The organism is Paenibacillus sp. FSL E2-0178, from assembly GCF_038593005.1.
Lineage (GTDB): Bacteria > Bacillota > Bacilli > Paenibacillales > Paenibacillaceae > Paenibacillus_AQ > Paenibacillus_AQ phytohabitans.
This window is the reverse complement of record NZ_CP151953.1, coordinates 5,816,448-5,931,790: the sequence shown is the minus strand read 5'-3', so window position 1 is coordinate 5,931,790 and position 115,343 is coordinate 5,816,448. Positions and strand designations below refer to the sequence as shown.

Here is a 115,343-nt window from a genome sequence, read left to right as displayed (position 1 = left end):
AATGCTGCGGCACCGATGATAATCGCGCCGGGCTTCAGACTGTAAAGTTCATCCGCGAGCGTGACACCGTCCACCTTCACGGCATTAATTTTGCCGGACCAGTCTCCCTTCTCTATGAAGGTAAGCTCGATCGGCTGTGACATCCGGTTACCGGTGCTGTCTGCGAGCAGCTCCTGCGGCTTGGCCGGCGCGTCCTTGATCTCGAACTTCACATTGTCGATGATGATGTCATGGCTCTGCGGAACGCTCACACCGCCCACCTTGCCAAGCAGGAATTTCAGCGAAAGCGTATCATTCGTTGCCTGCCGGAATTCGAATCTGTAATGATCCGTTGCCGGTGATACATCGATTGTCTTATCCATTGAAGAGATGTATTTTGCATTCTCCGCCTTCACGCTGATCTGGCGGGCAACGCTGGAGCTGGCATCGAATTCGACCACATAATCGGAGCCGGCAGCCGCCTTCAGCCCATTCTGGAACAGCATGACCGAATATGCCTGGTTACCGGTATTCGTAATGCTGAATTTCGCCGCCCCGTCCACTGCCGCCGCAGTACTCTGCCCGCCGTCTTCCGTAACCAGCCGCTCCCAGCTGTTCAGGCCGAAGCTGAAGTCCCCGTTCAGCAATGGGTAATAGGTCAGGGTAGGGTCATAATAGAAGCTGGTGCGCAGCAGAACGAAATTATCCACATACACGGTTCCGGCAGTCCCGCCAAGCCGCAGGACGAATTGACCCAGATGATCCGTTGCTCCTGCAAGGTTGGTGAACACCGCCTCTACCTGCTGTTTGTCTGCTGTAAGCTGCACGGGCTGTGAAGCGTATACCTCCCCGTTATTGCCCTGCAGTTCAATTACTGCTGTCCGTGCGGAGGAGCTCTCGGCTTCAAAAGTCAGCTTATAATCCTGCCCCTGCACCAGGAAGATTCCCTTCTGCAGCAATGCAGCGTCAGCGCTGCCGCCATCCTCGCCTGAAATCTCAAGCTTCAGGACACCCGGGTCTATTACAACCGGAAGCACCGCTGCACCGCCTGCAGCCGTGGTGTGCCAATAGCTCAGCCGGTCCGGCTCGCCCAGATCAAAGCTGCCATTGTAGAGATGGTTGCCGCTGCCCAGCGGCGTTTTGGCACTGTCATGATCGAAGGGGATACTCTCAATCTCTTCGAGCCTAGCATTACCGAGCCATACCGGTGAAGCATTCGTGCCCATATTGAACTCGATCCGCGCTACGTTGTCCGAGCTCTCCTTCATTTGAAACATCGTCTCGAAATGCTGAATCTCCGTTGTCAGATCAGCTTTAAATGCCGGTGAATACGACGGGAATCCCAGCGGTGCCCCGCCTGTCAGGCGGACACTAATATCACGCGCCGTATCCGTCTTGGCATCGAAGCTCAGCTTGTAGTATCTTCCCTTCGCGACTGAGACGATGGCCTGCGGCTGAATCGAATAAGAATTTTCGCCGGCGCTGTTGATGTTTACCTTAAGGAAATTCCGCCCGCCTATTGGCTCAACCGATAGAGCTGCATCCGCTCCTTCATCCTTGTACAATACCCAGTGCGCTGTATTCGGAATGCCCATTCCGGCATCGCCTTCCACTTGTTCGGTGAAGCCGCTGTTATAAATGAAGTTGCCGCCCTCAAGCGGCAGCTTAGCTCCCTCCAGATAAGGCTCCTTCTCAAACTCAACCGGTACCGGTTCCCGGTACTCGCGTCCGGTCAGATCATATATTCTGACATAGTCAATCTCCATGGAACTCGGAAATACTGTATCCTCTGTAGGGTCACCGTCAAAGTTACCGCCTACCGCCAGGTTCATCAGAAGGTGGAATCTCTGGTTGAACGGTGCCGGATACGCATTCATTGCCGGCTGGCCGCTGCTCTTGCTGTACCAGTCATTCTTGGTGGAGAATAAGACTCCATCCACATACCAGCGGATTTCCCCCGGCTCCCACTCGATGGAGTAGGTGTGGTAATCTTCAATCGTGGAATTGCCCGGCAGCACATATTCCTTGCCGGAATAGACATTATCCGGCCACTGGGAACCATAGTGAATGGTTCCGGCAACCACATTCGGGCGGCTGCCCCAGCCTTCCATAATATCCAGCTCTCCGGAGGCAGCCCAATTGCCGTAGGTGTAATCTTCCGGCAGCATCCAGATCGCCGGCCAGAGCCCCTTGCCAGTCGGTGCTTTCGCCCGGATCTCGAATTTACCGTACAGTTTGCTGTACAATCCCTTGGTTTTGATCCGTGAGGAGGTATACGGTTTACCGCCCACAGCTTCTTTAAGCGCGGTGATGACCAGCTTGCCGTCTTCTTCCTTCACGTTCTTCTCGTCGTTCGTGTAATACTCCAGCTCATTGTTGCCCCAGCCCGGATTGCCGACTATGGTTCCGTCTCCAAGGTCATAAGTCCATTTAGCCGGATCAATAGAACCGTCGTTGAATTCATCATTCCACACTAGAGTCCACGGATCGCTGGTCGGTACCGGAGTTGGTGTGACTTCCGGCAATGGGGTCGATGTAGGCAGCGGACTCGGCGTAATTACCGGTGTTGCCGTCGGTTCGGGCGTCGGCGCTGGTGTTGGCTCCGGCGTAGCTTCCGGTGTTGGCTCCGGCGTTACCACTGGCGTCGGCGCTGGTGTAGCTTCCGGCGTCTGGGTCACAGCCGGTGTAGCCGTAGCGGCAGTCTCTCCGCCGCCGGCGGCAGCAGGAGGCTGGCTGGCCTGCGGTGCAGCCGGATTCAGATTCGTGCTGCTGCCCTGCTTGAGGGCAAAGCCGCCTACAGTAACATCATCCGCCTGGTTCAGCACGGTACCGAAGCTGCCACTGCCCTGGATCGCCAAGCCTTTAGCCCCGGCTTTAATGAGCAGCTCGGTCACCTGCGCTTTGTCCATCAGCACAATTGTACCGGAGGCTCCCCAGACCAGCTTAGCGAGCTTGCCGGAGATGTTCAGTGCAATGCGGCTTCCTGCCGGATCTGCGGTGGACACCACTCCATAATTCCCTTTAAGGGTGACCGTCTTCTCTCCGGCTGACAATACAACATTGGTGAATCCTTCTCCGGTGAGATTGCCTTCTTCAAGGATGGCACCAGAGTTCAGCTGTATGGTTCCTGCTGTTGTGGTCCCGCTGGCAACGATGCGGACTGTGCCGCGGGGCTTCGCAACCTGAATAGTGCCAAGGCTGCTGTCCGCAAGGGTCACGCTGTGTTCACCGCCGCCGCGGATATAGGTTGTGCCTTTTACCTGAACACCTTGAATCCGGATATCACCTTCTCCGATGCCCTCGGTAAGATAGAGATTGCCTTCAATTACACTGTCCTTAAGTGTAGCTCCTTCATGGTTCAGCACCACATTCCCCTGTACCGTTCCCAGCTTCACTTCCCCGCCGGAGGACTGGAGCTCCTGCACCAGCGTATCGGCCATCTTAGCCAGCTCAGCGCGGGTAATATTCCCGTCCGGCTTGAATAAGCCTCCCGGATAGCCTTGAATATAACCGGCTGCAGTCAATGCATCCGCTGCTGAAATGACCTCGCTGGCTGCCCCGGCCAGATCGCTATACACCGGCCCTGCATGATTGACAGTCTCCAGCCGGAAAATCCTCTGCAGCGCCACAACCGCTTCCCCGCGCTTCAGCTTAGCTGTAGGCTGGATATGGTTATCCGCTCCTGTGCTTAGACACCCTGCCGCTACCGCCTTGGCGATATCGTTCCTGTACCAGGCTCCCGCAGGTATATCTGACGGGAGTGAGGCTGCCGCTTCCTTGTAGCCAAATATGCGGTTGATGATGGCCGCGAATTCTGCCCGCGTCACCTGATGATCCGGCCGGAAGCTGCCATCCCCGTAACCGGAGATCACACCGCTGCGGCTCCAGCGCTGTATGGCATCCGCCGCCCAATTGTCCGTGCTCACATCGGTAAACGCTTTCATTTCAGCGGCAGTCAAATTCCCGTTCTGCACCGCAGCTGGTGCATTCCCCGCAGCTGCCAGCTTACTCTTCGCAGGCAAGGCGCCTGCAGCTCCGCCGCCCAGCGGTGACAATAGTCCGGTAATGATCACAGCGGCCGCTAACACCGCAGATACATTTCTTTTCATTCCCATTATGCCTCCTCTAGTTTCCAGTATCGCCCGTTCCGCAATCACATGGCCGGGTATTTCACAGCTGCAATAATCGAAATCGGTTTCGATAATATCCATACTTATCCCTTGAGTGCAATAAACCTTTGACTTGTTTCGGCAAGTTGAATAGACTCTAGAAAGAACTATTTCTTAGCAGCAGCCGAGTGTCCGATGAACGGCCCTATAGCCTGAGAAACCCTGGCATACCCGTCTTTTGGCCCTGTTACAACTATTAAGCGGGGGTGACTTTAGCATGCAGATGAATATCAAAAAAATTGCCGAAATGGCCGGGGTCTCTGTATCCACAGTTTCGAAAATAATGAATAATTACAGCGATGTTTCCGAAAAAACGAAGCAAAGAGTGCTGGAGATTATCGAACAAACCGGATATACCCCCTCAAGCTCCGCCAAGACACTGGCTACCAAGAAGTCGAATCTGATCGGGGTTATTTTTGCCGGTGAGCTGAATGTGGAGTTTACCCATCCTTTTTTTGTAGAGGTACTGAATTCCTTCAAGAAGCAGATGGGCGTGCTGGGTTACGACCTGATCTTCTTTTCCAATGAGAAATTCATCAGCAGCGGCGATTATTTCTCGCGTTGCCTGCATTTCCATGTGGATGGCTGCGTCATTATCTCCGGACAACAGATGGAGCCTGCCATACAGGATCTGGATAGGAGCAATATTCCCTGCATCGGCGTTGACCTGGAGCTGACCGGCAAGAAATCCGGCTATGTGATGTCGGATAATTACCAGATTGCCTCCAAAGTGGTGGAGCATTTCTATCTGCTCGGCCACAGGGAGCTTGGCTTCATCGGCAGTACGGCCGATTCGGATATCTCCAACCGGCGCGAAGCGGGCTATGTCAAAGCCATTGCCGGTTTCGGTCTGACGATGAATCCCAATTGGTTCGTGCATGGTGATGATTTCTTCGAGCCCAGCGGCTACGCAGCCATGAAGCAGCTGATCCAGACCGGCAGTCTGCCGCAAGCCATCTTCGCCGCCTCCGATCTGCTCGCCCTGGGAGCGGTCCGCGCCTTGAAGGAGCATGGCCTCCGTGTGCCGGAGGATGTCGCCATCATCGGCTGTGATGATATCGAGGCCTGCCAGTATACCAGTCCGACACTGACTACAATCCGCCAGAACAAGGAACGGCTCGGTGTACTCGCGGCCCATATGCTGTTCGATCTCATTAACAATCAGTCGGAAGGCGGCTCCTTCGTGGTTGAGCCGGCGCTGATCATCCGTGAATCCTGCGGAAGCGGGTTGAACCGCTGAGCTGCGCCTTCTTCCGGGTGCAGCTTACTACCTCCCCTCTGTTTCATCATTCCGTACTTACCTGAACCATACTGAAACTGCTTTCGATACTATAATCTCTCATTTGATGGGATGGTTCAAGGTACCGTTTTTCTGGTTATGGGGACCATTTTTCGGCTTGGTCCCCATTATTTGTGTTTAAAAGCGAACGGGCAGGATTAAAGTTCAAACTGGACAATTCTACCGGCAGTTGAATAAAGCGCATGTGACCCTTCAACCATCGCTTGATAGGATTGCGTTTGCGAAAATGCTATGCTGTTTTCGACAGTGCGCACTGTACATTTTGTTTCATTGGAGGTATACAATGCTCGACTTGCGTAAAATTGGAGCTTATATTTCGAAGCTTCGCAAAGACCAGGATCTGACCCAATTGGAACTTGCCGATCAACTGAATGTAAGTCATCAGGCGGTATCGAAATGGGAGCGAGGCGAATCGCTACCGGATATCGGAACGCTTCCGCAGTTTGCGAGGTTATTCGGCAAAACGGTAGACGACATTCTAAATGCAGGTGACAACATAGAAAATCGGGAGCATCAGCACCTAGGAACGATCGTTGAGGAGATCGCAGAGAACAGGCCGGACCAAGTTGCAGAGATGGTCAATACCGGTGAGGTGGAGATGGAAGAGCTTGTAGAGTTAGCGCCGTTTGTAAAAGCAAGCGCTCTGCATAAGGTTACAGAACGAGTAGACAGCAGCATCCTTAACTTAGACGTGATCATGCGGCTGGCTCCGTTCCTTGGAACAGGTATATTGGATGAACTGGTTCATCAGGCAGATGAGGGCAGCGTGAGCTGGAATTCCGTTCAAGGGCTGGCACCCTTTATTAGCAGAGAAACGTTAAGCCGCTTGGTAGACCGGGTTGCAGATGGCACCATCGATGCGAACCGGATCATGAGCCTCGCACCTTTTTTGGACAGGGAAAATCTCGAGAAGTTGATTAATGGAGTCGAAGCTGAGCAGCTTAGCCCAGACCTGCTGGCAAGCCTTGCTCCTTTTGTCGATCAAGGGACGTTGAGCAGAATGGTGACAATCTTATTGAATAAAGTAAAGTAGACACGTATTGCGGGGACCGGAGAATGGTGATGCCTCACAGCAGAGCCTTATTTTTTCATGAACTTTGTGAATATGACGTTATCTGAAAGTGCGCAAAACTTATATGTGAGGGTGATTCGTTTGAAACAAGGACTTATTGTATTCTTAAACGGAACTTCAAGCTCAGGAAAGACTAGTATTTCTATGGAATTGAAAAAGCAGAAAGAGATTCCTTTTCATCATTTATCCATAGATGATTTTTTTGGTAATTACAATGATTTTATTGATAATAAATTTCCAGATATTGAACCTACAAGAGAAGTGGATAATGTCGGACAAATTCTTTTTGATCCCATAATGTCAGTGTACTATGCAACAATTAAATTATTTTCAGAAATGGGCTTGAATGTACTCGTCGATACCGTAATCGACAATGACAAGCGGTTTAATGATTACCTTGATCTATTGTTCGATCATCCTACATTTTTTGTATGCGTGTTATGCTCGAAAGAAGAACTTACAAGAAGAGAGCAACTCAGAGGAGATCGAGAGATTGGACTAGCGAATTCTCAGTACGACACAATATATTCCTTTGATGAATATGACCTTGAAGTAAATACGGAAGAGTTGAGTCCCGCAGAATGCGCCGATAAAATATTAAGTTATATTAAATCCGATCAGGATTACTCTGCATTTAAGAAATTAAGTAAAAGAGAGATTAGCATTTCATAGAAGGCAAATCCATCAGATACCAACATATTTAACAGCATTGGGCTATTGTCCCTCGGTCTGCCCGAGGGATTTCGGAATTAAGCTAACGGGAAACCTTAGCTCAATAAAACAGCGGCAGTCCAGGACTTTGTTATCTCGTCCACGGCTGCCACTGTCTTCCATAGTTGTGGCTGGTCTAATACATATCTCACGATATCTGACGATTTAATGATTCGGAAACCGCTTTGATGCAGAGTGTATATTAAAGAGGTGTTGGGGCAACCACCTGCGGGTCCAGTGACAGGCTGACCAATTGGCCCGCGTGGGTGAGACCTGCACCGAATCCGTACAGCAATATCCGCTGTCCATTCTGCACCTTTCCTTCGCGGATGCCCAGATCGAGGGCAAGCGGAATACTGGCCGCCGAGGTGTTGCCGAAATATTCAAGGCTGTACAGCGCTTGTTCGAACGGGTACTTCAGCCGTTCACAGATCGGTTCAATCATCCGCAGATTGGCGCTGTGCGGGATGAACCAGTCCACTTCTGCAAGATCCGCTCCTGCGTTCTGCAGCACCTGCTGCACCCCCTGCGGAACTGTCCGGACCGCCCACTTGAAGACCTCACGCCCGTTCTGTACCAGCATGCCAGTAGCGGCAAGCTCCACTCCGTTCACCTTGTCCGCCAGCCCCGTGCGGTAGACATGCTGCGCTCCGCTCCCGTCGCTGCCGAGATTGAACCCTAAGAAGTGATCTTTATCCCCGCCGCTCTCCACCAGCACAGCTCCTGCACCATCACCGAACAGAATACTGGTACTGCGGTCAGTGTAATCGGTGATTTTGGACAGCGCGTCAGCGCCGATGACCAGCACTTTATGATGTAGTCCCGAAGACACCAGCGCATGAGCCGTATGCAGAGCATAGACAAACCCCGCACAGGCGGCACTCATATCTATCGCTCCCGAAGTAAGCGGAATGCCGAGACGGTTCTGCACAATGGCTGCCACGGAAGGAAAAGAGAAATCGGGCGTACTGGTAGCCACGAGCACCATATCGACATCCTGTATACTTTTGCCATAACGTTTCATCAGATCCTGCACGGCGGCGGCACATAAATCACTGGTATATTCATCTGCGCGGCTGATTCGGCGCTCCCGGATACCTGTCCGCTGAACAATCCACTCGTCATTGGTATCGACCATTTGCTCCAGATCAAGATTCGTAAGTCTCCGGGACGGTACATAAGAGCCGATCGCTGTAATTCTTGCACCCTTCATCAATATCACCTCATCGTTAGTTATAGTATCTGATATTAGTACTTGGTACTAATAATAACTTAAACTGAATTACTTTGCAAAAAAATTACAGGTGAAAATGATTTCCAGCTCGCCTTGTGTGATCAATGTATCTTACCATCGTAAAGATTCAGTGCTACAATCTTTACAGTGTAAAGATAACGGAAAGGAAGGCTGCAGGAAGTGACGGATAAACCCTACCACCACGGCAATTTACGGAGCCAGCTTATAGAAGCAGGCATTAAGCTTATTAACACAGACGGCATCAACAGCTTTTCCCTGCGCAAGGTCGCAGCCGAATGCAATGTCAGTCATACCGCCCCCTACAGCCATTTTAAAAATATAGATGAGCTGGTATCCGCCATGGGTGAGCATGTCACAGAGCAATTTATGGAGTCCCTGCGTGCATCCGTTCAAGGACAGGAGGACCGCCAGGAAGCGATGTTCCAGCTGGGGCAGGCGTACATTGATTTTTTCATGGAGCATCCGCAATATTTCCAGTTTTTATTCTACCACTCAGGCTTAGTCATTGATTTAGACAACTATAATTCCGACAGTTATCTGCCATTCGTTCTATTCCGGACCACTGCCTATCAATTGTTCACAAGCATCGGACTGCCGGAAGCAGAGTTCTCCCGTCAGTTGATTTCACACTGGGCGATGGTGCACGGCATTGCTTCACTGCTTACCAATAACGGGGTGCGTTATTCGGGGAACTGGCGTGATTTGTTAGCGCTCGAATCTGTAGTTAAGGAGACATGAACCATGAGAATGATTGTACACGATCTGCAGGAGCAGGAATTCGCAGGATGGGCAGAGGGCGGGCAAGGAGAGCTGACTGTTATCTCGGACAATGGTACCATCCGCCAGTGTATGGGCTGCTTCGGCTGCTGGACCCGGACGCCCGGCGCATGCGTGATACGGGATGGCTATAACAATCTGGGTGAGCTGTTCTCCAAAAGCGATGAACTGATTATCATCAGCAAATGTATGTACGGCAGCTACAGTCCTTTTGTCCTGAATGTGCTGAACCGGAGTATTTCCTACGTCCTCCCCTATTTTGTCACCAAGAATGGAGAAACCCATCACCGCAACCGGTATGATCACCTGTTCGAATTATCGGTGCATTTCTATGGGGACGACATCACCGAGGCTGAAAAAGACACAGCCAGATCGCTGGTCACCGCGAACAGCCTGAATTTGTATTCTGCAGGAAACCATGTGTACTTCCATGACAGCCTGCACAGCATTAAGGAGGCGATCCAATGAACATCGCCATGATCAACGGCAGCCCCAAGCCCGTTAACAGTAACTCAGGTATTTTGTTGAAAATGCTCGAGCCGCTTATCCGCACGGGGAATGAACTAACCTACTATAATCCGAACAAAAGACCGCTCACCCCTGCGCAATACAGCGAATTGTGCCGTATGGATGTGCTGGTGATTGCCTTCCCGCTCTATGTAGATGCCATCCCTTCACACTTGTTCAGGCTGCTGGCAACCCTCGAGGAATACCTTAAATCAGAGCAGGAGCAAGAACAGGAAGAACAGGATATCTACGTCTATGCTATGATCAACAATGGCTTTTATGAGGGCAGTCAGAATCACATTGCTCTGGATATCCTTAAACACTGGTGCACACGGGCCGGAGTTCATTTCGGGCAGGCGCTGGGTCAAGGTGCCGGTGAAATGCTGGGCTCCCTGGAGAAGGTCCCTCCCGGCAAGGGTCCGCTTAAGAACCTGGGAAAAGCAATGCACAGCATGGCCGCTAATATCCAATCCAGAAGCGCAGATGATTCTATGCTGTTCAGCCCCAACTTCCCGCGCTTCGCCTGGAAATTCGCCGCGACCCACTCCTTCTGGAATGCTACCGCCAAGAAGAACGGCTTGAAGAGAAAAGATATACTCAGAAGGCTGTAAAATATACTGAACGCACGCCAGTACAAGTATTGATCGTAATGGTTGTTACGCCGGGCCTTGCGCCATACGTTCCGGGTCGCCGCCCGGCAGCAAAAGTTGCTATATAAGCTGAACTTAAGAATGACAGTTAGCCGATTAACGCCCCTGTGCCGAGCAAGGAATTCGCAATACAGTAGCGCAATAGAGCAGCGCAATACAGCAGGATAGATTAGATTCTTAAGTTCATTCTATAACTCTAGCTGACGTCCGCCTGCGGAGGCCGATGTAAATGAGGGTACTTTGACGTTGATCCGAATGCGGTTGCAAATACGGTTGCGAATGCGGACACGGTTGCAGATACATTTGCCTAGAAAAGTACAAATGTTGTACGTATTACAACTCGGATACATAAATTCCGGGATATTCGTAAGGATTGTTGTCTATCACGAGGGAATTGTTGTATTTCGTGCAAGATTTCAGCTAACTATATTGAACTTAAAAACTGACTGGGGATTACGCTGCACACTCCGGGTTACCGCCCGACAGCAAAGGCGGATGTTAGCCTGTGTTGCAGACAGTTACGCCGCAAAGCTCCTCTAGAGTTAAGGAGTGCGGATGCACATTTCGGAATAGTTGTATTTCGTGCAGTTAAAAGACGGCGAAAGACCGGAAAAGCAGGAATAACTGTATTCTGTACAATTAAAATAGAGAAAAGTGTCTCTTTATAGCATAGGGGAGTTATATAAGTGTATAGAGTGCAATTAAACCTCCACTTGCGCAATAATTGATCATTTTAGTTGTACAAAATACAGTTATATCGAATGATGGCCAGCCGATGGATGACTCCCTTGAGTACAATTGGGCGAAAGCTTCCAGTGCAGCGGATGGTACAGCAACGCTACACTGATCATACATACAAGAAGAGCCCGGTCCCTTAACAGGACCAGGCTCTTCTGCATACAGCTCTCTTACTACATTCGGAGGATTTCATCTCCGGGGATTCGGCGGCCCATTGGCACTACAATCTCATTTCCCCGCCAGTTCCACCGTAACCTGCTCCACCAGCTTCTCCGGCTTCGCTGTGTTCCGCGACCGGCAGTTGAGAAACTCCACATCTTCCCCGTTCTCAACGTAAAAGGCCGGTCCTTCGTGGTTCTCAATACTGACCTGCTGAAATTGCACATCGCGGACATTGCCCAGGTAGAATCCCCGGCGCTGCATGTTCTCGATGCCTGTCATCATATCAGGATGACCGGGCACTGCATCTTTCGCCATCGAAATATCAATATTAGTGAAAGTAATTTCCGATACATACTGCTCGGCAAGCCCGTACAGGAATCCCGCCGCAGCGTGGACATTACGCGCTGTAATATTGGCATAATGAATCCGCCGGAACTGCGGCGTCTCCTCCGTTACCGGATATGGGTTCTTGTCCCAAACATACTTCTCCTTGCCCCGCGGCCCGCAGAAATAATACAGGTTAAGCGTGAAGGGACAGATCACATCCTCCATCACAATGTTGCTGACACGGATATCTTCAATGATCCCGCCGCGCCCTCTCCGCGATTTCATGCGGATGCCGCGGTCCGTCTGCTTGAACACACAATTGCTGATCGTCACGCCCCGGATATCGCCGCTCATCTCACTGCCCAGCACCACCGCACCGTGGCCGTGGACCATGACGCAGTTCGTAATCGTGATATTCTCGCAGGGAATCCGCTCCTTGGTGTCCTCGGTGCCTGCCTTAATGGCAATGCAGTCATCGCCCACATCGATATGGCAGTTGCTGATGCGGACATCACGGCAGGACTCAGGATTAATGCCATCCGTGTTCGGCGAATCTGCCGGATTCAGGATCGACAGATTATCGATCATCACATTGCTGCAGCCGATGGGATTTACGGTCCAGCTCGGAGAATTGATCAGCTGGACATCCCTGATCGTTACCCGGCTGCAGTTATCGAAGCCGATTAATCTCGGGCGGGGATACTCCAGCTCTTCCGGGTGGTTCCGGTGCTTCTCCCACCAGGGCGCACCGTTTCCATTAATGGTTCCACTGCCTGTGATGGAGACGTTGGTCAGATCCGCTCCATATATGCAGGCCGCGTGCACCTCCTGCTTCACCCCTTCCCACCGTGATACCACGGCCGGGTAATCCTCCGGATCGGTACTGAAGGACAATACCGCTCCCGCACTTAAATGCAGCTGAATGTTGCTGCGCAGGCGCACTGCACCTGTCACAAATGTACCGGCCGGAACATACACCGTGCCTCCGCCGGCGCTGTACGCTGCCCAGATGGCGTCCGCAATCGCTGCCGTTGCCGGAACCCCGCTATCCCGGAGCGCTCCGTAATCCGCAATATTAAACACTGCGCGCCTCCTTTCTACTAATCCACTGCTGGTCCAGGTAATCCACTGCTAGTCCAGGCAGCCTCAAGCTTTGCTGCGCTTTCCGCCGGATACAGCCACTTCAAACTCCACTACGATTCTGCCGAACCGCCAGCCTCAGGCTCTGCTACACTTTGGCCGGGTACAACGCCTGCATCTCCACACAGGCCATCACCAGCGCCCCTACTCCGTGCAGGTCATTGCTGACCTTCGGGCGGGTTACATAGTTACGGTAATCCCCTGCTGAGGTCCCGATGCAGATATCCGGCAGAATCAGCCGGTCCTGCTCATCCCACTCCAGCACCTGAATTAAGCCTTCGTAGCCTTTCCGTGCCGCCGCTGCAGCTGCAGCTTCAGCCTCCGCCGATAGAATGCCCAGCTTCACCGCTTTGGCAATCGTGTAGACGAACAGGCAGGAGCCGGAGGTCTCCAGCCAGTTATCCGGCTCATTTCCCTTATCGACCACCTGATACCAGAGACCGCTCTGCGGGTCCTGATAGCGGATCAGCGCCTGCACGAAGCCGCTCAGCTCGGTTGCCAGCTCCGCCCGGCCCGGATCATTCTCCGGCAGCTCATCCATAAACTGCGAGATTGCCAGCCCGTACCAGCCAAGCGACCGGCTCCAGAACTCCGGCGAGCAGCCGGTTTCCGGATTCGCCCATGGCATACGGCGGCTCTCATCCCAGGCATGGTAGAGCAGGCCGGTAGCCTCGTCTTTCATATATTTGCGCATCAGCCGCTCCTGGTGCAGCACCGCTGCACGCAAGTCTTCTTCACCATAAGCGTTCGCATATTTCAGAGAGAAGACTCCGGCCATATACAGCCCGTCGAGCCACATCTGATTCGCATATTTGTCCTTATGCCAATAGCCGCCTTCGGAGGTTCTGTTCAGCGTCCGCAGCAGATTCCTGAGCTTAGCCGCAGCCTCCCGGTACTTCAGCTTGCCGCTCCGTTCATGCAGCGTGAAGAGCAGCAGCCCCGCTTGTACGGCATCCAGCTCATCCCGGGCAAAATAGAAATTTCCGTATTCATCTACCAGATCATCCACATACTGCTGGATGTATTCGATATAGCGGTCCTCCCGGACAGCCTCCCACAGCAGCTCCATCCCGCATAGAAACACGCCTTGGTGATAATGCCAGCGGTGCGCAGGCGGAAGCTCCCCCGCTTGATACGTATCCATCAAAGAATCACAGGCCTTTTGCGCCCATTCTAAAGGTGTTTGCGGCAGACTGCCTATCATTGTTATACCCCTTTCATATTTCAGAATACCCGGCCTGCCCTCAGCATCAGCCCTTCATCGAGCCCAGCATCGCGCCTTTGGCGAAATGCTTCTGCAGGAACGGATACACCATCAGAATCGGCAGCGTTGCTACCACGATAACAGCCATTTTGATCGTCTGATCCGGCGGCGGCACCGTGCCATCGAGTGTTGCACTGTGATCCATCCCGCTGGCCAGGACGACAATCTGTCTCAGCAGTACCTGAATCGGCCACTTGGCGCTGTTATCCAGATACAGAATGGCGCTCATATAAGTGTTCCAGTAGGTCACGGCGTAGAACAGGGAGATGGTCGCAATCGCCGGCAGCGACAAAGGCAATACGATTTTGAACAGAATGCCGAAGTCGTTGCAGCCGTCGATTTTGGCCGATTCCTCCAGCCCTTCAGGAATATTCTGAAAGAAGTTCTTCAGGATAATCATATTGAAGGCACTGATTGCCGACGGGAGAATTAATGCTGAGTACGAGTCAATCAGGCCCAGCTCTTTGACCACCAGGAACGTCGGAATCATTCCGCCATGGAACAGCATCGTGAACACCACCAGGAAGTTAAACACCCGGCGTCCGTCCAGATCCCTGCGGGAGAGACCATAAGCCATCAGCGACGTGATGAACATACTGAACAAAGTCCCTATAAGCGTTACCCCGATCGACACACCCAGGGCTCTGAAGATCGTATTCGTTGAGAAAATAAATTTGTAAGCCTCCAGGCTCCACACTTTCGGAATCAGTACAAATTTGTTAGCGGCCAGCTCAGCGCTGGTTGTGAAGGAGCCTGCTACTACATGGACAAACGGAAGCACCGTTATCAGAGCGATGAGTGCAAGCAGTGTAAAGTTGACAGCGGAGAATATTCTGCCGCTAATCGTACGGTCTTCTACCATTTCAATTCCTCCCGCGGCATTTTAATAAACGCCTTCTTCTCCTATTTTCTTGGATACCTTGTTGACGGTCATCACCATGATCAGACCCACGATCGACTTGAAGAAGCCGATGGCTGTACTATAGCTGAACTGCCCTTGCCGCAGCCCGGCGGTGTAGACATACGTATCGATAATTTCCGCAACTTCCCGGTTCATGGAATTGAGCAGCAGATAGACATGTTCGAATCCAAGATCGAGAACGGAACCGATTTTCAGAATAAACAGGGTAATGATAACTCCGCGGATCGCCGGCAGTGTAATATGCCAGACTTGTCTGAGCCTTCCGGCTCCGTCCATACGCGAAGCTTCATAGAGCCCGGGATCGATCGCAGCGATAGAAGCCAGATAGATAATCGTTCCCCAGCCCGCTTCCCGCCAGATGACCTGAATGATGTACATCGGTCTGAACCAGCCGGGACTCAGCAGGAAATTGATTTTGGAGAATCCGAAGTAGGCCAGCAGTTCGTTGATAATCCCCCCGTCCATCGTCACCATAACGAAGGAAATCGAAACGACGATAACCCAGGACATGAAGTGAGGCAGGTAGACCAGGGTCTGGAAGAATCTTTTGAAGAAAGTGCCTCTGAGTTCATTGAGCATTAATGCGAGAATAATCGGAATCGGAAAATAAATCAGAATATTCATCCCGAACAGGATCAGGGTATTCCCCAGAATGTTCAGGAAATCGGGTTCGGTGAATAGCCGGCTGAAATGCTTCATTCCAACCCACTCGCTCCCCGAAATCCCTTGATAAGGCTTGTAATCCTGGAAGGAGATAATCAGTCCGTACATCGGCAAATATTTGAAGATAATGAAATACAGCACTCCGGGGATCAGCATCACATAGAGTAGCTTGTTTCTCCACAGCCTTTTCTTAAGCTCACTGCTGCTCTTATAGCTCTTAGGCTTTGGTTCGGGAACTACGCGGGGCTGGGCGGTAACTTCCTGCATGATTCTCTTCCTTTCTCTGTAAATTCTTCTATATTTGAAAAAAAGGCTGCCGAAGCGCTAAGCCAAGCAGCCTTCTTTCATGTGTTCAGAGCGCAGTCAGAGCTGCGGCGTTCTGCTTATTTTTTGTACGCGGCATTGTATTCTTCGATGATTTGAGCCCCGCCCCGGCTCTTCCAGCTCTCGACTTCTTTCTCGAAACCGGCTTTATCGAGCTGGCCATACATGTATTTATAAGTGGCATCCGTAATGATCTGCTGAAGCTCAACACCCTTGGACGTATAGGTTGCCGAATCCAGCGCCGCCGTAGGATCTGCGACCCCAACCTTCACATTCTCAAGCACCAGCTCTTCCGCATGAATGCGGCCCGGCAGCACGTTCAGACTCTGGTACATGCCGTTCGTTTCGTATTCGCCGATTACGCTGTCCTTGAATCCTTTGACTTCACGTTCGATCAGCTCTTTATTATCTGTTGCTTTGGCTTTGCCGTCTTCCACGGTATAGTGTGTACCTTCAATCCCCCAGTACATCAGGTTGGAGACTTCAGGAGTCATCATGTAATCAAAGAACTTCAGAATCTTCTTCAGCTCTGCTTCATCCTTAACCGCTGATTTCGGGAACAGTACTACGTTGTTATAGCCGGGAATCATCCACTGGGCGAACTTGCCGTCAGGTCCGGCCACCATACTGTGTGTGTCCAGCACAGCATCCGGAACGTTCTTGATCAGGTCCTTATTCAGGGAATCGATATCCTGCATGGAACCGCCGATATACAGTCCTGCTTTGCCGCTGGTGAACATATTTACCGCATCCGTTTTACTGGTTGCTGCAAAGTCCTGGTTCATGTATCCGCCGTCACGCAGGTTTTTGAAGAAATCCATAGTGTCAAAGTACTGCGGGAAGGTGAATTCCGGTGCCAGCTGGCCGTCCTTCTCCGCCCAGTTGTTCGGTGTGCCGAACCAGGAAGAGACGGTTTTGAACGCACCGTACACCAGCTCATTGCGGTCAACCACCCCGATCGTGTCTTTTACACCGTTGCCGTCAGGGTCTTGCTCCGTGAAGGCTTTAGCCATTGCGAACAGTTCCTCGGTATTGGCCGGTGCTGCGAGTCCCAGCTTATCCGCCCAGTCCTTCCGGTAGATAATCCCCTGGCGGGCCAGCGGACGGCCGATATACAGGGTATACAGCTTGCCGTCTACCTTGGTGTTATTGAGGATTTCCGGTTTCAGCTTGTTCAGGTTGGGGAATTCACTGAGGAGCGGCCCGATCTCCCAGAACTGTCCGTCCTTGATCGCTTCCTTCATCTGCAGGAAGGTCGTCTGATTCTTCAGATAGGTAACCTGCGGCAGTGAGCCTGTGGCGAAGGAGGAGTTCAGCTTCTCTTCATAAGTATCTGCCGGGAAAAACTGATAGGTCAGCTTCGTATTCGTCAATTTCTCCACTTCCGTCTTGATCGTGTCCGGTGGAGTATCTGTTGTGTTCAGCGGGAGCATGATTTTGATCTCTGTCGGCTTCTCCGGTTCTGCTGCCGGCTCTGTAGCCGCTGCCGTGTTGGTTCCGGTGCTTGCACCTGGATCTTTGGTTGCCGCCGCCTCATTATTGTTGTTGCCGCCGCATGCGGACAGCATACTGAGTGTCAGCAGCGAGCTGAGGAGCAGGGTGAAGGATTTTTTTGTCATTCCTTTTTGACCTCCGTTTAACTTGTATTGGTTACAAGCCTCACATTACAGTCCACGGAGGATTACGAATACAATCATTTACTCATAAAGGCGCGCTGGGGCTGGGGGTGTGGGTTAATGATTATCGTGTGATGGGGGGGAGGGGGATATACATTGTGCGGTGGGCTGGGCATGGGGGCTGAGAGCAGCGGAGCTGGGGGTAACCAGGGGAGCTGAGAATACAGCAGGACTTGGAGCGGCGGCGGGCGGGACTGCGTGAGCTTTGGACTTCCGGCCGCTGTTAGGTTTGGATTTCTTGATTCGGACCGCTGCTTGCGGTAGAAATCCAAACCTAAAGGCGGACGCTATCGCTCCTACAGTTCCAAACCTCCCTCCGTCCCTTTCTGCCGCTCCTCGGGTGGGCCCTTTCAATGTATATCCTTGAAAGGGGCAAAGGGAATGCCCCGCCGCTTCACTCGCGTCGGAGCTTTGGATCACAAGCTGCGGGCAGAGCGGTGAAGCAAGGCTGGGGAGAGCAGGGGCAGGCGGGACTGCGGGGGCAAGGCTTAGCGGCGGCGGGCGGGACTGCGTGAGCTTTGGACTTCCGGCCGCTGTTAGGTTTGGATTTCTTGATTCGGACCGCTGCTTGCGGTAGAAATCCAAACCTAAAGGCGGACGCTTCCGCTCCTACAGTTCCAAACCTCCCTCCGTCCCTTTCTGCCGCTCCTCGGGTGGGCCCTTTCAATGTATATCCTTGAAAGGGGCAAAGGGAATGCCCCGCCGCTTCGCTCGCGGCGGGGCTGGGATTTGAGTGCTGAGGGTAGAACCTATGGAGCTGGGAATAGATCGGCAGGGCTGGGGAACAAGCGGGACTTGATTAAGAACTGGAAATAGTGTGATAAGGACGGGGATGAAGGAGCGCCGGGGTTATGATTAGAGCTGCAGAGGGGAACGGGAGGTGAGCAAACACATTATTACTCAAAAATCCTGCACCAAATACAACATTTCCTTCAATAAACTGGCCGAATTTCAAAATTGTTGTACAGAATGCAGCATTTCTCCTCCAACTGGCGGCACAGCGGGGAAATTCTTGTATTTCGTACAACAATCCTTCGGATTACCCGGATATCTGTGAACCAAAGTTGTATTTCGTACAACAATTTTGTGGATACAGAGTGAACTTAGCTGCAATTGGCGCACTTACCACCCATTCTCACCCTCTTCAACTAACGAATCAACGCCCCTCGCCAATCAGCAACCCGAGCAACCCAAGAACTTCTTCGACTGGGCAGTTGTACAGCGGCACAATGGAGTGATGAGAATATCGTCTGCCGCTTGCGTGTTGGATTAGATTCTTCATCGCTTTTATAGTACAGAGTCGTAAACTATACGAGCATACAGTAATATGATAGGTAATTTAGTTTTTGGAGGCGGGTATATGAAATATTATGTTGTGGATGCATTTGCGGAGAAATTATTCGAAGGTAATCCCGCGGGAGTATGTATTATGAAGGACTGGCTTCCGGATAAGACAATGCAGCAAATTGCTGCTGAGAATAATCTCTCGGAAACAGCTTTTGCCGTCAAGGAGGGGGACCATTACCGGTTACGCTGGTTTACTCCGGCTGATGAGATTGAACTCTGTGGCCATGCTACTCTCGCAACAGCTTATGTCCTGGCTAACTTTTATGAAACTGATGCAGCAAGCTTTAAATTTCAGACGATGAGCGGTGAAGTGGTTGTTCTAAGAAAAGGGGAGTATTACGAGCTGGATTTCCCCAGCAGGATGCCGGAGCCTTGGACATTAACCAGTCAAATGGTTGAAGCTCTCGGCATTCAGCCGGTAGAGACTTATTTAGGCAGAGATTTAATGTTCGTGCTGGAAAAAGAAGAAGATGTGCTTAACGCTGCTCCTGATTTCTCTAAACTGCGGCAGCTTCCCGATGGACTCGGGGTCTCGATTACGGCCAGAAGCGAAACCTATGATTTTGCTTCCCGCAGCTTTTTTCCTAAGCTGAATGTGAATGAGGACCCTGTATGCGGCTCTGCTCACTGTAATTTCATCCCCTATTGGGCAGCGCGGCTTGGTAAGGACGAATTAGTAGCCCGGCAGCTCTCCAAACGCGGAGGAACATTATATTGTATAAATGACGGGGATCGTGTAAAAATAAGCGGCTCTGCAGTTTTATATGCTGTTGCTGAGCTTCAGATCGGTTAAGAAAAAACAGTTTTTCACAGTTAAGCCCCACTGCGGGCTTCTGCGGCGGGGCTGGTGATGAAACTTAAAGAGAGCATTACGGAAAGCGTAGCCTTTCAACTGCTATCCCGCACTGCTACCGGACTGCTTGAGGATTTTGGTCAATGCGCCGAGAATCTTATACTTTTCATCATTGATCCCCTGATACTTCTTAACCGATTTAGAGAGAAATTCCAAGCCGCTGTCATATTCCCCTTTAACCAGAAAATAATTGGCCAATTCCAGCAACAGATTCGCCTGCCGGTCCAACACTAATTTCCGGGAATATCTCCCCTGGACCAGATCATTAACACTCTCTTCGATTTCCTGATTAAACTGCTGCAAGGTATCGTCAACATTAAGGTTATATTTATTGGCGGCCTTCAGAATATATAATAATCCGGTTAGTCTTTCTTCTCGCTGAGAGTCGATGTAAGCAGCATATTGCCCGATTACCGTAGAGTCCCCGCTCAGCAGCCTGGTCAAACAAACATTAGCTTTGGACCACTCTATAAACAGGTTCTTCCAATGCTCTACCTCATCTCCTTGCTCCTTTACCCAGCTCAGATCTGCATATGCATGGATGTAGGCTAAGGCCTGCTCATAATCACCATACTCATCACACACATTAGCGCGAAGCAGGTTACTGTACGCTATATAGAAAAACAAGGGTCTCCCGGGATGTTTGACCCGCTCGGATGTTCTCCGTCCTGAACTGCACTTCATATCATATTGAATTCTGGCCTTATGGCCCATTTTGGCGGCAAATTCCTCAACCTTGTCCCAGCGCTGCAAGGAACGGTATGTATTGGCAAGCTCTTTGAGTGCATCCAGCTGGTCCACTTCATCCAACCGCTCAACGAAGGGCTCGAACCGGTTAGCTATCCGCAGGTTCTTGTCTTGATCATCACTGATTGAAATCATAAATAACCTGTACTGGCATAGCGCCAGCCGTTCCGAATGCTGGAAGCGTTCGCCTTCGGCGACAATCTCATAGATTGCGGCGGCTGCCTCCATTTTCCCGGCAGTGAACAGTTCCTCCGCCGTATCAAACAACAGGGGGGCATACATCAGGTTGTCCATAATATGGCGGGCGGTTCTCTGAATGCTGTCCAGCTTGTCCAGATCTGCACAGCGGAGCAGCAGCGGGCCAATTCTGCGCCAGTCTGAAGAACCTTCGATAATATAATTATCGATATACAAGTCATAGAAGAAGCCTTCCTCCCGCCCCATCGCCCGGGTGATCCGGTCAAGCTGCTGCATCGCAATGGGCCGGTGCCCATGAACGATATTACTGAGTGTCCCGGAATGAAGCTGGGAATGCCTGGCGAATTGGGTTATCGTCAAAGCTTCTCTTTTCAAGTAATCTTCCAGTTCTGATAATATCGTGTTCATTGTCCTCAATTCATAACCACCTTTCTAACCATATTTGCGATAACTGATAATACCTTGTTCGTTATACAAAATATACCAGTTAGAAGTAGGGTGGACAAGCTTAATATGTACTTTTACCAATTATTCCTCACTAGCCCGCGCCTTCGCCTCCGCCTCCGTATATTCCTGGATGATCATACTGCCGCCGCTGTTCTGCCATTTCTCGACCTCTCCGGCGAATCCGTCCGCATCGATATTGCCCAGAATATAATTGTAGGTAGCATCTACGATAATGGCTGACAGCTCGGCGTTCTTCTCATCATAGGTAGCGGAGGTTAAACGTACTGCCGGGTCATCGACCAGGAACTGCTCATTATCCTGGCTCAGCTGGTCGGCAAGGGCCGTCAGCTGCTCCTTCTGCGCCACCTCCATAATGTTCTTGTTACCGATATCGGCAATCATCAGGGAATAGAGCGGATTCACCTCAAATACACGCAGCTGGGAGGTTTCCTCTGGAAGGATCACCTTCCCCTCCCCATCGAGCTGATAATGCCGGCCCTCGAAGCCGTACACCATCAGGTTGGCTACATCCTTATCCATCGTGCGGTCAAAGAACCCCAGCACCTGCTTCAGTTCCTGCTCTGTGGCAATGGCTTTTTTGGAGAAAAGATACAGGCCGTTGTACTTGGGAATCGACCATACCTTGTACCCGTCCGGCCCCTTAATCCGGTTAATCAGAGTAAGCTCCGCCTGGGGATTAATTGCCTTGGCCTCAATCGACAGCCGCTGCACGTCTGTCATGCTCCCGATGAATATCCCTGCCGTCCCGCGGATGAACTTATCCCGCTGTACATCCTTGCTCGTCAGGGCGAAATCCTGGTTGATAATCCCCTCGTTATATAATTTGCGCATGAAATTCATCGTGTCCATGTATTCAGAGGTGGCGAATTCCGGAATAAACCGGTTGTTCTCAATCTTCCAGTTATTCGGCGTGCCGAAATAGGAGCTTAACGTCTTAAATACCCCGTACACCAGGTCATTGCGGTCTACCAGTCCGAGGGTATCGGCTTTGCCGTTCCCGTCCGGATCATTATAGGTGAACTGCTTCATCACCTCGTACAGCTCATCCAGTGTCCCCGGCGGGCTCAGGTGCAGATGCTCCAGCCAGTCCTTACGGATAATAATCCCCTGCCTGGAAGCGGGTCTTTCCGTATAGAGGCCATAAATCCCCCCGTCCACCGTGGTCTGCTTAAGGATAGAAGCATCCAGCTGGCGCAGATTCGGGAACTCCTCCAAGTACGGTCCAATCTCCCAAAAAGCGTCGGAACGGATCATATTCTTGACCGGATTATAATCGGTGAATTTCACAAATGTAACTTTGCCGAGGGCACCGGTGGTCAGCGCCGTATTCATTTTGTCCGTGTACACGCCCTCCGGCACCCAGGTAATATTCAGCTGCGTCCCGGTCAATCTCTCAATCTCGGCGATAAGATCCTTGGAAGGGGTCTGCGGGAAATGCAGCGGCGCAAGAATTGAGATGGACGGCTTCTCTCCGGCAGTATCTGAAAGGGAAGATTGCCCCTCACTGCAAGCACTTAATAAACCGAACGAGAGTAGTAGAATAGAGCAGCATATAAGAGTCACCTGCCTGCCTGCCAATCCTTTGAACATTTCATAACCTCCTAAAATCGAAATATTTATATACAATAAGGCCCTATTTATTGAATAATTTAGCATGTGTAGTGATTATTAGAGAAAATGATTATTGCGGCACCAGATGATTATTGTTATTATCCTTCGTGATGCATACACTTAAAGCAGTGATTACGACTACTCATACAAAGGTGCTGAATCTAGTGAAATCCTTAAGCTTTCTAAGTAAATTAACGATGTTCGCGTTTGCAATCAGCATCCTGCCGGTGCTGTTCATTGGTTCTTTCTCTTATTTCACATCCTCCAAGGAAATTCAAAAAAATGTTAACGAAAGCAAAATGGAACTTATTTTACAAATTACCTCAAATGTAGAACATAAGCTTACCACTGTCAACCAGACCTTGAACCAGGTAGTGAACTCATCTGTGCTGAAAAAAGCGCTCAATAATCCGCTAAATGTAACCGATTTCATTTTATATAATGACATAAGAAACGAAATCCGCAACATGCAATCTTTCGATACGAAGCTGGAGGATGTCATTCTATTAAATCAGCGGCAGAACTGGATGATCAAGAATTCCGGGCTCTACCGCCTGAATGAATACCAGAATTACGAGCAGCTCACGAACCTGATGAATATTCAAGGCACATCGTCCTGGGTGCTGAATCCCTCCTCCCTGTTCTACAGCGAAGAGAGTATTAACGTTACCGGGTGCAATTACAGCATCAGCCTGATTAAGAAGCTCCCAACCACCAAGCTCCAGAAATACGGGCTCGCTATGGCCAATATTCCCGCCTGCAGTCTCCAGGACTTCATCAACTCCGATGTGCAGCCGCTGGACAGCATTATTATGCTGGACGAATCCGGACGGATTCTGCTCCATCCTGACCGTACCCTGATCGGCCAGCCCGCCGAAGCAGGGGGATTCACGGGCTTCCAGCGGATTGCCGCAGCAGCCGAGCCCTCAGGCCAATTCAAGACCGAAATCAACAAAGAAGATTATTCCATAACCTATATGCGCTCCCAGCTTAACGGCTGGATCTACCTGTCGGTAACTTCCATTGAGAGTCTGACCCGCGAATCCGGCAAAATCGGCACCTATACGGTATTTGTCTGTACGTTCATGCTGCTGCTGTCTGTACTGCTGGCGTGGCTGGGCTCCCGGCGTATGTACACTCCAATCGAACGGCTGCTTAATCAGATGGGGCAACGCCGCCCCGGCCTGCGGGCCAGGCATACGGATGAATTCCAGCTCATCGGCGAGCAGGTGCATTCCCTGTTCCAATCCAAATCACAGCTGGAGAAAGAGGTCAGCCAGCACATCGGGCAGGTGCGGACCTTCTTCCTGATTCAGGCCTTTCAGGGCAATCTGAGGAAACGTGAGCTGCTGGAGGAACTGGAGCAATACGGGTACCGCAAGCAGGTGGAGGAATGGAAGACAATGGCTGTCATTACGCTGAGCATCGACTTCTCCGAGGAGAGCAGCTATGAGAAAAAGGATCTCAATCTGCTGTTATTCGCGGCGCATAATATGATTGAGGAATTGGTATCGGCGGATAACAGGCTGACCCCTGTGATGATGGGGCATGCCCTGGCGACCGTAATTGGCAGCAGTGACGGCAATACGGAATCTTTTCACCGTACGCTCTATGCCTTGACGGAGAAGCTGCAGCAGGAGATTAATAATTACCTGAAGCTGCAGGTCAGCATCGGGCTTAGTCTGCCGTTCCACTCTTTTGATAAAATGTCCATTGCCTACAGGGAAGGCCTGGAAGCCTTGAAGCACCGGATCACGCTCGGCAAAGGCATCATCATCCAGTACGAGAACATTAACTCCGGCAAGCATTATCTCAATCTGAACTACCCTACCCATACCGAAAATGACCTGATGGATGCCATCAAGCTGGCTGACAGCGACAAAGCGAAGGAACTGCTGCATAAGCTGTTCAAGTGTATTTTTGCACTAGGGCTCTCACCGCAGGAATACCAGATTCCGCTGACACGGCTGCTGAACAATACGCTCATTATGATGCAGGAATCGGGGATTACGCTGAATCAGATCTATCATGCCAACGGCTCATTGTTCGAAGAGCTGACCGATCTGCATATTGTTGCGGAGATTGAAGACTGGTTCTGGACCATCGTCATCCAGCCGGTCATCGTCATCTTCCACAGCAGGCAGAATGCCCAGTATCATAACATCTCCGAGAAGCTGATCGACATCGTCCAGCATGAGTATGACAAGGATCTGACGCTGGAGGAATGTGCTTCCCGGCTGCATTATAACGCCAACTATATCAGCAGTGTGTTCCGTAAGGAGACCCAGTATTACTTCAGTGACTACCTTACAATGTACCGCTTCAAAATGGCCAAGAAATGGCTGGAGGAAACCGATATGCCGGTGAAGGATATCGCCTCACGCCTCAGATACAACAACTCGCAGAACTTCATCCGCTCGTTCCGCAAGCAGGAGGGGATGACCCCCGGCCAGTACCGCGACAACTTCAGCTCGAAGCCTAAGGCTGTGCCCGATGATTATTAAGCGCAGGGTCCTCAGGCGCGGATTTGAGCTTGCGTGATTTTCTTGACCGGATAAAGAACGTTATAAGTACGGCCAGAATCAGCAGGAGGCCGCCGCCAGCGATGGCAATATTCCGGATATCCGGCACGTATACAGCCAGACGCAGGGGCTCGGAATCCGCAAGTGAAATATGCCAGGTTAAAGTATTGCCGTCTTGTTCTGCCGCATTATTAGGCCCGTACAGATCATAGGGAATCGTTAATTTGAAATCAACGGAGAAGGTACCCATCAGCAGCCGCACAAGGGATTTAGGCACGCTTAAGCTGCCGATGCCATCAATAATTTCATCCGAATAGGCGTTCAGCTTAGGCTGGGCCACTACATCGTACCGGGTATACAGCCATCTGTTTGTCTGCCCGACCTCCGCCTCCACAATATCGAGACTACTGCCGCTGGACTGCAGCTCCTCGATCGAGGCATAGGATTTCCGAAACTGATATTCTGTAGATTTACCGCTTGCCGTTTTGTTCAGCTCAATCCCTGCGGCCGCAAGCCGCGTGGTCAGGAGCTCCTCTATTTTACCGCTGACCAGCTTCTCCGCCCGGGAATCCAGCAGCAGGCTGAAGGCCAGATCGAGAGAACCGTTCTTCTTCACCGTCATATGGGCCGTTCCCTGCGCGCAGCCCGTGAGCAGCAGCACAAGCATCATCATCATTAGCACTGTCTTAACTTTGAATCCGTTCAAGCCTCGTACTTTCAACAACTGTCCCTCCATCCGCTGCCTGTTGCTATTGCTTAACCGAACCTGCCAGAGGCGAATCTCCGGAAGGTCACAGTTTAGCTTACCATATGCTCCTGTTGGGAGAAAAGCAAGATTAGCCTCAAGCTTATAAAGCCCCCAGCCATCGGTTATCGTGGCTGGGGGCTTTTTGCGTGCATCACGCAGTTATTTTTTCAAATGATAAGGCACAGTAGTAATAATTACATTTCTGCGGTACAGCAGATGCGCGCGGATCAGCAGGCTGGATTGGTTATGCAGGATGTTATGCCAGCCCTTCTTCGGAATGAATTGCGGAACGATTACAGTAACCTGATAATTCGATTCACTTGCTTTGCGCTGGACGGTATCGATGAACTTGGTCAGCGGATGAATGATGCTGCGGTAGGGCGAATACAGCGTCACCAGCCGCACCTCGGGATGGAATTTTTTCCACTTCTCTTCGAATATAGCGTCATCCTCCCGCTCAAACGGAATGTGGACTGCAATAATCTGTTCGGCACCCAGCGACTTGGCATAACGCAGGGAGTTCTCCACTACATGCGTAATTCCGGCCACCGGCAGAATAATGATATTCCCTTCGATCGCCAGCGGCGGTTCGCCGCAGGTGGTGATCCGCAGCTGATCAGCCACCGATTCATAATGCTTGTGGATGCGGTAGAAGAACAGGATAATCAGCGGCAGGAAGACCAGCACCGGCCAGATCTGCGGGAATTTGGTCAGGAAGAACATAATGGTTACGATGAAGCTGATGAGCGCTCCGATCGTATTGATGATCAGCTTGGGCAGCCAGCCCTCCGGCTTATGCCGGATCCATTTGACCATCATCCCGGTCTGCGAGAGCGTGAACGGAATAAATACCCCTACCGCATATAGTGGAATCAGGTGCTCAGTCCGTCCCTCGAAGGCAATGATCAGAATGATCGACAGGATACCGAGGCTGAGAATCCCGTTAGAATAACCCAGCCGGTCACCGCGGACCGTGAACATCCGGGGAATGAATTTATCCTTGGCCAGATTCACCGCCAGCAGCGGAAACGCGGAATATCCGGTATTGGCGGCCAGAACCAGAATCAGTGCCGTGGTCCCCTGAACGAAGAAATACATGAAGTTCCGGCCGAAGACCTGCTCGGCAATATCGGAAACCACGGTAACTTCCTCACGCGGGGCAATCCCGTAATAATAAGCCAGGAAGACAATCCCTGAGAATAACAGCGCCAGCAGTATGCCCATCGCGGCAAGTGTTTTGGCTGCATTGTTCGGTGCCGGAGCCCTGAAGTTCGGTATGGCGTTCGATATGGCCTCTACCCCTGTCAGCGCCGAACTCCCCGAAGAGAACGCCCGGAGCAGCAGGAACAAGCTCACTCCAGCCACCGGTGTACCCAGTGAGGTATGCAGTTCGGCAGGCACATTGCCGGTCACAATGTTGAACAAGCCAAGACCGATCATGATAAACATGGCAAGGACGAACAGATAGACCGGATAAGCCAGGAAGGACGCCGATTCAGTGACCCCCCGCAAATTCAGCGTCGTAATCAGAAGGACGAAGATGATGGCAATAATCACATTATAAGGATGAAGACTAGGGAAAGCTGAAGTGATGGCATCTGTTCCGGCGGATACACTTACCGCCACGGTCAATATATAGTCCACAAGCAGTGAGCCGCCGGCCACGAGACCCGGATACTTGCCCAGGTTCTCTTTGGATACCACATAGGCGCCGCCACCTTGGGGATAAGCAAAAATAATCTGCCTGTAGGAAAGTATCAGCGCCAGCAGCAGCACGAGTACCCCTACAGCGATAGGAATGGAATACCAGAAGGCTGCTGCACTAATCGTAATCAGCACCAGCAGAATCTGCTCTGGACCGTAAGCAACCGAAGACAAGGCATCCGAGGATAGAATGGCAAGAGCTTTGGTTTTGTTTAATTTCTGTTCGCCCAGTTGATCCGACTTCAGCGGCCGTCCAATCAGGAATCTTTTTACCGAAGACATCATCTCAGCTCACCGACTTTTTTTAAAGTTATATTACCCTTGGCGCTCAATTATAATCTGGCCCTATAACTGGATGCAGACACTATATTTGCTGCGCCGCCTGGTTAATACCTTAATCCTTTTATAACATTCTGTATAGGTGCAGATACCATAGACATTTTCGGTTTTTAGGAATAAAATCTGTATATTTTCTCTAATAACTGCACATACTTCCGAAACTATGCTTACCCCTTCTGCCAAGACCACGGCAAAAAGACGAAGCAGGCATTCCGCTTCGTCCATAGTTGCTCAATGCGCTTTTATATTCAGCAATCAGCCGTTTTCAGCTTATAAGCGGCTTCATATTCGGAGATGATGGCATCGCCGCCGGATTTACGTCATTTTTTAACCTCCTGCTTAAATCCGCCGAGATCAATTTTTTCAAGAATGAACTTATACGTTGCATCTGTAATGATCTTCTGCAGCTCAGATCCCTATGAGGAGAAGCTAGGGGATTCAAGGGAATACATCGGGTTAAGTGTAACTTTACCGCTATCATCTACATCCCAGCCGGCGATCCGTCCGGTAATCATCACCCTGCTAATCCTCAAAATCGGGCATACGCTGGATCTTGGCTTTGAGCATATGTATGTATCTGACAAAAAAGCCCGCCGGAATCCTCCCGGGAACCTTGAATGAACGCCATTCTAACCGTGACAAACCGTGAATCTGCCTGGACACCCGGCAACAGCTCCAGTCTCAGAGCCAATCCTCTGTAAGCAGCTTCCGCAATACCTCTACCTGATCCTTGCCGATCCGGGCTGCGATCTCCGCCTCAATATCCTGCTTAATCTCCAGCATACTCCTACACACCTCCGCCCCCCGCGGAGTAAGCACGATATGCTTGTCCCGGCTGTTCCCCTCTACAATCGCCGTGTCCACATACCCTCCAGCCAGCAGATGGTTGATCGTTTTCTGCGTCCCCTGGCGGGAAATGCTGATCAGCCTGCTAATCTCCGAAATGGACAGCATGACATGCAGCTCAAGCATTGCAAGAATATGTGTTTCGGTCTTATTGAGCTTCTCCCCGCTCGCCATATTCACCCTGTCCCGCAGAACCTTGTGCTTCTCGCTGATTAAATCGACCAGGTTCAAACCAAGGATATACTCTTTCATCAAAATGGCCTCCAATATATACATACAATTTGGCGTAAAGTCTAATTTAATGAGCTGAGCTTAATTTGCTAACTAAAATCCTGCACGAAATACAACATTCCCCTCACAATATCGGGTGTAATCAAGAATTGTTGTATAAAAGGCAACATTCCTCCCTTATTCAAGCCGCTAAGCCGGGAAATTCTTGTATTTCATACAACAATCCTTACGAATCTGCCATTATCCATAGGTCCAAGTTGCACTACGTACAACATTTAGGCCTGCCTGTCTTTACTGGTGAACTTAAGTTCGCTCACTTAGCCAGCCGCAGAACCACCCGGGTAACCCTTGCTGCCCATCTGCCTGCCCGCTTGTCCGCTTGCTGCCCACCCGCCCATCCGCTAGTCCACTTGTCCGCCCACCCGCCTGCCCACCTGCCCGCTTGTCCGCTTATCCCTTGCTGCCCATCCGCCTGCCCGCCCGTAATATTCAATGCATGTTCCGCCCTCCATTAACCCGTTGCTTGTGTTAGTTATAGTCTTAAGGTGCATTGGTTCTGGATTGATAATTGTCAACTAGGTTGACAATATTCGCACCCCCTGCTACTATAAGTGAGGTTTGAAAAACTTATATTTAAGGGAGTTTGAGAAATGGGCAGCAATAAAAAAGAAGCTTTAATTTTCACAAGCCTCATGTGCTTTTTCATGGTCGTTTTCATGTCTTTTTATAATGTAATCATCTCTAACGGATTCAATAACAGACTGTTCGCCGATGTGGCGATTGGTCTGCTGCCGGCACTTGCCGTTGCCTTGTTCTGCGATATTATTATAGTCAGTAAAATCGCCAAAGGCCTGGCCTTCAAGATCGTGAAGCCTTCCGCCCCGATGATCAAGAAAGTACTGACGATCTCATGCTTCATGGTCTGCGGAATGGTCATCCTCATGTCTCTATATGGCACACTAGCACACTTCGGATTCGGGGACAACTTCTTCCGTCATTACTTCTCTGTCCTGGGACTCAACTTCATCTGCGCCTTGCCGCTGCAGCTGATTGTTGTCGGTCCGCTGACCCGTTTCCTGTTCACCCGGATGTTTCCGGCTCCGGCTGCAGCGCATAGCGCCTGACGTTTGCTTGATTTAACCAGTCTGAGGGTAATAATGGATATCTTTCACAACTGGATTGAATCAGCCAATAGAAAGGATGTTGTGCCATGCTCAGCCGAAAGGATGGTATCTCTCTTCTCCTACTAGTCGTGGCTCTTGTACTGATTAACTGGTTTGGCCGTTCACTCGATGCCCGGTTCTGGACGTATTTCACTCTGTTCGCCAATTGTATTCTCGTTCAGGGTGTATTCATTACACTCACGAATGTGTTCAAGGCGAGACTGAACCGCAAAGCTTCCAAAGGACTCATTCTGTTGTCGCTCCTCACAGGTCTGATTTCATTCGTAGTTATCTTCTCTTCTGCTATGGATCTGGTGAACCAGATCTTCCTTGTCATCATCCAGATGCTGATCACTTATGCGGAGGCCCTATTGCTCCGGCGGGAATTCAGGGCAGATGAGGGCCGGAAAATCTAAGCTTGGCTGCCGCTCTCCTGTGGCGCAAATAAAGGGTGTTCCACAAGCTGTTTCCCAGCTTGTAGAACACCCTTTATCAGGTTAATCCTATATATTATTTATCGGATGAATGACTGGTTGCCACGGAGCTGTACACTGCCGCCGGCAGAATAGAAGGTCAGGCCCGAGCAGGTTCCTCCGGGGAAGACCAGGCTGGTGATTGCGGAGAGGCCGTCATTGGCGAATACCTCGACCGAACACGCATCCAGCAGGATACGCAGGTTCTTCAGGCTGCCAATTTCCCCGGTGCTCTGTAGATCCGGGAATATTTCCGAGAAGCCGGTCTCGCCGGACTGATCTCTACGCAGGGTTAGCGTACCTTCGGCAGAAGAGTAGATGAGTTCTGTATACTCGGTATCTGTATGATGAATAATAAGACCGAACTCTTCCGCTTCATTGTCCGCAAGCTCCAGCCGCAGCTCCATCGCCGAATCCTTGCTGCTGACATACTGGCGTTCACCTGGAGTCAACAGCATATCCGGCATAGCCGTGCTTTCCCCGAAATAGCGGTCCAGCTCTGCTACAGGCTGCTGACGGATCAACATGCGGCCTTCTGCCGCATCATGCAGCGTCAGTACCCGCGGAATCGTCATCGCTCCGCGCCAGCCCTGGCTTGGAATATGGTTGGCATACCGCCAGTTGCTCATCCAGCCGATGAGGATTCTCCGCCCGTCCGCAGCCGGAATGTCGGAGAAGCTGACCCCCGCGTAGTTATCCTTGCCATAGTCCAGCCAGCGGATGTCGCTGTGCTCCGGTGTGAACACGGAGCCGTCGAACTCACCGACGAAATATTGCGTCCGCGAGCCATATCTCTGCCCGCTGTCATCACCGATACTGACCAGCAGTACCCACTTGCTGTCTCCTGTCCCTTCAACCGGGAGCTGGAACAGGTCCGGGCATTCCCATACCGCATCATGAGAGCCTGCGCCGTCGCCGAATTCGCTCTCCAGACGCCACTCCCGCAGATTCGGGGAGGAGTAGAACGTAATCGTCTGATCCGTCGCCAGCACCATAATCCATTTTCCGTGAGCTTCTGACCAGAACACCTTCGGATCACGGAAATCCGCCTTGGAAGGATGGCTCAGCACCGGGTTGCCTGCATACTTGATCCAGGTCCGGCCATTGTCATGGCTGTAGGCCAGGCTCTGTCTCTGCACGGCAGGCGACGTTTCCGTCGGCTCCAGATGACTGGTGTAGACTGCGACGATACCCGGCTTCTCCGGGAACAGTCCGCTCGTATTGTTCCAGTCTATAATTGCACTGCCGGAGAACGCATAGCCGTGATCGTCCGGATACAGCGCAATGTCCAGCTCCTCCCAGGATATCATGTCTTTGCTAACTGCATGTCCCCAGTGCATCGGCCCCCAGATAGAGGAATGCGGATGATACTGATAGAACAAGTGATATTCGCCTTCAAAATAAACCATTCCATTCGGATCATTCAGCCAATGCTGCTTGGGCGTAAAATGCAGTATAGGCCTGTATTTGGCTCTCTCCATAATTTCCACTCCATTACCACCTTTATCTGTTTATATGTTTATCATGTGCCGCAGCTATTGTAGCCTCAGCCCTTGTTCTTGAGATAGCTGTCGTATCCTCTTTGCTTAATCTCCAGCCATTTGTCCAGCCCGAGTCTGGACAGTTCTGCCTGATAATCCTTCCATTCGTCTTCCACTTTACCGGTCTTGGTCCATTCCGCACGCTTGCGGCTGACGTAAGCGAACATGTCCGTCTCGATGGCGGTCAATTCCTTCTGATCCTCCAGCGAGTAGAAGACACGCGGGAAGTTATTATCTGCCTTCATATAAGGGACCAGCTTCTCCTTCATGAGGTCCAGACGCCAAGCGGCATCATCCGGCTTGGTGGTTACTTTGCCGTAGTATTCGTCCAGGATAGCCAGCGGTCCGCCGATGCTGGTCTTCTGGCGCAATTCAACCGGAGCCGCGCCTTCCAGCGGGAGATGCTTCAGCATTTTGGCGGATTCATCGTATTCAAAAATATTCTGCTGAGTCTCATCACCATACGTTCCCCAGTTATCCTCAACCGACTGCTGCGGATCATACAGCTGGTCAATCCACTTGGCGGTAAGCTCCAGATTCTTGTTCGAACCGGTAATAACCATCCGGCCGCGGTCAAATCCGAAGTTGTTCGTGCGGGCTACATTGACTTCACCGTTTGGTCCAGCCAGCGGATTCATGAGATCGTATTTATCGTTGAACCCGGTAATATTGGCTTTATCCCACTGGAAGTAGAGACCGTAGCGCTCGCTCTGCCCTTTGGCCAGATACGTATTGTAGTCCTGCTCAAAAGCCTCTTCGTCGATCAGATCCAGCTGATACAGCTCATTCAGATACTTGATGCCCTCTTTATATCCGTCCTGATTAGCAGTGAAGACTACTTTGCCGTCATTGGTAACCACGGTGTGGTCGAAATTGTCCCCCAGGCCGAACGAGCCGAACAGGAAGTTCATATCCTCATTGCCGTTATTCAGCACAAAAGACAGCGGAATCTCATCCTTCTGGCCGTTTCCGTTCGGATCATCATTCTTGAAGGCAACCAGCACCTTCTTAAGCTCCTCCGTCGTGGTTGGCATAGCGAGTCCCAGCTTCTTCAGCCACTCCACATTGATCCACGGCATCCCGTTGACCGAATGAATGCTCTCCTTGCCAGAACCCAGCTCTTCAATCCACGGGAAAGCATAGATATGGCCGTCCTGCGCCGTCATCATTGATTTGTACTCCGGCGCGGCTGCCAGCACCTTTTGCAGATTCGGCATATACTTCTCAATCAGCTCTTCAAGCGGAACGATTGTTCCATCCTTGCCCAGAGTCAACAGATCATAATCCGAGTAGGCGGCATCAATGATTGCATCCGGCAGGTCTCCGCTGGCTACTGCCAGATTTCTTTTCTCGACAAAAGAGTCATTCGTAAAGTTGGTGAAATCGATGTGTACACCGGATTTCTCTTCCAGCCGCTTGTAGATCAGCTTCTCGTTCGGATCGGCAGGCGCCAGCGCCGAGCTCTGGGACATGAAGTGCAGCGATACCTTCTCTTTAAGCGGCAGCGTCACATTCTCCAGCTTGTAATCCTCGGAGGCCGAGGAATTGCTGTTTCCTCCGCCGCAGCCGGCAAGCACCGAAGCTGAGATTGCCAGCACGGACAGGGTTTGCAATGTTTTTTTCATATGAGATTCCCCCTATATATTATTTAATGGAGCCTACCATAGCACCCTTCTCGAAATACTTCTGGAAGAACGGATACATTACGATGAGCGGCAGACTGGAGATGACAATGGAAGAGTATTTGATCATTTCGGACAATTTCTTAAGCTCTGCCTGGGCAAGCGCATCGGCAATCATGCCGGGCTGCACCTGATTCTGAATCAGGATCGAACGGAGCACCAATTGCAGCGGGAACAGCCGGGAATCGTCCAGATAAATCATGGCATCGAAGTAAGAGTTCCACTGCCCCACGAAGGCATACAAGGCCAGCACGAAGATGATGGGCTTGGACAGCGGCAGTACAATCCGGAAGAAAATGCCCAGATCAGATGCCCCGTCGATACTGGCTGCCTGAAACAGCTCTTTGGGCAGGCCCTGGAAAAAGGTTTTGGCCAGAATAATATTGAACACGCTGATCGCTCCGGGCAGAATTACCGCCCACACCGTATTCAGCATCCCCAGATCCTTCACGACCAGATAAGTCGGGATCAGACCGCCGCCGAAGAACATCGTAATCAGGAAAAAAATCATCACCGGCCGCTTTCCGGCCAGTCCCTCGATGGACAGCGGATACGCCGCGAAGACGGAGAAGAATACCGTAGCCAGCGCGAAGGCGGCCGAGTAGAATACGGCGTTGAAGAAGCCGCGGATCATCGCGTCGTTGCTGAGAATTTTGATGTAGCCTGTTACCGTCCAGTCCGATGGCGCAATCGCCAGCCCCTTGGTAATGAGCACATTCGGTGTTAAGAAGGAGGCCAGCACGACATACACCAGCGGAAACAGAATGACCAGAATGAACAAACCGAGCAATATATAAGTGATAACAAGCAGAATCCGGTCCTTCCCGGAATATTGAATATCCATACTTACCTCCTTTTAATACAGCCCTTCCCCTTCGTTCAGCCGCTTAACGACGGTATTGACGAAGACCAGCAGGATTACGTTAATGACGGAATTGAATAATCCGATAGCGGTGGAATAGGCATAATCGCCGGCCTGCAGACCCACTTTATAGACATAGGTAGCAATGATCTCCGAGGTCGGAGTGTTGAGCGCCGTCTGCATCAGGAAGGCCTTCTCATAACCGATGGACATGATGCCGCCCGCCGCAAGGATAAACAGTACCGCCATCACCGGCCTCAGCGCAGGCAGATCAATATGGCGGATGCGCTTCAGCAGAGAGGCACCGTCAATCGTCGCCGCATCATGAAGCTGCGGATCCACACCCGCCAGCGTAGCCACATAGATAATCGAGGACCAGCCTGCGGTCTGCCAGATACCCGACAGAATATACACGGATCGGAAATAAGCGGGATCACTCATGAAGGACACCGGCTTACCTGTAAAAGTAGTAATCATCGCGTTCACCACACCGGTCGGCGACAGGAACACAAACAGCATCCCTGTGACCACCACGACCGAGATAAAGTTAGGCGCATACACGATCAGCTGGACATTCTTCTTGAGCTTCGCGCTGCGGATCAGATTCAGCATAAGCGCCAGCAGAATCGGCACCGGAAAACCAAGGATCAGCCCGTAAGCGCTTAATTTAAGCGTGTTCATTAAAATATCGTAAAAATTCGGCGATGAGAGGAAACGCTGAAAATGCTCGAACCCCACCCATGCGCTGCCCATGATGCCTCTGCGCGGGCTGAAATCCTTGAAAGCAATAATAGCGCCGTACATCGGAACGTATTTGAATATAACTGTAAGAATTACGGCCGGAGCCAAAAATAGATACAGGATATAATTCCGGCGCACGTAGCTTAACCACGACTTATGCTGTTTAAGTTCTGTACCCCTTTGTTGAACCATCGGGTTTGCCATTCTTTTTCCTCCTTACGGTGCGCCTGCTCTAATACTGCTGTGCAACAGGCCGCTGCTTGCTTGCCATCCACATGGCATTGGTCCGCCTGGATCTATCTATCCTCCTGACGGTTAGGTTACCCACCTCCGGTCTAACTATTAATTTACATTTCACAAAATGAATAGGTTTTCAAATTTACATTTGAACATGTTTCGCCTTTACAATTTATCAGAGACAATGACAACAAGTCAATACATTTTGCACAAAAAAATATTTTAAATCGTGCATTATATAGTGCAAATGTAACATTATCATCAGTTCAAGCAAGTAAAAGAGCCTTTTTTTTCGGAAATGTAAAATTGATTTGTGCATTTGTAAAATTACGTTGTCAATATTGAGTAAATGCTATATATTAGGTAGCAGAGGTTACTAATAAGGGGATACAAAGGTGGAACACAGTGATGAAGAAAGCAAAGGTCACCATTCAAGACATTGCGGATGCGCTCGGCATCTCCAGAAATACGGCATCCAAGGCACTGAACGGCGCCGAGAGCATTCCTCCCGAAACCCGGGAGAAGGTAATCAACAAGGCCGTCGAGCTCAAATATAAACAATTCTCCTATCTGGAAGCAGCAAGCAGCGCCTCCGAGAATCAGGGCAATATCGCCCTCTTGACCAGCAATCTCCCCAACAGCTCCCACTTCGGTTCCCAGCTGCTCAGCGGACTGGAGAAGCGTATCAGCACCGAAGGCTATACCTTGTCCATTTATTTCGTCCGGGAGAACGACATTAACAGCATGACCCTGCCCGGCAATTTCGAGCCTGGGAATGTGGACGGCATCATATGTATTGAAATGTTCAGTAAAGAATACAGCGGGCTGATTACCGAACTAGGCATTCCAACAATCTTCATTGACTGCGCGTCCGATATTATCTATCCGGAGCTGAAGGCCGACCTGCTGCTCATGGAGAATGAGCACAGCGTGTGTTCCATGACCCGCAAGCTGATGGATCAGGGCTTGCAGAGCTTCGGTTTTGTAGGCGATTACAACCACTGCCGCAGCTTCAATGAGCGCTGGATCGGATTCAATCGGGCACTCTCCACAGCCGGTATCCCGCTGAATCCCGAATCCTGCATTGTCGGCCGGGACCGGGACTATCTGATTGAAGCGGACTGGATGGATCAGCAGCTGGACGCCCTTGGCGAATGGCCCTCCGCCTTCATCTGCGCCAATGACTTCATCGCGATCCGTGTCATGAAATCGCTTAAGAACAGAGGAATCAAGGTGCCGGAGGAGGTTGCGGTCTGCGGCTTCGACAATTCCTCGGAATCCCGGATCATCGAACCTCATCTGACGACGGTACATATTTACAGCGGCCATATGGGGATTGTCTCTGCCGAGATGCTGCTCTCCCGGATCAAGGACCCTGCCAAGCCCTATCAGGTGACGCATGTCGCCACTGACGTTGTATTCAGAGAATCTACCCCCGTTCCGAACTAATACAAACCAATTCTGCCTGGAGGTTATTTTACAATGAAAGTATATGGTACAGTCCTGTGTGTGGGCGAACTGCTCATTGATTTCTTTTGCACCGATGTTGACGTCAGCCTGACCGAAGGCCGGCATTTCTCCAAGCAGGCCGGCGGGGCACCGGCGAACGTGAGTGCAGCCGTTGCCCGGCTTGGCGGCCAATCCGCCTTCCTCGGCAAAGTCGGAGCCGATCCCTTCGGCCTCTTCCTGAAGCAGACGCTGGAGGAGCAGAAGGTTGACACCTCGATGCTGCTGCTCGACACCGCGGCGCCGACCACTCTGGCCTTCGTCTCGCTCGCGGCGAATGGAGAACGCGATTTCGTATTTAACCGCGGCGCCGACCGGCTGATGAGCCTGGAAGAGCTGGACCGGGCAGCCATCCGTGAGGCCGCCATGCTTCATTTCGGCTCGGCGACAGCCCTGCTGGCCGATCCCTTCCGCGAGGTCTATGTGACGCTCATGGATGAAGCGAAGGCGAACGGGCAATATATCTCCTTCGACCCCAACTACCGGGGTGACCTGTGGAACGGACGGCAGGAGGAATTCATCACGCTGTCCAGAGCAGGCATCTCCAAGGCCGATCTGGTAAAGGTCAGCGACGAGGAGCTGCAGATTATTACGCGTGAAGCGGACCGCAATGCCGCCCTTGATCTGCTGCATGAATGGGGAGCAGGAGCAGTTGCCGTTACTCTGGGCAAAGACGGCACCCTGATCTCCTCCCCGGATTCCCGTATGCTGATTCCGAGCATCTCCGTGAAGTCCATTGATTCCACCGGAGCCGGGGACGCGTTCGTCGGAGCCCTGCTCGGCCAGATCAGCCAGCTGGCACATCCGGCCGAGTTCACCCGGAGCTCAGAGCTGCAGCAGACGTTCGTGACCTTCGCCAATCAGGTAGGCGCAATCGTCTGCACCAAGGTCGGGGCCATCGCCGCGCTGCCTACGCAAGGCGAGGTCCGGGAGTTTGTGCGGCAGGCGGCGCTGTAGAGAAGCTCTCCATTGGGGGCTGACGGAGTGCGGCTGAAGCCGGCGCTGGGTATCAGGTCCGGATACCTGAGCAGTACAAAGATGCCCCATAGGCGCCCGTGATACGGGCAGCTATGGGGCATCTTTTTTGCTTTGGCGCTAAGAACCCAATCATTACCTGCTGTTTTCATCACAGACACCTTGGCCTAGTCGTAATATGATAAGCAAAATATCATACGACTGAAGGAGCAGCTTGTGCATGAACACGAAACAAGAATTCGATAATCTCATGGCATTTGCCAAGGACTTAATCAATGAGAATCTCGGCTTTTATTATGATATAAATTACGGCTACTTCCAGCCCGAGACCCACCCGATTGTAGACTTCATACGGCTCATCGGCAGGAGGATTCAGAGCCAGCTGATGCTGATGCCCGCACTCTACGGTGAGATCGACCAGATGGAGCGGATTTTCTCGGACAACCTGTTCTTTGATGAGTGGGCAGAGGTTACCCTGGACGGGAAGAGCTTCCACTTCCTGATGAGACAGATTGACAACAGCAGCAGGATCATTCACCTGGCGCGCGATCTGGTCTTCCCCTCCCCCTGGATTCCCCGGAAACTGCGCGACAGTCTGATCCGCATAGGGGAAGGTACCCTGAACGGCAGCTGGAGACAGGATATCGGCCATGAAGTCACACTGTGGCTTCCAATGGGTATCTCCTTCGTGGAAGGCTCGGGACACCATTCGGTCACGGCGGGGATCATCAAGGGCGAAGGGGAACTCTACCCTACCTCGGTATATGACATCAGCCCCATCTATGATCATGTATATACCGACGGCAAGTATTATTACAGAACGCATGATCATTCCGTAATCTCCGAGGTTCATTTCGCAGAGTGTGCCGCTATCTTCGAAATCGGCCGGATTATGGCGGCGCAGAAGATTATTTTCTGAGGCTGCGCGGCACGTTACAAGGGCTGTGCTAAGCGCCATGAATTGGCTGCTTGGCAGGGCCCTTTGTTTTTGTACGGGACGCCCCGCTTCCGGCGGATTTAGAGGGATTTATCCCTCTCATTTGCTCGTCCGGCCGACTTTTGGCGGAATTAGAGGGATTTATCCCTCTCATTTGCTCGTCCGGCCGACTTTCGGCGGATTTAGAGGGATTTATCCTTCTCATTTCCTCATCCGGCCGACTTTCGGCGGAATTAGAGGGATTTATCCCTCTCATTTCCTCATCCGGCCGGCTTTCGGCGGATTTAGAGGGATTTATCCCTCTCATTTGCTCGTCCGGCCGACTTTCGGCGGATTCAAGAGCAGTTCCTGCTCCTCATTTGCTCGTCCCGCCCAATTTCGGCACATTCAAGAGCACTTCTGCTCCTCATTTGCTCGTCCCGCCCACTTTTGAGACTAATCTCTACGATTTTCTCCATAAGCACGAAGAGCTGCCCCTATGCAGTTTTCTCTGCACAAAGGACAGCTCTTGTATTGCTGCTCTTGCTCCTACTCTCCACTTTCCACCCCGGAGACAAAATGTTGTATAAATTACAGCTTCGAGCCAGCGAAACGGTAGCGTCAAGAAGTTTGTGTAAGAGAGCAGAAGTACCTCCCCGGGTTGCGGGTTGGGGGTGCAGGTGTTTCTGGGGGGCGGGGGCACCCCGACCCCCAGAAACTGGATTCATCCGCTATTCTTCTTCGGGTGTAGGCAAGGAAGGGTAGCGTGCTTCAAATAACTCGTTTAGCTTCTTTTTGACGGGTTCCATCCCAAAGCCAGGAACGACCCGCTGCCCATGACGTTCATTGTAGTCGAGCATTTCGAGATACACGATTTTCTCTGCCGCATCCATATTCGTCAAACTGTTCATCGGTTTCAGGCGTTTGCGGATTTCCTTGTTCATTCGCTCAATCGGATTCGACGTATAGATCGCTTTGCGAATGGGCTCCGGGTACTTGTAGAACGTCAGCAGTGTGCACAACTGCTCCTCCCAGGACTTCATTTCTTTCAAATACAGCTTGTTCCACTTGGCTTTGACCGTATCAAAGTTAGCCCGGGCCACGACCTCATCCGGTGCGGTATACACGGTCTTCAGGTCTTCCAGGACATCGGTTTTGTGCTCGATCCGGATTTTGGGGAACGTAGCCCGCACCTTGTGCACCACACAGTGCTGCACATCCGCCTGCGGGTACGTCTCTTTAAACGCCGCATCCAGCCCGGGAAGCCCGTCAAACACACCGAGCAACACTTCCTGCGCTCCACGGTCGTACAGGTCTTTAAGCACCTCACGCCAGCCGTTCGAACTCTCTTGACCGCCGACGTAGAATCCGAGGATTTGACGTTGTCCCTCTTCGTCGATCCCCATCGCAAAATAAACGACCTCACCTCGGACCGTACCCCGTTTGAGCTTCACGTACAGCCCATCCAGGTAGATCACAGAGTAGCGCTTGCTCAGCGGCCGTTTCTGCCACTGGTGGATATCGTCCAGGACGGTAGCCGTAATGTTGCTAACGGTCGTTGGAGAGTAATGGCTTCCAAACATACTTTCAATAAACCGGGCCACATCCCGCGTCCCCATGCCGCTTTTATACATCTGGATGACCGCTTCCTCCAGCCACCCGTCCCGCCGCTGGTACGGCTCAAACATCTGAGTTTGGAACAATCCCTGGCGGTCGCGGGGGACCTCCAGGTCCTCCAGATTACCGTATTTCGTGTGCAAGTTTCGGGTGTAGTATCCGTTGCGGCTATTGCGTGTACCGGCTTCCTCGCTCGCCATGAACGCCTGCATTTCGGCACGCATGATCGACTCCAAGTGGTCTTTCACAAAATCTTTAACAAGTTTTTCAAATAGATTATTCAGTGAGCTTTCGGGTAAAATAGTCATTGGTAGGGTTCCTCCTTGGTGGTTTCGCAATCCTGAGGATACCCTACTTTTTTGTTGCCTGACTAGGCTCCAAATACTGGTACACAACTTATTTTACGCCATCAGCGAAACCCAGGTGCGCAGGCGGATTGTTGTATGAAATACAGGAATTCCCCCGCGAATCCGCTTAATAAACGGGGATTGCTGCATTTCATACAACAATTTTCGATTATGGTCGGTATGACGCGGGAAATGTTGTATTTGATGCAGGAATACACTTACATTATCTCTTTAACTCTTTAACTCTTTATCACTTTATCACTTGTCACTTGTCACTTTGTTCTGCGCCGCCCCTACCTCTCCCGGCCCAGCGCGTCGGCCAGGACGGCAGCCGCTTCCCCTTACGTCGTAGCCCGCTTCACCAGCTGAAACTCCAGCTGCTGCTGCGCCGCTTCCGTTCCCTTGAGCCTGCCGAGAATCAGCAGGAAGGCATTCTGCGCCTGTGAGGCAATCGGATTATAGATCGAGGTAATCCCCAGTGTATGAGCCAGCTCGGTATTATCGAATCCGACAACCGCCAGCTCTTCCGGCACCTTCACCCCCATCCTCCGGGCCTCGTTCAGCACCCCTGCCGCTACCAGATCATTAGCGCATAGAATGACATTCGGTCGTTCGCCCGGATTCAGCAGCAGCTCGCGGACCAGCTGTTCCCCCTGGCGGATAGAATAGATGCCGGTAGGCGACCAGTCCGGCTGAACAGGCAGGTTGTATTTGCGGACAATGTCCTGATACGCCTGCATCCGCCCGGAGGTGTTCATACTGGTCGGTCTGCCAAAAGCATTGGCAATCCGCCTATACCCCTGCTTAATCACATGCTCCAGCCCCAGCATATATCCTTCATACTGGTTCATGGCGACGCTCTGAATTTCCGGACGCTCCATCCGCTGCCAGGACACGATCGGCCCGTATTTGCCATAGGAGCTGAGGAGCTCCAGATCGTTGACACAGGTGCTGATGACCAGCGCATCAACTCTTTTCCGCCGCATATCCTCGAAGGCCTGCAGCTCTTTGGCCGGATCGCCCCCGGAAGTGTAAATGATCGTCTGGTAGCCATACTGGCTTGCGGTCTCCACGAAGCTGTTCAGAAACGGCAGCATCACTTCGTTGATCCCTTCCGTAACCATACCGATCTGCTCCGTCTGCCCTTTGGACAAGGATATAGCATTGCCGTTCGGCACATAGTCCAGCTCTTCCATGATCTTCATGATGGTATCCCGCGTCGCCTGGCTCACATGGGGGGAATGATTCAGCACCCGCGAGACGGTGGCTTTGGAGAATCCCGACAGCTTGGCAATTTGATCAAGATTCGACATGAGGCTTCTCCTTATATAAATTGTTATCTCACAAAAAAACACTTGACATGTAACGCGTTTCAACATTTAGCATTCCATTATAGGACATATTATTAGCTTACCATATCTGAATCCATAACTATAAAAAGGCGGGATATTGCATGAGTATCAAGTTTCCTGAAGGCTTTCTGTGGGGCGGCGCTGTAGCTGCCAACCAGCTTGAAGGCGCATATAACGAGGACGGCAAAGGCTGGTCGACCCAGGACGTGGCTCCGCAAGGGATTAAAGGTCCGATTACTGAAGTTCCGACTGAAGATAATATGAAGCTGGTCGGGATCGACTTTTACCACCGGTACAAAGAGGATGTGAAGCTTTTTGCCGAAATGGGCTTCAAAGTCTTCCGTACCTCTATTGCCTGGTCGCGGATTTTCCCGAACGGTGATGAGCTTGAGCCTAATGAGCAAGGCCTCAAGTTCTATGATGATCTGTTCGACGAACTGCATAAATACGGCATCGAGCCGCTTGTTACCCTCTCCCACTATGAGACGCCGCTGCATTTGTCCAAGCAGTATAACGGCTGGGTTAACCGTGATTTAGTCGGCTTCTACGAACGCTATGCCAGAACGGTATTCACCCGCTACAAGAACAAAGTGAAATATTGGCTGACCTTTAACGAGATTAACTCCATTCTGCATGAACCGTTCATGAGCGGTGGTATTTACACGCCGAAGGAAGAGCTGAGCAAGCAGGATCTGTATCAGGCTATCCATCACGAGCTGGTGGCAAGCGCCTTGGCTGTGAAGATTGGACACGAGATCAACCCGCAGGCCCAGATCGGCTGTATGATCCTTAGTATGCCGACTTACCCGCTCACTCCGAACCCGGATGATGTAATCGCAGCGATGAAGTCGGAGCATATGAATTATTTCTTCGGGGATGTTCATGCGAGAGGCGTATATCCGGGCTATATGAAGCGTTACTTCAGAGAAAACGGCATTGAAATCCACATGGAGCCTGGCGATGCCGAGATTCTGCAGCACACGGTAGACTTCATCTCCTTCAGCTACTATGTGAGCATCTGTGAGACGGGAGACGACAATAAGCGTAACCAGACCGAAGGCAACCTGTTCAGCGGTGCAGCCAATCCTTACCTGAAGGCTTCCGAATGGGGATGGCAGATTGACCCGCAGGGTCTGCGTTATGTGCTGAACATGTTCCATGACCGTTACCAGAAGCCGTTGTTTATCGTCGAAAATGGTCTCGGCGCCAAGGACGAGCTGATCACCGGCGAAGACGGCATACCGACCGTCAATGACGACTACCGGATTGGGTATTTGAATGACCACCTGGTGCAGGTGGGCGAAGCAATTGAGGACGGCGTAGAAGTCATGGGCTACACCTCATGGGGCTGTATTGACCTGGTCAGCGCTTCAACCGCACAGCTCAGCAAACGTTACGGCTTCATTTATGTAGACCGCCACGACGACAATACCGGCACACTTGAGCGCTACCGCAAGAAATCCTTCCACTGGTATAAAAACGTTATTGCGTCCAATGGAGAGAGTTTGCAGCGCTAAGCTCTTCTTCCCACAAAAGGCAGCCATTCCGGCTGTCTTTTTGGTTGGAATAGGCTAACCTTATGGTAATTTCCATACGGTTAGTCCATTTTCATTGTTGAGCATAATCGCCTCCGGTCCATCGTTATCTGTTTCTATCAAAAACACTGAAGATGTGTTATCATCACGCATTTTAGCTGCGGGAAGTCAGCCGCACTCTTCATGCCCTGAAGTTAGTGAATAGGACTGAGATTCCGTTATTTGATCAAAATCGGCGAAATCACAGGTCAATCGGACTCAGAATCCCTTATATGCCCCGTCATGCCCTCTTTCGGATTCAAATGAACAAGATAACGGAATCTCAGTCCGCTTCACTCTTTGGATAAACGTTCGCCTAACACTACTCACCTTACTACAGTATATTCTCGCAGTAGACGCGTCTGTTTCCAACACACATCCCCCTAATAAGTGGAAATTATACACTTGATTATATAATTTCAGTCGGTAAAATCGGATTAAGTGGATAAACGACATTTATTTTTCCTGATTTCGGCTCCTCATAGCTATTATCCGATGATTAAGTGCCTTTTTTCCAACTATCTCTCTGAACTCGCCGGTTTCAGGATTATTAAATGACATTTTTCCACTTACTCCCTGGTGAAGTGAAGGCACTGAGTGAGCAAAGATCATGCTAGGAAAACTGCCCAAGTGGAAACGGCTATGCCGTCCTTCAGCAGACGGGGCGCATCCCGCCGCCCCGCCATCTCACCCCTCGCATAGCGGAGCCTCTTCCAGCACGCCAGAGGCAGGCCGCAGGCGGTAGGTCTTAACCTCGTATCCGTTCAGGCTGACCTCCCGGCGGATGCCGAGCGAAGGAAGACTGATCGTGGTTGTCCCGCCAAGCCCGGTCGGCTCGAACAGGCGCAGGATATAATTCTCCCCCTGCTGCTCCTGTTTGAACGCGCTGAGCTGAATGCTGTCATCCTCCAGCATCAGCAGCGGAGCCAGCGTCTCTCCTTCCCCTGACGGGAAGAAGGATAACGCATAAGGCCGCTCGTTATGGACCAGCGCTTCGCGGTCCACCGACTGCCTGCGCTCCGTCTGCGCTCCGCCGTTCAGCCAGAAGCTGTAGCTGCGCTCCCCCTGATCCATCCGCGGCAGGAAGCGGTCCTGGGCCATAATCGGCCGGTCGCCGATCGGATGTGCGCAATATCCGGCGCTGCGCAGAAGCGACAGACGCAGCTCGCCCCGGCGGAAATCGCCGCCATGGATTCCGTTGTTGATGCAGGTCACCGCCAGGTTCTGGGCGGCATCCTCTATGGAGACCCATTTCTGCGCCACCGTCTCCCGGCCTTCCCGGTCCAGCGGCTGCACGCCGAAGGCCGTCTGGCCGAAGAAATCCCCCTGCGCAAGCACGGTAGGGATCGACAGCTTCAGCATCTTGTCCTTCTCGTTCCAGTAGACCCGCAGCTCAATCTCCACCTCGGTCCCCTGCTTCGGCAGCTTGTAAGTCTGGCAGATAGAGGAGCTGCCATAGCTCAGCACCGCTTCAATAACGGTGCGGACCTCGCCGTCCTCGACAACCCGGACGGCGGACAGCGGCTGCTTCACACCGGAGAACAAGGCGCTGTGTTCCGCATTCATCAGCGTGAACGCACCTTCCAGCTGATCGAACCGGTCGGTATCCATCCGCCACGGGTCTTCATTGTCATTCATGACCAGTGGAGCGAAGGCTCCCTTGCGCAGAAGTGACCGGCCCCCGGCGGTATACTCATCCATCAGTCCGGTCCGGGCATTGATTACGACCCGCAGATCAGCCGTCTCGAACCGGAAGCAGCCGTCCTGCTCAGCGAGCTGCGGCAGCGGTTTGACCGGCAGCATCTCCATCCGGCAGTCGAACCGGTTCATGGAGGAAGGAGCCAGCTCAGCAGTGAAAGCCACCCGCTTCCGCCAATCCAGCGGAATATTGCTGCGTTCCTTCTCCGGCTGGCAAGGTAAACGGTCCTCACCCTGGTAGACTACAGGCATGGAGAACTCCTCATTCCAGTTCTGATCCTCCAGCATGAATTCACATTCGAATACGCCGGTTACCGCATACGGATGCGGATTGTAGATCAGAACCGGGTACTCCTTCAGCGCTGCCTTGGGCTGTCCGGCGGCCAGGGCGAAGAATGCCCGCGCCTTCAGCCGGGCAACGATCTCCAGGCCGTGGCTGATCTGGCGCAGGGAAGCCTCCTCCGCATTCTGCACAGCTGTGCCCGGCAGAATGTCATGGAACTGCGCGTTGAGCAGATCCTGCAGCGCTTCCTGCAGCCCCGCTGCGGGATAGGCGAGCAGACCCTGCAGCGCAGCGGCGGACAGCATTTTCTCCGTCATGAACAGTTCGTTCTCCAGCAACCGGTGCTGCTGCTTCATGCGGATCATCGAGGTGTAGCAGCCCACGAAACGGGGATTGAGATCGCCCGCATAGACGGGTAACTCCCCCTGCAACGCCAGTTCAGCGAAATAACGCTCCGGCGTAGAATGGACAATCTCCACATCCTCCCGCTCCTGCATCAGCTGCGCAATCTGCGCCAGGTCCACCCGCGAGGGCCCGCCGCCGTGATTGCCCACGCCCCATAACACAAGTCCAGTCTGCTGCTGCGGATGGTCCGCCAGCCACTGTTCAATCTTCCCGCGGGTTTTGCCCATGAGCGAGTTGTAGCCGCCTTCAATCTTGTGGGCCATCACCCGGCTGCCATTGTATCCCTCCCAGCTGAAGTCGCCCGCAGGCAAGCCTTCCATTTCATCCGGGCGCATGAAGATATAGGAATCGTACCCCGCTTGAGCCAGAATCTGCACCAGTCCGCGCGTATGGCCGAAGGAATCGAAGTTGATGGCAGTCGTCGGCTCTGCACCGAATTTAGCCCGGAAATACGCTTTGCCCAGCAGAATCTGGCGGACAAACGATTCACCCGAAATCATATTACAGTCAGGCTGCAGATACCATCCGCCCATGATATGCCACTTGCCCGCCTGAACCAGCCGCTGAATCCGCCTGAACAATGCCGGCTCATACTCCTCAACCCATTGATAGAGAATGACCTCATTATGATTGAAAATATATCCATCGTTCTCCTCGCAGAATTCCGCAGCAGCACGGAATGTGGATACGGCAGCAGCGGCACCCTCCTCCCACTCCCACTGCCACACCGGGTCCAGATGGGCGTTGCTGAGCAAATGCAGTTTCTTCTTCATGGCTGAGTCCCCTCCATAGATCGTAGTTCTTCTACCTCTATTGTGAGGCCGGACAGCAGCGGAGTACATTTCCTATTCTCGCGATTTTTTGTCTTATTATGATATAATGAGCAACATCAACCGGAAGATAACCCACCTGGGAAGGGAAATTAATGAATGGATATTAGCCGTTACAAAAGCGAACTCCCCCCTGTACTTAATAACTTATGTCAGGAGATCCGTGTTCAAGACGCCGTCATCGAATGGGTGGATATCATTTTCGAACAAATTGGTACCGCCAGTAAGTGTCCGCCCCATGCCCACACCTGGTTCGAATTCAACTATGTGCTATCCGGGCAGCTGGGCACGCGTTTTGACGGTGACGAGATCACTGTGCGTGAAGGCGAATTCTTCCTGATCCCTCCCGGCAGGGTGCACTCCCATACCTACACCCGGGGGAACCCGCATGAAGGACTTTGCTTCCGCTGGCGGCTCCGCCGCGCTGATCCCGGACGCGCAGAAGAGGATACCCGTTCACTGTATTCGCGCCTGAAGTCGCTTCAGGAATGGAAGGAGGGGGCTTATCGTGATACTGATGGGTTCAGTGTGATGCTGACCCACTTCCTTAAGGAAGCGGCTGCCGCAGAACCGTCAGAGCTGGGACTGCAGCTGCTGCTAATCCGGCTGCTTGAGCGTCTATGCCTGCTGCAGCAGACACTGGAGGGGCATACCGAAACCCCGGCAATCGGCTCTGAACCGCTGGTGCGTAAGGTCGAGGTTTACCTGGAGGATTTCCAGGGAGACCGGCTGAACGTGGGAGAACTAGCGGCATCGCTGCACATGAGCTATGGCCACTTATCCCGCGAGTACAAGAAGCTGACAGGGCATACGCTGGTCGGACGGATGAACAAGATCCGGCTGGAAAAAGCCCGGGAGCTCCTCCTCCTCCCCGGCTCGAATATTTCGGAAGTAGCGGAACAGGCAGGCTTTGCCGACCTGAGCTACTTCAGTAAAGCTTTCAAAAAAAGCTACGGCCAGGCCCCGCAAAGCTACCGAAAGGCACATACAGCCAGTTCCGGATAGACTCAGTTATGCTCTTGAGATCTAATCCTGCCTAAGACAGCCGGACAATGCATGGCATGCCGTCCGCTGCACCATATAGGCAAATACAACGCCTGCCCTCTCTTGCTGCTCCAGTATAGGGCGGGCAACCGCAGCGCGTCCCGCCGCCCCTTCCTGTCCCTCCGGAGCGTAACTGAAAGTATATATTCCAGAGGAACAAAGGTTTATAACCAGAAGCGGAAGGACCGGAGGGGAAATTTGGAACTGTAGGAGCGTTAGCGTCCGCCTTTATGTTTGGATTTCTACCGCGATCAGCGGTTTAGATCAGGAAATCCAAACATAACAGCGGCCGGAAGTCCAAATGTTCACCGCAGAGACGCCGCAGCTTCCCGTTAGCACCTTAGCTTCATCGCCTATAGACATTCAGATAGCTCCTTTACCATTTTGCAACTAATTGCCAGAAAGGTTGGGATATACTAGCCACAGATGAATTATAAGGAGAGTAACTGGATGAACAAATTCATACCCGGCCTGAGCGGCCTTCTATTCTTAAGTATAATCACCTCCGGCTGCGGCACCCTGAAGGCGCCAAGCGATCTGCTTCAGGCCCCGGCACAGGGCAATGCCGATGGCACATTAACCGGTATCGTGAAATTATATCTTCCCGCCAATTCGCATTTAACAGTGCCTGTCCATTCCGAATCCGGCAGCGCCATTCAATTGCAGGATCTCGACAAGGACGGGCAGGATGAGCTGCTGGCCTTCTATAAGACAGACCAGACAGATTATGAAATCAATACCCTCCTGCTCTCGCAAAAGGACGGGAAATGGAGTAAACTCGCCACTCTGACCGGGGTAGGCAGCGAGCTGGATTACGTGGCATTCACCGATGTTACCGCAGATGGAGCGGAGGATCTGCTGCTTGGATATAGCGGCGGGGAAGGACTAAATAAAGAGTTATCTGTCCACAGTCTGAACAGCGGCAAATTATCCGAGATTCTCAAGCAGCCCTATGATCAGGTAGTGGTTGGGGATCTGACCGGGGAAGGGCAAACCGATATTGCTGTACTCCAGGGGACCTACATCACAGATACACAACCCGAGACCCATCTTCAGCTGCTTCGGCTCCAGGGCGGTACGCTGCAGACCTTGTCCGATCAGAAGCTTGACGGGAACGTAATTGGGGCCCAGTTCGCCAAGGCATCCCCTACCCGCAGTGCCTTATTCATCGATGCCGCAGTGGGTGCGCACTCCTCCTACACTTCGCTGCTTACTTGGGAAAATAGTAAATTTACTGATATACTGGCATCAGATGATTATCAGCGTACTGCGCTTGCCGGCAGCAAGGACCTTGTACTCACGCCGCTGGCACCGGCGCCTGACGGAATGCTCGGCAGCAATAACTTGGCCATCAAGGATTACCCTCTGGCCAGCACAGATATTAACGGTGACGGGATTGTCGAGATTGGCTTTCTCGTACCGCCTGCGGGCACCGAGAGTTACGCCCCTCTGGCCACTCCGTTCATCACCAAGTATTATCAATGGGATGGCGGAACCGGCCTGAAGTTCGTGGAAGAACAGTTTGACCGCTGGGGCTTCAACTTCCATATTCCTAAGGGCTGGGCTGGCCGTACGATTCTGGAGACACCGGGAGAGTCACCGGCGCCATGGGAGAATATCCGCTTCAGCTACAAGAATGCCGAATCTGCCCGGCAGGCCCCGCTGCTTGAGCTTCGCCTGCTGGCCAAGAAGGACTGGGCTGCAGCAGAGACTAAGCTGAAGTCAGAGAATAGAGAATATAAGCTGCTGTATGAGCTGCAGAATACCAATGATGATACGGCGCCAACGGTGTTCGTTGCGGTCATGCCCGCTGCCGGTGCAGCAGCCAAGCTGCAGGGTGCTTCCCTTCAGGAGTATAATCAGCTGAAGCTGACCCTTGAGGAAGCAGTGCAGCTGGCTGGCACGCCGCAGAAGCCCCGGCAATAATAAGGAGGCTGTTCATGAAAGTGCTGATACTGGAAGATGAGAAGCCGATCCGGGATCTTCTGTGTGTGAATCTTAAGCGTGCAGACTTCGAGGTCGCTGAAGCTTCTACCGGTGAAGAGGCCCTGAGGATTGCCGGGGACCGGAAGGATTTTGACATTGCTATACTGGACCTGATGCTTCCAGGCATGAGCGGCTTCGAGGTATGCACCCGCCTCCGGGGACAGTTCCCCCGGCTAGGAATCATTATGCTCACAGCCAAAAGCCAGGAAGTAGACAAGGTCATGGGCCTCGAAGCCGGTGCAGACGACTACGTGGTCAAGCCGTTCAGTCCGGTTGAGCTGGTCGCGCGGGTGCGCTCCCTGTACCGCCGGATGTATCCGGGAGAAGCTCTGCCGCAGGAGAACAACCTGGAGCTTCCGCCTTTTACCCTTCTGCTGGATGAACGGAAATTACTGAAGAACGGGCAGGATATCCCGCTGACCCCGACCGAATTCATGATCGTCAAGCTCCTGTTGGAGCAGCCGAACAAGGCGATGAACCGGGACGATATTCTGACAGCCGTGTGGGGGCAGTATTTCATGGGAGACCTTAAGATTGTAGATGTGAATATCAGCCGAATCCGCAGGAGTCCGCCCAACGGGCCGCAGTTCCTCGAAACGGTGTGGGGATTCGGCTATATATGGAGGGGCTAACTTTGCTAAAGGGAATCAGGTCCAGGCTTATCGTCTATATTACCCTTATGCTGCTCCTGATCGTCCTGCTGCTGGAGGGAGTTTTCATTGCTGCCGTCCACTACTACTATCTGGGCAGCGCGATGGAAACGTTGAATTCCCGGGCCGCTACTTCAGCGACTTTTTTCAACAAGTATCTGGAGGGTTATACCCTGAGTGAACGGGCACGTTATATTCTGGAGAATCTCTCTCCTGAAGAGAGCAGTAAGGTGGAAGTGCTGAGTCCGGCCGGGAACGTCATTATTAATTCCTTCGGCTTCTCAAGTCAGGAGAAGGTGAATACCCCTGATGTGAGAGCAGCGCTGACCAGCGGCAAAGGAAGCTTCCAGAGTCTTAAGCCGTTACAGGGTGAGCGGATTATAGCCGTCTCGATTGCACTTAAGGAATCCGGAAGTACGATTGGCGTGCTGCGTTACTCTGTTTCTGCGGAGCCTTTATATGCCGTTATTATGAGAATTGTGCTGAATGCAGCTGTAGTCGGCCTGCTTGTAATTGGATTCGGGTTCGTGATGAGTCTGCTGATCGCCAAAAGAATCGTGGGTCCGATCCAGCAGCTAACCGGGGTTGCGAAGGAAATGGCCACCGGCAATTTCACCGTACGGGCGGCCAAACCATATGATGATGAGGTCGGTACGCTCGCAGTTACACTGAATTATATGTCCGAGGAAATTCTCAAAAGCGAGAAGATCAAATATGATTTCATCTCCTCTGTCACTCATGAGCTGCGCACTCCGCTTACTTCGATCAAAGGCTGGGGCGAAACGCTGCTGGTAGGTGATTTATCGGATAAACAAGAGACCCTGCAGGGTCTTGAGGTCATGACCGGGGAGACCGACAGGCTCATCGGACTGGTCGAGGATCTGCTGGACTTCTCCAAATTCCAGGCTGGTGAGATCAAGATCGTACGCCAGCCTTATGATCTCAGGGGACTGCTTGAGGATCTGCTGCTGCAGTTCAGATACCGGGGGCAGACCAAACAGATCCGCCTTTATGCCGAGCTTCCTGATCAGCCCCTGCCGGTAGACGGTGATTTCAACCGCCTGAAGCAGGTTTTTGTCAATTTGCTGGACAACGCCTTCAAATTCACTCCTGCCCAGGGAGCCATCTGCCTTACAGCAGTGTTACACGGGGAGCTCATCATCACCACCGTAGCCGACAACGGCGAAGGCATCGAGGCCGCAGACCTGGCACAGCTCGGCACCAAATTCTTCAAAGGACGGTCCCGCCAGTCCGGAAGCGGCCTGGGCCTGGCCATCTGCAAGGAGATCATAGAGCTGCATGACGGGCGGCTGCGGATCGAGAGTGAATTCACCAAGGGTACCTCCGTGATCGTGGAGCTGCCGCTTTACCGGCTGGAGCAGCATCTTCCTCCGCCGGTGTATCTGTGAGCTTGGACCTCCCCGTGCGCAGGAATGCTGGCCGGATATTCGGCCTTCATTTTCCTGCCCCGGCTATCTCAATGACCGGCTGCGTCTCCATCGAGACATTCCCTGCCACAGCTCTGGAGATCATACAGGACTCCTCTGCCATATGTGCCAGCCGCTCTGCCTTCTTCAGCTGGGCCGCTGTCGCATCTGCCTGGAGCACCACACGCGGCTTGTGCACGATCCGTTCGTACGTAAATACATTATTCGTGACATCTACCGTCGCCTCTGACTCCAGTGTCAGTTCCTGTGGTACAATATCTGAACGCTCTAGCATCGCTGCCAGCGTAATCAAATAACAGGTCGAGGCTGCCCCCAGCAGCATCTCATCAGGATTCGTTCCGGTTCCCGGACCGCCCATCTCCTGCGGAATCGAGATTACCGTGCGGAGTCCGCCTGCTTCGATATGCCCCTCACTGTTACGTCCGCCGTTCCATACTGCCTTCAGGTGAAAAGGATGCTTCATCTCCCTCAATCCTCTCTTGTTCATTTCGAATACTTATACATTCTTCTCAAGCACTCCCGCCCCGCCGTAGCAGACACTGTACAGCTTTTGGGCTAAATGCGTCCAATCCGCCGGTTCTCCAGCCGTTGATCTGCCTGTTTGTATACATGATAGGTCATCTCCGTCAGATTCACGATTCCAAGAGACCTTTCTTCCAGCACAGCGTAGGTGTTGGACCCCATATCACAATTCATACGGGCACCGTCAAAATATATCCGTTCCACCGGCGTATGCCCATGAATCACCGGCCTGCCGTTCGTTAATGTAAGCAGCTCTTCCCGCGGCTGCCGGTAGAACTCATATTCCGTCATCCACAGAATATCCCGGCTCTGCTGCTCCAGAGACTCCACTGTACAAAGTCCGGCATGTGTATACACAAATTCTTCATCTGCATAATACAGGGGCAAGGAGTAAGCCCATTCCATATGCGCCTGCCGCTCCTTCTGATCGGAAAAAGCACGGGCAAAGCTCTCCAGCGTGTCATGCCCGCCATGGCTCAGCCAGAGCCTGTCACCGTTTTTGATGTAATCACCCATCATTTCTTCATGATTGCCGATGAGCGCGTGAACCTGGCCGGGATGCCGCTCCGTGAGTTCTTTAATATATTTTACTACACCTGCCGAATCTTTCCCCCGGTTAATCATATCCCCGCCAAAGACCAGCTGATCCCGTTTCAAGTCAGCCCCGGCATGCCCGAGCAGGAGCTCTAACCCCTCTTTGTCGCCATGGATATCTGTTATGAAGAATTTGCGCATGATACCCCTACTTTCTGCTGAATCCAGTCTACCTCATTAACAGGTATAATGCATGGGTCAGAGCTATTCCCCAACACAATAAGTAAGGAGATCAATATTTATATAGCTTAATTATTAATTAGATGAGCGGAGCACGGCAGACTCCTGCATTAATCCCCAAGCTGTTATAGTGCTGTTTGATGTTAATAATCGCATGCCCGCTTATGACCCGTGATACCAGATCCTCGACCGGCTTAGCGTCAACCTGTTTATGCTGAAGCAGCTGTTCGACGGTATGTTTAATTTCCTGCGGATATATATTACCAGCCACACTTGAGAGACCCTTACATCCGCCTGTGACGAAATTGTCCACCAGCTTGACATCTCCTGCAGCAAACATGATGAAATAATCCGGGTAAGTTAGCGGCAGATGACGCTGCAAATCACCTGTTTCTTTATAGCCAACGATGTTGGGGTACCGGTTAATTAACGAATGAAGCGAGTCTGGAGTCAAATCGAACCCGGTCCGGCCGGGATTATTGTACAGGGCCACCTGCTTGGTCGTATGGCTAAGCAGCTCTTCCACATAAGCAACTGCCTGCTCCTGCGTGGGCCGGATATACGGAGGGAAACCGATCAGAATTACATCGATTACGGAGGTCTCCAGCGCCTTCACCAGACGTACCGCATCCCGTGTTCTTATAGCGGAAGCCCCGAAGACAAGCTCAATATCCTGAAAGCGCTGCTGGTCAAAATATTCAATGATCTGCAGTCTCTCCTCTATGCTCATGGAATGCTGTTCACCGGTACTTCCTGAGACAAGCAGTGATTCTATACCGTTCTGCTTCTGATACTCTACAATGGCCTTAAATCCGTCAACATTTAAGCTTTCATCCTCCCGGAAAGGAGTCGGTATAGCGACATTTAAATTTTTCATCGTATATTCCTTTCTATGGCGAGCCAGGGCAGCTAGGATCTGGACAGGAATTTGTCTTCCATTGCATCGAGGAGCGTGAACATCAGTTCATTGGATGCTTTTACTTTCTCAAGCTGATTCACCATCTCAGACTGCGTTTGAACATACTCCTCCCGCTTTAGCTGCTCGGCACAGTTACCGATGATTTTCCGGATGCTGGGGTCATTAACCTCCAGATGAAACTGCAGGCCGGCTACATAATCCTCATATTCAAAACACTGATTGGCACAGCCCAAGCTGAACGCCAGCCTCTTGGCTCCGGCGGGTAGGCTGAAGGTATCTCCATGCCAGTGAAACGGTACAAACTGCTCCGGGAACGCTCTGAAGAAGGTAGACGTATTGGCATCCCCGGCCAATCTCACAGGGAACCAGCCGATCTCGTTCCACTTGTTTTTATAGACTTCTCCGCCAATTTGTTCGGCAATCAGCTGGGCTCCCAGACAGATTCCAAGCATCAGCTTGCGCGAGCGGATGGCTGCGTCAATGAAGGCTTTCTCCCCCTTCAGCCAGGGGATCATTTCCTCATCATTGACTCCCATCGGTCCGCCCATGATTACGAGCATATCAAACTCATCAATAGACGGCAGAGCCTGTGCTTCATACATTAAGGTTGTTGTAAGCACATGCCCTCTGTTCCCGGCCCAGACTGCAATTTCCTCCGGCGCTTCAAAAGGGACATGCTGCAGGCAATGAATTCTCATCTCTCCACCTCATTCAATAAATTTTCAATGACCTACACTCACACCATCTTCCTCTAATGTAAGTATGTTCTGCGTTGCCTGGTGGAGTCCTCCCGTAATAATAAACAATCCTATGTTTTTTCCTGCCCCAAAGTACAAAAAAAGTCCTGACGAATCAAGGACTGCTTGATCATCAGGACTGTCTTTCCTGTAGCAAAAGGTATGGCTTTCTTTTATTTTTCTTTTACGGCAGGTTCATAGATCAGACAGCGCAGCACCTTACTCGGATAGCGGAACTCCGCATTATATTTGCTGCCGTCTTCTAATAACACATCCACTGCTACCATCCCGCGTTTGTTGTTCACCTCAGTATCGGTCAGATAAGCTTTGACTATCTTTCTTTTCTCTCCCTGCTTGTCCTTCACGACCTGAGTAGCTCTATTGATCCAGCTGTTATCCTTGAGGATGGCAGCTGCGGCAGCTGCATCGATTGGCGTTCTTTTCAACGCCCCATTAATGGCTGTCGTATCCACTGCGATCCCGGTCTCCGGATCGATCTGCACATCATATTCCCAGAATTCCTGGCCTTGTCCGCGCAAGGTAGATGACTTGTACGGAGCGAAGTGAACCCTCCAGGTTGAACGAAAGCCATATTCCTGTTCAGGTAGTGCAACATAGGTGTCTAGCTTGGACACATCGGCATCATACAGCCTGCGCACACTTTCAGCCGCCAGCGCCTCTACTTCAGACTTGCTATACTTCTGCGGAAGGGGAGGCGCAGTCACATATCGTTTGGATAATACATAATTCAAGCGGGAGTACCAGTCGATCAACTGCAGATGCTCTTCATCGGTCCAGGTCTTCTCTGGATAGTGGTACGTATTGGTATTCATATCCAGATACAAAGCACCTTGACCCGGCGCTAGGGGCATTGGCTTCTGGGGCCGTACGCCATCATATACATACTGATCTTGCAGAACCAGATGGCGTTTCATTTCCGGATCGGTCATTTCCCGGCCTGAAACATTGGGATCACCCGGCTTCTCTATATAATCATAGATCTGCTGGATTTGCACCTCTGTCATCTGCTTAAGCAGATCATCATTCACGGTAGATACCGGCACAGGTGCCTCTACTTTTAACACAGGAACAGTGCTTTCTGCCAGACTTAGCCGGACATTGTCCTGCGTTGCCGTGCTGTTCTTAGCGACGACTGCAGAGTTCATCAGGCTGGGGACGAGAAATGCACTGGCTGCGAATACACCTCCAGAGACTAAGATGACAGCCACCGTAGCCGACCATTTCTTTGTTTTCAATTGTATTACCTCCATCAGATTAAGATACTAACTCTGTCTATACCTTAATCCCGGGATGTTATAGAGTAGAGGAGCAGTTGTTATGGAGTTGTAAAAAGATGCGGATGCTTGTCCCCTGACCAACGACAGATTGCAGCTCAACCCTGGCCTCATGCGCCTCGGCAATCTGCCGGCACAAGGAGAGGCCGAGGCCAGCATTGCCGTAGGTCCGCGAACGTGCCGGGTCTGCGCGGTAGAACGGCTCGAACGCACGCTTACTCTGCTCTTCCGTCATGCCGCCTCCGCTGTCTTGCACTTCCAGCACCCCTTCCCCATTCTGCTCAAAGGCAAGCAGGCGGATGATGCTGCCTGGCTGGGAGGCAGGAATGGCATTCTCAATCAGATTTACCAGAAAGGATGCCAGAAGATCCGCATCTCCCCACACGGCGGGAATAGAGCTGTCCATCTGCAGCAGTAATCCGTGCTCTGCTGCCTTCTGCAGCTCGGTCTGCGCTACCGCCTGGAACAGGGCTGCCACATCCACCTCTGCCTGCACCAGTGGCTGATGCCGCAGAACGGACAAATCAAGCAGCTTGAAGGCCAGATTCTTGAGCCGGACAGTCTCACTTAAAATATAGTGACCGGCCTTGATCTGATCTTCCTGGCCAATATTCGCCGAGGTGAGAAGTTCAGCAAATCCCTGCATGCTGGTCAGCGGCGTCCGCAGTTCATGGGCAAGATTATCAACCATCCGCTGTTTATCCTCGGCCATGCCTGCAAGGTCCGTCATCCGCTGCTCCACCACAGCAGCCATCCGGTTAAAGTTGAAGGCCAGCTCCCCGAATTCATCCCTGCTGTTCAGCTCCACACGGTTAGAATAGTTACCTTCGGCAATCGTTTTGGTCGTCTCGGACAGCAGCTTGAGGGGCCTCGTCAGGTGCCGGATCAGAAGGTAGAGCAACAGCACCAGCAATGGACCGACGATCCAGTTAATCATTACGAAAAAGCGGTTAAGCTCCTGCTGCTGGGCATACAGCCCACTGATGTCGCGCTTGTAAGTCAGCTCCAGATGCTGATAAGGAGCAGGGAGCGGCATAGCCAGCGTCATCACATGCTCATCCTGCACAGCGCTCTTCCCTGCCTGATTGGGGTAGATAAGCTGTCCGTCCTCCCGCAACTCCAGTCCTATTCCCTGTTTGCGGTAGTGTTCCCCATACGACTTAGCCACACTGACCATCAGTGCAGGGGTGAGGGTTAGGCCACGTGTCCGGATCGAATCCAGATTCTCGTATATATTGTTGGTGATCAGCAGCTGTTCACTGGCCGCGCGCCTGGTTTCGCTATCCATATTCAGCTGCCAGCTTTTTTTCATCACCATTATCACACTTACATCAAGAGCGGCTATGAAGAGAACCAGGACGGCGAGCAGAATCTTATGCCAGAACCGCATGTCTAGACCTGAACTTCCAGGCGGTAGCCCAGCTTGAATACAGTTTTGATCCGTTCTTCCCAGCCGAGCTTTTTACGCAGCTGGCGGATATGAACATCCACGGTGCGGGTGTCTCCGGCAAAGTCATAACCCCAGGCCAGCTCCAGCAGCTTTTCTCTCGAAAGGGCAATATTCCGGTTACGTATCAGTACTTCGAGCAGCTCAAATTCTCTGGTGGTCAAATCAACCGGCTGTTGATCTACCCGGACCTGCCGTTCCGGAAACCTGACTTCCACCGCATCGCAAATAAAAGCAGGGGCAGCTTGTTCATTCCTGCGCAGCACAACGTTAATCCGGGCCAGCAACTCCAGGATTTCAAACGGTTTGATTATATAATCCTCCGCACCCAGCTCGAAGCCTCTGATGCGGTCGGAGAGTGTATTTTTGGCCGTAATCAGAATGACCGGAATCCGCAAAGGAGCGATCTGCTGCATCACGTCAAACCCGTCGAGACCGGGAAGCATCACATCGAGCAGGATAAGATCCGTCCGCTCCTGTTCCAGCATTCCGGCAACCTCTGAGCCGGTATACACTTTAGAATACGTATGTCCAACCAGCTTAAGGTTCATGGTTATCAAATCGCTGATCGGCTGTTCATCTTCAACTACTAATATATGAGCCATCTACTGAATATCCTCCTGATTCCTGTAATAGCACAATGTTCCGTTAACTATTTAACCTTTATCATATCAGATTTCAGAGTGTACATGACATTTCACGGTGGACTATGGATTCTATGGTTATAAAAGTCGCGCCAAACGCAACAAAAAAGCCATTGTCGATTGCTCAACAATGGCTTCATGTGCTTGGCGGCGTCCTACTCTCCCAGGACCCTTCGGTCCAAGTACCATCGGCGCTGGAGGGCTTAACGGTCGTGTTCGGGATGGGTACGCGTGGAACCCCTCCGCTATCGCCACCAAACGGGCATTTACAGCGTAAATGCTTCAGGAATTTGATTCCTGAAAACTGAATCCGAAACGAATCTGCGTTCTTCGAAATTTGGATAAGCCCTCGACCGATTAGTATTGGTCAGCTCCATGCATTGCTGCACTTCCACCTCCAACCTATCTACCTCGTCGTCTTCAAGGGGTCTTACTAATTGGGAAATCTCATCTTGAGGGGGGCTTCACGCTTAGATGCTTTCAGCGCTTATCCCGTCCGTACGTAGCTACTCAGCCATGCTCCTGGCGGAACAACTGATGCACCAGCGGTACGTCCATCCCGGTCCTCTCGTACTAAGGACAGCTCCTCTCAAATTTCCTGCGCCCACGACAGATAGGGACCGAACTGTCTCACGACGTTCTGAACCCAGCTCGCGTACCGCTTTAATGGGCGAACAGCCCAACCCTTGGGACCTACTTCAGCCCCAGGATGCGATGAGCCGACATCGAGGTGCCAAACCTCCCCGTCGATGTGGACTCTTGGGGGAGATAAGCCTGTTATCCCCAGGGTAGCTTTTATCCGTTGAGCGATGGCCCTTCCATGCGGTACCACCGGATCACTAAGTCCGACTTTCGTCCCTGCTCGACTTGTTGGTCTCGCAGTCAAGCTCCCTTATGCCTTTGCACTCTTCGAATGATTTCCAACCATTCTGAGGGAACCTTTGAACGCCTCCGTTACTCTTTAGGAGGCGACCGCCCCAGTCAAACTGCCCGCCTGACACGGTCCCCGTACCCGATTAGGGTACTAGGTTAGAACCTAGATACGATCAGGGTGGTATCCCAACGGCGCCTCCGCAGAAGCTTGCGCTCCTGCCTCTACGGCTCCCACCTATCCTGTACAGATCGTACCCAAATTCAATATCAAGCTGCAGTAAAGCTCCATGGGGTCTTTCCGTCTTGTCGCGGGTAACCTGCATCTTCACAGGTATTAAAATTTCACCGGATCTCTCGTTGAGACAGCGCCCAAGTCGTTACGCCATTCGTGCGGGTCAGAATTTACCTGACAAGGAATTTCGCTACCTTAGGACCGTTATAGTTACGGCCGCCGTTTACTGGGGCTTCGGTTCACAGCTTCGGATTGCTCCTAACCACTCCCCTTAACCTTCCAGCACCGGGCAGGCGTCAGCCCGTATACTTCGCCTTGCGGCTTCGCACAGACCTGTGTTTTTGCTAAACAGTCGCTTGGGCCTTTTCACTGCGGCCCCCTCGGGCTATTCACCCTACCGAGGCACCTCTTCTCCCGAAGTTACGAGGTCATTTTGCCGAGTTCCTTAACGAGAGTTCTTCCGCGCGCCTTAGAATTCTCTTCTCGCCTACCTGTGTCGGTTTGCGGTACGGGCACCTTCTCCTGGCTAGAGGCTTTTCTTGGCAGTGTGAGATCATGACCTTCGCTACTACAATTTTCGCTCCCCATCACAGCCCAGCCTTATCGATGTGCGGATTTGCCTACACATCAGCCTCACTGCTTAGACGGACACTTCCATCAGTCCGCGTCACTACCCTCCTGCGTCACCCCATCGCTCATAGCGGATTACGGTGGTACAGTAATTTCAAACTGTTGTCCTTCGACTACGCCTTTCGGCCTCGCCTTAGGTCCCGACTTACCCTGAGCGGACGAGCCTTCCTCAGGAAACCTTGGGCTTTCGGCGGATCAGATTCTCACTGATCTTTTCGTTACTCATACCGGCATTCTCACTTGTATGCTGTCCAGCGCTCCTTACGGTACACCTTCAACCTACATACAACGCTCCCCTACCCCAGATGCAAAGCATCTAGCCATAGCTTCGGTGGTGTGTTTAGCCCCGTTACATTTTCGGCGCAGAGTCACTCGACCAGTGAGCTATTACGCACTCTTTCAATGGTGGCTGCTTCTAAGCCAACATCCTGGTTGTCTGTGCAACTCCACATCCTTTCCCACTTAACACACACTTGGGGACCTTAGCTGATGGTCTGGGCTGTTTCCCTTTTGACAATGGATCTTAGCACTCACTGTCTGACTCCCGGCAAGAAGTTAATGGCATTCGGAGTTTGACTGAGCTTGGTAACCCTTGCGGGCCCCGCACCCAATCAGTGCTCTACCTCCACCACTCCATTCACCGAGGCTAGCCCTAAAGCTATTTCGGGGAGAACCAGCTATCTCCGAGTTCGATTGGAATTTCTCCGCTACCCCCACCTCATCCCCGCATTTTTCAACATGCGTGGGTTCGGGCCTCCAGTGCGTGTTACCGCACCTTCACCCTGGACAGGGGTAGATCACACGGTTTCGGGTCTACGTCCACATACTTAAGTCGCCCTATTCAGACTCGCTTTCGCTGCGGCTCCGGCTTCTCACCTTAACCTTGCATGTTAAACGTAACTCGCCGGTTCATTCTACAAAAGGCACGCCATCACCCATAGATCGGGCTCTGACTTTTTGTAAGCACACGGTTTCAGGTTCTATTTCACTCCCCTTCCGGGGTGCTTTTCACCTTTCCCTCACGGTACTGTTTCACTATCGGTCGCCAGGTAGTATTTAGCCTTAGCAGATGGTCCTGCTGGATTCATACGGGGTTTCACGTGCCCCGCACTACTCGGGATCCGTCTCGGAGAGAACACAGTTTAGGCTACAGGGCTTTTACCTCTATCGCGGGCCTTTCCAGACCTCTTCGCCTACCATATTCCTTTGTAACTCCATGTGAGACGTCCCACAACCCCAAGGGGCAAGCCCCTTGGTTTAGGCTGTTCCGCGTTCGCTCGCCGCTACTGACGGAATCACTATTGTTTTCTCTTCCTCAGGGTACTTAGATGTTTCAGTTCCCCTGGTCTGCCTCTACATTTCCTATGTATTCAGAAATGAGTAACTGCGAATTACCACAGCTGGGTTTCCCCATTCGGACACCCCCGGATCAAAGCTTGCTTACAGCTCCCCGAGGCAGTTTCGTTGTTCGCCACGTCCTTCGTCGGCTCCTGGCGCCTAGGCATCCTCCGTGTGCTCTTATTAGCTTAACCGTCACTCCGGTGTTTCGCTTGCTTGCTCCTCTTGTTTTGAATGCTGCTCATGGATTGCTCCATTCACCAACACATTCAAAGCCAAAGGTCGCTGCACAATCGAAAACCTTCGTTCTGCACTAATAACTATTTCAACTTGCTTACACAAGTTTCAGCTAAAAGATGTTCTAAAACGCAAATTCGTTTCGGTATCCAGTTTTCAAGGATCAAGTGTCTTACTTGAGAGCTTAAACTCTCAAAACTGACCAACGAGTGAGTGTTTGAACCCTAAGGTTCGTTGTGGAAGCTTTAGCTTCCGATTTGAATGTTTCCGTTGCAGGAAACGATTCTCCATAGAAAGGAGGTGATCCAGCCGCACCTTCCGATACGGCTACCTTGTTACGACTTCACCCCAATCATCTACCCCACCTTCGGCGGCTGGCTCCCTTGCGGGTTACCCCACCGACTTCGGGTGTTGTAAACTCTCGTGGTGTGACGGGCGGTGTGTACAAGACCCGGGAACGTATTCACCGCGGCATGCTGATCCGCGATTACTAGCAATTCCGACTTCATGCAGGCGAGTTGCAGCCTGCAATCCGAACTGAGACCGGCTTTGCTGGGATTGGCTCCACCTCGCGGTTTCGCTTCCCGTTGTACCGGCCATTGTAGTACGTGTGTAGCCCAGGTCATAAGGGGCATGATGATTTGACGTCATCCCCACCTTCCTCCGGTTTGTCACCGGCAGTCACTCTAGAGTGCCCAGCTTAACCTGCTGGCAACTAAAGTCAAGGGTTGCGCTCGTTGCGGGACTTAACCCAACATCTCACGACACGAGCTGACGACAACCATGCACCACCTGTCTCCGATGCTCCGAAGAGGGGCACTATCTCTAATGCTTTCATCGGGATGTCAAGACCTGGTAAGGTTCTTCGCGTTGCTTCGAATTAAACCACATACTCCACTGCTTGTGCGGGTCCCCGTCAATTCCTTTGAGTTTCAGTCTTGCGACCGTACTCCCCAGGCGGAGTGCTTACTGTGTTAACTTCGGCACCAAGGGTATCGAAACCCCTAACACCTAGCACTCATCGTTTACGGCGTGGACTACCAGGGTATCTAATCCTGTTTGCTCCCCACGCTTTCGCGCCTCAGCGTCAGTTACAGCCCAGAAAGTCGCCTTCGCCACTGGTGTTCCTCCACATATCTACGCATTTCACCGCTACACGTGGAATTCCACTTTCCTCTTCTGTACTCAAGTCACCCAGTTTCCAGTGCGACCCCAGGTTGAGCCCAAGGTTTAAACACCAGACTTAAATGACCGCCTGCGCGCGCTTTACGCCCAATAATTCCGGACAACGCTTGCCCCCTACGTATTACCGCGGCTGCTGGCACGTAGTTAGCCGGGGCTTTCTTCTCAGGTACCGTCACTCCGGTAGCAGTTACTCTACCGGACGTTCTTCCCTGGCAACAGAGCTTTACGATCCGAAAACCTTCATCACTCACGCGGCATTGCTCCGTCAGGCTTTCGCCCATTGCGGAAGATTCCCTACTGCTGCCTCCCGTAGGAGTCTGGGCCGTGTCTCAGTCCCAGTGTGGCCGTTCACCCTCTCAGGTCGGCTACGCATCGTCGCCTTGGTGGGCCGTTACCCCACCAACTAGCTAATGCGCCGCAGGCCCATCCCCAAGCGGCAGATTGCTCCGCCTTTCATTCTCTCTTCAGGAGAGGAAAGAAATTATCCGGTATTAGCTACCGTTTCCGGTAGTTATCCCAGTCTTGAGGGCAGGTTGCCTACGTGTTACTCACCCGTCCGCCGCTAAGTAAGAATAGAAGCAAGCTTCCATTCTTACTCCGCTCGACTTGCATGTATTAGGCATGCCGCCAGCGTTCGTCCTGAGCCAGGATCAAACTCTCCAAATTGGTTTTAGAAAGAGCGATTGCTCATTTTGAAACATCTGACGAGAATTTTCATTCTCTATTTTGGAAGTCACTTTCGTGATTTCCGATACTCACTCGTTGTTCAGTTTTCAAAGATCAAGCTCGTTGTCAGCGCCGCTTACTGCGTCACCAGCAACTCTTATAATATATCACATCCAGCCGTTCAATGCAAGCTCTTTTTTCAACTTCTTTTCGAGCTCGGCGTTGATGTTTCGCGGCCAGAAATAGAATATATCATGTATGGATATTCAATGCAAGCATTATTTTAAAACTAGCATATCAGGTTTATTCTTCCCGACTGCTTCTTTGCTTCAATATATTCTCTGTATTTATCAGGTAGCTGAGAATTCTGCATGATCGATTCTCCAGTGTGCTTGTCTATTATATCGGCTTCAAACTTTAAACCTTTGTAACGGGGTTCTTCTATAAACTCAACTTCTGCTGGAGTAGTATCCCTAGATCTTCAGCTGTATCCCAGACGAGGGGGCGGATTTCTTGCAGGTGTACCCAAAGTTTATCAGCATCCTCACTCTTAACAGTCCAAACCACCGGGATGTTCAAACCAAGCGCATACCCTGCTGCAAAATACACCTCAGGGGACTGACCGGTTACATCGGCGATAATCAGCTTGCTATCCGCTATAGGCTTCAAAGAATCTTCTTCGCCTGCCTGCACAAGCACGCGGGGCAGATAACCATACTGCTCGATCTTAGGCAGCAGCTTCTCCAGCCACTCCGTGCGTAATTCCTCCTCATTCGGCAGAAGAACGACGCAGTGCTTTATGTTCTTACCTCCGGTTATTGCAGCGGCTTCGCCCCAACCCTGCGCGGTAAGCTTAAAGGTCATACCTTCCCTTATCAGCAACTCCTCACTTCTCAGCTTTTCGATGATATAGACCAGTTCTTGCAGATTGGGAGAATAGGTCAGGTTATAGCTGCTGGAAAGGGGTTGAATGACAACCGGCTGCCCCGGACCCTCAGAATGTCTATACAGATATTGCAGCAGCCGGTTTCCTTTATCTTCAAGGGTCACAGGAATGGCCGGAGAATTCACAATAGAATCCAAATCGCCAGCATTTAGAATGACCTTCTCACCACAATCGGTCTTCTCCCGGATATACGCCGATACCAAATGGAGCATTTCACGTTTCTGTTGCTGAGAGAACGAAAGTATGGATTGATAGCTGTCTCTCAGGAGGTTATAGAACCCGCCGGGTGAACAGGAGCAGTCAGCATACCGATCGTAATCGCCTTCAGCTGTAATCGGGACAATCTGATCGCAGAACAAGCAGTGTTTTTTAAGCATGATAATTTACCACCTCTTATGAATAGCTATCATCCTACCTTACCAAGATTGTTATGAAAAGTAGACAAGCAGATCTTTCCTTAAATGGGATAGTCCCTTCCGTGGCGTTCCCCCCTCACTATACTCCATTTCAGTCCGTATACTTGCGTTACCAGACTTCAGCTACTATGATATTAACGCAACATCCATTTTCGGATGAAGCATTCTTTTCATGATGCAACACTCATTTTGAAACTATTGGAGGACAAACCTATGCTGACTAAAGATGAACTGCCCTTTTGCCCGGTTGCTGTTACCGTCGGATTGATCGGAAACAAGTGGAAGCTGCTCATTATGCGGAACCTTTTGGCTAAAGCTAACCGCTTCACGGAACTGCGCAATACAATCCCCGGCATTAGCCAAAAAGTACTGACAGACAATCTCCGCTCTATGGAACAGGACGGGATTATTGTACGGACGGTCTTCGCCGAGGTTCCGCCAAGGGTCGAATACTCTTTAAGTGAACTGGGGAATTCGATGCGGCCAATCATCGCTGCCATGGAGCAGTGGGGGAATGGTTACCAGGAAGCTTATAAGGATGTTCAAGCCGAAACTGCAGATGAGCTAACCGTAGACTAGAATACGGCAGCATGCTCCAAATAATCGTCAGTGTGTCCAGGCTGAAAGCAGCCGAGCATATATTTGTTGGCCCTATTTACGATGGCATCCGCGTTCAAGCGGGTCCCGCCTTTAATCAGTCAGAGCTGCTATTTACGATTACAATTTTACCGTTAGCCGCGTTGCTCTCCATCAGGAGATGCGCCTCATGGATCTGTTCGAGTGGCAGCACTTTGGCTATAGGAACTTTGAGCTCATGCTTCTCCATATGCCGGAACAGCTCCCCGAGCAAGTTACTTTTAACAGGGGTGCTTGTGAACGAGGTCAGATATACGTTAGTCGGCACATCAACCATCGGCTCGAACCCGCTCATCACCCACTCTCCCGCTAAAATCCCCGTGACACATACGATGCCGTATTCAGATGCCAGGCTAAGGGAATGCTTCAGCGTGGCTGTGCCTACCAGCTCCAGTATTTTATTCGCGCCGCTTGGGGCAACCGCGAACAGCTTCTCCGCCAGGCTGTCGTCGTCAAGCAGGATATGATCCGCACCAGAGTTCCTAAGCAGCTCGAACTTGTCCAGACTTCTGGTCGTGGAGATCACTCTTGCGCCAATGCTCTTGGCAAGCTGCAGGGCTGCGAGTCCTACCGAACTCGTGCCACCGCGAATCAGCAGCGTCTCTCCATGAGTCAGCTTCAAAGTATCGAATAACGCAGCATACGCTGTGTAGTACATTTCCGGAACCGCCGCTAGCTCAGCCCAGTCCAGCTGATTATCAACAGGGTACACCTGGCTGGAGGGAATCAGCGCATACTCCGCATAGCTGCCGTCGAAATCCCGTCCCAGTCCGCCCATTAAGGAGACGACGCGCTGACCTTTACGTAGACTGCTGTCTGATGGATCTTCCACTTCACCTGCACATTCAATTCCGATAATCCGCGGCAGCTGAACGGCAGGAGAATGCCCCTGTCTTGTGAAAATCTCTGAACGGTTAATTCCGAACGCCCTTATTCGCACCAGCAGCCAGCCCGGCTTCACCTCGGGTACCGGCACCTCACTTACTGTCAAATCCTGCGGCTCGCAGGGATGCTCTAAGACTACTGCTCTCATGCTGCGACTCTCTCCTTCAGATACTTTTCTCAATCCGAATAAGCAGGCTATTCACGCCAACCGCCATTCCGGCGGACAGCACGCTGCCCCATACAATTTTATACACATTCATCGTCCGTAAGCCGTCAAACAGAATATCTCCGAGTCCGCCCGCATTGATGAACGCAGCAATTGTAGCCATCCCTATCGTCGACACTACCGCAAGCCGGATTCCGGTAAAAAGAGTCCGGATGGATAGCGGCAGCCGGATCTTGCAGAGCACCTGCCGGTCAGTCATGCCAATGCCGGCAGCCGCTTCAATGATGGCCGGATCCACCCCGTTCAGTCCCGCAATGAAATTGCGCAGAAGCAGATATTGATTGTATACAACAAGCACCGTTATCGCCGTGGTCTTGCCAAGGCCCGTTACCGGGATCATCATCGCGAACAGTGCCACACTGGGGATCGAATAGATGACCGAGAATAGATTGACCAAGACGCCGGACAGCATCCTTGAGGTCATGGACAGAAATGTCAGAACCGAAGCAAGCAAGAGCGATACCAGCAGCGTAATGCCGGCAATCTCCAGATGCTCCACCAGTGCAGCTGCCCACTTATCCGGGTGGCCCGTAATATAGTCGATCACACTACCCCCTCCCAGAACTTCCCCTGCTCACGGGAAGAGGCTATTAAAGAGGCCACGAAGCCGTCCGCCGGGTGAGCGGCAATATTCTTCGGTGTATCGAACTGGCAGACCCGTCCCTGATCCATCACAATCACCCGGTTCCCCAGTTTGAATGCTTCATTAATATCATGCGTCACGAACAGGAAGGTCTTCTTCAATCCCCCGTGAATGTGCAGCAGCTCATCCTGCAGATTCAGCCGGGTGATGGCATCGATCGCCCCGAACGGCTCATCCAGCAGCATAATCTTCGGATCTGAGGCCAGCGCTCTGGCAAGGCCGATCCGCTGCTGCTGGCCGCCTGACAACTGAGCCGGATAACGCTTCTTATATTCCGCAGGGGCAAGGCCAACGAGTGTCAACAATTCATCTACTCTTGCCTCGGTCCTGAATGAGTCCCATTTCAAGAGCCTGGGTACAGCCGCGACATTCTGTCCGATGGTCATATGCGGGAACAAGCCCACCTGCTGAATGACGTAACCGATGCGTCTTCTGACGAGGACCGGATCAAGTGCAGCAATATTTTCGCCAAAAAGCGTAATGCTCCCCTCGTCCGGTTCATACAGCCGGTTGATCATTTTCAGCAATGTTGTTTTGCCGGAGCCGGAAGAGCCCAGAATAGTGATAAACTCCCCCTCTTCAATGGACAGACTTACATGATCCACCGCAAAAGTTCCAGACTGATTATATTTCTTGCTCACATTGCTGATTTCAATTGCAGTCTGTGACATGTTATCCTCCAGGAATCTCTTTATTTAATAGAGTCGTAGAATGCCTTCGCTACATCTTCATACTCTTCCTTATCCACATCCACTTTGGCATTCAGGGCGGTGATTGTTCCGGTATCCAGCGCAGCGCTTACCTTGTTGATCACTTCGGCAATATCCGGATTTGCATTTAATACTTCTTCGCGGATTACCGGTGCCAGATTGTACGGCGGCCATACCTGTTTGTCATCCTGAAGCAGTGTGAATTCATCCGTTTTGACCAGCATGCCTTCAGTGGTATAAGCCGGAGCAACATCCGCCTCATCGTTAGAGAGTACTTCATATTTCAGGCTGTTGTCATATACCTTCGAGGACTTCCATTTCAGCGGCCCATAGACCTTCTCCAGCGCCGGAATTCCGTCTTCCCGCTGATCCACTTCACCCTGGGAGGCAAACCGCAGCTCAGACGCATGCTTCTGCAGATCGGAAATCGTGGTAATGCCCAGTTCCTTGGATACCGCAGTGCGCACTACCAGCCCGGCACCGTCGTTCGCTTTGGAGTAGTCCAGCCAGGTGGCATGAAACTGCTCTTCATAGGCTTTTTTCACAGCGTTATAGACTTCGTCAGGATCAGTCAGCAGCGGCAGCTTGAGAATGGTCAGAAGCCCCGTCCCTGTGTATTCCGGATAAAGATCAATCTCTTTATGGATTAGTGAGGTATGAATGACGGAACCGGCAATGTTGAACACTCTATCGACCTTATAGCCCGCATCCTCCAGGGCCAGTGCATATAATTCGCCAACCACCAAATTTTCCGTAAAATCCTTGCTTCCGACATGAATAGTCTGCTTACCGCCCTCTCCCCCGTTCCTGCTGCCGCAAGCGGCCAGTGTTACCATCAACAGCATGACCATTGCCGCCGCTGTGATTGCCTTTATGCTTCTTCTCATCGCTAACGCCTACTTTCCGGTAAATTTATATTTGAATAACCATCGGTCTGCCCGGTCTAGCATGAACCCCGCGGCAATGGACAGTACGGCAACAGATATCCCGCCAATCAGGAGCAGATCAATCCGGTTTAACCCCAGTCCGGTGAAAATAATGCTTCCCAGTCCACCCGCGCCGATCTTCCCCGCTAGGGTTGCGCTGGCTACAATCTCAATTGCAGCCGTCTTGATTCCTGTCAGGATCAGCGGTGCAGCTAACGGAAGCTTCACCTTCCACAGCACCTGCCAGTCCGTCATCCCCATTCCGTAAGCTGTTTCCAGCATAAACGGGGGCACCTCTGCAATTCCCGTAACAGTATTCATCAGCACCGGTGGAATGGCGAGCAGGACCAGTGCTGTCATCGCCGGCTGGAAGCCGGTCCCCATCACCGGGATCAGCAGGAAGAGCACCGCCAGACTCGGGATGATCCGCAGCACTTGAAAGAGGGGCACAATCCACTTCTCGTATTTCCGGTGTTCTGCACACAAATACCCCAGGATGATTCCAAGCAAGGCCGAGACCGCCAGCGCCAGGATGCTGATGGTAACGTGTTCCTTTACAGCAAGCAGGTAAGCCTCTCTATCGGTTGTAAAATAATTCGTAAGCTCCTCCCAAAAGCTGCTTTCCAAGCTGAACCCCGCCTTTACCATACATTTTCTAGCGCTAAATCAATCATAGGTTATATAGTTACTTACCGGAAGTAGGCACATTTTTATAATAGAGTTACCTTTAGGTGACTATTGAAGCTGACGCGGGTTACATTAAGGTTACTTAATCTTACAAAGGTGCCTGCTACGGCAGGAGATTACGCTGCGGAATGAATGGTGATTGATAACAGCAAAAAGATACCACCTTGTGCTACAGTGGTATCTTTTTGCTGTTATCGCTATGCTATATGTTATTTATTAGGGAAACCCGCTTAATTAAACTGCCAGCAGCTGAGGCTGAGGTTGCCGTATTGATAGCTCCGGTGAAGCAGTTTAGCCTTCCGGTTCACATCCCCCGCCCCCATGGCAAGCAAGAGCGGAATGAAGTGTTCGTTCGTAGGCACGGCCTCCCCTGCACAGGGAGCAAGCTCACGATATTGGAACAGGGATTCCGTATCCCATGACTCCACTTTGCTCTCAATCCAGTTGTCGAATTGTTCTGCCCACCCGTCAATATCCTCAGAACGCCAGTTTAATTTCCGCAAATTATGAACGGTCCCTCCGCTTCCGATAATCAGCACATCCTGCTCACGAAGCTCTGCCAGAGCCTTGCCGATCTCATACTGCTGTTCATTAGGCAGGTCACGATCCACGGATAAAGCAACGACCGGGATATCTGCATCCGGATACAGCAGCTTCAGCACTGCCCACGCCCCGTGATCCAGCCCTCTTTGTTCATCCCGGACATTCTTCACGCCCGCCTTGGTAAACAGGCCTTGAATCTGCTCCACGAGTAGCCGGTCACTATGCGCCGGATACTTCATCTGATACAGCTCGTCCTGGAACCCGCCAAAGTCATAAATGGTATCATACGTAGCAGCGGCGCCGACCGTCTGTACCGTTTCCTCCCAATGAGCGGAGAAGAGGATTATCGCCTTCGGTCTTGGGGTGCGGTCTTTGCGGTCTTTGAACTCTTTTAACAGCTTAGTGTATTCGTTATCCTCAAGAACAATGGATGGTGCCCCGTGCGCGAAGAAATAGGAAGGTATCATATGTTCTCACTCCTTATTTAGTATTTAATTCCGCATCCTGCTTGAACCAATTCAAGAAATCGAGCTGATTCTGTTCAGAGACACCGTGATCGGTCGGGTACAGTTTGAAAGTTAAGCGCTCCGTTTGTTCTTGTAGATAGGCAGCTGTCTCGTGTCCTATTCGTACCGGAAATACAGAGTCGTACTCTCCATGTGAGCCAAATACAGAGACTTCCTTAATACTCCGGAGCCTGTACTCCGTTTTTACAAACTCAGGAATATATCCGTTCAGCGCTACAATCCCTTTCAACTGATCCCCCATCGTAAGCGCCAGTGTCATGGACAGAATGGCCCCCTGGCTGAAGCCGAGCAAATAACGTTTGCCAGGATCAACCGGATACTCCTCCGTCGCATATTGAATGAAGTCTTCGAGATCCGCAACCGCCTGGTCGAACATCTCCCGGATGGGATTACCCAGGCTTTTCAAATCGTAATACTGATATCCCGTACCCAGCGGCAGATTTCCGCGCACCCCGATGATGATGAAATCTTCAGCCAGAGGAGCAACCAGTCCGAGCATATTGCGTTCATTCGATCCTTTGCCGTGGAAGGTGAAAATAACAGGATATCTCTTTCCCTGCTCCAGATTAACCGGTAAGTGAACGTCATATTGATACTTCGGATTCATCTTAGTCACCTCATTGAATATTAGTCATAAGAATATAATTTCTATATGAGTAATTTAACGTAGAGCGCATTGACTTGTCAACCGCGAAATTGTTAATATAAAAATAAGTTTTGTATTACAAATATTATTAAGGTGTGATCCTATGGATATTGGCGCTACGATACGGGCAATCCGGAAGCGGAAAAATATCACCATCGCTCAAATATGCGATACCACCGGCCTGTCCCAGGGCTTCATGAGCCAGGTCGAAACGAATAAGACTTCCCCCTCCATCTCCACACTGGAGAATATCGCCCAGGCCCTGAAAGTGCCGCTGGCTTATCTTTTATTAAAGAAGGAAGAACGCATGCAGATCGTCCGCAAGGATGAACGGAGGATTACAACCAGCGGGGCAGCCCAATTAAAAGTAGAACATCTCAGTTCCACCAAAAACGTACGGATGTCGATTGTAGAGTTTCCTCCCGGTGCCATGATCGGGGATGCCCCTCATGCGCATGAAGGACAGGAAGTACATGTGGTCATTAGAGGAAGAATATACGCCGAACAAGGGGAGGACGGAGCTGAGTTTGCTGAGGGTGATTCCTTTAGCTGGAACGCCTGTACACCTCACTTAGTCAAAAATATTGGCGAGGATACAGCAATCGTGCTGATCTCCATCTATACAGAGAATGAGAATGATCAGGAGCTTATTTGAGTTAAAAGCCCGCACCCAAGCCAGTTAGGCCACGGGTGCGGGCTTTTGCCAATCAACAAGATGTAAATCAAGGCCGCTTACTTAACTATATTACTGCTGTAAGAAAATCTTATACAGAACCAGAGCAGCTTCTGCTCTGGTTGTCGTCCCGCCAGGACTCAGGCTTTCATTCCCCCGCCCGTTGACGAAGCCCCTCTTAACCATTGCAGCCATATCGCCCGCTGCGTACTTTGCTACATTAGAGCCATCTGTAAATTTTTTGAGATCCTCAGCTGTACCGGCCTGCAGGGTTCTGCCTGTTGCCCGCAAGGCCCGCATGGTCAGCACAGCCATATCCTGTCTTGTAATTTCCGTGTCCGGCTGAAAGCTGCCGTTCGAGCCCAGGGCAATTCCAAGCGCTTTGGCGATTCCAATTTCATCATAATACGGGTTGGTATTCTGAATATCACTGAAGCTGGTGTTGAATTCCGCAGTAAGCTCCAGTGTCCTTACCAGCCAGGCCAGATACTCACTTCTTGTAATCTTGTTGCCGGGATTGAAGGTTGCCTCAGATGTTCCTTCAATGAAGCCTTTGGACGCCATCGTTTCAACCGCTGCCGCATACCACGAATCCTTGATTACATCATTGAAGCTCTTCCTGGTATACACAATTGCATATTCACCGGCATTTGCCGCTGTAAATACCATGACCTGCCCGGCAGCATCGTATTCAGCATTGTCGATCTGAACAAGCTTTCCGTTTGCATCAATATACGATACAGCTAAATATTTGGCGTTTGCCAATTCTTCAGCACCAGAAGCATATGGCAGTCTGATCTCTGCCGGTGCATTCAGGTTATTGGCTGCTACTGCCACCCCATCCACTTGGACAGTCCATTCAATAACAGGCCTGCTGCCGATCATGACTTTTGCCGCTGGATCAAGCTTGGAAGTATCTGCCCGGCTAAGTGTCAGTTCCACACCCTTGGCGCCCGCTCCTATACTCTTCAGCATATTGGAAGGCACTATAATTGTGCCGATTTCCGTAGCAACTTCTATCTTGATATTGCCTATAGCAGAGGCTAGTGCAGCTGCGGGAAGCTCAACCACATAGGCACTTGCTCCCTCTGCTTCCGGTATTACCACTCTAACCGTCTTAACATTCCTGCTGTCTGCTTGCGCATGCTCCAGCGCCTTATTAATATCAGCCTGCCGGATTGTGGCCGCTTTGGCTATACCGGATGCCGGATCCGCCTTCGGTGCCTCAACCTTAATCAAATGTCCTTCGACTTTGATGGTTACAGGAGTGGGCGATGGTGTCTTGACCGGTGCTGCTGCATCCGCTGGTGCAGATGTAGGCGCCGGTGTTGGTGTTGGCATTGGGGTTGGATCCGGCGTTGCAGCCGGTCCAGGGTCTACAGCAGGATTGCTGATGACGACTGTAAGGGACGGACTCGCATAATGAGTTGCCGTTTCCTTCATTCTCACTTCGTAGGTTCCGCTGCCAAGACCTGTAATCTCCACACCTGTGATGGCCGTCCAGCTGCCAGCGTCTCCTCCCTCTTGCCGGTATTCCATCGCCGGATTCACACCGGTGATCTTGCCGTCCTTAGCGCCGCTTGCACTGACATCCACACCTTTGACCTCTGTATCGGCCGGCGGACTCTGTTCCTGCTTGGTTCCGTCAGGAATTACGATCAGGATCGCAGAGCTTGGATTGCTGGTATCGGTCCCGGCGTACCGGAGCTCATAACTCCCGGCTTCCAGACCTTCAATGCTGGTACCGCTGACCGGAATGAATAGTCCGCCATCCACCCTGCGGTATTCCATATCGGCAGTCACATGGTCAATCTTCCCGTCATTTCCGCCTGCCGCTGCAGGCGGCGTAATCACCAGGCCATCTGCTGATGGCGCATCTCTGTCTTCCTTGGCCTCATTGCGGATGTCCACAGTTACCGGCGGGCTTGCTTGCAGCCTTTCTCCCGCTGCGTACCGGATCTGATAGCTGCCCGGCTCCAGATCACCGATACTTGTACCGGTAACAGGCACATAATTCTCATCGCCAAGCTTCCGGTATTCCATAGTGTCATTTACACCCTCGATTATACCTTTTATCCCGGTATCCGAATTGGCGTGCGTGATCACCCACCCGCTTGAATCCGGTGCGTCCTGTTCCTGTATCTGCCCTTCCGGAATGATAACTTCCTTATCCAGGCTGGCACTCAGCGAACCAGTACCCATATACCGGACATAATACCTGCCGGCGGTGAAGCCAGTAACCTCGGTTCCTGTGATTGCAGTATATTCTCCTGCACCATCCTTCTTATATTCCATTTCCGTGGTCACTCCGGTCAGCTTGCCGTCATCTCCATGGAGAACAGAAGGTGCAACCCCTGCGGGAGTTACTGGTGCCGGACGATCCGGATTGGATGCGGCCTGGATAACTTCCCATTCCCACAGGCCAACGCCGTTATCGCCTGCCGCTGATTGCTTGGTCAGAGTTACCCTCAGCACCTTAACCTCCAGTACGGAATCAAACGTATACGGGTTCGAGGATCCCCCAGGAGTATGGTCAACCACCTTGATGCCAGCGGTTACCGTACCAGCTGTCACCCATTCATTGGTGACACTATCAAGCGGGATGTAGGAGTACACATATTTAGTAGGCGGCGCGATCCCGCCGGCATCAGACCACAGCACCAGATTCGAGCTTTGGATGGCGGCACCCTGGGGCCATTCATATTGCACCCATTCCTCTGCACCTTCATGGCCCCATGTCCCCCAATGCGGGATGCTGCCGCTATCCTTCTTCCCGTCATTCACTGCAGCCAGACTCTCCCAAGGGGAGGTGTAGCTGGAAGAGCTATTCGCCAAGAACGCCATATTACCGTCACGCGGACTGAGCAGACGCAAATCTGTCAGCAGCTTCTCAAGCGCCCGGGCAATTTCCCCGTCTGTGGCATTCATATTTTTGATCACAGCGGAAGCTTCCGCCTTCGCCGCATCAACCGGCGCAAGACCCGGATCTATAAAGTTTGCAGCATTTAATGTATTCACATAGTTATATACCTTAACCAGCTCTGACTTATCTACCGCCCCTGTGTATCCGTATACCTTCCATTCCAGAATACCGGAGCCATTGACAGAAGGCTTCATGTCGATGCGGACCCCTGTAATAAAGCCAGGCTCAAAGGTCGTTGTATTGTATTTATTAAGCTCATTGCCAAGTCCCTTCAAGGCCCTTGGGGTATACCATTTCCCGTCCTCCCCGCGAAGCATTAACTGCATATCCTTCGGACGGAAGTTTCCGCCGCCGTCCTGGAACACATAGACATCCATGGAAGAGGCCAGGAATGGCTGATCCCATTCATACGTCACCCATGCCGGATCTCCTTCTCTTCCCCAGTTATGCCATGCGCTGTTCACGGCACCGCGGTTCGGTGAGAAATCTGCCGAGCTCTTAGGATCAATGCCGTTATTCATCGCTTCCGGATACCCGTCGCCGCCGGAGAAGCTGGCAGAGGCTTTGGCTGTCGGCGCCGCATTCTGCAGCCCTGTATTCACGACATATACGGTGACCCGTACCTCCAGCTCACTGCCTTGGACTGTACCCTTCGCTTCGAACTGGCCTGTACCCGCATAGCTGCCCGGATCAATTGCCTCCCAGGCAATTTCCCTCTCACTATATCCGTCCCCGGACAGAATATTCACCTGTCCGGGAAGTACCGGGGCGGTATCCTTCCTGGTCACTACACTGAGTGCCCGGTAGGCATCAACGGTATCTTCCTTAAGCTCAAGCGTTACATCCTTGCTGGCTGTCTTGTCTCCGTCTGCCGCGGTGAAGGTAAACACATACGTGCCTGCCTTGCTTACACGTGCATAAGCCACTGCTTTGTCGCCGCTTACGAAGGAAATGTCCGCTGCGCCATCCGGCTGTTGCTTAACAGCCCATGTATACGTCAGCTGGGACTCAGCTTCCGCACTGTGTACCGGATCTGGAGTTGCCGCGCCGGACAACACCACAATACTGTTATTGGCAACATCCTGGGCTGCAGTCACCTGGCCAATAGCCGGAGGCTGTTTCTCCGGCGGTGCAGCCAGCTCGAAGGTCACTTGGCCGGAACCGCTCTTCTGTCCGTCACTCGCACTAAGCTTAACCGTATACGAGCCTTCTTTGGAACCGGTAGCCTGTGTAATGCTTGCCTTCGGATGATTGAAGCTCAGCTTGCCGCCTTCGGGCGTGCTGACGGCTTCCCATGTGTAGGTCAGTGTTCCTTCCGGCGCGCCGTCATCGGTCACAATCCCGTTCAGCATAAATGGAATCAGTGCCTGCGGAGTTTGCGTCGCCAGCTCTGCAGTCATCTGCGGAGCTGCATTCTCGCCGCTGGCTGACTTTTCAATGGTCAATTCAGCACTCGCCGCACTGTCCATCTGGAACATCGCCACGCCTTTATTGCTCTTCACATAGAACTGCCCGGCAGCTGCGCCATTCAGCTTGAGGTTATAATAGCCATTCTCCATTCCTGATCCGTCGAACGTAATCCGCGAAGCATGCTCCTTTTCAGTAGAATTCAGGAGCTGCAGCGTAAATCCCTTGCCGTCTTTTTGAATTTGTGCACTTTCAATTTTATCGCTTTCCAGAGCCAGATAGATGTTCTCGTCAATCAGATTGATCCGCTTACCGAAACCGTCCTTAGGCGTAATGCGGTAGCTGCCGCTTTCGTCAGTAACCAGCGCGCCATATCCGAACAGCCCGAATACCGGATCAGTCACAATATCGGAGCTGATGCTTAGCAAAGAGCCATAGAGGCCTTCCTCTGATTCACCGGAAAAATCATTCCAGCCGTTATGCATGACGCGCGAGCCGCCATCGTATACGTCCTTGGTGCCGGTGCCTCCTTTATACATCGAATATCTCCAGGAGGTGCTGCCTACAGAATCTGCCGTAATCTGCCCCATGTTGACGGCATTGAAGTTCGAAAGCTTCGCCGCATAGTTGCGCTGCTGCGCAATCGCGGTCTGCTCCGCGGATCTGCCGTCATCCTCATAGCGGAGCCAGTCATCCATAATGTATCCGGCTAATGACGCCGTATATTGGAAATTCCACCAGCCTTCGCCGCCGCGGAAGACCGGCACAGAGTAATGGAACCAGGTAGGCTGAATACCGCGCATGGCACGGGTTTTCCAGTCGGCCATTTCCATACTTGCCTCAGCTGCTTCTGCACGCCCATCCGCAGGATAGTAGGTGCGCAGCGCCTTGGCTGCAGCATAGGCCCCTTCCTCGCCGGTATTATCATATTCAAATTCCGACCCGTAAGGATAATTGGCGTAAGTCATGTTCCGTCCTTTATCGAGGGCGAACTTCTTCTGCAGATTGGCCGACTCGCCCCCCATTCCCTCTTCCTTCAGGGCTTCAATCATATCCGGAATCTGCTGCTCGCCGTAGAAGCCGATGGCTCCGGTGGATACACGGTTATAATAGATGTTATAGGCCTTCTCCAGATAGAACTGCGGCGATTCCCGGTACTCGATCAGATTGGGATACGCCTTCTGAATCCGGTACATATTGAAGAATCCGGTCGCTTCCATGATCTCGGAGAACGTTCGTGTATAAGGCTTGTCTTTATCGGTGTACGCACCGGAATCCTTCAGCCAGTTCGCAACGATATAACTGTCCTGCGTATTCTTCATGAACCGTTCCCACATGAAGTCGATAAGATAAGTCTCAATGGAGCGGATTTCACCGGGATCGGGAGCAAGGTAGTTCTTCATGGTCATGAAGTTGATGTTATCATGGCTCCAGTCATCTCCCCAGTGGCTTGTACTCAGGTCAATACCGCTTGTAAGATACCAGTCGAAGTAGTTGCCGTAAGTCGCACTTTCCGGGTCCTTGTCCTGTGTTTGCCCGGCCATAAACCCGGAATGGGCTTCCGAAGTGGCATCCAGCTCGGCCAGAACATTGAATTCATACTGGGTGAATTTATCCACCCATTCATTACCGGCCTTCAGCTTATACTCCACACGCACGCTGTTATTGCCGATGGAGCCAAACTGCAGGGAATAGATATGATGCTGTTCGCCATTCACAATCTTGGTCTCCACAAATTGGGACGATTCTGCGTAGCCCGCATTCCCGTCTGGAAGCCCGCGGCCGGTCCGGGAATTATCGACCATATCCTCCCTGCTCTTGCCGGGCTTGATATCCGGGATATGCGCTTCGTCAAACGGGTCATTCTCGTCCACATTCTGAATATCGATCGACTGTACATCAACGATGCTGTCATCATAGTGCAGGTCCAGCTTCACAGGCATATTGATCGCTGTCTGGAAGCCCGGCACCGCTACGGCATCAATGATGCCTGACTTGTACAGGATGGACCGGAGGTTAGTCTCGCGGTCTTCCATCGAAGTTGAACGGTTATTCGGACTTTGGGCACTTTCCTGCGGCGTGTTATCGCCGGCCCGCACCGCTGAGAATTTGAACTTATACGTCTTCTCCTCATCCGGTGCCAGCACCAGGCTGGAAGCATCCGTGAAGTATCCGCGGCCGGTTCTCTGGATGTCCTTGGAGTGGATATACAGGACATTCAGCCCCGGATACCAGCCGCCGCTGTCGCCTGTCCAGTTCGCGAATGTATCCGCAGCACGCTGTTCTCCTGCTTCATGCATCCAATAATCTACATACTCGATGCGCGCGCCGCTATCCGGCACCGGGGTGAACAGCATGAAATTCCCTTCCCCGCTGGTGCGGATAGCATAGGAATACCCGCTGTCGGCGCCAGCGAAATTATGCACAGTCACACGGTCATCATAGGTATCTGATAAGGTCTGGTATTTATTATTCCAAGGCATAGGCAAGCCGATATCCCCGAATTCGATATACTGGCTGCTCTTGTTCTTCACGGTAATTTCCCATAGCAAGGAACCGTCATCCGTCTCCATATCGAAGACAGACTTCACATCGAAGCCTTTCATCACCCGCTGGGCGGTAGAGTCCAGGTTCTGTCCGATATAATTGACTTCGACCCTTTTCCCGTCTGCTGAAGCCGTTTTGTCTATATAGGGGTTATCCGGATTGATCGCCGAATATTGCGTAGATCCCCCGGCGGCCAGTGTTTTATTGGTGTCAACTTCTACGAAGCCGTCCCTGTTATCAGGAAATACTTCACTGGCACCGGTACGGTATGAAAAGAGCATTTCACCCATCCACTGGTGCTGGATCCCATTTTGCGGCGATGTAGTGTTAGGCAGCACGAAATTGATCGGTTCCCCCTGTTTATTGGCAGGGTTATTGTTAATATACAGCTCCTCAATTTGTCCCAGATCTCCGACTTTGGCAGACAGGCTGGCATTGGAGATTTCATCCTTTACTGCGGTCACCGAAGCCGAAGGCGAAGCACTAACCTCCAGAGGCAACGTTTGAAAGACCAGCAGTAGCGCGATCGCCAGCGGCCTCATTTTCTTAGAAATGATGGTCATCATAACCTCCTGTATACATGTCGTATGAACAATCCTTTGTACAAGGGGAACGGACTAATTCTTTAAGCCGGTAAGGGTAATACCCTCTACGAAATATCTTTGACCGATTAAGTAGAAAATGACGCCCGGAGCGAAGGATAAACAGGTTGCAGCCATTGTTAACGACCAGTCGCTCTTCAGCTGGCCCCGGAAATTGGTAAGTCCAAGGGCTATCGTATATTTATCGCTTGAATTAATATAAATCATCTGCTGGAGCAGATCATTCCATAGTGTGATGAAGATAAACAACGCGACGACGATCATAGCCGGCCGGATGGCAGGCATGATGATATTGAACAGGATGCGGAAATATCCGGCACCGTCGATGGTTGCTGCTTGATCAAGCTCCCGCGGGATCGACATGATAAACTGACGGATCAGGAAGATATTGAACGCACCGCCGCCGCAGAAATACGGCAGAATCAAAGGCCAATAGCTGTCACTGAAGCCCAGCCCCCGCGTCCAGCCGATATAGAGGGGAATTAGCGTAACCATCGCAGGCAGCAGCATGGACCCCACACATAGTGCCCAGATCAGGTTTTTGCCGCGAAAACGCAGTCTTGCAAAGGCATATCCGCAGAGCGTAGCCGTAAATGTACCTGCCAGACAGGAAGGGACGATAATCACCATCGTGTTCCATAGGTACTTCCAGAATTTAAATACCTGCAGGGTCTTCTCATAATTGGAGAACAGCCAGTTGGCCGGGATCAGCGAGGGCGGATATTTGTAGATCTCAGCGTTCGTCATAAGCGACGTGCGGAAAATCCACCAGATCGGGAAGATAGCCAGGATGGCGAAAAGGATGACGACGGCAAAAGTTATAATGTTCAGGGTTCTGTCTCTGCGTTTCCTGCTTCTTAATCTGCCATATGCTGCTGTGCTCATTTGTCATCGCCTCCTTCATTGTAGATCCACCGGCCCGATGTCTTGAACAACACTGTGGTAAAGACCGCCAGTATGGCAAAGATAATCAGCGTCGTTGCGCAAGCATAACCCAGCCTGTAATTTACAAATGCCTGATCATACATCAGATAGGTCAGGAACCGCGAAGAGTTGCCCGGACCGCCATTCGTTAACGCCAGCGCAGGTGTTACAACTTGAAGGTTGGCGATCAGGCACATCAACAGGTTGTAGAAAATAATCGGTGTCATACACGGAATGGTAATGTGCCGGAAGCGATGCCATCCGCCCGCACCGTCCATTTCCGCTGCTTCATGGTAGACCACCGGAACGTTCTGCAGCCCCGCCAGAAAGATAACAATCAGGTTCCCCGCCAGCCAGACTGAGATCAGGGAGAGAGAAGGGACGACAAAGCTGGAATCTGCAATAAACAGAATTTTGTTCAGTCCCAGCTCAGAGAGGACATAGTTAAAGAATCCGAAATTCCCCTCGTACAGCCAAGACCATCCTACGTAAATCGCTGCAGCCGGCAGCACATAAGGCACATAGAACACAGCTCTGAAAAATCCCCTCGCCGGAATTTTACGGTTCAGCAGCAGCGCAATAAACAGGGAATAAATCATGCTTCCGGTTACAGATAGCGCTGCAAAATAGATCGTCGAGATAATCGAGTCTTTAATGTAAGGATCGGTGGTGAAAATTTTGATGTAATTGTCCAAGCCAATGAACACAGGGCTCTTGAGTCCGGTCCAATTCGTCAGGCTGATTCCCAGCACACCGACAAGCGGCAAATACGTCAGGAAGATTAATCCCAGAAAAGCAGGAATCAAACAGATATAAGCAACACGCGCCTCGGCTGAAAAAATCCGGGAACGCCGCTTCTGCAGTGGATTAATGGTTTTCATCTTAATGGTTTCCATACCTTGCTCCCCACCTCATGGTTAGGGGGATAACCACCGCTTCCAGAATACCGGCGGTTATCCCCCTGCCCTATTATTGATTGCCTGTATGAGCCGCCTTCAAAGCCTCCAGATTCTTGGAGATCGCATCCTTAGCCGTGGTCTTACCGGTCCAGACATCTCCCAGTATTGATCCGAGTAGCGTATTAAAGTCCGTTGTATAGTTCGTATAGAACCATGCAGCAGGTCGCGCGGCAGGAGACTGCGCATAATCGACAACGGCTGACTTATATTCGTCATACGGAGGGAAGTTCGGATTCTCTACCCATTTGCGGGTAAGTGCTTCATCCTTATACCATTTATCCAGCGTTGGCATCCAAATACCTGAAGAAATGAGTTCCCAATTGTTTTCTTCGGAGTTGTACCATTTCAGCCATTCCATCGCTTCTTGGGGATGTTTGGTTTGGGAGAATACCACATTGGCACCGCCTGTGCTGATAGTGATTTTATCCTTCATATATGGCAGTACAGCTACGCCATAGTTCAGTCCTTCTTCTTTTGCCGTATTCAGGCTGGTTCCTACATTCCATTGGCCATTAGTTGCCATAGCAACAGTACCGGCAATAATCGTCCGCTGGATTCCATCATCGGTCTGTCCGACGGACAACGGGGCAACATGATCCTTCAGGTACAGATCAGCTACCCGCTGAATAGCTTCAATGCTTGCATCCTCCCCGACCTTAACCTCTGTGCCATCTTCGGAGTAGAAGCCCCCGCCATTACTGAGTGTCCAGGCCTCCAGCTGCCACGGAAGATTCTCCACAGAAGCCCCAAACTGGACGATGCTCTGTGCATTGAAGCCATCCTCGCCGGGATGCTTGCCGTTCTTATCATTCGTCAGCTTCTTCGCGGCATCTACGAATTGATCCCATGTCCAGGCCTGATCCAGGGCGGATGGAGGATACGGTACGTTCGCTTTATCGAACATGTCTTTATTATAGTAGAGCAGGAGAATTTCATTGGCCGCCGCATAGGCTACGGGCTTGCCCTGATATTTGTAGGCCAGGCTGTCCAGGGGCTTGCTGTCGCTTCCCTCGTACATGGCGCTTACATCATTCAGCATCCCTTCAGAGGACCATTGAATGACCCCGTCCTCCTTCAGCATCCCTGTATCCGGCAGCTGTCCGGCTGTTGCAAGCGTATTTAATTTCGTCATGTAGTTCTCCCAGGGAATCGCCTGCACCTCCACTTCAATTTTATCCTGGGAAGCATTGAACCGGTCTGCTACCGCCTGGGTTGTATTCCCTTCAGCTGCGCTGCCCCACATGGAGTAAATAATTTTGACCTTTTCGGCAGATGCTTCAGGTGCTTTGGTAGCTTCTGATCCGGGTGACGATGTGCTTGTGTTATTGTCTGTATTAGCCTCATTGCCCCCGCATCCAGCTGCACCTACTAATAGTGCAGTCAGGATAAGACCTGCCCCTAGTTTCCTTCCTGTTCTCATAGCCTCTGATCTCCCTTCGAAATTAGCTTGAATTTGTATGTCTATCCATTTAACCCGGGATTTAAAGTTAAACGTTTAACATAAAGTCTAAAACCATTCGAATAAAGTGACTTTCCAAGACATTCTTCACGCTGTTAACCACTCACCGTATAAATAACGCCAGTTTATTTTAAAGCTAATCTTTTAAGGAAGCGCTTACTTTATTATATCACCCGTAGTTTAGATTGAAAAACGACTATTTCAACCTATATTTATGAATTTTCAATCAGTGTATTAATTTAAACGTTTAAATTTATGCTCGTTCAAACTTCCCTTCGATAAACAATACACTCTTGAGGCTTTCCCCAGGCGTTGAAACGAATGACAGCCCTTGCTCCAGCATCACATATCTGGCCGGATATGCAGCATAGCTTATAATCTCCCAGCCCTTCTCTGCCGGCTCAATCAACCCATTTACACATCTCAGCTCTCCTTCGCTATCTGTGTACAGATAGGTGGTTGAGCCAAAGCCGAGCAGATATGCGACGAGCTCCTCTCCCATATCCCAATCGTCCCCTTCAATATTGGAGAACAGACTGCTGAATAACGGATCACTCGACTTCTTGAATATGGATTGGCCAAAGCGGTTACGGGAAAGCTCCGGCATATTTAAATTCGGGGCTGCAATGCTATACGTAGAAGCTGCCTCGCCGGGCTTAAGCTTGCGGGTTGTTGAATGTACATTCCAATCATAGCAGTTAAACATCGCCATTGTTGCCCGGTAACCGGCTTCCAGCAGGCGTGCATCTCCAATGGTTTCATAAGAAGACCGGGCGGCACCTGCTACCAATCCTCCCCATAACGAATGCGTCATGAAGGATAAGGCCTCCCACCAGCGGTCCGGGGCATTGGCTCTATAATCATTACTGAATCCGATATTGGCAATAATCAGCGGGGCATACCGTTCTGCTTCATCGGTTAAACCAGCCAGGCATAATGCTTCACAGGTTAGTCCAAAACCGGCATTATCATAGAAGTGCTCCGTCACGGCTCCTTGATACGCCTGCGCACCCTGCTTCAGCCCTTCTACCAGCGCTAACCATAGTCTGCTAAGCTTATCATGCCAATACGTTAATGCTCTCTTCCTCAAGTCCTCTAACAAATCTGCAATGTACAGAATGAATACTCCTACAAGCTGCGATTCTTCCTGCTCACGTTTATTCCGGTGACACTCCGGGTCCAGCCTCATACACATGACCTGAGCGGCCCAGATCAGATACATTTCCGGACTTCCGTAATATAAATGTGATTGATCAAATTTGGATAGTAAATAATACACGTGGCCGATATAGTCAAAATCATAAATACGGTAAAAGGACCCGTAGAGCGGTTTGGGATGCAGGAAATCCCCCTGTTCAAACCAATGGTATTTTAGATCAAGGAAAGCAGACAGCTCCACTTTTCTGACCTCCGCCGGTACAGGGGGCGATAGAAGATTCTTCATCAGAATGAAAGCTAATTTGCCAAGCGATTCTCCTTGATTGGATAACGGCAGAAATGAATAGGGGCGGGTTACTGAGGCTGTATTAAAGCTGTTGTCACATAACCATTCGGCCCGTTTCTCAAGAATCTTATGAACAGGCTCGAGGACATTGCCGACTAGCACATCACATTTGCCGTTACTGAGCTCAGCAACCAGCTTGATCTCTCCCGCTGACTTCAGCGGCAGAACTGCGCGTAAACGTCTAGATTCTGCTGCGGGAACGATTGTGAATTCACTTGAGATATCCGTCTCGTTAACAACGCCTGCTTCACCGGTTGCGCTATACATTTTTACTGACTGCAGCGTTTCCTGTTCCGGCAATTCTAGTTCGGCAATAAATTTCCCTTCAGTAGTAGTAACGGACGAATAGGTCCAGCCCGGATGTCCGTACTTGAGCGCTTTAGTATAGAAATCCGCCTGACCATTAAATGTTGTAAACACAAATGACCATTCTCTTTCGCCATAAGGCTCTAAGGTGACAGGTGCGTAGCCGCCATAGATCCAATCACTGTCTGCCGACTGCTCAAACGAGCTTCCATCCTCAATAAAGGACAACCGGTGGTAGAGCATTCCATCCAGTGACGGGGAGACCTGTTCCAGAAAACGATTGACATAACTGCAATATGTACCAAAGGCGGCAACACGTTCCCCGGTACTGTATATAGCCAGATGAGGTGCCTTATTACTTCTGCGTACTGCTGCAAATTTGCTGAAATCCCCGCCGATATGCGGAAATACTGCGCAGGAATGCCTGATATTCCTCATGACATCACGATCACGGAACATGATATAGGCCAGAGAGAACCAGCTGTGAAATCCATTGATTCTTACGGCAGCAGCAGCAGGATTTGAACAACGGATCTTCCATGTCCATTCTCCATTGTTGTTCAGCAGATATTCATATTGAACTTTAAATTTATCATGCACAAAAGTTACAGTAGCCGATGTATCACCTGCAACTTCAATATAGGACTGCAGGTTAGCGCTTTCAATCCGTTCATCATCAACAATTGCCGTCCACTGTCCAAAAGGCTTATGCTCCTGGGCGTAGCCGGCCTCCTGAACATAATCTGCATCAATTACCCAGTTCATCCTTGCGGGATCATCTGTCATACGGAGGGATTCGACCGTACCTTCTGTTGAGAGGTTTACTTCAAACGTATCATTACGAAGCAGTCTCAAGTTCTCACTCCTATCGGTTTAATTTAAACGTTTAGATTTCGGGTTAATATTACCACAGTGTAAAATTGCCAGCAAGCCATTTATCGCTGCTGCAGGTAAAGAGACTGTCCACTTCATGTGAACAGTCTCTTCCCGCAATTATTATTTAATAGAGGTTCTTGGCCCGGCTACAGAATCCCGCTCAATCAGTTTGCATAACGGAGGTTCCTCTATTGTCTCCTCTTTTCCGCTAATCCTGTTACATAGAGTCTTCATCGCCAATATCCCCATATCATGCAGCGGTAAATCCATCGTCGTAATTCGGGGATTCAGATAAGCGCTGAATTCCCGGTTATCAAAACCGACAACCGACAGCTCCCTAGGTATGGAGATCCCGCGTTCAGCTGCAGCTCTCAGGGCACCGGCAGCCATCAAATCGTTCATCACAAGAATAGCCGTAGGCGGGTCGGGCAATTCCATAAGCTCACCTAATAACTGATATCCTGACTCCCCTCCCCAGTCGCCTACTTTGATAAACTGCGGGTCGAAATACAGCTGAAACTCCGTCAATGCTTTGTAATACCCGTTAAACCGCAGTCTCGAAGGGATCGAATCCATTAAGCCGCTGATGACCGCAATCCGGGAATGCCCTTTGCTGACTAGATACTGGATGGCATCATAGGAGGCCTGTTCATCATTATACTGAATAGAACACTCATTCTGCGCGTAGCAATACGTATAGACAATCGGCTTGTCATTCGTATGAATTAATCCCGTTAAATCACGGGGATGCACCCCAATATATACAATTCCTTCTACCTGATTGGATACCAGATCCGATACCGCATTCTGTGCATGCTTCTGGTACGAAGCGGTATCCGCATAATTGTAGCCTACCTTTTTTTGCAGACGCAGGTTGGTTAACAGGATATGCATATCATGTTGCTCTGCATAATCATTTATTCCATCAATAATTTCCGGTGTATTAAAGACCGTTATGTCTTCCGCAATGACTCCGATCGTATTCGTTCTTCTGCTCTTTAGGCTTTGGGCAATCGCGTTAGGCCTGTAATTAAACTCTTCAATTACCTTCAAGACCCGCTCTTTCGTCTCAGGCTTCACATTACGGGTACCATTCATCACATATGATACTATCGCGGTGGATACATTTGCGCGCAAGGCAATATCTTTAATTCCGATTTTCTTCATCCAATCACCCTATTTAAACGTTTTACATTGCGCACACATTGTATCATTAACACGACTTTACATTCAAATGTAATTTTGATCTATGCAGAGTCTAGCCCTCCCCCGGTGTCCCGAACATTCCGGCCCTCCCTTCAGAAATTCTTTAGAATTTCCCTACCTGATTCCTCAGAAATTTTAGTTAGTATTTCTGTATCGAAGTGAGCTGAGGGGATGGCATGTTGGCTGGTCATTCGATCTTAGAGTTAATTAAATCAGTATGGATATCTGTTTTTTATCTTGCTTTTACGCTAGGCCCTTTTGGTATTCCAATCCCTAATGAACTTCTTCGTACAGAATCTTATCAGGATAAAGTTGACTCCCAGTTAAATCTAAAGAGAGTTGATTTGGCACAGCTAGTACAGCTAATAACTGATGCTGAATACAGCATTATCGAAATTGAGAATAAAGGGATTCCTCTATCAGAAGAAAAAATGGACCGGCTGTTTGAGCGTTTTTATAAGGTTGACTATTCAAGAAAAAGCGAGGGAATCCAAACGGGAGCTGGTCTCGGCTTGTCCATTGCCAGAAATATTGCCGAGCTACACCGAGGCATTTAGAGCAACTTTGATAATGCCCAGTCACAATTTTAAAAAAGCCCTGATAAATCAAGGGTTTCTTGACCATCAGGACTGAGATACTTGTGCCAAAAATCGTTACAAACCTGTGCCAAACTACGTTACAAACGGTGACAAGATGAATTACAACTCACACAACAATTTAGTCTACTTCCCGTGACTCCCCCGCTGCCGCATCCCCTCAAATAAAAGGATCGTCGCCGCCATCGCCGCGTTCAGCGATTCGGCGCGGCCGGCCATCGGGATGATGATGCTCTTGTCGACAAGGGCTGCCGTCTCCGGCGAGATGCCTTTACCTTCGCTGCCGATTAGCAGCCACTGGCTGCCCTGAAAATCATGGGTGTAGCAGGAATCTTCACCTGTCAGCGAAGTGCTGACCAGCAGCGCACCGCGTTCCCGCGCCTGCGGCAGAATCGTGCCGAGATCTCCCTCCACTACCGGGAGATGGAACATCGAGCCCATCGTGGAACGAATGGTCTTCGGATTGAAAAGATCGGCGCAGCCTTGGCCGAGGATCACCCCGTCCGCACCTGCCGCATCGGCACTGCGGATGATTGTGCCCACGTTGCCGGGGTCCTGGACCCCGTCCAGCACAACAACCAGACTATCCGGCTTCGCCAGGATGGCCTCCACGCCCTGCTGCTCCTTGCGCACAACCGCAAACACCGGCTGCGGTGTATTCGTGCTGCTGCACTTCGCAATCACCGCTGCTGACACGCCAATTACCTCCATGCCCTGCACGGCCTGAAGCAGAGGCTTCAGCTCGGATGGCATGCCTTTATCCAGATCAAAGGCCAGGCATTCCACATCTGCTTCCGCCTGCAACGCCTCCTGCACCAGATGGATGCCTTCTACGATATATTTACCGGACTTGTCGCGGTGCTTCTTCTCCTGCAGTCCAGCCCATTCCTTCACCCGCGTATTCTGCGGCGACATAATTTCCATGAGGTCCTACCTTTCTGTTGCTTGCAGATTCCTGATTTTAAGTATGCTAAACCAACCGGGCGACTTAACTGTAGTTAGTACAACTAAAAACAGCCTTTCCGCAGCAAATCCCCTTTTAACTGCAGTCTGTACAACTAAAAGTAGCGGTTGGAGTGAAATTCCGCCATTTGTGTAATTTTAGTTGTACCAGATACATCTATTTGCAAATAACGGATTAATTCATTTAAAATAACTGCACAAAATACAACTAACCCTACCTACCTGTACTTGTATCTGTACTTGAACCTGGTCTGTACCTGTAATCATTCATCCATACAGCCCTATTGATAAGCCATTTCCAGCTTCGTCAGGTTGTCCTTCCGTCCGACGATGACAAGTACGTCGCCCTCGCTCAGGCGATCCTCCGCTCTGGGGGAAATATTCATTTCCTCACCCCGGCGGATGGCCATAACGTTACAGCCATATTTGGCACGAATGTTAAGCTCCTGCAAATTCTTGCCGAGCATCGGCCCGGAGACTTTCATATCCAGGATGCTGTAGTCCGGCGACAGCTCTATATAATCGAGGATGTTCGGCGAGGCCAGGTGATGCGCCACCCGCATGCCCATATCCCGTTCAGGGTAGATTACCTTATCTGCTCCGATTTTACTCAACACCTTGCCGTGCAGCTCGCTTTTGGCCTTAACCAGAATTGCAGGCACGCCAAGATCCTTCAGGATCAGCGTCGTTAGAATACTGGCCTGAATATCCTCGCCAATCGCGACAACCACCACATCGAAGTTACGGATACCGAGTGCACGCAGTGCCTCTTCATCGGTCGAATCCGCGGATACGGCATGAGTAACAATATTCGAAATTTCCTGGGTGCGCTGCTCATCCGCATCAATGGCCAGTACATCAAAGCCCATACCGCTGAGCGCCTTGGCTACACTTGAGCCGAAACGTCCCATTCCGATGACGGCATATTGTTTTTTTGCCATAATTGTTGTACCTCCCGCCCGCATTTTGCATCTCAAACAGTATAGCATAAGCCGTTATAAACTTGAATTTTCAGCGCTGCCGCAGGGCACCTTATTAAGAGCCTAAGCTAACAAAACCTAAGCCCATGCTCCCGAAGCCAGTTTTGCGAAGCTGAGCCAGGAAGCCTATGCCAACAAAACTTAAGGAGGTCGATTATGCCAGTCACCATTGATTTGCGCCAGGCTATTGTACACAAGATTCACGGACAGACCGAAGAAGGTCTGCGGGAAGTGATTGAGAACTCCGTGGACGGGCCGGAAGCCGCGCTCCCCGGACTCGGCGTTGTCTTCGAAATGATCTGGAAGGACCTTGATCCCGCCAAGCAGGACCGGGTGCTCTCCATGCTGCACAGACATTTGGAGAAGCTCACGCCAGGGTCCATCACCTCCTAAAGAGGTTCATTCCGCCAAAAACCTCCGCCTCCACATGTGCAGCTGCACAGTGGATCGCGGAGGTTTTTTATAACAAATAATGGAATAAGCGGTCAGCTTATCCTACTTCAATTGTACTTTTCAAGGCGCGGTTTCCAGGAATTTAGCCGTCGGATTCTTCTCCATCGCGGTCCGCATGGCGTATTCGTTCTCGAACAGCACTACATAATTACCCTTCTTATCGGTAACCAGTGTGGAGTTGATCCGGAATTTGCTTGCGTCCGGCTTGTTGTCATCCACAATCCAGCGCGCGAACTGGTAGCTCATCCTCTGCAGCTGGACATCTACGCCGTACTCGCCCTTCATGCGGTACTCGAACACCTCGAACTGCAGCTGTCCGACAACACCCAGCAGGATATCATCGAAGTTAACGGTGCGGAACACCTGGATCATGCCCTCTTCAGTTAGCTGGTCAATGCCCTTCTGGAACTGCTTCGATTTCAGTGCATTCTTAATGCTCACTTTGGAGAAAATCTCCGGTGAGAAGGTCGGCAGCTCATCGAATTCGATATCCCCTGCCTGACTCAGCGTGTCGCCAATCCGGAAGATACCCGGGTCAAACAGACCGATAATATCACCCGGATACGCCTCTTCTACAATATCGCGGTCCTGGGCCAGGAACTGCTGCGGCTGGGACAGCTTGATGTCTTTGCCGGCACGCACATGCTTCACACTCATGCCACGCTCGAACTTGCCGGACACAATGCGCAGGAAGGCAATGCGGTCACGGTGAGCCGGGTTCATGTTAGCCTGGATTTTGAACACATAGCCGGTGAATTTCTCATTTGTCGGTTCAACAGATCCAGCTGTACTGCGGCGCGGTTCAGGCTTCGGTGCAAGATCCAGGAAGTTATCCAGGAAGGTCTGCACGCCGAAGTTGTTGATCGCACTGCCGAAGAATACCGGAGTAATCTCTCCGCGGAGTACTTTCTCATAGTCAAACGGATCGCCTGCAACATCCAGCAGCTCCAGATCCGCACATAATTGGTCATGCAGGTATTCTCCGGCCATCTCGCGGATGATCGGGTCGCGGTAGCTTTCCACTTTTTGTACTCTGATCACGGAATGATCGTCGCCCTGGAACAGCTCAACCTGATTCTTCATCCGGTCGTATACGCCGCACAGCTCACGGCCCATGCCGATCGGCCAGTTCATTGGTACAGAGCGGATACCCAGTACATTCTCCAGCTCTTCCATCAGCTCAAAGGGATTGCGGCCTTCACGGTCCAGCTTGTTGATGAAGGTGAAGATCGGAATGCCCCGCTTGGCACAGACCTGGAACAGCTTGATCGTCTGTGTTTCCACGCCCTTGGCAACGTCGATCAGCATGACCGCACTGTCAGCCGCAGTAAGCGTACGGTAAGTGTCTTCACTGAAATCCTGGTGACCCGGGGTATCCAGAATGTTCACCCGGTGGTCCAGATAATCAAACTGCATGACGGAAGAAGTGACGGAGATCCCGCGCTGCTTCTCAATTTCCATCCAGTCACTTGTGGCGTGCTTGCTTGCCTTACGGGCTTTGACTGTTCCTGCTAAGCGGATAGCACCCCCGAAGAGGAGCAGTTTCTCGGTCAGCGTTGTTTTACCCGCATCCGGGTGGGAAATAATCGCAAAGGTTCTGCGTTTGTCTACTTCACTCTGAAGCTTGTGGTCCGGTGCCTTATTCATTACACATATCCCTTCATATATAAATTCATCCATGCTTCTGCTTCAATTACCGGATTTCATCAAATCGGTGCACTACTCATTCGTCCAGATCCTTTCACGTAGAATTCATCGTTACATCGTTGAAGTACGGTTTATAGGATATTTTATGGCGCCTTGCCTAGAAATTCTTTATTTTGAAAGCATCCTTTTTAGTATAGCAAAATCCGGCAAACATTATCTACAAAAAAGCAGCGGAACTGAAATAAGTTCTACAAGTTCACAAAAAGCCTGGAAGCTTCGTATTTAACAGTACAAAAAAGACACCGATTAATTATCAGTGCCTTTTCTGTATCAGAATAAGGAGAAGCAAGCATTCCTGTAGCAATTAAAGCACGACTGATGCCGGGTAATGAATTCTCCATGCTTATCCATAATCTCTAGGACAGAATCAGTAGTTTGGCCTAGAGGAGATTTATTGTGAAAACACGGATAGATTGTTCTGTCGGAATCAATAATCAGCGTTTTTGCTGAGAAATAACACTTGGGAATTATCCGCGTCTGCTTTTTCAAAGTAAATTCCGCAAGTTTGTAATGGTACTGACGCTCCTCAAACGCATAAAACCCCTTAAACACCGTCAGTGCCTTATCTATTGCCAGCGTGGAGGCTTTGTTCCAAGACAACAGATCTTCAGAATCCATGAGATTTAGGTTTACACCGAAGCCCCGTTCTTCTGCATATGCAATCACTTCATCGATATGATCCACATTTTCAGGTGAGACAGTTACATTCAAATCTACATGATCTGAGTAATGCTGTTCATAAATCATATGCAGCACTTCCATTACTTTTGCATAGCGTCCGCGATATTGATCTGTATAGGCTTCATTTAGACTGTCAAGGGTAATGGCGAGATGTACCCGATGTGCTATAAGCTGCTGCAACAGCTCTTCTGTAATAAGCGTCCCATTCGTCAATAACATAATATCCCGGACCCGGCTGCCTGCAAAGACTATCAGCTCCATAATATATCCCATGCTGAGTGGTTCACCACCGGTTAACAACAGCGACTTAACCGGAATGACCTCTGTTACACGCTCCAGAAACGAGGTAATATCTTCAAGCTTTAAATTATCGTTAAGAGAGGGGTAAATATCATTATTGTAATAGCAATAATGGCATTTAAGATTACATTTGGACGTCAAAATGAAACCAAGCTGATTAATCATTTACTCCCTCCTGTCAATGGAGCCTATCCACTCACTGACAAAACCCGATAGCTCCATGCCTGTGCATTGCTCTAAAAGCTCAATAAATAAATCAAGTGAAACCACTCGTCCACAATTATCAAATAGCTCAATGAGCTGTTTCAGAATAGTCATATCCATATTTTTTGACTGGAACAGTTCATTAAATGCCAGAACACCCTTACCGCAGATGAGCGCCAAAAATGTTTGTTCGTCCATATGGGGCTCGAATTCGGCAATTGTAGTGTCCGTACCGGCAATATTGGCCTCAAATAAATGCTTATAATATTGAAGTTGCCTGTCAAAAAAATCCTCACCAAACCTGTTTTTTAGATAACACAGCTGTAGATACTCCGTAAAGCTTTCCAAAAGCCAATGCCGCCCCCGGCCTACAAAGACGGTAGTCAGCCCGAGCTCCTGGTGAATGATTTCGTGAAAAAGGTACTTATAAAGAAATACAAGAGGCTTGGCAGCCATACAACCATCTACTAAGATCAGATTTTTACATGAAATTGCATTGACCTGCAGATCCACTATATCGACGATCCGACACTCCAGCCGGCGTTTAAAAAGAGAATAATAAAAATCTAAAAATAGCGAGAGTTCACCCGCCAAATCAACCCTTTCAAACAAGGAAAGCGTTGGTTTAGAGACAGCCACACTTCTTCCGCTGATCTCAATATTGAGCTTTCGCTCATTGTGCGCAGTACAATCAGCAATGACCAAACAGCTTAAATCTTTGATTGTATATTCCCCGCAAATCTTTTCTGCATTGGTGACAAAGGACAAATCGCTCTCAATGAACAAATGTGCGTTATTCTTCAGTCCGGGGGCAATAGAGGGAAAATGAATACTGCCGGGAAGCAGGCGGAAGGAATTATCCCCCTGTCTTTTACTGTAGGAAACGGTGATCTTTTTAAACAGCCTTAACGCAGTAATCCGTACCTGAGTTCCCGTCCGCTCATAATCTATTTCCTCATCATCAGCACATAATAGATGGATGGTATAGGAGCTATCCAGCATAAACTCCAGTGCACCCAGACTCTCCTTAAATACAGCCTCGTATGTAACGGCGAGAAGGGCCGCTCTGCAGATGACCGAGACCCGGCATGCCGGCAGCAGCACCGCTCGCTCCGGAATTTGTCGATTATGAATCATAGAAATCACCACTTTTCCCATCGATACTTAAGGTGAACGATTCCAGAACAATATCAAAGTGATAGGCTCTTTCGAATACCCCCTGCATATTCCGGTTATGTCCGAACCCAAGATGACAGGTCCCCCACAGCTTCTCGTAACTGGGCATAAACCGCAGGTTGGCTAAGTCAGCATTAGTGCCGATGCCGAACTCCGCCAAGGGAACCGGGATACCCTGATATTCACCTGAACTGAAATAGGCCATCCCGTCCTGAATGGACACGCGCTGCAGCCCTCCAGCAACAGCGTAGATAAGCTCTCCTTGGGCAGTATAGGGCTGAGGAGCAAAAAACACCTCGCCTCCCGGAAGCTGAAAGAGATGTTCATGCTCGCTAAATTGACAGTTTTCCATCAGGATTTCTTTTTCCCGGTCTCTTGTAAACTTCAAATCGGTTCCTAGGCTACTGCGGAGCCGGTAGCTGGTTCCCTGTAACAGAATACTTTGAACTTGGCGGTTTCTCCTGCTTAGCGCACCATAATCAAGATTGATGGCTCTTTTGTATAACCGGACTACGGCGTCTGCGTAATGCTGCGGTACATACAGCGTTGGGTCATCCATCAGAATCAAAGGCAGCTTCAGCGCTTCACAACGATTAATAAAATCATGCACAGCCGGAACTGTCGATGCATTTTCAGAGAAGGGAAACAGCATAAACAAGACTTTCTGTCCGATATAATCCTCCAGGAATTCCGGCTGAATACATTCGGAGACAGCAGCTGTCCGGACGAGCCCATTTCCTATTCCCGGCTGTGTGTATAGCTCTTCCACAACAGTATGTATATAAGTTGATCCGGGCGGATCAAATATAATAACGATCTCCCTTTCTCTGAGAAAGTCCTGATCTTGACCGAATAACTGCTGCTTCATATAGCTGGCTGCTCCCCTTCTGCCTGAACCATCCCGATTTGTACATACTTAGCATTAAAATAAATTAACACGGCATTAGAAATCAACAGGCTAACTGCCCCTAAATACCAGATAAAGGAGTACCCCAGCCGTTCAGTCAGCAAGCCAAGGAGCAGGGTGATCGCAAAACCGGCAAGCGACTTAAGTGCGGATAAACCTGAAGAGAAGGTAGCACGCTTGCTTCTGGGAATAAAATCCTGAACCCAGGCGCCGAAGCAGGAGGATTCCATAGCAAGCCCGAACTCGAATAGGATCAAGCCGCCCACAAATACAATCGGATTAGGAAACCATCCTACAAGCAGCAGCCCCAGTGCAGAAATTAACGTACCACCTGTTATAATTTTAAGGGGAGAGACTTTCCGTTTGGCCAGAAAAGATACAAAAAAGCTGGATACACTCATGACAGCCATGAAAACGATTAGAATAATCCCCAGATAGCTTACTGACATATGAAGTTCATTGACACCGTATACCTGCCAGGTGAGCAGGAATGCGAGCAATGCTGCATGGCTGAATATGCTTTTCAGCAGGACAAACCGCATTAGCTTATTCTTGGCAAAATCTACTGAGGTGTTATATACCTCTTTAAAAATATTCTCTTCAGTTCGTTCCCCATAGTTATCAGTGAACCGGAACCAGGCGTAGATACCAAGACCGATGGCCACAATCCCTGCTATTGCAACAGGAAGATAAAGGTGAACATTACTGCTCACTGTTGCCAGAAAAGCACCGACAATAGCAAATGCGGAGATAAAGCCGTTTAAGCGGGGCAGCACCACATTCTTATAATCCAACATGCCGAGATCATCCAGCTTATCAATATACCACGCCTGAGGTGATCCAGAGATTAAGGCTACCCCCAAAGACATAATGATCGCAGAAACGATGAACAGCATGAGATTAGAGGCAAAAGCGAATAGGCATAAGCCTATGCCCCAAGTAAAGAAACCGATAGCGGTTAATTTCTTCCGTCCGAATAAATCTGATAAATTACCGCTGGGATAATCAAAAATCGCCAATGACAATGAAGACACTGCAAATACAATACTGATCTGCAGCGGATCGATCCCCCTCATGCTCATCAGCACGATATACACTGCTCCGTACAGCTTATCCGCCAGGTTGTAGCCGGAGAGCATGACGCCTACAAAAATGCTGTACTGCTTATGATCTGGTAATTTCTTCATATGATAACTCCCCGTTCCTGAACAGATCCAAAAAATCATCGTTCGTAATATACGGATGCTTCTTTAATCCCGAACGAACAGCAGCAAAGCCTAAAGCATAGGAAATACTTTCAATAGGAGCACTGTAGGCTTGCAGACATATACTCCTTAGCTGAGAAGCTGACTCACGGCCTTCACAATAGCCGGCAAGCCGGTCACTGGCCTGGTTAAAGCTGTATCCGCAGCAGTGTATAAGCACAGTTGATATGGCAAGCAGCAGTGATTTTCTTAATCCCTGCCTGAACTCTGCCATTAATTCCGCATCCTGAAGGATAAAGTGGCTAAGGCTATATTCACAATATTTCGCCCAGCCCTCTTCCATTATCAAATTGTCCATTACCGTACTCTCAATCATATTCTCCCGTGATTTGACGAATTTGGAGTAATGATGTCCCGGAAAAATCTCATGCACAAACCCGAGGGTCATACTAAAATCATTCAATTTCGCCGAGTCATAGATCAAGGCACCCTTTACCGCTTTTTCTTTCAGAGAATAGGACTTTAAGTAAGCCAACCGGCCGGGCTGTTTGTATTTCAGATCCTTCATATCGGAAATAACAACATGCTGCAGAAACTCTTCCGTATCGGCCTCTATGAATGCTTTGCCTGCATGAAGCACATACTCAAGCTGCGCTTTAAGCGGTAACATCGAACTACGCCCTTCCCCGGCAGCATGTCGGGCGCTGTCCGTTGTACAATTATACTCACCCACTTCAGTCTCGATATCATTCAAAAACCGCTGGAAATCCATCCGGATTCCGGATTCCAACGCGATATAAGTTCTAAAGCGTTCCTCTCCTATGCCCAGCATAAAGGCAGCGCTCTCCTCTTGCCGGCTAATAAGATATGCCCGGAATTTCTCTGCCTCCTGCTTGAGCATATCCACCGTTCCGCCGGGGAGGCTAAGCCCGCCCGCCATGTGCAGAATCTGCTTCAGTTCATCCTCCAGCTGTCTAATTCCGAGGATGCAATCCAGCTTAGTGACGGGCGCTTCAGATAAATTCCGGATCGCTGCAGCGTAGAACTGTTGCAGTGAGCTTACATATGTACCCAGAAGATCACTTCGGATATCTGCTGAGAAGACTGCTTCATAGGTTCTCCCTAATAACGATATTGTCCGTAACGAATGTTGAATATAGAATGCCGGGGCCCGCCACGACTGCAATTCTTCAAGCTCAAATATCCGCAGCTTAAGTGTCCTCTTCAATGAATGTATTGGCTTCTCGTCGCCTTCCTCCAGTTCTTCCGCCAGCCTCAGGAGCCGCTTGTATTCCGCAGTCATCCTATGGATATTGTTCTCCGTAAAGATGAACAGCTCCTGTCTGTCAATTCCCCACTTAATAGCCATACTTGGGTAAAGGCAGCTTGATAATTGAATGTACTGGTCTACAAGATATTCACGCGTTGGTTTCATCGTATGCAACCGCTCCATTATTCCGGAATAAATAGCTTTGCCCATTCTGATCCTTGGGAAAAATCATCACGTCCTGCAGTTCCTGCGTGTCCATAAGCTTCCACAGCAGCCTCTCCCAGCCGATGCCTATTGTAAACACCGGAGGTGAACCGCTTTTCAAAGCGTCCAGGTAGTAGGCATATTGCTCCTCACTTATCTGTAATAGCTCCAGGGACTGCAAAAACTCTTTAACCTTGTATTCTTTTTCACTGCCGCTGGCAATTTCTACACCATTAAGAATGAGATCAATTCCTTTACTTTCCTGCCCCAGCCGCTTCGTAAAAATATTCTGTCCTATTCCCTCCAGCGGCTCCTGTCCAGGTGTGTCTGCTTCAACAAACGGGTAATTTTCAATCCAGCAGAAGGAATATTTCTCAGTTGGTTGCCGTCTGTTTAATGAGCGGAGAATGGACGAGAAGAAGGCTGAAATTAGCGGCTCCGATCCCTCAATAAGCAGAATTTCTCCTCTATCAACGGGAGCGATCCCTTCGATAAAGGTTTTGAATTGAGCAAGGTCAAGCGCTCTGCCATTTCTATGGGACAGCCGGTTTTCAGCAATCCTCAGTATTGAATATCCTGAGACCGGCAGTTTCTCGGCTCTGCCCGCAATAAACTGAAGGACTGTTTCAGGCAGGGAATAAGGAATTATTAGTGTTTTATATGTACTGCTGCTGTCCATGCCGAATTCCGTGTATTTAGGCTGCAGGAATTTCCGGTATCTGAAATCAGGCTTATCAGAGCCATAGAGGCGTATAGATTCCTTATAATCCAGCACCGGAAACGGAATGGCGATTTCAATATCAAAGCAATTCAGGCAAAGCTGCTTCAGCATTTCTTCAATAAGTGCCTTTCCCTCTTCATTTGTACAAAAATCGCAATTAATCGCCAGCTGGGTAAACTCTACCAAAGCATCCGTTTTGACCTCGGTACTTTCTTCCGACAGCCGGAAACAGGGGTGGAATTGAAAAATCCGTTCCAGACCGCCTATATTGTTCAGCAGATTTAGAATATTAGGGGATTGCAGCAGGGTATGTTCGAATTGGCGGGAAAGCACATTATAAACTTTGAATTCATTGAAGCCGTACTCTTGTACACTTGTCCAGAGCAGCGGATTTCTTGTCTCAATGAAGTAACGGTCACCGAGAAATTGTCTGATCTGCTGCTCCATATCATTTATTTTTTGGGCCAGCCGGATGTTCTTGTGATTAAAAAATTTAAGATGTGTATGTTCTCTTTTGATGTGATCAGCAGTAACAGTTGGTGTAGAAGTATTCAGTACCTCCAGCCTGGTTGCAAGTAAAGAAGAGCAAGTCTCTTCAGCTTCCTTCTCCAAAATAACCTCAACTGAAACTACATCCCTGATCTGCAACTGGTCAGAATTGCAGCAGATCATAATTTCACCAGTCATATCCCACAGCATAAACCCATGTGGCTTGATCTCCTTCACCCAGCCTGCCAATGAATATTCACCAGAGTGCGCAGTCAATTCTGCTATAAGGACTCTCTTGTGCAGCATACAGCTAGTTCCCCCTTTTATTTAGTCACTGCCCAAGGGATAACGCTTTTGAAAAATTTGCACTTTTCTGGATTCAGCTTACCTTCTCTTACAATCGCTTCAAACGTGCAGGGTCCGCCGCAAATGTTATAGCCGACACAATGCAGACAGGCCTTGGAGCTATGGTCATCGAAATGCCAGTCAATAAAGGCCTCATCCAGAGAAAAATCACTGAAATTGGAGGTACATCTTTCGTCACACTCTACAACGCACTTGGAGACCAGACCATCGCTTGTGACGTAAACTCCCCAGGAATTCTCGGCCTGTCCATAGGTGAGATTCATACAGGAGTTGGTTTGCGGAAATTGATTGTTTACGAGAAACACAATATTGTTGCCGGGGTGGTTGAACGGGACATTTACCTTATCGCAATACATCCAGGCTTTAATAATAGCCTCACCCAACGCTGCACCGTCGATATCCCAGCCATGCTCATTCGGCTGCGGCGTATTAACGCTGATCTCGGTGAAACCTATATCCTCTACTAGATGGGTAATTATCTCTGAGAAAATATCCAGGTTATCTTTGGTTGGAGTAATGATTCCGGAGAGTCTTCCTCCTGCGTTCCTGAAATGATGTACACCTCTTACAATGGCATCGTAACTGCCCGTGCCATTATGATAGATTCTGTTCTTATCGTTAATCTCTTTCCAGCCGTCAATGCTAAAAACAAGCATCATTTTATTCTCATAAAAGTATTGGGCGTTCTCCTCGGAAACTAGGGTTCCGTTCGTTACGATTTCTTCGGTGAAACCGGTGATCTGCCCGTTTCTTTGGGCTTCCTCCAGCATTTCATGCCCGCGTCTAATCAGATCCATACGAATCAGGGGCTCTCCTCCAAAATACTGAAGAATAGGAGCAGCGTCCTGGTTCTGCTCGATAAACCATTTCATAGTATCCTCGAATGCCTCGATGCTCATTGAACCTTTATTCTGGTAAATATCATTTACAAAGCAATAGGTACAGTTCAAATTACACAATTCTGTCAAGGAGATCCGCATGTAACCAATTCTGTTCTTTCTTATTCGCTTATTGACATCTCTGCGGGTATACCGCTGAAGCCTGGCTTCGGCAAATTCATCATGCTCACACGGCACAAGGAATTTCTGTTCCGCCAGATCCAGGCTGTAAGTATCCTCTGCTAACGGACGTGGAGTCTTGTAAGTCTGGTAAGCTTCATATCCTTCTCCCGGAAGCTCAAATAAACCCAGTGTATGGGCATTAAAGAACACATAATTCTCCTCTTTATCAAAGATATTCGCAAATTTTGACTGTCTGTATAACATGGTCCATCCTCCCGTTCCGGATGGGAGAGAGGAAAACACCTCTCTCCTGAATAAGTACCGGTAAATTAATTAGCTGTAAGTAGTGCTGTTTCTGACTTTTTCTCTTCCAGTTCGATAGCCTCGAGGAGCTCCGCTTCAAATTCTTCAAACTCAACGTCAAGAGCAATGACGGCTCTTGATCTTTTGCATACATCAGCAAAAGCAGGAGCCTGTAAAGAGATTTTCTTTTCTTTCAGCATAATTCCGCCTCCTTTCTTTTTAAATAAATTTAATAATATGTAAATACATATTATACATTGGGATTATATAGAAACTTATTCTAATTGCAATCCAAATTCCCCAACGTTCAATTTTTATACATATTAAGGAATAAAAATATATTAAATACATTTAATGGTGATTTGGATTATTGACATCTTTTCAGCCGCCGAGATTAAATTAGATTGTGCGTCTATTCCAAATGTCAAAGGAGCCCCTATTGATGTCTATACAAGAGGAGAGTTTATATTATGATATCCTTTACGATAATTACCTCGATGATCTGGAGTTTTATAAAGAGCTTTTAAGCGGGAATGTGCTTGAACTGGGCTGTGGGACGGGAAGACTTACCCTTCCTTTGGCCTGTGCCGGTCTAAATATTACCGGGCTGGATATTTCTGCGGAGCACCTCGATGCAGCCCATTCAAAAACAAATAGACTACAATGTAGTCCTGATTTCATCAAGGCGGATATGCGGGATTTCAGTATAGACCGTAAATTCGATGTTATTTTTGCCCCCTTTAACACACTATGCTTTTTACACACTGTTCCTGATATTTCAAGCTGCTTTGACCGGGTGAAGAAACACCTTAAACCGAATGGCAAGTTTATAGTCGATGTTTTTTTGCCGTCTATGCCTATTCTCCTGCGTAATCCCAACACCCTGTATGACGTTAAGGAAACAATTGATCCCTTGACCAGCGAACCGCTAAAAATTTCCGAAAAGAACATTTATAACAAGCTCACTCAGGTCCTGTCCATTTCTTATCTCTTTGAGACAGCTGAAAAGAAATTCTCCCGCAATTTGCAGATGAAAATGTACTTTCCTAAAGAACTTGAAGCCTACTTTACCTTTCACGGTTTCAAAATTGTCCATACCTATGGCGGCTATGCATACGAGCCGCTGTCAGTCAAATCCAGACAGCAAATAATTGTGTCTTCTCTCTAGCCTCAGCACAAAAAGATCCCTCTGCAGCGATATGCAGAGGGATCTCTAACAGTACTCTTATTCAGGATTTAGCGGTTAACCTGCCAAACCACATTGTCTTCATCCTGGCCGTTAACCGGCCACCAGTGGAAGCCTTCGCCAGCCAGCAGCTGATCGGCTTCGACCGGCCCCCAGGAGCCGGCAGGATAGGAAGCGAGATCGTTGCTCTCTTCCTTCCATGCCTTGGCGATACGGTCCACGAAGGACCAGGCCGAGGACACTTCATCCCAGCGGGTGAAATAAGTGGAATCCCCGCGCGCAGCATCATGCAGCAGACGCTCATAAGCTTCCGGCGAGTTGATGCCGATCATGCAGCTCTGGCAGAAATCCATCGCCAGCGGCTGAATTTCCGATTCGGAGCCAGGCTTCTTGGCATTGATCTTCACGTAGATGCCTTCCATCGGATTCACACGGATTACGAGCAGGTTCGGCTCCAGATTATGCTTCTGGCCCAGATAAACGTTGGTCGGCATTCCCTTGAACTCCACAACCACTTCCGTGGTCTTCACAGGCAGACGTTTGCCGGTACGGATGTAGAAGGGAACTCCTGCCCAGCGGAAGTTATCTACAAATACACGGGCTGCGAAATACGTCTCCGTATTCGATTCCGGATCCACCTTGTCTTCCTGGCGGTAAGCCGGCAGGGTCTTGCCCTTGTAGAGCCCTTGCGTGTATTGACCGCGCACCACGTTCTCGCGAACCTCTTCCGCCGTAGCGTAAGGACGCAGCGAACGAAGCACCTTCACTTTCTCATCACGGATATCTTCAGCCAGCAGACGGCTTGGCGGTTCCATAGCGATCATTGTCAGCAGCTGCAGAATATGGTTCTGGCCCATATCGCGCAGTGCTCCGGCATGATCGTAATACCCTCCGCGCTCTTCCACACCCACGGTTTCCCCGAGTGTGATCTGAATGTTGGCGATATGCTTGTTGTTCCACAGCGGCTCGAAGAAAGCATTGGCGAACCGGATCACTTCAATATTCTGCACCATTTCCTTACCGAGGTAATGGTCAATCCGGTAAATCTCTTCTTCCTTGAACACCTGGCGGATTTGCTCGTTCAGCTGTTCAGCGGACTCCAGATTGTAGCCGAATGGCTTCTCGATCACCAGACGGTTCCAGCCCCGGGTCTGCAGCATGCCGCCAGCCTTCAGGTTGAAGGAGACGCTGCCGAACAGTTCAGGTGCAAGCGCCAGATAGAACAGGCGGTTGCCCGGAATATGGAACTTCTCTTCGAGTGCTTCCGTCTGGGCATTCAGCTCACGGAAACCGTCGATATTGTTGATGTCCAGAGACTTGTATTCGAAATGCTGTACGAACTCGTTCCATTCCGCAGCATCTCCTGCCTGATAGCGGCAGAACTCGCGGATGGATTCCTTCACATCTTCCCGGAATTCATCCTGGGTACGGGGACGCCGAGCCACGCCAATTACCGCAAAATCATGTGTCAGCTTGCCTTCACGGTACAAACTGTAAATCGCCGGGAAAAGCTTACGCCGGGCTAGATCTCCGGTTGCCCCGAAGATAAAGAATACAGCACCGGGTGTATGCAGTGCATCAAGGGTTTGATTTTCAGCCATGGCTCCTCATCTCTCTGTATGTAATATAGTTGACATTCATTCTCAGCGCCGGTCATGATATAAAATACGCATGACGGCGTGATGTCATTTTATCATAATTGCACTAAGGATGCTATCACATTCCTGACAGTTTTTCTCGGGATTTCGTAATTTTCCATTACTCTTTCTTATGCTTTCACATGTTCCCGCTTATACTACCGATATTATACCGCCCCGCCAAAAGCTCCGCAACGTGGAGCCGCTGCGGAGTAAGCCCGGAAATCTCCGGCTTCAATATTCGATCGTAATCAGCGGAAGTCCGAGGGTCACGCGGTTTCTGTCCTCATTCCCGTCCCTGTGCACCGCCAGCTGGAGCGCAAGCTCATGTCCGCCGCTGCTGACAGTTCGCTGCAGTCCGGGCACGCTATACGAACGGCTGGATGTAGTTTCATCTGCGTAGTTCTCTTCCGCATGAATGCCGGGAAGCTGCGCTGCAAGGTTCTGCTCAGTGGCCAGGAGCGCTTCCTGCGGTCCGCTCTGCTCCTTCGCCGGAGCCTGAAGAGAGACGTTCCACTCTGCCACAATACCCGCCTGTAGCATCGCCTGCCCGGCGTCACCTGCTGCTGACGTAAGCTCCGGCGAGTCCAGGAGATCCGCCGTCTCGAAGGTGACGATGCAATAGCTCCGTCCGCCGCCGAGCTCGCTCCAGAACAGGGAGACCTGCGCTCCTCCGCTGAGTTCTGCGGAGGAACGTAAGGTTAGATGCCCGTCCTCATCAGAGGAGCTGACTTCACCGAGTCCAAGCCGGGAAGACAGGTTCTGTACAGTAGCGTCTGCCGCAGCTTCTCCACTATATTCTCCCTGCCACTTCAATACGAGCCGGAGCGGAGCCCCGGGAGCAGATACCTCGCGGCCGAGTGTAGTCAGCAGCGCCAGAGAATCCTGAAGCTCTCCCGCACCGGCCGTAGAAGCAGTGACCGCAGACACAGCAGATACTTCCTGTAAGCCATTTCCTCCGGCTGTCCCCGCGCTGCGGAAGCCGCTAAGCAGCATAACCGCCACACACAAGCCAGCCAGCACCAGTATCACTCTGCTCTGTCCTCTGTTCCCCACTCTGCATCTCCCTCTCAATCCGTTCTAGTAATCTACTAGACAGGATATCCAGCTTCAGAGAAAGATATACCCGCTGAGAGAGACTGTCTGAGACTCCCGATCCGGCAGTTGCATAGTTCACTCGGAATGTAATGAGATTTTAATCACTTCTATAGAAGTATTTATTAGTTTATATTTCCATTAATAGGATTCATATTATATTACCTAGAAGAGGTACTCATACAGCATGCTTAAAAAGTGGTTTCACCGAAACAGCGCTGACTTCCGGCTTATCAACGATCTGGTTGTCCCTATGCTTTTCCTTCAGATTCTCCAGCTACTCTTTCAGCTCGGCGACCAGGCGATTATCGGCAGGCTTGGCGTTGAAGAATTTGCCGCAGTGGGCATCGCCTCATCTTTTATTTTTCTGATCACCGGAACGATCGGCATTCTATGCGCAGCCTTCAACATCATCGGCGGAAGATTCTTCGGCAACAATGATATTCCTAAGTTTGGCCAAGCCTTTAATACAAGCATGACAATGTCCATCATGATCGGCATCATGTTCGAACTGCTGCTGTTAGGGACTGGCAGATGGATATTGGGCACGGTCTATGATCTGAATTTCGCACCTGCCACTCATTATTTGTATATCAGCGGAGTGACTATGGGCATGAATATGGTTCTGTTTAATTTCTCAGCCTATTTCAAGAACATCAACCAAGCCAAGCTGTTAACATTCAGTTTCGCGGCAGCAGGCATCGTGAATATATTCTTCGATTATGTGCTCGTCTTCGGCAAATGGGGATTTCCTGCGCTGGGTATGAGCGGCGCCGCTGTCGGCTCTGTCGCGGGCTATGGTGCGAGCATTATAGTCTGCATCTATTTTTTCCGCAAAAGCAGCTTATTCAGCTTCTCTCTTCAGATCAACCGGCCCATTGCCAAGCAGCTGCTGAAACTCTATTTCCCGATGGCCCTTCAGGACCTTATAGAATACACTTTGTTTGCAATGGGCATCATGGCGATCATCTCCAGATTGGAGTCTGAATTCATCGCTTCATACACCGTTGTGACCACTTTGCTTGAGATCATTCTGATTCCGATGTACTGCTTCGCGGGCAGCTGTATGACAATTACCGCGAAGGCCTACGGCACGCAGCAAGCAGGGTACACCAAATATTCGTATCTGTCGCTCCAGCTTATGTTAATGATCAGCATTCCGCTAACCTTGATCGTGATCTCCTTCTCCTATCCGCTTATTGCCATCATCACAGACAAAGCCGTTGTCATCTCACTAGTGGAACATGTTCTTCCCCTGGCGCTGGCGCTGAATCTGATGAACGGGCTGCAGATGATTATGCGCTCTACCCTGCAGGCGATTGACCTGGAGAAGTGGGTGCTTGTGTACTCGGGGGTGGTGTATGCAGTATCCCTGGTGATCATTTATGTATGTATCCGGAAGCTCGAATTAACCGGTGTCTATCTCGGGTTTGGGGTAAGTTATCTGCTCTTATCCTTAGGTTATGTATACAAACTGCAAAGACGCGAGCCTTACGCGCACGTAAAAACACTTTCAAGATAATCCCCCCGTCCTTCCCAGGCCAGGGCTGATTTCTCTTGAAAGTGCGTCTATGGCTTCTATGGTCTATGGCTTTATTCCGCCAGTCCATTCTTATATGCGTAAATAGCCGCCTGGGTCCGGTCTTCGACGCCCAGCTTGGCAAGAATATTCGTGACATGGAATTTCACTGTCTTGATTCCAATAATTAATTGATCGGCAATATCCTGATTGGACTTGCCCTGGGCCAGCAGCTTCAGCACTTCCATCTCGCGTTCGGTAAGCTCTTTGTAGGCCGGAGACTCACCTCTGGCATTGGAGCGGAACCGGTTCATCATTTTGGAAGCCACTTGTGATTCCAGCACGGACTGACCTCTTGCGGCAGCCCGGATTGCATCGGCGACTTCACTGGCCCGCGAGGTTTTGAGCAGATAGCTGAACGCGCCGGCTTCAATGACCGGATACATTTTCTCATCATCCAAATAACTGGTCAGCACTATAACTTTGCAGTCCGGGTACAGCTTCAACAGCTGTCTTGTTGTTTCGATCCCGTCCATGCCGTCCATCACCAGATCCATCAGCACCACATCCGGATTATATTCCTGTGCCAGCCGTATTCCTTCTTCTCCGCTTCCGGCTTCACCTACAACTTCAATCCCATCCTCGGTGCCAAGCACCGCAGCAAGTCCGATCCGGACCATTTCGTGATCGTCCACCAGCAGGACCTTGATCGCTTCCGCTTCCTCCATCTCCATGGTTACCCTTGCCCCCTATTCATTGACTACCGGTACGGTAATATCAATCCGCATTCCTTTGCCGGGAGCGGTGATGAACTGGATCGAGCCCCCGATCTCTGTTATCCGCTCCTGCATATTCGAAAGTCCGTAGGATGTCTGCTTGCTCTCATCCATCTCAAAGCCGATCCCGTCATCGCGCAGCGTCAGACGGACCGTATCCCCGCGGCGGTGCAGGCGGATCTCCAGCTTCTCCGCTTTGGCATGGCGCAGCGTGTTCGAGATCGCCTCCTGCACAATTCGGAACAAATGATTCTCGACGCCTTTGAGCAGCTGCACGCCCTGATCCATCTCGAACACAATATCGATCGGAACCTTGATCTTCAGTTCCTTGATCAGCTCCTGCAGCCCCTGCTCCAGCCCCTTGCCTTCCAGATATACCGGCCTCAGGTGCAGCAGCAGTGCCCGCATCTCCGACTGGGCTACGGCGGACATCTCCTCAATCAGCGCAATTTGCCGCTGCGCCTTGTCGAAATCCTTCTCCAGCGTCCGGCCTACAGCCGTTGCCGTCATCGAGATCGCGAACAGCTGCTGGGATACGGCATCATGCAGCTCGCGTGCCAGCCGCTGACGTTCCTCGATAATCGCCGTCACCCGGGCTTGCTCGGCAAGCTTGGCATTATTGGTGGAGAGCCGCTGCAGCGTAGTCACCTGATTCTCCCACTTGCCGCCGATCCGTCCGAGCTGTTCCCCGAGCCGGCCCAGCTCATCATGGCCCAGATCCGGCATCACCGGGGTGAGGTTGCCCTTCTCCCAGGCTACCAGCGTCGCCCGCAGCAGCTCCAGCTTACGCTTGCTGCGGAAGCCCTGATAGAACCCGTACCCGATGCCGAAGGCCATCGGCAGCAGAATCAGTGTCATTGCCGTTCTCACGCCGACCTTCCAGTCCTCAAACGGCTGTAATAATCCATATGTATACATAATGTATGTAATAACAAGCAGCATGATCAAAGAGAACAGAGCCCCCTCGCCCATACTGCGCGTTACCATGTTACTGCTTTTTTTGCCCATGCCCGGGAGCCCTCCCTTCCATCTCTCTGCTCATATGCTGTATTCATCAGGGAAACCGTATGTCCAGATCGCCCATCAGATATGAGATATTGAATTTCACTTTATGCTCGCTGCTGTCGTAGTTGGGTGACTTCCAGTTCAGCCGGTTCAGCATCCCTGTGTCCCGGTGACTGCCGGATTCTATGGAGCCGAACAACACGAAGGCTTCGATCTCTACCCCGTAATCCTCGGACATCAGAATATCCACATCGCCAAAAATACCCTGGAACAGCATAATCGTCTCTTGTTCTTCCGCCATTGCCAGCGAAAGATCCACATCCGCCTCACCCAGCACATGCCAGGCACTGAGGCTGCGCATGACCCACGGCGAGAGATCCCAGTCGAATCTGGAAGAGAAGCTTTGCTTCTGCATAAACCCGGCCTTGCGCTGCATTCTTTTGGATTTGACAAAGAACATACCCAGTGAAATCAGGCAGATTCCAAGCACCAGCAGCAAATGGTCCAGCAGCAGCAGCACTGCGCCGATCCCCAGAAGCTTATACCCCTGCTTCACCTTGCCTGACGTTGTCCGGTAAATCCCCAGCAGCAGGAACAGGAGTGCGACAATGGAGAAGAAGCCGATCCATTTGCCAAAAATCATCAAGCAGCCGACACCAATCAGTCCGATGGCAATCAAACGGTTCCGTTTATCCATTCCGCACCTCCTTAAAGTTTTGCCAAGCTGACTTCGCAAGCCTCAGCTTATCTGCAGCTATAACCGCTTCCCGCTACAAAAGCCATACCGGTATGGAGAATCCATACCGTATGGCTTTACCTTGTTCAGCATATCATATCTGCCTATTCTTTAGAAACAGGCATTATTCTTCTTTTTTATCTAGTGAAGGAGCTGCCGGAGTAGAATTCAGCTTGCTCTTGAGTGCTGCGAGCTGTTCTTCCACTTTGAGCTGCTTCTCAGGATCTACCGGCTTAGCATATGCGGTTGCCGAAGGGCTATACGGAGCACGCATAACATCTGCTTCCGCTTCAAGCTGCATAATCTTTTCTTCCATGCGGTGGAATCCAAGGGATGCACTTCCGCTTTCAATGGAATGTACACTGCTGATCTGGGACATTTGCTTCTTGGCTTTGGCCATTTGAGCGCGGGAGACCAGTTCATTACGTTTGTTGCGCAGCTTGTAGAACTCATCCTTCATATCATGAAGCTGCTGCACCAGTTCCTTGGCTTGAACCTCAGCCTGGGCGTGAAGCTCGCTGTATTCAACATGCTTCTGGTCGAAATAAATCTTCTCTTCCAGCAGCTTGCGGGTAACTTCCTCCTGGCCGTTCTTCAGCGCAAGTTCCGCTTGTGCTGCACGCTGTCCGGATACCTTAGCGGCTTCATCCACACGCTGCTTCATACGGCGTTCGTTGGCCATCTGCTTCGCTACCGTTACTTCAGCCTCATGAATCTCAGCCTCCATATCGCGCAGATATTGATTCAGCATTACGATTGGGTCCTCTACCTTATCCAACATGTCGTTTACCGACGCTTTAGTCATATCTTTAATCCGTTTGAATACTCCCATAATTTACACTTCTCCCTTCTCGTATTTAGACAGTTTTTGTTTGAGCTCTTCTACTTCTTTTTGCAGTGCCTTCTTCTCAATATCCTTCATCATGGCATCCAGACCGGAATCGGGAGCCGTGTAAGCGCCTGCTTTGTCATAGCCGGGATTATAGCCCGGCTGTCCGCCGTAAGGGCCATATCCTTGTTGCCCCTGAGGTCCCTGCGGTCCGCGGCCATGCTCAGGTCTGCCTGAGTAAGGACCGCCATATGGGCCGCCCGGCGCACCGGGTCCAGGTCCGAAGGGATTGTACTGGGTGGGCTCCTTGGGAATTACCATTGCTGCGATAAGGTACACCAGAATAGTGGCTCCTCCGCTAAAAGGAATGCTGACCACCAGCAGAATTCTGAACAGTGTGGAGTCGATGCCGAGTGTCTCGGACAATCCGCCTGCCAGCCCTGTCATTACCCTGTCTCTGGTTGAACGGTACAATCGGGTCATAGTACTACTCCTTTCTGCCATCATTGTTCAGCTTCTCCTTCAGGCGGGCCATTTCTCTTTCGAGCACGGTCGCCACCGTCTCACCGGCCTGCACTGCGTATTCCTGTCCCATCCGCCGCAAATCGCTCAGGCTTTTGGCTTCCAGCTCCCAATCGGTCATCTTGTCCTCCAGACGGCCGAACATCTTGGGAACATCACCGCCGCCGTAAGCACTCGCTCTTTGATTCATGCGCTGCTGCAGCCGAAGTGATTCCATCCGGGCTGCATAGAACTGGCGTTTGCTGTACACTGTCTGATACTCAATTTTGAGTTCATTCAACTGGCTTTCAAGCTCAAAGAGTGATTGCTGGCTGGTTTCCAGCAGCCCGCTGTATTGCTCCAGCTTTTCCTCGTGGATAATTTTCTCCTGCAATGCCAGTTTGGCGAGATGATCTTCGCCGGCCTTGAGCGCGAGGAGTGCCTGCTCTTCACGTTTGTTTCTCATGGCGGTTGCCTGATTCACCTGCTGCTGCAATTGCTTCGTATGGGAAGCGTACTGCTGGTACAGCCGCTCTGCCTCCCCAATTTCTTCACGGGTTGAATGTAGAAATTGATCAATCAGCTTCACGGGATCCTGACTCTGCTCCAGGCGTTCATTCAAGTTGGCTACGGTGATATCCCTCATTCTGCGAAAAACACTCATGATTTCCTGTTCCCTCCCTGCTTCTAATTAAGTAATTGTTCTACCTCTTAGTATGTTCTGCTCCGCTTACCCCGGAGTACCGAGATGCCCCACACTACCAGCGCCACACCGAGCAGCGGTCCGATAATCCAGGAAAGCTTGGAGAGCAGGGACATGATACCGATGAACATTACCACCCAGCCGATAATTTTGCGTCCGCTCTTAATTCCGTAGTATCCGAGAACCACCAGCAATACCGGGAACAGGATGCCGAAGATGCCGTGAATCAAATGAGGCAAAATCCCTAACAGCATTACCGCTCCAATTGCAATCAGCACAATCGCAAGTCCGTTACCTTTTCTTTGCATTTTTTCTCACCGCCTTTCGCTGATCTCTTTCTTATAACCCTATTCTAGGGCAAACCGCAGATTTTCAAAACAGACTGTGGACGGTTTTATGTACTGGACCTTAGTCGGGGACTTATGCACGACCGCAGACTGCGGGGCTCGGGAAATAATTCTTTTTGCATAAAGCTACACAACTATTGTTGGACTCTACATTATAATGAAGACTTTTGTCGGATAATGTCCAGAATATGTCCACTTTACTGTGATAGAGTGTGATATATATCATTTCAAATCAAATGGAGGGATTGAATGCAAGTATCCATTATCATATTGGCCCAACATCTTCGATTACTTAAATCATGCCTGGCCAGTATTGAGTTATTTACGGAAGCCCCCTATGAGCTGATTGTGATTAACGATGGCGGCGGTGAAGAGATCAGCAGCTATTTAACTCTCCATAAAAAAGCGCGCTCCTTCTCGTCCAAGGAACGTATCGGCGTGTCCGGAGGATACAATCTGGGCGCATCCTTTGCGGCTGGTGAATACCTTGTATTCATGCGTGACCATATGATTGTGTCTGAAGAATGGCTGTCCAGCCTGACCGGCTGTGCCCGGCAGCACCCGCAGGCAGCGATGATCGGCCCTGTCAGCAATGATGTTAGCGGCCCGCAAAGACTTCCGGTGATCTGTACAGAGATGGAGCAGCTGGATCATATCGCCAGATCGTTCGCACTCTCCAAAGCCGGACAAGCCAAGACCACAACCCGGCTGCTAAGCCATCTGCTGCTTATGCGCCGTGATGCCTTCGGTCAGCTTGGAGGCTTCGATGAACAATTCGGACTGGAATGCTACGAGGATGACGATCTATGCTACCGTGCGCTCCAGGCAGGATACAGTCTGCAGATCGCCCTGGACTGCTTCGTGCGCTATATCCAGCCTCCACCGCTGTTCCCGGAATCCCCCGGCTGGTACAACGCCCAGCTGATTGCCAATAAAGAAAAAGCCCGCAGGAAATGGGGCCTCGATATTACAAGTGCTCTATATGAAATGAAACGCAGCGTCACCGTGAGTCTCTGCATGATTGTCAAGAACGAGGAAGCCACTCTTGAACGCTGTCTGGACAGTGTCTCAGGACTGGTGGATGAGATCATCATTGTGGATACCGGTTCAACAGACCGTACCAGGGAAATTGCCCTGCGCTACACGGACAAGGTAGCTGACTTCACATGGGTCAACGATTTTGCCAAAGCGCGGAATTATGCCTTCAGCCTGGCGACACAGGATTACCTGCTATGGATGGATGCTGATGATATTCTGCTTCCTGCAGATGCCGAGAAGTTCAGCACCTTGAAGAGCGCCTTGGAATGGGATACGGATGCGGTATCCATGAATTACAATCTGGCCTTTGACGAGCACGGTAATGTCACCTCCAGCCTTACACGCAACCGCCTGGTCAAGCGGGAGAACGGCTTCCGCTGGATCGGTATCGTCCATGAATACCTGGAAGTTAGCGGCAAGGTGCGAAGTTCGGATATTTCCATCACCCATGGCAGAGTCCACGGGAATTCTGACCGCAACCTCAATATCTACGAGAGCCGTCATGCGGCCGGGGAGATTTTCTCCACCCGGGATCTGTTCTACTTCGCCAATGAGCTGAGGGAACATAAGCAATGGGACAAAGCCATCTCTTTCTATGAAATGTTCCTGCAGCAGGTAGACAGCTGGATCGAGGACCGGATCAATGCCTGCGGAAGCCTCTCCGATTGCTACCGGGAGCTTGGCAATGAACAACAGGCCAAAGCTAAAGCGCTCCAGTCTTTCTCTTATGATCTGCCCCGCGCAGAGAATTGCTGCCGGCTTGGCAGCCTGTACATGCTGGAGAACGACTTCAGCAAAGCCATCTTCTGGTACAAAATGGCGAGCGAATTAACCAAGCCGCTGGACAATTACGCCATTCTCCAGCATGCCTGCTGGAGCTGGCTGCCGCATCTGCAGCTCTGTGTCTGTTATGACCGCATCGGCCAGTATGAACGGGCTAGTGCCCATAACGAAATGGCTGCAGAACACATTCCTTTTGACAGCAAAGTGCTGGCGAACAGAGCCTACTTCACCGGCCTGGGCGTTGCAAGACAAACATATACTTTAGGGGGAACTACTCGATGAAAAAAGAAACAACCCGCTATACAGAAATCGCCCATGGCAGCGAAAACTCCAAAAAGGATATCAAACCCGCTTTAGTAAAAACCTCAATGGCGGTTATGGTGCTTAGCCAGGTAGCAGCCGTGCTGCCCAGTGCCGGATTCGGCGGTACAGGCATTGCCTCCGCAGCTGAAAAGAAAGGCTTCAATGATGTAAGCAGCAGCTCGTGGATGTACAAATATGTAATGAAAATCGCCGCTTTGGGGTTTGCGGAGGGAGATACCACCGGGAACTTCAATCCAAAGGCGCCGCTGACTCATCAGGAAGCTGCAATTATGGCAGTCCGTTTCCTGGGCACAGAGGAGCCTTCCGCTACTTCGGCCAATTCTTCGCTTGAAGTCAGTAATTGGGCAAGTGCCTGGGTGCAGACCGCTATTAATGAAGGTTTAATTAAACCTGAAGAGGAAACCGCTTCGGGCTGGGGAACACAGAATGCCAGCCGCGAGTGGCTGACTAAACTTGTGATCCGTCTGCTCGACAAGGAGAATGAAGCACTTGCCCTGGCCAGCGAACCACTCCCCTTCAATGATGAGAATCAAATTTCCGCCTGGGCTACCGGCTATATCAATGCAGCTTCCCAGTTAAAAGTAGTCCAAGGCTTCGAGGATAAAACGTTCAGACCTACCGCTGATGTGACCCGTGCCCAGGCGGCAGCTATTTTCAGCTTGGCGGAAAGATATGCTCCGGCCCAATCCGGTACCGTTGCCCGCGGCACTATCGTCAGCCTGACCGGCAGCCAGATTGGTATACTGACAGAAGCTGGTCAAGTCGTGAACCTGAAGATTGACAGTACAACACTGATCTTCGGCACTGGCGGAGCTTCCACTTCTGATATAGCCGTCGGGCAACCCATCACGGCAATCTATAGTAACGGTGCAGCATCATATATTGAAATCGCCGATATTACCAAGGCAGAAATTACACTGCCGGCGCCAAAAGGCGACACCGGAGCGACGGGTGCAGCAGGCCTGGTAGGTGCTACGGGGGCAACGGGCGCTACCGGCGCTACGGGTACAACCGGGGCAACGGGCAGTGCCGGCTCCTCAGGAAACCAAGGAGCAATCGGGGCGACTGGCGCTACTGGGTCTGCCGGTCCTGTCGGTGAAATAGGCGCAACAGGTGCAACGGGGCCTGCAGGTGAGACCGGCGTAACCGGAACCACGGGGCCTACCGGGGCGACGGGGCCTGCCGGCGAAGTCGGCGCTACGGGGGCAACGGGTGCTACCGGCCCTGCGGGTGAAGAAGGAGTCACTGGTGCTACCGGCGCTACTGGACCTGCGGGCGAAGAGGGAGCTACTGGAGCCACTGGTGCAACGGGGGCGACTGGCGCTACTGGAGCCACTGGCGTTACCGGACCTGAGGGCGAAGAAGGAGCTACTGGGGCAACGGGCGCTACTGGAGCCACTGGCGTTACAGGGCCTGCGGGCGAAGAAGGCGCCACTGGGGCAACGGGCGCTACTGGAGCCACTGGCGTTACAGGGCCTGCGGGCGAAGATGGAGTTACCGGCGCTACTGGGGCCACTGGGGCTACTGGCGCTACGGGGCCTGCGGGCGAAGATGGAACCACTGGCGCTACTGGCGCTACTGGCGTTACGGGAGCAACGGGTGCTACCGGCCCTGCGGGCGAAGATGGAGTCACCGGCGCTACAGGTGCCACTGGCGTAACTGGCGCTACCGGGGCGACTGGTGTTACAGGAGCTACCGGAGCGACTGGCGCCACTGGTGCTCCAGGGGCTAGCACAAACGCCTATATCCCGTTTTCTTCAGGAAACCCTGCTACTGTAACTACGATAGCAGGCGGTTTGCCAGGCACTGGCGCACTGATTGGCTTCGGAAGCTCAGTAAGCGGCGTATCCGTTACCTCAGGAACCATTGATTTAACCGGAGCAAGCGGCACAAATCTCAATTATGCCTTTTCTGTACCAAGTGCCGGAACCATTACATCCCTAAGCGGATATTTCAGTACAACACAAGCACTTTCTCTGGTGGGAACTACGGTAACTATTACAGCCCAACTGTACGCGAGTACAACGCCCAACAATACATTCGTACCTGTACCTGGAACTGCAATGACATTGTCTCCCTCGC

The 115,343-nt window shown here is 50.9% G+C and carries 88 protein-coding genes, 3 rRNA genes and 1 pseudogene (2 of these 92 cut by a window edge); 28 read left to right on the top strand and 64 right to left on the bottom strand.

The window, feature by feature from the left end:
- Positions 1-4,088 carry the 5' portion of a carbohydrate binding domain-containing protein gene (locus MHI42_RS25940; protein ID WP_342421067.1) on the bottom strand. The gene continues 1,033 nt to the left of window position 1, outside the view, so 4,088 of the gene's 5,121 nt are visible here — the first part of the coding sequence; it begins with the start codon at positions 4,086-4,088; the stop codon falls past the left edge of the window.
- 283 nt (positions 4,089-4,371) lie between these two features.
- Between MHI42_RS25940 and MHI42_RS25935 the strand changes: the two genes are divergently transcribed.
- From MHI42_RS25935 to MHI42_RS25925, 3 genes are all read left to right on the top strand, one after another.
- On the top strand, positions 4,372-5,388 hold the full coding sequence (locus MHI42_RS25935; protein WP_171720207.1) for a LacI family DNA-binding transcriptional regulator: 1,017 nt from the start codon (positions 4,372-4,374) through the stop codon (positions 5,386-5,388).
- A gap of 343 nt (positions 5,389-5,731) precedes the next feature.
- Positions 5,732-6,481 carry a helix-turn-helix transcriptional regulator gene (locus MHI42_RS25930; RefSeq protein WP_342421066.1) on the top strand — a complete coding sequence of 250 codons (750 nt, stop codon included), beginning with the start codon at positions 5,732-5,734 and terminating at the stop codon, positions 6,479-6,481.
- A 120-nt stretch (positions 6,482-6,601) separates the two neighbouring features.
- Positions 6,602-7,192: an AAA family ATPase gene (locus MHI42_RS25925; RefSeq protein WP_342424806.1), complete on the top strand. Its 591-nt coding sequence runs from the start codon at positions 6,602-6,604 to the stop codon at positions 7,190-7,192.
- Between the two features lie 241 nt (positions 7,193-7,433).
- Here the strand turns inward: MHI42_RS25925 and MHI42_RS25920 are convergent, their stop codons facing one another.
- Positions 7,434-8,444 (bottom strand): ketoacyl-ACP synthase III, encoded by a 1,011-nt coding sequence (locus tag MHI42_RS25920; protein WP_342421065.1) that lies wholly within the window; start codon positions 8,442-8,444, stop codon positions 7,434-7,436.
- Positions 8,445-8,645: 201 nt separating this feature from the next.
- Here MHI42_RS25920 and MHI42_RS25915 point away from each other — a divergent pair, with 201 nt between their 5' ends.
- Genes MHI42_RS25915 through MHI42_RS25905 form a run of 3 tightly spaced genes read left to right on the top strand, consistent with a single transcriptional unit; the run spans position 8,646 to position 10,381 of the window.
- Entirely contained in the window at positions 8,646-9,224 is a 579-nt protein-coding gene (locus MHI42_RS25915) for a TetR/AcrR family transcriptional regulator (protein ID WP_340985393.1), read from the top strand.
- A gap of 3 nt (positions 9,225-9,227) precedes the next feature.
- Complete coding sequence (locus tag MHI42_RS25910) at positions 9,228-9,731, top strand: flavodoxin family protein (RefSeq protein WP_340985392.1); 504 nt, start codon at positions 9,228-9,230, stop codon at positions 9,729-9,731.
- A complete protein-coding gene (locus tag MHI42_RS25905) occupies positions 9,728-10,381 on the top strand; it encodes a hypothetical protein (RefSeq protein ID WP_340985391.1) in 654 nt (217 codons plus the stop codon). Before MHI42_RS25910 ends, MHI42_RS25905 begins: the two co-directional genes overlap by 4 nt.
- 1,005 nt (positions 10,382-11,386) lie before the next feature.
- Here MHI42_RS25905 and MHI42_RS25900 read toward each other — a convergent pair.
- From MHI42_RS25900 to MHI42_RS25880, 5 genes are all read right to left on the bottom strand, one after another.
- The gene (locus tag MHI42_RS25900; RefSeq protein WP_171720158.1) at positions 11,387-12,730 is read right to left on the bottom strand and encodes a glycosyl hydrolase family 28 protein; all 1,344 of its coding nucleotides are present in this window, start codon (positions 12,728-12,730) and stop codon (positions 11,387-11,389) included.
- Between the two features lie 145 nt (positions 12,731-12,875).
- A complete protein-coding gene (locus tag MHI42_RS25895) occupies positions 12,876-13,991 on the bottom strand; it encodes a glycoside hydrolase family 88 protein (protein WP_342421064.1) in 1,116 nt (371 codons plus the stop codon).
- A 46-nt stretch (positions 13,992-14,037) separates the two neighbouring features.
- Positions 14,038-14,913, bottom strand: coding sequence for a carbohydrate ABC transporter permease (locus MHI42_RS25890; protein ID WP_171720160.1), 876 nt, complete (start codon positions 14,911-14,913; stop codon positions 14,038-14,040).
- Positions 14,914-14,934: 21 nt separating this feature from the next.
- Complete coding sequence (locus MHI42_RS25885; protein ID WP_171720161.1) at positions 14,935-15,903, bottom strand: sugar ABC transporter permease; 969 nt, start codon at positions 15,901-15,903, stop codon at positions 14,935-14,937.
- 116 nt (positions 15,904-16,019) lie between these two features.
- Positions 16,020-17,579 (bottom strand): extracellular solute-binding protein, encoded by a 1,560-nt coding sequence (locus MHI42_RS25880; protein WP_171720162.1) that lies wholly within the window; start codon positions 17,577-17,579, stop codon positions 16,020-16,022.
- Positions 17,580-17,989: 410 nt separating this feature from the next.
- Here MHI42_RS25880 and MHI42_RS25875 point away from each other — a divergent pair, with 410 nt between their 5' ends.
- On the top strand, positions 17,990-18,151 hold the full coding sequence (locus MHI42_RS25875; RefSeq protein ID WP_342421063.1) for a hypothetical protein: 162 nt from the start codon (positions 17,990-17,992) through the stop codon (positions 18,149-18,151).
- 845 nt (positions 18,152-18,996) lie between these two features.
- Positions 18,997-19,776 carry a PhzF family phenazine biosynthesis protein gene (locus tag MHI42_RS25870; protein WP_342421062.1) on the top strand — a complete coding sequence of 260 codons (780 nt, stop codon included), beginning with the start codon at positions 18,997-18,999 and terminating at the stop codon, positions 19,774-19,776.
- Positions 19,777-19,878: 102 nt separating this feature from the next.
- Here MHI42_RS25870 and MHI42_RS25865 read toward each other — a convergent pair whose 3' ends face one another.
- Entirely contained in the window at positions 19,879-21,198 is a 1,320-nt protein-coding gene (locus tag MHI42_RS25865; protein ID WP_171720164.1) for a transcriptional regulator, read from the bottom strand.
- Positions 21,199-21,309: 111 nt separating this feature from the next.
- Positions 21,310-22,839: an extracellular solute-binding protein gene (locus MHI42_RS25860; RefSeq protein WP_342421061.1), complete on the bottom strand. Its 1,530-nt coding sequence runs from the start codon at positions 22,837-22,839 to the stop codon at positions 21,310-21,312.
- A gap of 131 nt (positions 22,840-22,970) precedes the next feature.
- On the opposite strand from MHI42_RS25860, the gene MHI42_RS25855 reads away from it, so the two are divergent.
- A complete protein-coding gene (locus tag MHI42_RS25855; protein WP_216626799.1) occupies positions 22,971-25,364 on the top strand; it encodes a helix-turn-helix domain-containing protein in 2,394 nt (797 codons plus the stop codon).
- Here MHI42_RS25855 and MHI42_RS25850 read toward each other — a convergent pair.
- Both MHI42_RS25850 and MHI42_RS25845 read right to left on the bottom strand, forming a co-directional pair.
- Positions 25,339-26,106 carry a hypothetical protein gene (locus tag MHI42_RS25850; protein WP_342421060.1) on the bottom strand — a complete coding sequence of 256 codons (768 nt, stop codon included), beginning with the start codon at positions 26,104-26,106 and terminating at the stop codon, positions 25,339-25,341. The genes MHI42_RS25855 and MHI42_RS25850 overlap by 26 nt on opposite strands.
- Positions 26,107-26,289: 183 nt before the next feature.
- The gene (locus MHI42_RS25845; protein WP_171720171.1) at positions 26,290-28,119 is read right to left on the bottom strand and encodes an APC family permease; all 1,830 of its coding nucleotides are present in this window, start codon (positions 28,117-28,119) and stop codon (positions 26,290-26,292) included.
- 423 nt (positions 28,120-28,542) lie between these two features.
- On the opposite strand from MHI42_RS25845, the gene MHI42_RS25840 reads away from it, so the two are divergent.
- Positions 28,543-28,794 (top strand): hypothetical protein, encoded by a 252-nt coding sequence (locus MHI42_RS25840; RefSeq protein ID WP_342421059.1) that lies wholly within the window; start codon positions 28,543-28,545, stop codon positions 28,792-28,794.
- Positions 28,795-28,854: 60 nt separating this feature from the next.
- Here MHI42_RS25840 and MHI42_RS25835 read toward each other — a convergent pair whose 3' ends face one another.
- Together MHI42_RS25835 and MHI42_RS25830 are read right to left on the bottom strand one after the other, a co-directional pair.
- Positions 28,855-29,271 carry a MarR family transcriptional regulator gene (locus MHI42_RS25835; protein ID WP_171720172.1) on the bottom strand — a complete coding sequence of 139 codons (417 nt, stop codon included), beginning with the start codon at positions 29,269-29,271 and terminating at the stop codon, positions 28,855-28,857.
- A 292-nt stretch (positions 29,272-29,563) separates the two neighbouring features.
- Positions 29,564-29,743 (bottom strand): hypothetical protein, encoded by a 180-nt coding sequence (locus MHI42_RS25830; protein ID WP_342421058.1) that lies wholly within the window; start codon positions 29,741-29,743, stop codon positions 29,564-29,566.
- A 157-nt stretch (positions 29,744-29,900) separates the two neighbouring features.
- On the opposite strand from MHI42_RS25830, the gene MHI42_RS25825 reads away from it, so the two are divergent.
- Both MHI42_RS25825 and MHI42_RS25820 read left to right on the top strand, forming a co-directional pair.
- On the top strand, positions 29,901-30,374 hold the full coding sequence (locus MHI42_RS25825) for a DUF2798 domain-containing protein (protein ID WP_171720174.1): 474 nt from the start codon (positions 29,901-29,903) through the stop codon (positions 30,372-30,374).
- Positions 30,375-30,460: 86 nt separating this feature from the next.
- Positions 30,461-30,829, top strand: a complete 369-nt coding sequence (locus tag MHI42_RS25820; protein ID WP_144026233.1) for a hypothetical protein — start codon at positions 30,461-30,463, stop codon at positions 30,827-30,829.
- Positions 30,830-30,927: 98 nt separating this feature from the next.
- Here the strand turns inward: MHI42_RS25820 and MHI42_RS25815 are convergent, their stop codons facing one another.
- From MHI42_RS25815 to MHI42_RS25800, 4 genes are all read right to left on the bottom strand, one after another.
- A complete protein-coding gene (locus MHI42_RS25815; protein ID WP_342421057.1) occupies positions 30,928-32,367 on the bottom strand; it encodes a glycoside hydrolase family 32 protein in 1,440 nt (479 codons plus the stop codon).
- Positions 32,368-32,432: 65 nt separating this feature from the next.
- Positions 32,433-34,052, bottom strand: coding sequence for an extracellular solute-binding protein (locus MHI42_RS25810; protein WP_342421056.1), 1,620 nt, complete (start codon positions 34,050-34,052; stop codon positions 32,433-32,435).
- A gap of 19 nt (positions 34,053-34,071) precedes the next feature.
- The gene (locus MHI42_RS25805) at positions 34,072-34,953 is read right to left on the bottom strand and encodes a carbohydrate ABC transporter permease (protein ID WP_171720177.1); all 882 of its coding nucleotides are present in this window, start codon (positions 34,951-34,953) and stop codon (positions 34,072-34,074) included.
- Positions 34,954-34,965: 12 nt separating this feature from the next.
- Positions 34,966-35,916 carry an ABC transporter permease subunit gene (locus MHI42_RS25800; RefSeq protein WP_171720178.1) on the bottom strand — a complete coding sequence of 317 codons (951 nt, stop codon included), beginning with the start codon at positions 35,914-35,916 and terminating at the stop codon, positions 34,966-34,968.
- Between the two features lie 441 nt (positions 35,917-36,357).
- On the opposite strand from MHI42_RS25800, the gene MHI42_RS25795 reads away from it, so the two are divergent.
- From MHI42_RS25795 to MHI42_RS25785, 3 genes are all read left to right on the top strand, one after another.
- Entirely contained in the window at positions 36,358-37,398 is a 1,041-nt protein-coding gene (locus tag MHI42_RS25795; protein WP_171720179.1) for a LacI family DNA-binding transcriptional regulator, read from the top strand.
- 33 nt (positions 37,399-37,431) lie between these two features.
- Positions 37,432-38,412 carry a carbohydrate kinase gene (locus MHI42_RS25790; RefSeq protein ID WP_342421055.1) on the top strand — a complete coding sequence of 327 codons (981 nt, stop codon included), beginning with the start codon at positions 37,432-37,434 and terminating at the stop codon, positions 38,410-38,412.
- A 238-nt stretch (positions 38,413-38,650) separates the two neighbouring features.
- Complete coding sequence (locus MHI42_RS25785; RefSeq protein ID WP_171720181.1) at positions 38,651-39,349, top strand: DUF6710 family protein; 699 nt, start codon at positions 38,651-38,653, stop codon at positions 39,347-39,349.
- Positions 39,350-40,077: 728 nt separating this feature from the next.
- On the opposite strand, the gene MHI42_RS25780 is transcribed toward MHI42_RS25785, so the two are convergent.
- Together MHI42_RS25780 and MHI42_RS25775 are read right to left on the bottom strand one after the other, a co-directional pair.
- On the bottom strand, positions 40,078-41,271 hold the full coding sequence (locus MHI42_RS25780) for an IS256 family transposase (RefSeq protein WP_342421054.1): 1,194 nt from the start codon (positions 41,269-41,271) through the stop codon (positions 40,078-40,080).
- A gap of 380 nt (positions 41,272-41,651) precedes the next feature.
- A complete protein-coding gene (locus MHI42_RS25775; RefSeq protein WP_342421053.1) occupies positions 41,652-42,623 on the bottom strand; it encodes a LacI family DNA-binding transcriptional regulator in 972 nt (323 codons plus the stop codon).
- 140 nt (positions 42,624-42,763) lie between these two features.
- On the opposite strand from MHI42_RS25775, the gene ascB reads away from it, so the two are divergent.
- A complete protein-coding gene (gene ascB / locus MHI42_RS25770; RefSeq protein ID WP_342421052.1) occupies positions 42,764-44,179 on the top strand; it encodes a 6-phospho-beta-glucosidase in 1,416 nt (471 codons plus the stop codon).
- Between the two features lie 744 nt (positions 44,180-44,923).
- On the opposite strand, the gene MHI42_RS25765 is transcribed toward ascB, so the two are convergent.
- Positions 44,924-47,395, bottom strand: coding sequence for a glycoside hydrolase family 38 C-terminal domain-containing protein (locus tag MHI42_RS25765; RefSeq protein ID WP_342421051.1), 2,472 nt, complete (start codon positions 47,393-47,395; stop codon positions 44,924-44,926).
- 156 nt (positions 47,396-47,551) lie between these two features.
- Between MHI42_RS25765 and MHI42_RS25760 the strand changes: the two genes are divergently transcribed.
- From MHI42_RS25760 to MHI42_RS25745, 4 genes are all read left to right on the top strand, one after another.
- Complete coding sequence (locus MHI42_RS25760; protein ID WP_342421050.1) at positions 47,552-48,457, top strand: AraC family transcriptional regulator; 906 nt, start codon at positions 47,552-47,554, stop codon at positions 48,455-48,457.
- A 489-nt stretch (positions 48,458-48,946) separates the two neighbouring features.
- A complete protein-coding gene (locus tag MHI42_RS25755) occupies positions 48,947-50,422 on the top strand; it encodes a VCBS repeat-containing protein (RefSeq protein WP_342421049.1) in 1,476 nt (491 codons plus the stop codon).
- A gap of 14 nt (positions 50,423-50,436) precedes the next feature.
- Positions 50,437-51,114: a response regulator transcription factor gene (locus MHI42_RS25750; RefSeq protein ID WP_342421048.1), complete on the top strand. Its 678-nt coding sequence runs from the start codon at positions 50,437-50,439 to the stop codon at positions 51,112-51,114.
- 2 nt (positions 51,115-51,116) lie between these two features.
- Positions 51,117-52,541, top strand: coding sequence for a HAMP domain-containing sensor histidine kinase (locus tag MHI42_RS25745; RefSeq protein WP_342421047.1), 1,425 nt, complete (start codon positions 51,117-51,119; stop codon positions 52,539-52,541).
- Between the two features lie 46 nt (positions 52,542-52,587).
- Here the strand turns inward: MHI42_RS25745 and MHI42_RS25740 are convergent, their stop codons facing one another.
- The 11 genes from MHI42_RS25740 to MHI42_RS25690 all read right to left on the bottom strand — a co-directional run bounded on the left by MHI42_RS25740 (position 52,588) and on the right by MHI42_RS25690 (position 65,402).
- Positions 52,588-53,043 (bottom strand): OsmC family protein, encoded by a 456-nt coding sequence (locus MHI42_RS25740; protein ID WP_342424805.1) that lies wholly within the window; start codon positions 53,041-53,043, stop codon positions 52,588-52,590.
- 92 nt (positions 53,044-53,135) lie between these two features.
- The gene (locus tag MHI42_RS25735) at positions 53,136-53,837 is read right to left on the bottom strand and encodes a metallophosphoesterase family protein (protein WP_342421046.1); all 702 of its coding nucleotides are present in this window, start codon (positions 53,835-53,837) and stop codon (positions 53,136-53,138) included.
- Positions 53,838-53,955: 118 nt separating this feature from the next.
- On the bottom strand, positions 53,956-54,753 hold the full coding sequence (locus MHI42_RS25730; RefSeq protein WP_342421045.1) for a dihydrodipicolinate synthase family protein: 798 nt from the start codon (positions 54,751-54,753) through the stop codon (positions 53,956-53,958).
- Between the two features lie 32 nt (positions 54,754-54,785).
- Entirely contained in the window at positions 54,786-55,493 is a 708-nt protein-coding gene (locus tag MHI42_RS25725; RefSeq protein ID WP_342421044.1) for a type 1 glutamine amidotransferase, read from the bottom strand.
- A 212-nt stretch (positions 55,494-55,705) separates the two neighbouring features.
- Positions 55,706-56,788 (bottom strand): hypothetical protein, encoded by a 1,083-nt coding sequence (locus tag MHI42_RS25720; protein ID WP_342421043.1) that lies wholly within the window; start codon positions 56,786-56,788, stop codon positions 55,706-55,708.
- 58 nt (positions 56,789-56,846) lie between these two features.
- A complete protein-coding gene (locus MHI42_RS25715; RefSeq protein WP_342421042.1) occupies positions 56,847-58,217 on the bottom strand; it encodes a HAMP domain-containing sensor histidine kinase in 1,371 nt (456 codons plus the stop codon).
- A gap of 2 nt (positions 58,218-58,219) precedes the next feature.
- Positions 58,220-58,879 (bottom strand): response regulator transcription factor, encoded by a 660-nt coding sequence (locus MHI42_RS25710; protein WP_342421041.1) that lies wholly within the window; start codon positions 58,877-58,879, stop codon positions 58,220-58,222.
- 181 nt (positions 58,880-59,060) lie between these two features.
- Positions 59,061-59,177 (bottom strand): 5S ribosomal RNA (gene rrf / locus MHI42_RS25705).
- A 78-nt stretch (positions 59,178-59,255) separates the two neighbouring features.
- Positions 59,256-62,185, bottom strand: a 23S ribosomal RNA gene (locus MHI42_RS25700).
- A 336-nt stretch (positions 62,186-62,521) separates the two neighbouring features.
- A 16S ribosomal RNA gene (locus MHI42_RS25695) occupies positions 62,522-64,079 on the bottom strand.
- Together the 16S, 23S and 5S rRNA genes form the textbook arrangement of a ribosomal RNA operon.
- A gap of 441 nt (positions 64,080-64,520) precedes the next feature.
- Positions 64,521-65,402 (bottom strand): hypothetical protein, encoded by an 882-nt coding sequence (locus MHI42_RS25690; protein ID WP_342421040.1) that lies wholly within the window; start codon positions 65,400-65,402, stop codon positions 64,521-64,523.
- A gap of 252 nt (positions 65,403-65,654) precedes the next feature.
- On the opposite strand from MHI42_RS25690, the gene MHI42_RS25685 reads away from it, so the two are divergent.
- Complete coding sequence (locus MHI42_RS25685; protein WP_342421039.1) at positions 65,655-66,020, top strand: helix-turn-helix domain-containing protein; 366 nt, start codon at positions 65,655-65,657, stop codon at positions 66,018-66,020.
- Between the two features lie 115 nt (positions 66,021-66,135).
- Here MHI42_RS25685 and MHI42_RS25680 read toward each other — a convergent pair whose 3' ends face one another.
- The 7 genes from MHI42_RS25680 to MHI42_RS25650 all read right to left on the bottom strand — a co-directional run bounded on the left by MHI42_RS25680 (position 66,136) and on the right by MHI42_RS25650 (position 71,831).
- The gene (locus MHI42_RS25680; protein ID WP_342421038.1) at positions 66,136-67,110 is read right to left on the bottom strand and encodes a zinc-binding alcohol dehydrogenase family protein; all 975 of its coding nucleotides are present in this window, start codon (positions 67,108-67,110) and stop codon (positions 66,136-66,138) included.
- A 16-nt stretch (positions 67,111-67,126) separates the two neighbouring features.
- Positions 67,127-67,735, bottom strand: coding sequence for an ABC transporter permease (locus MHI42_RS25675; protein WP_342421037.1), 609 nt, complete (start codon positions 67,733-67,735; stop codon positions 67,127-67,129).
- Positions 67,732-68,502 carry an ABC transporter ATP-binding protein gene (locus tag MHI42_RS25670; protein WP_342421036.1) on the bottom strand — a complete coding sequence of 257 codons (771 nt, stop codon included), beginning with the start codon at positions 68,500-68,502 and terminating at the stop codon, positions 67,732-67,734. Before MHI42_RS25670 ends, MHI42_RS25675 begins: the two co-directional genes overlap by 4 nt.
- A 20-nt stretch (positions 68,503-68,522) precedes the next feature.
- Positions 68,523-69,428, bottom strand: coding sequence for a glycine betaine ABC transporter substrate-binding protein (locus MHI42_RS25665; RefSeq protein WP_342421035.1), 906 nt, complete (start codon positions 69,426-69,428; stop codon positions 68,523-68,525).
- Between the two features lie 9 nt (positions 69,429-69,437).
- Complete coding sequence (locus tag MHI42_RS25660; RefSeq protein WP_342421034.1) at positions 69,438-70,094, bottom strand: ABC transporter permease; 657 nt, start codon at positions 70,092-70,094, stop codon at positions 69,438-69,440.
- A 290-nt stretch (positions 70,095-70,384) separates the two neighbouring features.
- On the bottom strand, positions 70,385-71,164 hold the full coding sequence (locus MHI42_RS25655; RefSeq protein WP_342421033.1) for a class III extradiol ring-cleavage dioxygenase: 780 nt from the start codon (positions 71,162-71,164) through the stop codon (positions 70,385-70,387).
- Between the two features lie 13 nt (positions 71,165-71,177).
- Complete coding sequence (locus MHI42_RS25650) at positions 71,178-71,831, bottom strand: dienelactone hydrolase family protein (RefSeq protein WP_342421032.1); 654 nt, start codon at positions 71,829-71,831, stop codon at positions 71,178-71,180.
- Between the two features lie 142 nt (positions 71,832-71,973).
- Here MHI42_RS25650 and MHI42_RS25645 point away from each other — a divergent pair, with 142 nt between their 5' ends.
- A complete protein-coding gene (locus tag MHI42_RS25645) occupies positions 71,974-72,525 on the top strand; it encodes an XRE family transcriptional regulator (RefSeq protein ID WP_342421031.1) in 552 nt (183 codons plus the stop codon).
- A 90-nt stretch (positions 72,526-72,615) separates the two neighbouring features.
- Here the strand turns inward: MHI42_RS25645 and MHI42_RS25640 are convergent, their stop codons facing one another.
- From MHI42_RS25640 to MHI42_RS25615, 6 genes are all read right to left on the bottom strand, one after another.
- Positions 72,616-79,986 (bottom strand): DUF5695 domain-containing protein, encoded by a 7,371-nt coding sequence (locus MHI42_RS25640; protein WP_342421030.1) that lies wholly within the window; start codon positions 79,984-79,986, stop codon positions 72,616-72,618.
- A 51-nt stretch (positions 79,987-80,037) separates the two neighbouring features.
- Positions 80,038-80,907, bottom strand: a complete 870-nt coding sequence (locus MHI42_RS25635) for a carbohydrate ABC transporter permease (RefSeq protein WP_342421029.1) — start codon at positions 80,905-80,907, stop codon at positions 80,038-80,040.
- Positions 80,904-81,842: a sugar ABC transporter permease gene (locus tag MHI42_RS25630; protein ID WP_231575227.1), complete on the bottom strand. Its 939-nt coding sequence runs from the start codon at positions 81,840-81,842 to the stop codon at positions 80,904-80,906. Before MHI42_RS25630 ends, MHI42_RS25635 begins: the two co-directional genes overlap by 4 nt.
- Before the next feature lie 73 nt (positions 81,843-81,915).
- Positions 81,916-83,325: a sugar ABC transporter substrate-binding protein gene (locus tag MHI42_RS25625; RefSeq protein ID WP_340942325.1), complete on the bottom strand. Its 1,410-nt coding sequence runs from the start codon at positions 83,323-83,325 to the stop codon at positions 81,916-81,918.
- A gap of 292 nt (positions 83,326-83,617) precedes the next feature.
- Positions 83,618-86,029: a hypothetical protein gene (locus MHI42_RS25620; protein ID WP_342421028.1), complete on the bottom strand. Its 2,412-nt coding sequence runs from the start codon at positions 86,027-86,029 to the stop codon at positions 83,618-83,620.
- Positions 86,030-86,170: 141 nt separating this feature from the next.
- Positions 86,171-87,217, bottom strand: coding sequence for a LacI family DNA-binding transcriptional regulator (locus MHI42_RS25615; RefSeq protein WP_171721119.1), 1,047 nt, complete (start codon positions 87,215-87,217; stop codon positions 86,171-86,173).
- 425 nt (positions 87,218-87,642) lie between these two features.
- Between MHI42_RS25615 and MHI42_RS25610 the strand changes: the two are divergent.
- Positions 87,643-87,807, top strand: a pseudogene (locus tag MHI42_RS25610) (ATP-binding protein); the annotation flags it as partial.
- A gap of 171 nt (positions 87,808-87,978) precedes the next feature.
- On the opposite strand, the gene MHI42_RS25605 reads toward MHI42_RS25610, so the two are convergent.
- Entirely contained in the window at positions 87,979-88,776 is a 798-nt protein-coding gene (locus MHI42_RS25605; protein ID WP_340985357.1) for an RNA methyltransferase, read from the bottom strand.
- Between the two features lie 320 nt (positions 88,777-89,096).
- Positions 89,097-89,780, bottom strand: a complete 684-nt coding sequence (locus tag MHI42_RS25600) for a TrkA family potassium uptake protein (protein WP_144026190.1) — start codon at positions 89,778-89,780, stop codon at positions 89,097-89,099.
- A 171-nt stretch (positions 89,781-89,951) separates the two neighbouring features.
- Here MHI42_RS25600 and MHI42_RS25595 point away from each other — a divergent pair, with 171 nt between their 5' ends.
- The gene (locus MHI42_RS25595; protein ID WP_042139923.1) at positions 89,952-90,188 is read left to right on the top strand and encodes a small acid-soluble spore protein SspI; all 237 of its coding nucleotides are present in this window, start codon (positions 89,952-89,954) and stop codon (positions 90,186-90,188) included.
- Positions 90,189-90,308: 120 nt separating this feature from the next.
- Here the strand turns inward: MHI42_RS25595 and MHI42_RS25590 are convergent, their stop codons facing one another.
- From MHI42_RS25590 to MHI42_RS25550, 9 genes are all read right to left on the bottom strand, one after another.
- Entirely contained in the window at positions 90,309-91,895 is a 1,587-nt protein-coding gene (locus MHI42_RS25590) for a peptide chain release factor 3 (RefSeq protein ID WP_171721094.1), read from the bottom strand.
- Positions 91,896-92,225: 330 nt separating this feature from the next.
- On the bottom strand, positions 92,226-93,101 hold the full coding sequence (locus MHI42_RS25585) for a radical SAM protein (RefSeq protein ID WP_342421027.1): 876 nt from the start codon (positions 93,099-93,101) through the stop codon (positions 92,226-92,228).
- Positions 93,102-94,298, bottom strand: coding sequence for a hypothetical protein (locus MHI42_RS25580; RefSeq protein WP_342421026.1), 1,197 nt, complete (start codon positions 94,296-94,298; stop codon positions 93,102-93,104).
- Positions 94,267-95,184: a hypothetical protein gene (locus MHI42_RS25575; RefSeq protein WP_340985354.1), complete on the bottom strand. Its 918-nt coding sequence runs from the start codon at positions 95,182-95,184 to the stop codon at positions 94,267-94,269. Before MHI42_RS25575 ends, MHI42_RS25580 begins: the two co-directional genes overlap by 32 nt.
- Entirely contained in the window at positions 95,181-96,362 is a 1,182-nt protein-coding gene (locus tag MHI42_RS25570; protein WP_342424804.1) for an MFS transporter, read from the bottom strand. Before MHI42_RS25570 ends, MHI42_RS25575 begins: the two co-directional genes overlap by 4 nt.
- 25 nt (positions 96,363-96,387) lie before the next feature.
- Positions 96,388-97,797 carry a hypothetical protein gene (locus tag MHI42_RS25565; protein ID WP_342421025.1) on the bottom strand — a complete coding sequence of 470 codons (1,410 nt, stop codon included), beginning with the start codon at positions 97,795-97,797 and terminating at the stop codon, positions 96,388-96,390.
- 49 nt (positions 97,798-97,846) lie between these two features.
- A complete protein-coding gene (locus MHI42_RS25560; protein ID WP_342421024.1) occupies positions 97,847-99,418 on the bottom strand; it encodes an amino acid--tRNA ligase-related protein in 1,572 nt (523 codons plus the stop codon).
- A gap of 17 nt (positions 99,419-99,435) precedes the next feature.
- Positions 99,436-100,743 carry a radical SAM protein gene (locus tag MHI42_RS25555; RefSeq protein WP_342421023.1) on the bottom strand — a complete coding sequence of 436 codons (1,308 nt, stop codon included), beginning with the start codon at positions 100,741-100,743 and terminating at the stop codon, positions 99,436-99,438.
- A 65-nt stretch (positions 100,744-100,808) separates the two neighbouring features.
- A complete protein-coding gene (locus MHI42_RS25550; protein WP_342421022.1) occupies positions 100,809-100,982 on the bottom strand; it encodes a hypothetical protein in 174 nt (57 codons plus the stop codon).
- Between the two features lie 242 nt (positions 100,983-101,224).
- Between MHI42_RS25550 and MHI42_RS25545 the strand changes: the two genes are divergently transcribed.
- Positions 101,225-101,950, top strand: a complete 726-nt coding sequence (locus MHI42_RS25545; RefSeq protein ID WP_342421021.1) for a methyltransferase domain-containing protein — start codon at positions 101,225-101,227, stop codon at positions 101,948-101,950.
- A gap of 68 nt (positions 101,951-102,018) precedes the next feature.
- On the opposite strand, the gene zwf is transcribed toward MHI42_RS25545, so the two are convergent.
- A complete protein-coding gene (zwf, locus tag MHI42_RS25540) occupies positions 102,019-103,569 on the bottom strand; it encodes a glucose-6-phosphate dehydrogenase (protein WP_039307355.1) in 1,551 nt (516 codons plus the stop codon).
- A 270-nt stretch (positions 103,570-103,839) separates the two neighbouring features.
- Positions 103,840-104,661: a YwmB family TATA-box binding protein gene (locus MHI42_RS25535; protein ID WP_342421020.1), complete on the bottom strand. Its 822-nt coding sequence runs from the start codon at positions 104,659-104,661 to the stop codon at positions 103,840-103,842.
- A gap of 226 nt (positions 104,662-104,887) precedes the next feature.
- Here MHI42_RS25535 and MHI42_RS25530 point away from each other — a divergent pair, with 226 nt between their 5' ends.
- Positions 104,888-106,222, top strand: coding sequence for an MATE family efflux transporter (locus MHI42_RS25530; protein ID WP_342421019.1), 1,335 nt, complete (start codon positions 104,888-104,890; stop codon positions 106,220-106,222).
- A 71-nt stretch (positions 106,223-106,293) separates the two neighbouring features.
- Here MHI42_RS25530 and MHI42_RS25525 read toward each other — a convergent pair whose 3' ends face one another.
- The 7 genes from MHI42_RS25525 to MHI42_RS25495 form a co-directional block, all read right to left on the bottom strand.
- Positions 106,294-106,953: a response regulator transcription factor gene (locus MHI42_RS25525; protein WP_144026191.1), complete on the bottom strand. Its 660-nt coding sequence runs from the start codon at positions 106,951-106,953 to the stop codon at positions 106,294-106,296.
- A gap of 15 nt (positions 106,954-106,968) precedes the next feature.
- Positions 106,969-108,003 (bottom strand): sensor histidine kinase, encoded by a 1,035-nt coding sequence (locus tag MHI42_RS25520; protein ID WP_039307348.1) that lies wholly within the window; start codon positions 108,001-108,003, stop codon positions 106,969-106,971.
- 46 nt (positions 108,004-108,049) lie between these two features.
- Positions 108,050-108,697 (bottom strand): cell wall-active antibiotics response protein LiaF, encoded by a 648-nt coding sequence (liaF, locus tag MHI42_RS25515; RefSeq protein WP_039307347.1) that lies wholly within the window; start codon positions 108,695-108,697, stop codon positions 108,050-108,052.
- A gap of 163 nt (positions 108,698-108,860) precedes the next feature.
- Positions 108,861-109,568: a PspA/IM30 family protein gene (locus MHI42_RS25510; RefSeq protein ID WP_171721091.1), complete on the bottom strand. Its 708-nt coding sequence runs from the start codon at positions 109,566-109,568 to the stop codon at positions 108,861-108,863.
- 3 nt (positions 109,569-109,571) lie between these two features.
- On the bottom strand, positions 109,572-110,048 hold the full coding sequence (locus tag MHI42_RS25505) for a PspC domain-containing protein (RefSeq protein WP_042139929.1): 477 nt from the start codon (positions 110,046-110,048) through the stop codon (positions 109,572-109,574).
- A 4-nt stretch (positions 110,049-110,052) separates the two neighbouring features.
- Positions 110,053-110,730, bottom strand: a complete 678-nt coding sequence (locus MHI42_RS25500) for a PspA/IM30 family protein (protein ID WP_042239590.1) — start codon at positions 110,728-110,730, stop codon at positions 110,053-110,055.
- Between the two features lie 47 nt (positions 110,731-110,777).
- Entirely contained in the window at positions 110,778-111,077 is a 300-nt protein-coding gene (locus MHI42_RS25495; protein ID WP_039307338.1) for a hypothetical protein, read from the bottom strand.
- A 288-nt stretch (positions 111,078-111,365) separates the two neighbouring features.
- Between MHI42_RS25495 and MHI42_RS25490 the strand changes: the two genes are divergently transcribed.
- Positions 111,366-113,219, top strand: coding sequence for a glycosyltransferase (locus tag MHI42_RS25490; protein WP_342421018.1), 1,854 nt, complete (start codon positions 111,366-111,368; stop codon positions 113,217-113,219).
- Positions 113,216-115,343, top strand: the 5' portion of a protein-coding gene (locus MHI42_RS25485; protein WP_342421017.1) for an exosporium glycoprotein BclB-related protein. 197 nt of this gene lie beyond the right edge of the window; the window shows 2,128 of its 2,325 coding nt (coding positions 1-2,128); its start codon is at positions 113,216-113,218; its stop codon lies off the right edge, out of view. The genes MHI42_RS25490 and MHI42_RS25485 overlap by 4 nt, the downstream gene beginning before the upstream one ends.

Bases quoted from the DNA above. Each gene is read 5' to 3' on its own strand.
- MHI42_RS25595 (WP_042139923.1), top strand. From the start codon at position 89,952: ATGCCAGTCACCATTGATTTGCGCCAGGCTATTGTACACAAGATTCAC.
- MHI42_RS25810 (WP_342421056.1), bottom strand. From the start codon at position 34,052: ATGAAAAAAACATTGCAAACCCTGTCCGTGCTGGCAATCTCAGCTTCG.
- MHI42_RS25635 (WP_342421029.1), bottom strand. From the start codon at position 80,907: ATGAGCACAGCAGCATATGGCAGATTAAGAAGCAGGAAACGCAGAGAC.
- MHI42_RS25505 (WP_042139929.1), bottom strand. From the start codon at position 110,048: ATGACCCGATTGTACCGTTCAACCAGAGACAGGGTAATGACAGGGCTG.
- MHI42_RS25560 (WP_342421024.1), bottom strand. From the start codon at position 99,418: ATGCTGCACAAGAGAGTCCTTATAGCAGAATTGACTGCGCACTCTGGT.
- MHI42_RS25520 (WP_039307348.1), bottom strand. From the start codon at position 108,003: ATGGGCAAAAAAAGCAGTAACATGGTAACGCGCAGTATGGGCGAGGGG.
- MHI42_RS25855 (WP_216626799.1), top strand. From the start codon at position 22,971: ATGCATACACTTAAAGCAGTGATTACGACTACTCATACAAAGGTGCTG.
- MHI42_RS25630 (WP_231575227.1), bottom strand. From the start codon at position 81,842: ATGGAAACCATTAAGATGAAAACCATTAATCCACTGCAGAAGCGGCGT.
- MHI42_RS25765 (WP_342421051.1), bottom strand. From the start codon at position 47,395: ATGAAGAAGAAACTGCATTTGCTCAGCAACGCCCATCTGGACCCGGTG.
- ascB (WP_342421052.1), top strand. From the start codon at position 42,764: ATGAGTATCAAGTTTCCTGAAGGCTTTCTGTGGGGCGGCGCTGTAGCT.
- MHI42_RS25615 (WP_171721119.1), bottom strand. From the start codon at position 87,217: ATGAAGAAAATCGGAATTAAAGATATTGCCTTGCGCGCAAATGTATCC.
- MHI42_RS25845 (WP_171720171.1), bottom strand. From the start codon at position 28,119: ATGATGTCTTCGGTAAAAAGATTCCTGATTGGACGGCCGCTGAAGTCG.
- MHI42_RS25785 (WP_171720181.1), top strand. From the start codon at position 38,651: ATGAACACGAAACAAGAATTCGATAATCTCATGGCATTTGCCAAGGAC.
- MHI42_RS25715 (WP_342421042.1), bottom strand. From the start codon at position 58,217: ATGCGGTTCTGGCATAAGATTCTGCTCGCCGTCCTGGTTCTCTTCATA.
- MHI42_RS25725 (WP_342421044.1), bottom strand. From the start codon at position 55,493: ATGAGAATTCATTGCCTGCAGCATGTCCCTTTTGAAGCGCCGGAGGAA.
- MHI42_RS25885 (WP_171720161.1), bottom strand. From the start codon at position 15,903: ATGCAGGAAGTTACCGCCCAGCCCCGCGTAGTTCCCGAACCAAAGCCT.
- MHI42_RS25555 (WP_342421023.1), bottom strand. From the start codon at position 100,743: ATGTTATACAGACAGTCAAAATTTGCGAATATCTTTGATAAAGAGGAG.
- MHI42_RS25815 (WP_342421057.1), bottom strand. From the start codon at position 32,367: ATGGAGAGAGCCAAATACAGGCCTATACTGCATTTTACGCCCAAGCAG.
- MHI42_RS25690 (WP_342421040.1), bottom strand. From the start codon at position 65,402: ATGCTTAAAAAACACTGCTTGTTCTGCGATCAGATTGTCCCGATTACA.
- MHI42_RS25870 (WP_342421062.1), top strand. From the start codon at position 18,997: ATGAAATATTATGTTGTGGATGCATTTGCGGAGAAATTATTCGAAGGT.
- MHI42_RS25575 (WP_340985354.1), bottom strand. From the start codon at position 95,184: ATGAAGCAGCAGTTATTCGGTCAAGATCAGGACTTTCTCAGAGAAAGG.
- MHI42_RS25670 (WP_342421036.1), bottom strand. From the start codon at position 68,502: ATGTCACAGACTGCAATTGAAATCAGCAATGTGAGCAAGAAATATAAT.
- MHI42_RS25735 (WP_342421046.1), bottom strand. From the start codon at position 53,837: ATGCGCAAATTCTTCATAACAGATATCCATGGCGACAAAGAGGGGTTA.
- MHI42_RS25585 (WP_342421027.1), bottom strand. From the start codon at position 93,101: ATGATTAATCAGCTTGGTTTCATTTTGACGTCCAAATGTAATCTTAAA.
- MHI42_RS25905 (WP_340985391.1), top strand. From the start codon at position 9,728: ATGAACATCGCCATGATCAACGGCAGCCCCAAGCCCGTTAACAGTAAC.
- MHI42_RS25740 (WP_342424805.1), bottom strand. From the start codon at position 53,043: ATGAAGCATCCTTTTCACCTGAAGGCAGTATGGAACGGCGGACGTAAC.
- MHI42_RS25895 (WP_342421064.1), bottom strand. From the start codon at position 13,991: ATGATAGGCAGTCTGCCGCAAACACCTTTAGAATGGGCGCAAAAGGCC.
- MHI42_RS25880 (WP_171720162.1), bottom strand. From the start codon at position 17,579: ATGACAAAAAAATCCTTCACCCTGCTCCTCAGCTCGCTGCTGACACTC.
- MHI42_RS25665 (WP_342421035.1), bottom strand. From the start codon at position 69,428: ATGAGAAGAAGCATAAAGGCAATCACAGCGGCGGCAATGGTCATGCTG.
- MHI42_RS25550 (WP_342421022.1), bottom strand. From the start codon at position 100,982: ATGCTGAAAGAAAAGAAAATCTCTTTACAGGCTCCTGCTTTTGCTGAT.
- MHI42_RS25835 (WP_171720172.1), bottom strand. From the start codon at position 29,271: ATGAAAGAGTATATCCTTGGTTTGAACCTGGTCGATTTAATCAGCGAG.
- MHI42_RS25890 (WP_171720160.1), bottom strand. From the start codon at position 14,913: ATGGTAGAAGACCGTACGATTAGCGGCAGAATATTCTCCGCTGTCAAC.
- MHI42_RS25680 (WP_342421038.1), bottom strand. From the start codon at position 67,110: ATGAGAGCAGTAGTCTTAGAGCATCCCTGCGAGCCGCAGGATTTGACA.
- MHI42_RS25500 (WP_042239590.1), bottom strand. From the start codon at position 110,730: ATGAGTGTTTTTCGCAGAATGAGGGATATCACCGTAGCCAACTTGAAT.
- MHI42_RS25495 (WP_039307338.1), bottom strand. From the start codon at position 111,077: ATGCAAAGAAAAGGTAACGGACTTGCGATTGTGCTGATTGCAATTGGA.
- MHI42_RS25490 (WP_342421018.1), top strand. From the start codon at position 111,366: ATGCAAGTATCCATTATCATATTGGCCCAACATCTTCGATTACTTAAA.
- MHI42_RS25640 (WP_342421030.1), bottom strand. From the start codon at position 79,986: ATGATGACCATCATTTCTAAGAAAATGAGGCCGCTGGCGATCGCGCTA.
- MHI42_RS25800 (WP_171720178.1), bottom strand. From the start codon at position 35,916: ATGGCAAACCCGATGGTTCAACAAAGGGGTACAGAACTTAAACAGCAT.
- MHI42_RS25570 (WP_342424804.1), bottom strand. From the start codon at position 96,362: ATGCTCTCCGGCTACAACCTGGCGGATAAGCTGTACGGAGCAGTGTAT.
- MHI42_RS25750 (WP_342421048.1), top strand. From the start codon at position 50,437: ATGAAAGTGCTGATACTGGAAGATGAGAAGCCGATCCGGGATCTTCTG.
- MHI42_RS25590 (WP_171721094.1), bottom strand. From the start codon at position 91,895: ATGAATAAGGCACCGGACCACAAGCTTCAGAGTGAAGTAGACAAACGC.
- MHI42_RS25580 (WP_342421026.1), bottom strand. From the start codon at position 94,298: ATGGGAAAAGTGGTGATTTCTATGATTCATAATCGACAAATTCCGGAG.
- zwf (WP_039307355.1), bottom strand. From the start codon at position 103,569: ATGGCTGAAAATCAAACCCTTGATGCACTGCATACACCCGGTGCTGTA.
- MHI42_RS25825 (WP_171720174.1), top strand. From the start codon at position 29,901: ATGGGCAGCAATAAAAAAGAAGCTTTAATTTTCACAAGCCTCATGTGC.
- MHI42_RS25605 (WP_340985357.1), bottom strand. From the start codon at position 88,776: ATGGAAATTATGTCGCCGCAGAATACGCGGGTGAAGGAATGGGCTGGA.
- MHI42_RS25820 (WP_144026233.1), top strand. From the start codon at position 30,461: ATGCTCAGCCGAAAGGATGGTATCTCTCTTCTCCTACTAGTCGTGGCT.
- MHI42_RS25755 (WP_342421049.1), top strand. From the start codon at position 48,947: ATGAACAAATTCATACCCGGCCTGAGCGGCCTTCTATTCTTAAGTATA.
- MHI42_RS25910 (WP_340985392.1), top strand. From the start codon at position 9,228: ATGAGAATGATTGTACACGATCTGCAGGAGCAGGAATTCGCAGGATGG.
- MHI42_RS25525 (WP_144026191.1), bottom strand. From the start codon at position 106,953: ATGGAGATGGAGGAAGCGGAAGCGATCAAGGTCCTGCTGGTGGACGAT.
- MHI42_RS25645 (WP_342421031.1), top strand. From the start codon at position 71,974: ATGGATATTGGCGCTACGATACGGGCAATCCGGAAGCGGAAAAATATC.
- MHI42_RS25790 (WP_342421055.1), top strand. From the start codon at position 37,432: ATGAAAGTATATGGTACAGTCCTGTGTGTGGGCGAACTGCTCATTGAT.
- MHI42_RS25730 (WP_342421045.1), bottom strand. From the start codon at position 54,753: ATGAAAAATTTAAATGTCGCTATACCGACTCCTTTCCGGGAGGATGAA.
- MHI42_RS25530 (WP_342421019.1), top strand. From the start codon at position 104,888: ATGCTTAAAAAGTGGTTTCACCGAAACAGCGCTGACTTCCGGCTTATC.
- MHI42_RS25710 (WP_342421041.1), bottom strand. From the start codon at position 58,879: ATGGCTCATATATTAGTAGTTGAAGATGAACAGCCGATCAGCGATTTG.
- MHI42_RS25650 (WP_342421032.1), bottom strand. From the start codon at position 71,831: ATGAATCCGAAGTATCAATATGACGTTCACTTACCGGTTAATCTGGAG.
- MHI42_RS25805 (WP_171720177.1), bottom strand. From the start codon at position 34,953: ATGGATATTCAATATTCCGGGAAGGACCGGATTCTGCTTGTTATCACT.
- MHI42_RS25840 (WP_342421059.1), top strand. From the start codon at position 28,543: ATGAACTTATACGTTGCATCTGTAATGATCTTCTGCAGCTCAGATCCC.
- MHI42_RS25545 (WP_342421021.1), top strand. From the start codon at position 101,225: ATGTCTATACAAGAGGAGAGTTTATATTATGATATCCTTTACGATAAT.
- MHI42_RS25920 (WP_342421065.1), bottom strand. From the start codon at position 8,444: ATGAAGGGTGCAAGAATTACAGCGATCGGCTCTTATGTACCGTCCCGG.
- MHI42_RS25875 (WP_342421063.1), top strand. From the start codon at position 17,990: ATGTATATCCTTGAAAGGGGCAAAGGGAATGCCCCGCCGCTTCACTCG.
- MHI42_RS25655 (WP_342421033.1), bottom strand. From the start codon at position 71,164: ATGATACCTTCCTATTTCTTCGCGCACGGGGCACCATCCATTGTTCTT.
- MHI42_RS25760 (WP_342421050.1), top strand. From the start codon at position 47,552: ATGGATATTAGCCGTTACAAAAGCGAACTCCCCCCTGTACTTAATAAC.
- MHI42_RS25775 (WP_342421053.1), bottom strand. From the start codon at position 42,623: ATGTCGAATCTTGATCAAATTGCCAAGCTGTCGGGATTCTCCAAAGCC.
- MHI42_RS25935 (WP_171720207.1), top strand. From the start codon at position 4,372: ATGAATATCAAAAAAATTGCCGAAATGGCCGGGGTCTCTGTATCCACA.
- MHI42_RS25685 (WP_342421039.1), top strand. From the start codon at position 65,655: ATGCTGACTAAAGATGAACTGCCCTTTTGCCCGGTTGCTGTTACCGTC.
- MHI42_RS25625 (WP_340942325.1), bottom strand. From the start codon at position 83,325: ATGAGAACAGGAAGGAAACTAGGGGCAGGTCTTATCCTGACTGCACTA.
- MHI42_RS25510 (WP_171721091.1), bottom strand. From the start codon at position 109,568: ATGGGAGTATTCAAACGGATTAAAGATATGACTAAAGCGTCGGTAAAC.
- liaF (WP_039307347.1), bottom strand. From the start codon at position 108,697: ATGGATAAACGGAACCGTTTGATTGCCATCGGACTGATTGGTGTCGGC.
- MHI42_RS25600 (WP_144026190.1), bottom strand. From the start codon at position 89,780: ATGCGGGCGGGAGGTACAACAATTATGGCAAAAAAACAATATGCCGTC.
- MHI42_RS25930 (WP_342421066.1), top strand. From the start codon at position 5,732: ATGCTCGACTTGCGTAAAATTGGAGCTTATATTTCGAAGCTTCGCAAA.
- MHI42_RS25795 (WP_171720179.1), top strand. From the start codon at position 36,358: ATGAAGAAAGCAAAGGTCACCATTCAAGACATTGCGGATGCGCTCGGC.
- MHI42_RS25860 (WP_342421061.1), bottom strand. From the start codon at position 22,839: ATGTTCAAAGGATTGGCAGGCAGGCAGGTGACTCTTATATGCTGCTCT.
- MHI42_RS25780 (WP_342421054.1), bottom strand. From the start codon at position 41,271: ATGACTATTTTACCCGAAAGCTCACTGAATAATCTATTTGAAAAACTT.
- MHI42_RS25565 (WP_342421025.1), bottom strand. From the start codon at position 97,797: ATGGCTATTAAGTGGGGAATTGACAGACAGGAGCTGTTCATCTTTACG.